A 112468-nucleotide genomic window follows, 5' to 3' on the forward strand; every position below is an offset into this window, starting at 1 on the left:
CCAGATTCAGCATAATCGATCACTTCTTTTAATATCTGTGTGCCAATTTCGCGTTCCGAAACTGGTTTATCTTTCATAAATTTAGCCAGCTTGTCTACGTCTTTTTGAGCGTAGAAAGCAATACATACGCCTTCGCCACCATCACGTCCGGCCCTACCAGTTTCCTGGTAATAACCCTCCATACTTTTAGGCACATCATGGTGAATCACAAAACGAACATCGGGTTTATCGATCCCCATACCAAAGGCGATGGTTGCAACAATAACCTCAGCATCTTCCATCAAAAATTTATCCTGTGTTTCGGCCCTAACCTTTGGATCTAATCCCGCATGATAAGGCAATGCACTAATTCCATTTAAATTTAATGCTTCTGCCACTTCCTCAACCTTTTTACGGCTAAGGCAGTAAATAATCCCGGATTTGCCCGGATTAGATTTGATATACTTAATAATTTCTTTGGTAATGTCTCTTTTAGGGCGGATTTCGTAAAATAAGTTGGGCCTGTTAAATGACGATTTAAACAACGTTGCTTCCGTCATTCCAAGATTCTTCATAATATCCTGCTGTACTTTTGGCGTAGCAGTTGCAGTTAGTGCAATAATTGGAATGTTATTTCCTAATCCTGCAATAACCTGTTTAATCTTACGGTATTCTGGCCTGAAATCGTGCCCCCATTCAGAGATACAATGCGCTTCATCAACGGCAACGAACGAGATTTTAATCAGATTTAAAAATTCAATATTATCCTGCTTCGCCAGAGACTCTGGCGCAACATATAATAACTTAGTCTGACCGCTTAAAAGATCAGATTTAACTTGAGTAATTTCAGATTTATTTAGGGATGAATTAAGAAAGTGAGCAATACTGTCATTTCCGCCAAAAGCCCTTAATTGGTCTACCTGGTTTTTCATCAATGCAATTAGCGGAGAGATTACAATTGCTGTCCCCTCGCTCATTAAAGCGGGTAACTGATAGCAAATGGACTTCCCTCCGCCTGTTGGCATAATAACAAACGTGTTATTGCCTTCTAAAATATTTGTAATGATCGACTCCTGATCACCCTTGAAATTGTCAAACCCGAAGAAATTTTGTAGGTTATCAAATAACGACTTTTTCACGTCCATTTTGTGTAATAAAATATGCGATGCTATTTTTGTATCCAAAATAACATAATTTTACAAGAATTTCAAGTATTAACAGACAATTATTTTCTCTTTGAAAAGTAAAAAATCAATTATCCAATCAGCTGTAAGCACATTAGAGCTTGAGGCAGCAGCAATATTAAATGTTGCAAAGAATATTAACAGCGATTTTGAAAAAGTCGTATCAAGCATTTTACATGGCAAAGGACGGGTAATAGTTACTGGTATAGGAAAGAGTGCAATCATAGCGCAAAAAATGGTAGCTACTTTTAATTCAACAGGTACTCCTGCTATTTTTATGCATGCCGCAGACGCTATTCATGGCGATCTGGGGATGATCCAGTTAGACGATATTGTAATCTGCCTCTCAAAAAGTGGAAATACGCCAGAAATAAAAGTGCTTACCCCCTTGTTAAAAACATCTGGCAATCTTCTAATTGGGATGGTTGGAGAGTTGAATTCTTTTTTAGCCGAACAAGCCGATCTGATTTTGAACACTTCTTTCGAAAAAGAAGCTTGTCCGCATAATTTGGCACCCACTACCAGTACAACAGCGCAATTGGCATTGGGCGATGCCTTAGCCATTTGTTTGTTGGAGTGCAGAGATTTTAACGAATCCGACTTTGCGAAATATCACCCAGGCGGGGCATTAGGCAAAAAGCTCTATTTAAAAGCCCGGGATTTAGCTTTGTCTAATGAGAAACCTTCCATACACCCATCCGCATCGGTTAAAGATGTGTTAATAGAAATTAGCAAAAACCGTTTGGGTGCTGTTGTTGTTGTTGATAACGACGACAGGGTGCTTGGTATCATTACGGATGGTGATATTAGACGGATGCTAGAAAATAACAATTCTATTGCAAACTTAAAAGCTGAAGATATAATGGGCAGAAAGCCAAAGAGCATACAATTTGATGCTTTAGCGGTTGATGCCTTAGATATTATTAAGCAAAATAACATTACACAGTTGCTAGTTCTAGAACAAAATACTTACTTTGGCATTATCCATTTACACGATCTCCTTAACGAAGGCATAGTGTAATTTTTAAAATAAAAAATGAATAAAGATTATTATGCATTGATTATGGCCGGTGGCGTCGGAAGTCGCTTTTGGCCAGTAAGTAGAACAGAATATCCAAAACAGTTTATCGATTTTTTCGGTGTTGGAAAAACCTTGATTCAAAGTACTTACGAAAGATTTCTAAACATCTGTCCTCCTGAAAATATATTCATCGTTACCAACGAAATTTATTCAGATTTAATTAAAGAGCAATTACCGCAGTTAACAGATAACCAGATTTTGGCTGAGCCTTTAATGAGAAATACAGCCCCTTGTGTTGCTTACGGAAGTTTAAAAATAGCCGAGTTAAACCCTAATGCGACAATTGTTGTTGCGCCTTCTGATCATACCATCGCAAATATTGATGGTTTTATAGCATCTATTGAGCAATCTTTAGCGGCTGCCTCGAAAAACGATTGTTTAATCACTTTAGGTATTAAGCCAAACCGCCCGGATACGGGTTACGGTTATATTCAGCATACAGATTACGTACTCAATACCGATACTGATCTGCATAAAGTTAAAACCTTTACCGAAAAGCCAAATTTAGAATTGGCAAAATCATTTTTGCAGAGCGGCGATTTCTTGTGGAATGCAGGGATCTTTATCTGGTCGGCTAAGTCGATACTAAATGCTTTCGAGAAACACCTTCCAGATATGTACGAAATATTTAATGTTGGTAGATCTGAGTTGAACAATGCCGGCGAAAAAGAATTTATCAATAATGCTTATTTCCAATGCACCAATATTTCAATAGATTTTGGGATTATGGAAAAAGCAGAAAATGTTTATGTCCTTCCATCCGATTTCGGCTGGTCTGATTTAGGAACCTGGGCCTCTATTTATGAGATGGCAGAAAAAGACTATGTGGGCAATGCCGTTATCCCTTCAGAGCAGGTGCTGATGTTCGATTCATCGAACTGCATGGTAAATGTTCCTAAAGATAAATTGGTTATCCTACAGGGGCTGCACGATTACATTGTTGTAGAAAACAATAATATGCTGATGATCTGCCCAAGAAATGAAGAGCAAAAAGTTAAAGAGTTTGTTGCGGAGGTTAAATCGCGTTTTGGCAATAAATTCATCTAAATAAATGTAAGATGGATGATGTAGCATAGTTTTCATCATCCATTTTATATTCCTAATCTTATTCTATTGTGAGGAAGACACCCCGTGGGACGTACTTATCGATACGATATTAATTCCCTCCTCCCTTTTACATCTAATATCAGACCGTTCTCTGTCTAACAGCCTCGTATAATATTACCCCGGCAGCTACTGAAACATTTAACGATTCAATTTTTCCGGCCATTGGTATTTTAGCCAGGTGATCGGCTACCCTTAAAAGATCGTTAGAAATTCCTTCATCTTCCGATCCCATTACAATTGCAGTAGGCATGGTATAATCTGGTGCATAAATAAAATCGCTGGTTTTTTCGGTACAGGCTACTATCTGCAGACCACTTTCTTGTAGAAATAAACAGGTTTTGTGCAGGTTAGCATGGCGACAAATCGGGATGCTGAATAATGCACCTGCGGATGTTTTAATTGCGTCAGCATTGATCTGTGCAGCATTTTTTAAAGGAACTACAATGGCGTGTACCCCTACGCAGGCAGCCGTACGTGCAATTGCACCCATATTACGCACATCGGTAACACTATCTAAAACCAAAATTAATGGCACCTCGCCTTTTTCGAAAACGGTTGGAATAATATCTTCAATATTCTGATAGGTAATCGGCGAAATAACTGCAATTACACCTTGATGGTTTTTCTGCGACATGCGATTCAACTTCTCAATCGGTACCGAGTTTAAAGGAATCAAAGTATCTTTTAAAAGGGCTTTTAATTCTAAAAAAAGATCGCCGCCCAGACCGCGTTGCTGGTAAATGGTTTCAATGTCTCTTCCTGCTTTAACGGCTTCTATTACGGCCCTGATGCCGAATACAAACTCATTATTCTCTTTTGCGCGTTGCGGTCTTCTAAAATTATCCATGTTTTGAAATTGTTAGGCAAAAGTATTCAAATAAAATGTTTTAGCCCTAAACAATGTGCTCCTTATTAACATTTAATTGTTTAAAAATTTATATGGCATCATAAATCCAATAAAATTTAATCTGATTATGCTTCAATTTGTTAACAAACAGCTAGTAACTAATTCGAACAACCACATCAAAATTTGATTACTTTTGTGGAATGAGTATCGATAATGAACAAGGCGGAAAGAACAGTATAACTGCTAGAAAAAGCAGGTTAAGTAATACTATAAGTTCACAGGGGAAAATTCCCCCTCAGGCATTAGATCTTGAGGAAGCAGTTCTTGGAGCGTTAATGCTCGAAAAAGATGCACTTTCTGCTGTAATTGATGTTTTGAAACCTGAGGTGTTTTATAACATTGCCCACCAGAAAATTTTTGAAGCAATTCATATTCTATTTCAAAAATCGCGACCGGTTGATATTTTAACAGTAACAGCAGAACTGCGGACATTAGGCTCTTTAGAAATGGTTGGTGGTGCCTACTATATTACCAACTTAACCAATAGAGTTGCTTCAGCAGCGAATATAGAGTTTCACGCACGTATTATCTCTCAGAAATATATTCAGCGTGAACTGATCAGAATCTCAACCGAAATCATTACAAATGCCTACGAAGATACGACTGATATTTTCGATCTCTTAGATCAGGCAGAAAAGGGACTTTTCGAAATTGCCCAGAATAACCTGCGCAGGGATACACAGAAAATGGACGATATCATTAAACAATCTTTAGCCACGCTTGAAGAACTTCGTACCAAAACCGATGGTTTAACTGGTGTGCCAACTGGTTTTACAGGACTAGATAGAATAACTGGTGGTTGGCAAAAGCAGGATTTAGTAATTATTGCTGCACGTCCGGCGATGGGTAAAACGGCTTTCGTACTAACCTGTGCAAGAAACGCCACCGTCGATTTTGCAAAACCAACGGTAGTATTCTCGCTAGAGATGTCGTCAGTTCAACTGGTTAATCGTTTGATTTCTGGGGAAGCAGAAATTGAGCAGGAAAAAATCAGAAAAGGAAATTTACAGGAATGGGAATGGCAGCAATTACACAGTAAAATTGGCCGTTTAACCGAAGCTCCCCTATTAATTGATGATACGCCTGCACTAAATATTTTTGAGTTCAGGGCAAAATGCAGAAGATTAAAATCACAATACGATATTCAATTGGTAATTGTCGATTACTTGCAGTTAATGCATGGTAAAGGCGAAGGAAAAGGCGGTGGTAACCGTGAGCAGGAAATTGGTAGTATTTCGAGAGCACTAAAATCGGTTGCAAAAGAACTCGATGTTCCGGTGCTGGCACTATCGCAGTTAAGTCGTGCGGTAGAGAGTAGACCAGGTTTGCAGGGAAAACGGCCTATGTTATCCGATTTACGTGAGTCGGGTTCAATTGAGCAGGATGCGGATATGGTATTATTCTTGTACCGGCCTGAATATTACGGCATTACCGAGGATGAACAAGGAAGATCGCAAGCGGGTATTGGTGAGGTTATCATTGCAAAACACCGTAACGGTGAAACCGGGATTGTACCACTTAAATTCGTAGGTAAATTTGTGAAGTTTACGGATTTGGAGGAAGACTTTAATGCGCCGCCAAGTTCATTTGCGGCTGATCCTTCAGCTGGTATGTACCCATCACAGGATTTTGAAAAACAAAGCAATGTGATTATCCGCCCTTCAAAAATGGACGATTATAATGATGATGATCCACCGTTTTAGGAATTAGTAATCTGGCTGTTATTAGTAACAAAACTCAGTTTTATTTTTTAGCATAAAGGTTTAGCTTTTTTGAAGTTTGCTCCTGCTTTTATGTTATGATATTTTTTGCCCTTCTACTTGGCTACCATTGACAGCCCCTTAAGGTAGTCGTCTTTCCCGCGCAGGCGGGAATCTTAAAGCGCTCGCTATTAGCGGTAAAATTGCTTCCCCGAAAGGTCGGGACAGGCTGTCGGCTGAAAATACCTTCTCGCAATGACGATAATCTGAGGAGATTTAATCTTTTAAACTCCTGTCATTAATATAGATTTGTATACCATAAATTACCCCTTAGGGCGACAAAGAGAATCTCCGCTTCAATCGGGACTAAAAACTATGAGCACTGGCATAGAAAAGCGAGCCTAGTAGCAGGGAACCAAACAATCTAAACCCGATAAAACGAATGCTCCCGATTTAAGTACTGTATATTTTGTTTTTTATTGTGTGCTTGCTTGTTTCACAGGTTTCATCGGAGCAGCAGTGATAGCGGGACTGCATTAACCTATATAGTACTGTAATTGCTTTTCAAATTATAGTTAAGATTCCAAAACCTTCATCTGTTATTACTAAAATAAATATCCAATTAATATACCTGCTAATACAATAACAGGTGGACTAACTTTAGTAAAATTTAACAATAAAAATGTAGCGATCATTATCCCTAAAAATATCCAGTTAAAGCCCATTGGTATTAACAGGAGCACAAAAGCAGCAATAATAAATCCAACGCTAACAGCATTGATTCCTGAAAGGCTGTGACGGATCCGTGAGATCTTTTTCAGATCGTCCCAAAACGGTACAATAAATAGAACGAGGATTAGTCCAGGTAAGTTAATGCCGATAACCCCGATCAATCCTCCTAAAATTTGGCCCCATAATCCGTAACCAAAATTCTTCATGCTTAATGCACCTAAATAACTCGTAAAAGAAAATGTTGGACCAGGTAAGGCCTGCTGTAATGCAAAACCTGATAAAAATCCAGATGAAGGTAAATAATGTTTCATCTCTACAAACTCGGTAAACATCAAAGGAACAAGTACTTGTCCGCCTCCAAAAACCAATATTCCGTTACGGTAAAAGTTTTCGAGCAAACGAATCGGTAAACTAAAGGGCGAAGTTCTGTTTATAATTGCACCTACCAAGGCAAATAAAAGCAAAGCACCTAGAAAGTAAACCAGTTTTTTAGGATTGATATTCGAAAAAAGTTTAACCCTTAACTCTGTTTCCTCTTTTGGTGTTTCGATGGCTGAAGAGATCATTCCGCCTATCAGTATCGACAATGGAAACACATAAGCATTTCTTAAAACTAATGTGGCAATAACCGAAGCAATGGCAAGGAATATAGAAACCTGAGAGGATAAAACCTTTTTACCAAGTTTCCATGCACCATACGCTACAATACCCAGTGCAATTGGCTGGATATATTGTAAAATATCGTTAAATTTTTGTTTTTGATCCAGTAAAGCATAACTGATTGCAGCAAAGGTCATTATGGTTGCTGTGGGCAAAATCCAGATCAGGAAAGTAACAATGGCCAGTTTAAGTTTTCCAACTTTCCAGGCTATCCCAACCAAGGTTTGGGTGGATGCTGGTCCGGGGAGTACCTGCGCCAGTGCATTTAACTCTAAAAGTTCTTCCTCTGAGATAAATTTAGTGCTCTGAACAAAGTATTTAAGCAACAAAGCCAGGTGTGCCTGTGCGCCTCCAAAAGAAGTAAATGTAAAAAAGATTACGTTTCTAATAAATAACCACTGTTTTTTTGCAGCTATAGGTTTTATTTGCATTTATAGTTAAACTAAAAGCCCCTTTAGGGGTTTGGGGTTAATCGTCTTCATAATCTAATCCGGCAGCTGTATTATATGCCCCCTGTAATTCAGAAAAAGCATGCATGTCTCTTTTGTTGCGTGCTACTTCCATACCCTTCTGATAAATGGCTATGGCTTTCTCTTTTTGATCATCTTTTTCAAGCAATTTCCCCAAATGGTAATAAGTACCAACATAATCGGGGTGTTTATCCGTTAACTGAAGGTAAAAAGAATAAGCCTTTTCCTTATCATTTTGTGCGTTATACTCTGTGGCTAAGGCATATAGTATAAAAGGATCGTTAGGATCGCTTTCTAAAAATTCTAATAACTTACTTAAACGGGTTGATGACATTTTATTTCCTTGCTTTTTTAATTAAATTTGCAGAAAGACCTTATATAATAAACACATAACATATGAAATTATCATGAGCTAAAAATTTCGGCTTGCGATAGCTTCATAGCAATAAAAACCACTATTAACATATGAAAATATTAGTTTGTATCAGTAATGTGCCAGACACAACGACAAAAATAACTTTTACTAATGATAATACCGAATTCAATACGTCCGGAGTGCAATATATTGTTAATCCATATGATGAAATCGCATTATCAAGAGCAATTGAATTAACCGAAGGCGGTAAAGGAACGGTAACGGTTATTAATGTAGGCGAAGCGGGCAACGATCCAACCATTAGAAAAGCGCTTGCAATTGGTGCAGATGATGCCGTTAGGGTTAATGCGGCACCGAGAGATGCCTATTTCGTAGCAAAACAGATTGCGGAATATGCAAAAGATAAAGATTTTAATATTATCCTAACCGGTCGCGAGTCTATCGATTATAATGGTAATCAGGTTGCTGCTATGGTTGGTGAGTTTTTAGACATACCATCTATATCGATTATCAAAAAATTAGATGTTGATGGTGATACAGCAACGATTGAAAGAGAAATCGAAGGCGGTAAAGAAGTGCTAACCGTTTCAGGTAAGTTTATTGCAAGTTGTGCTGAAGGTGTGGCAGAGCCAAAAATCCCGAATATGCGTGGTATCATGAGTGCCAGGACAAAACCATTGGCCGTTGTTGATGCAGTTGCTATCGAAGAGGTAACGAAGGTTACGAAATACGAAACCCCTGCTCCTCGCGGAACGGTTAAGTTAATTCCTGCCGACCAAACAGAATCGTTAATTGGTTTACTTCACAGTGAAGCTAAAGTAATCTAGCCCCTAAATCCCCTGAAGGGGACTTTTAAAATAACTAAAAAATTAAATTTTACTAAAATCCTTTAAAGGAAATAAATTATATGTCAGTATTAGTATATGTAGAACAAGCTGAGGGGAAATTTAAGAAATCTGTATTTGAAGCCGTATCTTATGCCAAAGCCATTGCCGATCAACAATCAACTAATTTAACCGCAATTTCTATTGGCGATGTAGCCGACAGCGAATTAAAGGAATTAGGTAAATACGGTGCATCAAAAGTACTAAACGTAAGTGCCGATCAATTAAAAACCTTTGTAAACCAAGCCTATGCAAGTGTTATTGCTGCAGCAGCAGAAAAAGAAGGTGCCGATATTGTAGTTTTATCTAACTCTTTCTCTGGTAAAGGTTTAGCCCCGCGTATTGCAGTAAAACTTAAAGCGGGTTTAGCTGATGGTGCAGTAGAATTACCGAGTACAGATGGTAAATTTTCGGTTAAGAAAACGGCTTTCTCAGGCAAAGCATTCGCGATTACCGAATTAACATCGGCCAATAAAGTAATTGCTTTAAATCCAAATGCTTTTGGCGTTAAAGAAAATGCTACAGATGTGGCAATAGAGACCTTTACTGCTGATGTTAAACAATCAGACTTAGGAACTGTTATTAAAGAAATTGTTAGGGCAACTGATAAAGTTTCATTACCTGATGCAGAATTGGTGGTTTCGGCTGGCAGAGGTTTAAAAGGACCAGAAAACTGGGGAATGATTGAAGAATTAGCCGGTTTGTTGGGTGCTGCTACAGCGTGCTCTAAACCGGTATCGGATGCAGACTGGAGACCACATTCAGAACACGTTGGTCAAACTGGTATTGCCATTAGCCCTAACCTTTATATTGCTATCGGTATTTCCGGTGCTATACAGCATTTAGCTGGTGTTAGTTCATCAAAAGTGATTGTGGTAATCAACAAAGATCCAGAGGCGCCTTTCTTCAAAGTGGCCGATTATGGTATTGTTGGCGATGCTTTTGAAGTTGTACCCAAATTAATTGAAGCATTAAAAGCACATAAAGGATAATTTTTGTCATCCTGAGCCTGTCGAAGGATTAAATTAAATGCTTCGACAAGCTCAACATGACATCGACAAATATGAAAAAAGTAAAATTAGATATTGTAGGTTTATCTTACAGCCAGACTCAATCTGGTGCTTATGCCCTTGTTTTAGGAGAAGTAAATGGACGCCGCCGCTTACCGATTATTATTGGTGCATTTGAAGCGCAGGCCATTGCAATAGAAATTGAGAAAATGACTCCTAGTAGGCCATTAACACATGATTTGTTCAAATCAATGGCTGATACTTTTCATATCAATATTCAGGAAATCATTATATACAATCTGGTTGATGGTGTTTTTTATGCTAAGTTGATCTGTAGCGATGGGAAAAATACTCATGAAGTTGACGCCAGAACATCCGATGCTATTGCTTTGGCCGTTCGGTTTAATGCAATGATTTATACCTACGAATTTATTTTGGCTTCTGCGGGAATCGTAATAGAAGGGAATGATTTTCTTTTTCTCGAAAATATGGATTCTATTGCAAAAGAGCCTGAAGCAGATAGCTTGCCTACCTCAACACAACAACAAGGCTTCGGTGATTTAACATTAGAAGAACTCCAACAAAAATTACAGGAAGCTATTGCCGAAGAAGCCTATGAAAAGGCAGCAAGGTTAAGAGATGAATTGAATAAACGCGGAACATCTTAACGTTGTTGCACATAAAAATGTTTATCTATCAAAATTTGTCTAGATTTTTTCTCAAATCCTTTCTATAAAAAGCTAAATTCTAAGATGAGCCAAATTGTTTAAAATAATTTAGGTTCATTTTGGATTATCATTCAAAATAGTTCTATATTCAGCTTTTACTTTCAATAATTCAAACTAAACTATTATTATGAACGTTAAGTTTCGCTTAACTATAATGAGTTTCATGCAATTCTTTGTATGGGCTGCCTGGTTAATTACGATTGCAAATTATTGGTTCGGAACCAAACAATGGGACGGTGCAGATTTTGGAATAATTTTCTCTACCATGGGCATTGCATCGCTATTTATGCCAACCATAACAGGTATTCTTGCTGATAAATGGATCAATGCAGAAAAGTTATATGCGATTTTACATATCCTTTACGCAGCTACCATGTTCTATCTGCCTCAGGTAGAAGATCCGCATACTTTCTTTTGGGTAATACTGGTGTCAATGTGTTTTTACATGCCAACCATTGCATTAAGTAACTCAATCAGCTATACAACGTTAAAAAACGGCAATTTCGACGTAGTAAAAAACTTTCCGCCCATCCGTGTTTGGGGAACTGTTGGTTTTATTGCCGCCATGTGGCTTACCAATTTAACAGGTAATAAAGCAAGTGCAAATCAATTTTATATTGCTGGTATAAGTGCTTTATTTTTAGGTATATACTCTTTCACATTACCTCCATGTAAGCCTTTAAATTTAATTAGCGAGAAAAAAACATTTGCACAGAAACTAGGGTTAGAATCTTTTAAGCTATTTGCTGATTACAAAATGGCCTTGTTTTTCATCTTCTCTATGTTTTTAGGAGCAGCATTGCAACTAACAAATGCTTATGGTGATGTTTTTCTGGATGAATTTAAATTATTCCCGGTTTTCGCAGAATCTTTTGTAATCAGATACTCTACGATCATTTTATCCATCTCTCAAATATCGGAAACACTGTTTATTCTTGCTATTCCATTCTTTTTGAAAAGATTTGGGATTAAATGGGTAATTGCAATTGCCATGTTTGCCTGGGTATTACGTTTCGGATTATTTGCCTTTGGCGATCCCTCTACCAATTTATGGATGATCATTACCTCTTGTATTGTATATGGTATGGCATTCGATTTCTTTAATATTTCCGGATCACTGTTCGTCGAAACTTCAACCACACCCAAAACGCGGTCATCTGCCCAAGGTTTATTTATGATGATGACTAACGGTTTCGGAGCTGTGTTTGGAAGTTTAGTATCAGGTTGGATGATCAATAAATATTTTACTACCTATTATAGCAGTATCGATTCTTTATCAAAATATGTAAAAAGCGAAGCAGACAATAAACATCTGCTTCAATTTTTGAAAAACAAAGGAATTAGTGTATTAGAGAATGGAAATTTAAGCAGGGCATTAGATGTGAAAGACTGGCATAACATCTGGTTATCTTTTACCATTTATGTTCTGGTTATTGCAATAGTTTTTGTAGTTATATTTAAACACAAACATACCCGAGCAGAAGTAGAAGCCATTAATCATTTATAATTTATTTCCATGTCAGCTGGTAAGTATAGAAAAGAACACAATTGCTTAAACTGTGGCGCTCATGTTGAGAAACATTATTGTAGCGATTGCGGTCAACCAAATTTAGAGCTAAAAGAAAGTTTCTGGGCCTTTATTAGTCATAGCATAGCCCATTATTTTCACTTCGACAATAAATTCTTCCAAACCCTCTCTCCTCTTTTAACAAAGCCTGGTCAGGTTACGCTCGATTATTTAGCTGGCAAAAGAGCCAGGTATATTAATCCGGTGAGTATGTACATCTTCGTATCCATCGTATATTTTTTGGTTGTGTATTCACCAAAACATGTCGAGAAAGATACTCATGAATCAACTAAGATCGAAAAACGAAGAGATGAAAGTATTACCGACAGTGTAAATAAGGCGCTGAAGCTTCCAGGAATACCTAAAAACATTGCAAATAAGGCAACAACATCGATTAATAAAGCAATCAAGAAAAAAGAATTTATAAAACTTGGTTTTGCTGAGCAGGAAAAGGAATTGAACAGGCTTAGAACTGAAAACGTTAAACTAGCGTCTGATTCTATTGCCGATATGATCGAAGATTTTAATGATATCCATGTTGAAAGAAACGATAGCACTTATGCAGCCTATTTAGGAAGGCAAAAGAAATTGCCACCCACTGAGCAAGACAATTGGTATGAGCGGATGATCAAAAAAAGGGCGATCAATATTGGTGAAAAATCTGAAGTAATTCAAGAAACGCTGGAGCATAACCGACCAAAACAATACTTTTTGTTAATGCCTTTATTGGCGCTTTTTATTATGTGGAACTTCAGGAAAAATCATATTTATTATTTAAATCACCTGATTTTTGCCATCCACGGAATGACGGCCTATTTTATTGTGCAGATTTTTACAAATCCTTTAATTAAACATGTTTTTGGTAAGGGGACTATTGTTACCAATATCATTCAACTTGGTGTTGTAGTTTGGATTTGCTGGTATATGTATAATGCTTTGAAAGTATTTTATCAGCGGAAACGTTGGAGCATTATTTTTAAAATGTTTTGGATTATTGTAATGTATTGGATAGCCTTTAATGTATCTGAAGTGATCATGGTTAATTTAATTTATTATGTAGCTACTTAGGCGCTTTATTTGAGATGTCTTCATTTATATAAGACTGGGCTAAATAGAACAAGGGTGTTGACATGGCAGATTAAGATAAATCGTCATTTCTGGACTATTCACTAAACATAGCTTAAAGATCTCTCCGTTTCGCGTCGCTCCAGTCGATAAAAAAATAACCCCATAAAAAAAACCACTCGATACTATCGGGTGGTTTTTTTTATGCTTAATGAAATTATTTTCTATCCTTAAGCTCAACAAATTCTCTATCGGTTTCACCAACATAAATCTGACGTGGACGGCCTATCGGCTCTTTGTTTTCGTGCATTTCTTTCCATTGTGCAATCCATCCTGGTAAACGGCCTAAAGCAAATAGCACAGTAAACATTTCAGATGGGAAGCCTAATGCGCGGTAAATAATACCTGAGTAGAAATCTACATTTGGATATAACTTACGGTCTATGAAGTATTGATCAGTTAAGGCTGCTTCTTCTAATTTTTTAGCAATTTCTAAAATCGGATCATCAATACCTAGGTTTTCTAAGATATCATCGCATGCTTTTTTAATGATTTTAGCTCTTGGATCAAAGTTTTTGTAAACCCTGTGTCCAAAGCCCATCATGCGGAATGGATCGTTTTTGTCTTTCGCTTTTGCAATCCACTTCTCTGTATCACCACCATCAGCTTTAATCAACTCAAGCATATCAATTACGGCCTGGTTAGCACCACCATGTAGTGGTCCCCAAAGTGCAGCAATACCGGCAGCAATTGAAGCATATAAATTACAATCAGAAGAACCTACTATACGTACTGTAGATGCTGAACAGTTTTGCTCGTGATCTGCATGCAGAATAAGCAATTTATTCATGGCATTAACCACAATCGGATTTACATCATAATCTTCTGTACGTTGTCCAAATGTCATCCAAAGGAAATTGGTTACATAATCGTATTTATTTTTGGGATAAATAAGTGGATGACCTAATGATTTTTTATAAACGAAAGAAACAATGGTTGGGAATTTAGCCAAAAGTTTAATAATGGTTAAATCTTGTTCTTCGGCAGTTTGATTTGGTTTTAAGCACTCAGGATAGAATGTAGATAATGAGAAGATTAGCGAACCTAATTGACCCATTGGATGAGATCTTGACGGGTAACCATCAAAAAATTTCTTCATGTCCTCATGGATCAAAGTATGTTTGCTTATGTCAGCCTGTAGATCTTCAAGTTGTTTTTGTGTTGGTAGATCTCCATAAATGATCAGATAAATAACCTCTAAAAAACTCGATTTTGCGGCAAGCTCTTCGATCGAATAACCTCTATATTTTAAAATGCCTTTTTCACCATCTAAAAATGTGATTTTACTCTTTGTAGAACCAGTATTTTTAAAACCAGTATCTAAAGTAACAAAACCTGTTAGATCTCTTAATTTTGAAATATCAATGGCCTTTTCATCTTCTGTTCCTGTAATTACTGGCAATTCTACTGTCTTACCATCAACTTTGATCTCTGCAATATCTGACATATTATTGTATTGTGTTTATAGCTTTCTAAATTATATAAAATTAATATACATGCATAACAAATCTGTTAAATTAATATGAATAATTAGTCAAAATGACGTAACAATCGTGCTTAATTAGATAGGATTTGAAATCTTATTTTGCTTTGATTTCTTCGGCAACTCTCCCACACTCCAACATTTCTTTGCCGTAATAAGGATTTTTAATTTCCTTTTCGGTTGATAACCAGTCGCCTCCATCTCCTTTATTCGCCATCGGGCAATGCTGAACATAAATTGTTCCTTTTTCTATTTCCGCATTCTTAAATAACGCAATTAAATCAGCACTTAAAACCGTGAAATCTTTTCTCTGCGAAACGAGATTATTGCTTGTAGCGATTTTGCCCGCAACAGCTGCAGTAGGCTCACAACCTTTATAGGCAGCCAAACTCGTTTGTAACTGTACGGCAGATTTTTGTGCACTGGCTGAATCTGATTTTACCAATGCATTTTTTAAATCTACATATTGGTTAAAGATTTCAGATTTCTGTTTGTCTTTTATAGAAACCTCATTTTTAACCGATGCCGAATCTGTTTTTGTTGAATCTTTGGTTTCAGCAGATTTTTTTTCTGCCTGGTTACAGGCCATTAAAGCGGTAAGTATTATTAATCCGAATGTTCTTTTCATTGTATTTGGTTTTCGGCTCAAAATAGCAATTAAAATGGTAAATAAATAAAAAAGTCCCGATTTTCATCGGGACTTTAAATTAAATGATGTTCTAATTATAATTTGAAATTATATCCTAATCTCAGATTAAATTGACCGGTTTTCATGAAATAGAGATCAGAAGCACTATTGTTTACGTAACCTTCGTATTTTATTCCAAGATCTAAACCATTTTTCCACTCGTAGCCTAAACCGCCCGTATAAATAAAGTTCATGTTAGCACCATCTTTTATGGCCAAACCCGAACCTAATTCAGTGCTTAAATACATCCTCTCGACCGGAAACACTCTAACACCGCCTAATAAAGGGATAAATTCGAACTTAAGCGGACTTCCTTTCCATTTTAATCTGGTATAACCACCCGAAGCAGTAACGGCCACGTAAGGACTTAAATCATACTGAAGTTTTACATCTGCACCATAGCCGTAATCCATTTCAGACTTGTCTGGAAATAATCCACCGTTTACACCTACGCCGATTTTAAAAGCCATACCGTTTCCTGATGTCATTGGTTCAGAAGAGCCCATAGTTTGTGCCTTTAGATTTGAAGTGCTTAAAATGGCAAGGGCCGTTAATGTCGTTGCAAAAAGTTTAGTAGCTGTTTTCATTTTAGATATTTTAAGTTATTAATTAAGGGTTTAGTTTATATACGGTAAAATATCTATGGTGGATTTTCAAATTTCCATTTTTTCAGAAGGTTATGAAACAAAAAAAGCCCCGACTATTAGTCGGGGCTTTTGATATAAGTTGTGATTAAGCTTATAAACTAAATCCGTATGCTAAACGCAAACCTACATAACCGGTGCTACCGCCATCTCTAGACAAACCTTCATATTTAACACCTAAATCTAAGCCGTTGCTCCATGAATAACCAACAGCTGGAGAATAAACGAATGATGTTCCGCTACCTTCATTGGTACCAAAACCAGCACCCAGCTCGGCTAAACCGTATAAGCCTGAACCAGAATCGTTAAAAAAATATTTAACACCAGCTTTAACAGGGATATATCCAAAGTCTACGCCATCATAAGTTACATTACCTACAGTAAAGTCTTTCGCTAAGAAACGGGTGTAACCAGCAGTTACAGGGATTGATAATTGTTTATCGATATCAAACTGATAACGTAAATCTGCACCAAGGGCTACATTGTATCCGTCACTAGTAGGTATACCACCTATAATTCCTATTCCTAATTTTTGAGAAGATTGCGCGTTAGCATTTGTGGTAAAGAATAAAGCCACGACAGCTGCTGAAGTAGCAATGATTTTAGTAATTGTTTTCATTTTAAGTATTGTTTTTGAGTTAAACTATATGCTGCAACAAACACAAAGGTTGTGCCAAAAGGGCTTTTTTAATACTATATTGGCCATAAACCAACATTTAGATGACCAATAAAAGTTAATTTTCGTTAATTGAAACTTTTTCAATTACTAACTGTTGTAACAGGTTTGTAGGCGCTGATGCATCGAGCCAGATAATCTCAATATTGTCCTTTTCCATTTTCCTGAAAAAGGTATTTTGCCGTTTAGCATATTGGCAAATGGCGGTGCCAAGTTTTAGTTTCAGTTCATCAAGAGTGAATAAGCCATCCAGATAATTCACAATGAATTTATATTCCAATCCATAGAAAACCAATATTTCTTTACTAATGCCTTCTTTAAGCAATTGTGCTACCTCCTCAATTAAACCTGCTTTAAATCTTTGATCGAGTCTTGCTAGAATTTTAGCTCTGGTCACTTCCACTTCATTCTTCAGCCCAAAAATAATGGGCTTAATTTCGGGCCGCTCCACAGTTTCCAGCTTATTATCTTTCAAATATTCTGCTATTTCCAATGCACGGATCAATCTCTTTTTAGAGGATAGATCAACATGATCGCTGCTTTGGCTTTTGTCACTTTGCAATTTTGAAATTAACGCTTCTTTCGATAATAAATTTAGTTGATCTCTTAATGGTTGATTTACGGGAATTGCAGTAAAAGTTTGATTTTGCAAAAGGCTATGGATGTACATTCCTGTTCCACCACAAAGGATCGGTATTTTGTTTTTTTTAGTTATGGTTTCAAAAGCCTGATAAAAATCGTTTTTAAAGGCATCTACATGATAACGTTCGCCAGGTGCTAAAATATCAATGAGATGGTGAGGAATCGTTTTGCCATTAATATGGTACTCTTGTAAGTCTTTCCCAGTACCAATATCCATTTTTCTAAATATCTGGCGGCTGTCGGCACTAATGATTTCTCCATTTACTGCATCAGCAACCTTTACGGCAAGTTTCGTTTTGCCTGATGCAGTTGCACCTAAAATGATGATGAGATTATGCTGATTCATTAAAATTTGAGGATAAACTTTAAACTTCCCGTATTAAACACTTCCGTTGCTAAAACCTGATTATCCTTTTTAAGCTTACGATTTAGATTTTCATCCAGAACATAAAACTGGGGTTCTAAAACTGCCGTTTGTTTAAAACCCAATTTAATATAGGCTTCTCCTGCCGACCAGTCGCGATCTGCGTAAGTCATCAGGTCATTAGGATTATGCATTTCAGCGAAAAAAGCGATCAACTTGCTAAGCCCCCCAGTAATAGAATAACCAGCTTTAACGGCGAACCTGATCAATTCTGCCGATTTATAATTTTCGGTATGGTTCATTTTACGCAGTGCCGAAAAAGTAGCAACCGCTACAAGCGCCTCCTTTTCAAATAAACCGATTTTATAACGGCTGCTTACTGATCCCTGCAAGTGATTTTCAATTAAAAAAGAATCGGCAACGGGTTTAGTAATTTTGAATACTTTGGTTTTTCTACCGTGAATGCGGATATTTTTTCCAAGCAAAGATTTAATTCTCGCTAAAACCTGATCCGGTTTTGATTGCCACAGATCTTCCCAGAGATGAACGAGTTTAGTGCCTTCTTGATGATGTCTTTCCTGCAGCTCAATGAGATCTTGCGGGGTGAACTTATTATTTAAACTTACCAGGTGTACGGCTAATTGATGATCAACCTGTAATAACGAAAATTTATCTTCTAGAGTAAAAAAGCACCCAATTTTGTTATCAGCAAGTGCTAATATCAATTGATTATACCATTTATTATTGGAAGTTTGAATGTTCAATCACCAGAGGGTTAGTTCAGAAAAATATCTGAAGCAAATTTAACCATCAGATTGTTAAATCCATTCTTTTTCTTTAAAGTTAGTATGGATAATTTCTACCAGTGTTTCTACTTCTTTTAGTTTGGAATCATCAAGGGCCGAAATTTTCAACCCCGCTTTGTTTTCACCAAAATCGCTTAAATTATGATTTGTAGTAGAAAACTCATCGGTATTGATTTTAACTTCTACAGCATTCCCATTAATATAAACACCTGTAAAAAAACGTTCGGTTACTTTTTCACCGTTTAATTCAATGTTTTTTTCACTATAAAGATCATAGCCGTTTTCCGAATTTTCGTGTACCGTATATCCGCGGGTGGCATAGGGCTGTATTCCGGCTCTAATGGTCTGAAAAATTTCAACAAGATCAGTTTTCATAATTGTATTTGATTTTAGAATTAAACACCATAGTACAATTATTGTTTAGCTTTTATTCTTCAAGCCACCAATTTTCCGTTGGTAAATATTCATTTAAAATTATTGTTTCACCTAATTTTGGGGTAACCAAAGGAAGCTGCTTAGCTGCTGCAGCTAATACCACTCTTTTTATGGGCTCGTTCCAGGGATGCATGGCTAAGCTAAATTTGCCCCAATGCACCGGCATCAAAACTTTTGCTTTTAAATCGATAGCGGCCTGCACCGTTTCTTCGGGAAACATATGGATGTAAGGCCAATAGGCATTGTACTGTCCACATTCGAGCAAAGCTAAATCGAAAGGCCCAAACTCCTCACCTATTTTGGCGAAGTGTGTATCATAGCCAGAATCGCCTCCTAAAAATAATTGGTAGTTTTCAGTTTTCAATACAAAGGCCGACCAAAGGGTTTGATTTCTTTTAAATTTTCTTCCCGTAAAATGCCTTGCCGGAACCGCTGTTAACTTCACGCTCCTAAATAATGTTAGCGATTCATTCCAGTGCAATTCATTGATCTTATCGGCTTTAATGCCCCATTTTTCTAAGTGTTCTCCTACGCCCAACGACGTAACTATGGTTTTAACTTGTGGTGCAATTTTTAAAATACTGTTATAATCCAGGTGATCGTAATGATCGTGTGTGATCAGCAGGATATCGATATTTTTAAATTCTTCTGCTTTTACAAAGTCTGTACCTAAAAAAGCTTTACTCCCAATAAATGAAAACGGAGATGGAGTTTTGCTAAAAACTGGATCAACCAGAATTCTTAAACCATCTACTTTAATGAGGTAAGATGAGTGCCCAAACCATATAACCTCAGGAGCTCCGCTTTTAGGGTTCCCGTTTAGGTTAGGTTTAATAAAATGAAGTGCTTTATCTGGAACTTTATCAGGGTGTTTTTCGAAAAGAAACGCATTTAAAACCTTAAAAAAGCTTACACCTTCAGGCTGCATTAATGTTAACGATTGATTTTGCAATGCACCGTCCCGATAGTTAGCCAAATGGTGGATTTTTTCCAATCGTAATCCCTTAGGTAAACGGCCAAAAACAGGAAGGTTCGTTATAATGAAGAATGCGATTAAGAAAAAAAGTAAAATGTATACAGCTATCATTTTTTTTAAAATTAATAAAACCAAAGTAGCAATATGATTTTAAAAAAGAAGCTTGAGTTAGATATATGACGTATGGATTACTTGTGGTTTAAAACAAAAAGTTCTCTGCTATTAACGCAGAGAACTTTTTAAGTTGATTAAGAGCGTACTATTTTAAGAGCCACATGGTCTGGTTTACATCATCACTACCTCCATACTGGCTGGCAACAGCAGCCGAAAGGTTGGTCGAATTGTAACTCAGCTCATTCGAAGGATATAGCCACCTTAATGGAAAATTAGTAGAAGGTGAATTCAAATTCGTGGTCGAGTTTAATTTAAATACAGGATAACCTGTCCTCCTGTTCTCAAACCATCCCTGATATTTATTTCCCTGTAAAAAGCTAGCCAAATATTTTTGTGTAATTACTTGTGCAATCTGCTGTTCACTACTACCTGTTAAAGCAACAGTAGCTGGGAAGGCATCAATATACACAGCATCCATTTTCATGTTATGATGATAGTCGGAAAGATCTGGTGTGTACTGAGTTATAAACTTCATAGAATTAGTAATCCCATTTGCATAATAAGTTTGTGCAGTAATACCTGTTATCCAGCCACGTATAGTAGCTTCTGCCAGAATGAACTGTAGGTCCCAATAATTAAAAACGCCTACAGGTTCAGCATTTACTAGATTTACATACCTGATATTGATATCGGTATAATCTTTATTTACCCTTCTGGTCTGCAAACTCGAAAACGAATCTGAAGGCTCTATACTTGGATATGCGGCAATATCAGACTGCGAAACACCAGCGGTAATTTTAACAGGCGATGGTTTAGCGTAATAAAATAGTCTCTTATCATTTGTTGTCTTTAACGGCTCTAACAATACATTGGTTAACATAGTATAATTAGATTTTACAAATGAATTACCAGAACCAGCCGGAACATCGCTCCAAGGATAATTTTGACCAGCTGTTGCGTTGTATGCCAATGCAAAATTATCGTTATAATCTCTCATTAATGGGCGGTTGCTTACAATATCCTTAAAGCGTTCAATTACCTTTAAATCGGCATCGCCTGTTTTTTTATAAAGATTAATGAGCACATGTAACTCAAAACTATTTGTTAATCTTCTCCATTTATCGGTATTACCTGCAAAAATAGGGTCGCCTTCGAAATTTGAACCAGATGCGAATAAGGTGTTGGCTTGATCTAATTCGTTTAATATACCTATAAAGACTGTTTTTTGAGTATCATATTTGGGCTGTAATATCGCATCCGATTCTCCTTTTACAGCTTCGGTATATGGAATATCGCCCACTTGCATGGTTGTCATAAAGAACTGCCACGCCCTTATGAAATGCCCTAATGCCCGATAAGATTTTTTAAGTCCTTCATCAGTTGCGTAATTTTCCATGGGCGTAATATTTCGTAAGAGGGTTATACGGCTAAAATCAGTCCGGCTAATTTTATTGTATTGAAAATTCTCCTGTCCCTCGCCCCAGGTAAGATACTTACCCAGTAAGAATGGCTGCATAAAAGATTTGGTACTGCTGATATCTCCACGTGTGATATTTAATATCATCCCTGTAGCCAGCATAGCCGAGTTTACCTCAGTAGTTGCATTTGGATTGGTATTAATATCCTCGAACTTACTACAACCATTACTTAATAGAGCCAATGCTGGCAATAACAAGCTATATTTTAAAAATTTACTTTTCATAAAATCTTCATTAAAACAATAAATAACTAGAAACCTACCTTAACGTTAAATCCTACCATTCTCATTGATGGTGAGTTTAGGTTCTCTGTATCAACATCGGGATCTGAGTATTTGAAATTGGTCCACATAAACAGGTTTTGACCAGTTAAAGAAAAAGACGCGCTCTTTAAACCTAGTTTGGTTGCTGTTTTTGATGATAAGCTATAACCCAGTGAAACTTCACGCAGCTTAACAAACGATTCATTCTGTACCCTTGCATCACCACCACGGTACCATTGTGCATAATCCTGATAACCGATAGGTACATCATTTACGGCATACTTACGGGTATCGCTGGTAATCTGTCCGTATTTATCGTAGGTAACACTACCTGATACCACTTTAACGCCTTGTCCCACATAGTTATTCTGCCCCAGCACAACCTGGTTATAGCGATATTCGTTATCTGTTTCAGGTGCGGTACCAGAATCGAACATTTTGTCATATACATAATTATACATTAGACCGCCAATACGGCCATCGATATTAATACCTAGCGACCATCTTTTATAAGTGAAATTATTGATAAAGCCAAAACTGAAATCGGGTTCGCCGTAACCTAATTTTTTAACATAATCGCTCCAAACCGGATAACCACTTTCGTGAATTACATTACCTTCAGGATCTTTAACCCAGTAGTTGTCGGTATAGGTATCTAACCTTTCTCCTTTTTTTACCCATAAATTATCAGGTGAGTATACCGGATCGAGATTTACATAATAGCGATGCTGGTTAGACCAGTTGATAGTAGAATACCATTCGAAGTCTTTATTCCTGATCACAGATCCATCAACAGTAATTTCAATGCCTCTTCTTTCGTAAGTTTCTTGTGTATTAACCAAAGTAGATGAGAAACCTGATGATGCAGGAATTGAAGTGCTTACCTGCTGGTTATAGTAATATTTATTAAAGTAAGCTACATCAAAATGCAGGCGTTTCTTAAATAAATATCCAGCAGTCCCAATTTCGTATGTTCTTTGTTCGCTTGGCAGCAAGCTGTTACCCAATAACGACGATGGATAGCTTGCAGAATTTAACGTATTCCATGCGGTAGTTGTTGTACCGAAGGTTCTGTTTGTGGCATATACCCCTAAAGCGGTTTTAAATACCGCCCACGAACCGCGGATTTTAAACATATCGATTACCTTAGGCAGTTTCACCAATTCTGAAACTACGATACTTGAACCAATGGATGGATAAAAATAAGATCGTGATGCTTTTGGTTGAGCAGAATTCCAGTCATTCCTTCCCGTAAAATCAAGGAAAATAGCATCATTATAGCCAATAGAAGCCCTGCCGTACAAACTGTTGATCTGCCTGGTACTATACCCTTGCGATACTGTAGGTGGCTCTACAGAACCAGCTAACGAATAAAAAGTTGGTGAAATTAATCCGTTTTTAGTTGTTCCACTTAATGATTCGTCAACGAAATAGTAAACTGTTCCACCTGCTAAAGCGTCGATAGTAAATCTGTTCAGTTTCTTTTTGTAGCTCAGAATCACATCATCATTGGTACTAAACCCTTTAGCATCCTGGATAGAATACATACCTTTAGCATTCCATCCGCTACCATTAACCGCGCCGCCGCGGGTAGAATATATATTGGCAGTAGGATTACGGAAAGTGGTTTTATTGTTATAATTATCGTATCCTAAACGCACTAATAAATTAAAATCTTTATTAATTTGGTAATTAGCCGTAACATTGGCATTTACGGTATTGTTTTGGATACCGTTTAATTTTTCGTTAGCAATTAAATACGGGTTATCATACCAGTTGGTATACATCCAGTTTTGTGTTTTATAAGGCACTTTCCAGTAGTCTTTATAGTCGCGGATATCGTATTCGGTACCCGTCCACATAATTAACTGGTACAAATAGCCCTGGTTATTATAACCACCGCCCCAAATCTGATCGGCCCATCGGCGGCTTACCCCCATGTGTCCTTCCAGTTTAAATTTATCGCTAAGCTTCATCTCTCCCGACATGGTTAAATTTATCATGTTCAGGTTCTGATTCGGAAACTGTCCTTTATTATAAATATCGTTTAAGCCGATTCTGAAACTTCCATTTTCGCCGGTTTGGGCAATACTTACATTATTATTTAAGATAATACCTGTAGAAGTAAAATTCTTCAGGTTGTCTTTTCCTTTCGATACCAAAAGCATGTTATCTTCAAACTGCTTGGTAATGGGGTTCCAATCTCTGGCCGTTTTACCAATATCCAGCTTAGGGCCCCAAACATAATCGTTATCAATTACTCCGTTCTGCCCTCTGCCATAGGAGCTTTGTACTTCGGGTATGGCCAGAAAACCCAATGATGCCATGGTATTGCTGTTCAATTCGATAGATAAGCCTTTACCAGCCGCACCTTTTTTAGTCGTAATTAAAAGTACACCACCAGATGCCCTTGAGCCATACAATGCAGAGGCTGTAGGGCCTTTAAGTATATCCATACTTTCAATATCATCTGTAGGCACATCTCTTAATGTCATGTTGCCATAAGGCACACCATCAATAACAAGCAAAGCACCCTCCCCACGTAACTCGATGGTTGGCCTGGCGTTAAATTCGGTTGAGTTTTTAATCACTAAACCAGAAACCCTGCCAGTTAGTGAGGTAGCCACATCTACACCTTTAACAGTTTGTAAATCTTTACCGGCCACTTTTTGTACCGCATAACCCAACGACTTTTCAGAACGTTTTATACCCAAAGCAGTAACCACTACATCAGTTAGTTCGGTTGTGGTAGCTTGCAAAGAAATACTATAATCCCGCTTACTGTCTATGGTAATTTCTCTGGTAGTGTAACCAATAAAAGAGACGATTAGTGTTGTGCCAATATTGGCGTTAATGGAAAAATAACCATTAGCATTAGTCGTGGTTACCGTTTTTGTTTCCTTGACCATTATACTTGCCCCAACAATCGGCTGGCCATTTTCATCCAGAACTTTGCCACTGATGGTTTCAAAGAAGGGATTTGATATCAGCTCGCTTTTTTTTCTGAGTACGATTGTTTTATCAAATATTTTATATGTCAATAACTGATTTTTAAAGCATAAATTCAGGACCTGCTCAAGGGGTACATTTTTAACATCAATACTTACATTGTGGGCATTTTGCAGTTCAAGGTTATCGTAAAGAAAAACATATTCAGTTTGTTTCTCTATTGATTTAAATATCACTTCCATCGAAACATTTTTTTGTCTCAATGTGATGTTCTGACTATAAACACTTGCGCTTACCTGGCATAGGCACGCGAATAAAAATAGTGCGGTTAGCTTCATCACCAATATTAATTGTGTGGGCTTACGCCGGATTAATGATCCGGGCGCAAAAAAAATACTAAAATTCATGATTGAATTTGGGTTTAAAATATAATTGCTTAGATAACTTATTGTGCCCCTGCCGCAGAATAGCTGGCGCAGGCAGTCAATTTCCATATCGTAAATAAAGTGGTACGAACACTTTACATTGTCCTGTAGAGGAAATTGAAGTCGAATGGTTTAGAGTATTATATCTTCATATGCTGCGTTTATAGTTTGACTTGGTTTGGTTATTTATTTAGGGTTTACTGTAATCTGATTGTACTCTACCTTACAATGGATGCCACTGTAAGCCAGCATTTCGATCAATTTTGCCACGTTTACATTTCTAGGTATTTTCCCGGTGTATTGTTTTGCCGGAATTTTGCCGTTATAGATAACGTTGGCATCATACCAACGCGAAATCTGACGCATTACTGCCGGGAGATCCGATTTTTCAAACTGGAAATAGCCATTCTTCCAGGCAATTACAGCCTCCAGATCTTCTATTTCACTCACATTAATCCCATCCACTTTACCGTTAAAGCTCGCTTGTTGGCCAGGTTTCAGGAGTGCTTTTTTATCACCGTGTTTAATTTCTACACTGCCTTCGAGTAAGGTAGTACGCTCATATGCTTCATCAGCATAAGTATTCACGTTAAAATGAGTACCCAGCACTTTGATATCAGATTGATCCGTATGAACAATAAATGGTTTGATCTTATTCTTAGCCACTTCGAAATATACCTCGCCAGTAACCTCCACCTTGCGTTCGTTGCCCACAAAAGCAGTAGGGAATTTAACCGAAGAGCTAGCATTTAACCATACTTCAGTACCATCAACCAAAATTAAATGGTATTGGCCACCCCGAGGGGTGCTTACCGTATTAATGGCTCCCGCTTTCGCATTTGAATTACCTGTAAACCGGTAAAGCAATTCGCCACTTTTTGTTTTAATTACTTCAACACCCGATTGGTTTGCTAATTGTCCATCTGAAGTTTTATTGAGGATGATTTGAGAGCCATCGGCCAGTAACAATACCGCATTATTGCCACCTGGAACAATTGTTTTTTTATTTGTTTTAGTAGATGTGGTTAAAACGGCAGAACGATCTGATTTGCTAAAATAAATATAACTACCTGCAATCAGAGCGATTAAAATAACTGCAGCTTTAAAAAACAGTGTATAATTTAATTTGATCTGCTTGGTTTTTGTTGTTGCTTTATTTGCTATGCGTGAAGAAACCTGGCTAAAAATTTGTTTTTTTACTTCGGTATCTTCAAACTGGTTTTGGTTCAAATCTGCACCATTGATACGTTCATACCATTCCTCTACCAGCTTTTTTTCCTCTGGTGTAGCAGTTTGGCTATTGTACTTTCCGATTAAATATTTGATTTCGTTGGTATTCAAAATAGTGGCCTTTATAGATATATACGGTTACCATGCAAAAAGTACCATGGCATTTAATTTTTTTTATAATAAATTGAAAAACCTTCCTGAAAGGTTAACAGATATACAAATTATCGGTATAGTGAAGTAATCTGGAAGGAATTATAAGTGTTTAGCAATAAACAATGCCAGTAAGGCCAAAGAAGAATCGTAGTTTTTAATCTTTGTACGTAAACGTTGATAAGCCATTTGTAGCTGGTTTTTTACCGTTTGTTCAGATAATGACAAATCTTCAGCTATTTGCTTAATAGAGAGGTCATCTTCTTTTTTAAGCATATAAATTTCTTTCATCCTGATTGGCATCCGAGCTACTTCAATATCGATAATTGCTTTTAGCTCTTTCTCGAGGAGCGTGTTCTGCGAATGTACATCCGATGGGCTTGCACTTGATGTTACACTTAAGGCATACCTTAAACGGATCTCGTCTTTCTCGTAAAGTTTTAAAATTTTGTTACGGAGAATGGCAAAAAGATAAGCCAATACACTACGTTCGGCGTCTAAAAGCTCTATTTTATCCCAAAGACTAACAAATACATCCTGCACAAGGTCTTGCGCAAGATCATTGCAATGGACCTTTTTGTAGGCCTGTTTATAAAGCGCATTCCAATAAGCATCGAACACCAGGCCAAATGCCTTTGCTTTGTTCAATTTTACAATAAGAAAAAAATTACTTTCTAATTCTTCGTACATATGCACAATTAGGGGAATGACTATTAGGTTTTAAAGAATGTCAAAGAAAGAACTTCCTTTATTAACCTAATGTTAAATTTAATAAAATATTTAATATCATTTATGTAAAGTGAATTTGCTAAAAGTTAAAGGGAGGCTTTTTTAAATAAAAATTTATGGTTGTTCGGCGAAACAAACGTTATATGCTTAGTCTTTTTTGTGTTGTTGTTTATTTGGTTAAAAGTGCACTAAAAATATAAAGTATTTTACAATTGCCGGGAACAAATAGGCTGTTAAAAAATGCGCAAATTTTATACCTTTGGAAAAGGGTTAAACATATAGCTTAGATAACTTTTGTGCCTGCTTGCAGGAAAATAACCCAATTTGGCGAGGAGTGGTACGAACACTTCTCGTCTTTTTTGTTTAAATACCCCTCCAAATTGAGGGGTACCATTGTTAATCATTGGGTTATAATTTATGATTGTATATCAATTTTGTTTTTTAAGGAGCTAAAATTGCTTTCTATTTATAATTTTTCTATTATTATTTTTTAGAACGTATGGCCTTTAGCTTTTCCGAAAGTATTGATATTTATATGGCAGAGGAAAGAAATGAGAAAAAAAAACAGCGCAAACGTTTGATTAATTTTGTATTATTACATATTGAAGAAATTTAATGTAGTTTAGCACTCAGAATGCAGTCGAAACCAACAACCATCAAAGAAATAGCCAGAATCTTAAACATTTCTCCATCTAGTGTTTCCAGGGGATTGCACGATCATCCGAGCATTGGAGCGGTAACCAGAGAGAAAATTAAGCAGCTGGCGAAGTCTCTAAACTATGAGCCTAATAATGCGGCAATTCTTTTTCAAAAAGGGAAAACATATACTATTGGCGTAATTTTACCTGAACTATCAGAACACTTTTTCTCAATTGCTATTTCTGCAATTGAAGATGAAGCCATCAAGAAAAACTATACGGTTATTTTTGCGCAGTCGCACGATAATTATGAGCAGGAAGTAAAGCTCGTTGAAAAAATGAAAAATCAGCGTGTTGATGGTTTATTGGTATCCATCAGTAAAGGCACTTCAAAGTTTGATCATTTCGAGAAACTCAATTCATTCAATATACCTGTCGTATTTTTTGACCGGATACCTCCTTTTAAAAACGTGCATTACGTAGCGTGTAGCTTAGAGAGTGCAACAATTAAAGCTGTGAACTATCTTTTAAAAAAAGGACATAGAAGTATTGGAATGATTAATGGGCCAAGTACCTTATACGCAAGTGAGGAACGTAAAGATGGCTATATGCAGGCGATTACTTTTAACCGCTTAAAATTTGATCCCTCGTTGGTGGTGAACTGCGATTTAACTGAAGAAGGTACCATCGACGCTGCCAATCAATTTTTAAATCATAAACGTAAGCCTACAGCAATTGTGGCCTTTAACGATTATGTAGCACTCTTCCTGATTAAATATTTCAAAAAACTGAATGTAATTAATGATTTTGACATAGTGAGTTATGCAAATCTGCCCATTATCAGCTATTTGGATAATTCGCCAGTAGCTTCAGTTGAACAATACCCGTATTTGCAGGGACAAAAAGCAGCTAATATTCTGTTAGATCTTATTCATAGCCCTAATTCTGAAAACCAGGCTTACTACAACACGATTGTAGAGTCTGATTTGATTGTAAACGAGGTAAAAGAATAAACAAACGTTTGCGCTGAATTTCTAGTTTTTGTTTAAACTTCCAGGTAAAATATTAAACTGTTTTTTAAAAGCAGTGATAAAATGTTGTGCATTTTTATAACCTACAAGGAAGGCAACTTCATTAACCGCTTTCTTTTCCTTGGATAGAAAATAATACGCCTTTTCCATCCTGATTTTATATAAATAGCCAAACACGGTATAACCGGTTAGTTCCTTAAATCCTCTTTTAAGTTTATAGTCATTAATCCCAGCCTTACGCGAAAGTTCCATTAGCGAATTAGGCCTCTGCAAATCATGCTCTACCAATTGTTTGGCCAACAGAATCTTTTCTATATCCTCCTTTTTTAAAACGCGTGTTTGTTTCTCTGGTTTTTGATTAAAATAGGCAATAATCAACTCAAATATTCTGGCTTCTAGGAATAGACGTTTTACCCTGCCCTCGTGTTTAGGATAAATAATCTGCTGCAGTATCAACCCGATTTCCGGGCTGATGGACTTTTGGATTCCGGTTTTGATATCGTTACCAAGTTCTCCTCCTGTTACCTGCTTAAAATAATCTTCTGTGAGCTGTATATAAAGATATGTGGTTTTCTCTGTTATATTAAATTTGATCGAATTAACGCCGCCTGCATTAAAATTCTGCTCGTTTTTAGCCAATGATAATAAATTATCCCGCTGATGGTTATAATAATAGTTAATCACACCGCTCAGACAAAATAGAAAGCCGATATGTTGCTGAGAAGATTCAAAGCAAAAACTCTCTTCCTGATTCGGATGGATCTCAAAAATGCCAATGTGGATCCCCCTAAACCACATTTCTTTTATATGGTACTTTACATCATTCTCATCTAATGTTACAACTGCCTCATCTATGTCGTTTATGCTTTCAAAATTATCAGGATAGGTATTTTTATAAATGATATTTCCTTTAGGATAGGTGGAGAGTTTAATTGTCATCTGTATAAAATTATTAATTTATTGCTCAGTGTTTTCAATGGCATTTTTCTCTTGAATTTATTTTCTCAATGGTGTTCAAGAGAACGCTTCGCTTAGTTAATGAGCTTGCAAAAGCCTGTTTTTTTAAAGGTGCCGAAGCGCTCATGATTTTATTCATCCCATTGTGTGATTTGAAAAATTGTGATATACCATATTCATTTAATCCGTTTGGCGGTATTAATTATCCGTTTAGCGTTATCTGTTTTTTCTGATTATCTACAAATTTGCACAATTATTTATAATTAGTCTAAATAAATGAAGATATATTTATCAATTGCCTTATCACTTTGTGGATTTGTTACTGTGGCTCAAGAAATTAAAGTTGATACTACAAAGGCAAATGATTTAAAAGATGTAGTGGTTACGGGGCAATATGGACCGAAAAGCTTGAGGAACTCGGTATACAATGTAAAAACAATAAATGCAGAGCGGATTAAGCTAAGAGCAGCAACCAACGTGCAGCAGATTTTAAATACCGAACTCGGTTTCCGTTTTACCAACGATTTAACTTTAGGTACAACCGATGTTTCTCTAATGGGGATGACTGGCCGAAATATTAAAATTTTATTGGATGGTGTACCGATGGTAGACCGATCTGATGCCCGCGAAAGTTTAAACCAAATCGACATTAACACCATTGAAAGGATAGAAATTGTAGAAGGTCCGATGTCTGTTGTGTATGGCACCGATGCGCTGGCCGGAGTAATTAATATTATAACCAAAAATCCCGGAAAGCAATTGTTAAGCGTTAATGCACGTGTACAGGAAGAAAGTGCTGGAAAAGAATATAACCTACTCAACGGTGCAGGTCAGCATAATCAGAATCTAAGTATGAGTTGGCAGCAAAAAGGCTGGAGTGTTTTGCTTGGTGCATCACATAACGATTTCGGTGGCTGGAATATGGCTCCGAAAACAGCATTTTTAGAAGAATTTAATAGCTATAAAAATCAATGGAAGCCTAAAGAGCAATGGCTTGGTAATACTAAAATCAGCTATAGAAACCAAAATTTTAGTATATGGTATCGCTTAGATGGGCTAAATGAGGATATCGATTCGCGTTTTGGTATAAATCCATCAAGTTTCGAAGGGAAGCTATCTACCTATACCACCAAACGTTATACGCAACAATTACAATCTGAATGGAGGGTAAATGATAAATTACAGGTCACAGCTATAGGAGGTTACACCGATTTACAACGATCAACCCATACCGTTATCCATAATTTTACAAACAATACAGAACGATTAAGTGACGATAAGGGCGAACAAGATATAGCAAAATTCAACTCAACTATTTTTAGGGCCACTGCAATTTACACCTTAAATAAGTCAGTTTCATTTCAGCCTGGCATCGAATACAACAGAGATGCAGCTAGCGGACAGAGAATTAATGGATCACCTGTAATTAATGATTATGCTGCGTTTATTTCTGCCGAAATTAAATTTGCTGGTGGAATAAGTGTGAGGCCAGGATTGAGGTTTATAAAAAACTCCATTTACGATGCCCCTCCTGTAATTCCATCAATAAATACGAAGTTTACTTTAACCAAAGATTTAGATCTTCGATTGGCTTACGCTAAAGGTTTTCGTTCTCCGGCATTGAGGGAATTATATTACGATTTTGTAGATGCCAGTCATAATATTTTAGGTAACCCCAATTTAAAAGCCGAAGAATCAAACAGTTTTAATGGTTCCTTGGCCTGGGCCGGTATACATGAAAAAGATCTGCAGTTCAGTTCTACCCTATCGGGTTTCTACAATTTGTTTAAAAACAGGATTAATTTTGCTCAGTCACCTACAGATAATTCCATAACCTCACTATTTAATGTAGATAAGTATAAAACGACAGGCGCTACGTTAGACAATACATTGATTTATAAAAATATTCAGGCCACACTTGGTGTATCATATATCGGCCGTTACAATGATTTAAGAGTAAGCAATCCAGACTTGGAAACTCCTGAATTTGCATGGGCTACGGAAGTAAACTCGAATATAACTTATACTCTTCCTAAAATAAATGGGAGTATCAGCATCTTTTATAAATATACGGGGAGCTTGCCAAACTATAAACTTACTGTAGAAAACGATCCCAACTCAGTAAAACTGACAAAAATTGGCGATTTCCATACTGCAGATTTAATGCTGAACAAAAATCTATTTAAATCTTTAACCATTAATGCAGGTATTAAAAACCTCTTTAATGTTACACAATTAAGCAACACTTCAACCGCAACTGGTGGAGCACACAGCACAGGGGGCGATGTTCCGTATAGTTATGGTCGATCGTACGTGCTTGGGCTAACCTATAACTGGAATAAATTTTAACAATAAACAAAATTAATTATAATAACATGAATAAACTGAACTCATTAATCGCTATCGCGTTTTTAACCACAACATTTACGGCCTGTAAAAAAAATACAGAAGAACCTATTTTTGTTGCTCCGCCATCTGATGGAAGTACTTTAACCCTTAACGGATTAATTAGTGCTGAAGCAGGAAGCGCCGCAGGAAATAGTGTCTATGTAGATTTTAGTGCTGATAAACAAACTTCGGTAGCAAGATCTTCTTGGGATTTAGGTTTTTACAGTGGTGCTGATTTTAGAGTTATTTTAAATAATACTACGAGTGCTGGAGCAAAAGTAATTTCTACAGCCAATGTGAGTCTGTCAACAGTTAGTGAGGCTGATACTTTAGGTTTAACCCTTGCCGTTAGCCAAGCTAACCCATTGCCTGCTCATTTTGCTTTTTTTGATGCAATTGATGGGAATCTTTCTAATACCGTAATTCCTGCAGTTTCAGCTACTGCTTCAGATAATAAAGTAATTATTTTAAACCGTGGTACAGGTGGTGGTATTGCTGCAAGATCATGGATCAAACTTAAAGTAACAAGAAACGCTTCTGGAGGTTATACTTTGCAATATGGCAAAATCAAAGAAACTACAAATTTTACGACTGTTGAGATTCCAAAAGATGGAAACTTTAATTTCAAATTTGTATCACTTACAAATGGTGCCACGGTAAATGTGGAACCTGAAAAAACAAACTGGGACTTGGTATGGACATATTCTGTTTATCAAACAGCATTTGCTAATGCATTAGTTCCCTACAATTTTTCTGATTTAGTTTTCACCAATAAACTAGCAGGTGTTACTACCGCACAAATCGACACAAAAAAGACTTCAAAAACTTATGCTACCTTTTCAGAGTCAGATATCACAAGTGCTACTTTTTTGGCTGACAGGGATGTTATCGGATCTAATTGGAGGATCTCTCCTGATAGAAATGGTGCTGGCGGCACTGTTGATTCGAACCTTTTTTATGTAATTAAAGATGGTTCAGGAAATATATACAAGTTAAAATTTGTAAGCTATATTTCGAGTGATGGTGGTACACGTGGTAAACCAGTAATCGAATATAAATTGGTGAAAAAAGGATAAAATAAAAATAAATTAAATAATAAATTACTAATCTATCTATGAAATCTAAATTAAAATTGCCCATTAAACAAATGGGAGCCGCTGCTTTATTAGTCAGCATGACTTTTACAGGATGCAAAAAGGATGAAACCAAAATTGAACCAGCTATTCAGACTAAGAAAATATCTGAAGCTGAATTCTCAAAACTTCTTCAATATATCTCTATAACCACGAATGCACCAAAGGATCAGATTTTATTTGATGAAAAAAAACAAGAATTCGTTGTTTACGGATGGTTTCATAAAAGTTTAACAAATGCACAGTCGGAGCATGATAGTGCAAATGAGTACATCGCTACCTATGAAAAGTAATATGAAAAAGCAGCTATTTATTTTATTGGCTTTCATAGTGTTGGCTTTAACATCAAATGCGCAGGTTACTTTGCAAACATTTCAAATTGGACAAAATTATCTCCAAAGCAGTAATACGCTTAAAGTGCCCAATACTGCAGTCGCCACCCCATTTAAATTTACAATTGTTACTAAAAGAAGTATAGCTTCTTCTGGTGGATTTGTTTCAGGTAATTGTAAGATTTCCCTATATTATACTGAAAATCAGAGTAGTGATTCAAATATCCCAGATGATCCTTCGACGGTTTTATTAAAAGAAGCAAGTATTACATCTTCCAATTATAAAGATGACTTTGCCACTTTAAAAGATTTAGATACTTCACTACCAATCAACAAAAAAGATGGCAAAATAATTCTAAGATTTGAATTTCTTGATAATGGAAATGTAAATCGCATAAGTTATTCAACGACTCGATATGGCATATATGTTGTGCCACCCCCAGTTGTCGTTACAATTACTAATAATGTAATTAGTCTTTATAATAATGGGGTAAACTACCCGAGTACTATTGGTTCAAAACCAATTGTAAGCCCAAGTGATTATTACAGTGAATCATATGAAATTAAAAATGCCAATGGAATTTTCGAAACAGCATTAGAAAATGGTTATATTATTTCCGGGGATGAAGTAAATGGTGGATATATTACTGGCATAATGGCAAATACCACCGGAGGAACCTATAGGAGGGTTATAATTACGAGATCTGGTGCTCGCAGCTACAGTAATGAAATTATTGTTCCCCCAAGTCCAACAGCAACACCAAATACATATACCGTAACTAAAACGGAAGTATTTGATAGTAATGGACTGCTGACAGGCAATAAGATAAAGATAATTCTAGATCATCCGGATCCCAATATTAGATTTAGAGCATTAATTTTTGGAACAGAGGACCCGCAAAACACTCCGATCAATAGCAATTATGAGTTTTTCATTCCCTATATTGATACAATTGTAGTGGCTGGTTTAACTTCTAATGCTGGTAGTAATTTGTCTATTACACCAACTTGGAAATAAATTATTTTTTAGTTACAGAAGATAATCAATAAAAAAATATGTTTTGTTAGTTGGATACAGGCTCTCCGCGATGGGGAGCCTTATCTTTTTATGGAGGGTATAAGTCTTAAGCGCCATGTTGATCCGATAGCTATCGGATTTGTTTTATAAGCAGAAATAGTATTTTCAATTGCTTTGTAACTACTCCGTGGTCAGCATCTATCATGCTAAAAGAAGACCCTAAAATAAGTTCAGGGTGACGATGCGAGTAGCTGCAAGACTTACGAAGTTTTACACACATCGCATTTAGACTTCGTAAGTCTAACTAGCATTATAAACGCAAAAAGGGCCCCGGCATACCAGAACCCTTTTTGTTTCTTACTCGCGAAATATTATTTTCCAGAGTTTTTCTTGTCAGTTACTTCTGCACGGATTTCTTGTGCTAAAACTTTAAGATCTTGCATTGCTTTACGCACACGAGTACCAGCAGCTGCATTGCCAGCATTATAAAATTTTTCTACATCTGCTTCAATAGCAGCAACAGCAGCTTTAACTTTTGAGAATTTTTCCATCGCTAATTGATGTTTTTAAGGTTTAAAAAATTTATTTTTTCAATAATACATATTTACCTTGAATTAACAACAGAAAGCAAATATTTATTTGAAAGAAGTTTTGCACATTTACACAATCAAAAAAATGCCCTGGCACTATTATAGAGGTATTTTTTCGGATTTTGAGATCAAAATCTGGTAACTTAATTCAGTTGTTTCGATAAGTTGATGAGGTTATTGAAGGTTAAATTGGCGCTATTTATACAGTGTTTATAATCTGCCTCAGCAACCGCTTGGTTTATTACAGAGACAAATATTTTCCATTTTGCACTCAGCTCATCGCCGTAAACACCATAATAATTTAGGCCTCCTTCCTGGTCTTTAAAATTTGGATTGGCTAAAATATGCCTTTTAATAACGTTTCCGCCCAATGTAGCCCCTTCTAACACATAAAGCGCACCTAAAACTTCAGCAGTATTTTTTTCTGGAACAAACAGTTCAAAATCTAAACCGGGCAATGTTAAACTATCTATATTCCAATATTTTAAGTCTTCTTCCAAAGCAGTGAGTTTCAATCTGCTTTTCATTTCCAATTGCTCGGCAATAGCTGCATCCAGCATATTGGCGAGCGTATTCTCTAATTTCTGGTGAATAATATAATTAATGGTCAACAGCTTTTTATACTGTTCAATGCTTAAAGAATTGTTCATAATCTCATTCACAAACATTAAGGATTCTAATGTTTTGTGCTTTTCTGCTGTTTCAGTTCTCAATAAATTGGCAATCATATCAGGGAGTTTAATTATTAAAAAGAAAAGATCCGGATTTAATACCCGGATCTCTCCATATGTTTTTATGAAATTTAATTTAACCTCAAATGTTGGTTAAACCAAAAATCGTGTACAGAATGCACGCATTTAAGCAGGTTCTCATAACCATCGGGTTTGGTAAGATAGGCATTGGCACCAAACTCTATTGATGCTTTTACATCGTCAGGATTATCTGATGTAGAGAATAAGATTACGGGTATCGTTTTAAGATAAGGAATATCCCGTATAAATTTTAACAGATCTAGTCCCGATAAGCCAGGCAGATTCAAATCAAGCAAAATTAATTTAGGCTTGGTTTTACTTTCAGCAAAATGCTGAAGTTTTTGTAATGCTTCCGCCCCATCTTCAATTATAGTTAAATTAAGGGTATCCTTAACCTCTTGTACAGCACTTTGCATAAAAAATGCATAGTCCATATCATCCTCAACATAAAATATATCTGGTGTTTTCATTTTATCTGTTTTTAAAAGCTACAAAAAAGGTAGATCCTACATTTAACTTACTCTCAAACCAAACCCTACCATTATGTTTTTCTACAACTCTTTTTACAATTGCTAGTCCCACTCCTGTTCCTTCTATATCCTTAACATTGTCCATACGCTTAAAAAGCTCAAAAACCCTGTCGTAATAGCGGTTGTCTATTCCTATTCCATTATCTTTAACTGCATAGATGGTCTCTCCTCCATCAATATAAGCTGAAACCTCTACTTTGGGTTTATCTACCATGGCAGAGTATTTTACCGCATTACCAATCAAGTTTGTGAAAACCTGCGCTATCATGGTCTTATCTCCTTTTATGTTTGGGAGTTGCCCCAAAACTAATTCAGTACGGTCTGCTTTAAAGGCCGACCACACTTCACTTCTTATTTCTTTTAACAGCGATTCTATATCAACTGTTTCAAAATTTATTTCAGAACGGCCAACTCTTGCTAAATTTAGGATCTCTTTAATTAAGAAATTCATTTTATCAGCGCCTATTAAAATCCTACTCAACATTTTTTTGCCATTTTCATCAATGCTCTTATTTTTAAGCATAAGCTCAGCATAAGTTTTTATCGAAGTTAATGGTGTTCTTAAATCGTGCGAAACCGTATAGCTAAACGTATCTAATTCTTCATAAGCCGCCTGTAGCTTTTCGTTAAGGAGCCTAATTTCGTTGGCCTTTTTATTGATGTCGGTAATAATAATTTCACGTATCCTTAAAACGGAAGCAATTTCTTCAGCCATCCATTTTTCAGATGTATTATTAACTACCTGTGACCAGATTTCGAAAGACTTACGGGGAGATAGGCTTAACAAGCCATTTTCTGAAGGAACTACAGCTTTTTCAGGGTTTCCAGCCCAATTCACAGTGGTAATGATTTCGGGTTTAAACCAGATGATCATTTCGCCCATTTCTTTATTGAGCATACAAGAAAGAAGTCCGGAGGCTATTGACTTGTATTTTTTAGCTGGAGAATGGATTTCAGACAACCGATGGGTATAATATATCGATTCATCATTGGTTGTTTTTAACCATTCAACGAGTTCTATTATTTCTTCTTCTGATGGTACATTTCCAATAGTTTTAAGTTCGTTTTCGAAAATAATGGCCACACCCGAAGCTTTGGTTGCATCTAAAATGGTTCTTTTGTGAGTAGTTATGGCCTCAACTAAATACTTATCACGGTTTAAATGTTCTAAAAGAACATTGGCAGTACTTTTAAACTGCTCAATAACCTCTGCATCTTCTTCTTCCTGGCGGTATTCTAATGCTGAGGAAAGGATCTGTCCGATTAACTTAGCACCTTCTCTGGCTTTATAGTCTATAAACTTAGGACTATAGTTATGGCAGGCTATTAACCCCCATAATTCGCCGTGAGCGATTAAGGATATACTAAAACTCGAATGAACACCCATATTCTTGAGATATTGAATATGTATAGGCGATACGGCGCGTAAGCCACCATTGGTTAAATCGAGCGCTTCGTTTTCTTTAAAAGTTAGAATTGGCGAATCAGTTTTGTTTACATCGGCAATTAACCTGGTCAGATTTAGTTTATAAAGCACCCGGGCCTGTTTAGGAATATCAGATGCGGGGTAATGCAACCCAAAAAATGGTTCTAAATCTGCTTCTTTTTCTTCTGCTACAACTTCGCCATGACCGTCATCTAAAAATTTATAGATCATAATCCGATCGTAATTGATGAGTTTTTTTACTTCTTGAGCAGCACCTTTTAACAAAGCTGAAATACTTTTTCCCTGAAGCATTGAAGAGGCAGAACGGCCTATAGAACTCTGAATGTCGAATTGTAAGGTTACTGGTTCAAATTCCAATAACCACTCACTTTCTGATGAAGAAATAATCAGATAAAAAGAAAGGCCATTAATTTCAACAGGATGGGGACTAATTGCATCAAAGCTTTTACGGATAATACCTAGCTTAATCAGCTCTTCGATATGAAACGCTGGATCTTGTTGTTCAATAAATTGGTTTAAGACCGAAAGTTGTTTGTTTAATAGGTTTTTAGCTTCTTCCGCTAAAAACACTGCTACATTTTCACTGATGTAGGTAATGGATAGGCTGTTCTTATCAACTGCTATTAAAAAGCCATGTGATTGAATTTTACCAGGAATATGAATGGGTTCTTTATCGCAGTTGCTTAGGTCAACAGAAAATTTAGTCATATGTATTTTAATCTTGCGGCATATTTAATTTCACGAATTAACAAATATTAATCCTCTTTTTAGAATCTCTCTATTTTGGTAAATTCGGTTTTGAGATTTATTTTTTATTATATATTTGTTTGAAATTTAAAAATCATCTCAACTTTGGCAAAGAAGAATATTTTGGTTATTGAAGATAACCATGCAATCCTTGATGTTATAACCCTTATTTTAGAAAGCGAAGCTTTTAACGTTGATGGACTAAACAAAGGTGCTGATTTTATTGACCATGTTCAGAATTTTAATCCAGATGTAATAATTATGGATATTATGCTCCCTGACGCTGACGGAAGGCTACTTTTAAAAGAACTTAAAGCTACCGCAGCTACACAACATATTCCCGTTTTAATGATTTCGGCCCGTTATAATGCCAACAACTATACTTTAGATGGAATAGAAGCTGATGACTTTATGGCCAAGCCATTTAATATCGACGAATTGATGGACAAGATTTATGCTTTGCTGAGAAAATAGCTTTTTACTCGTCCATACCAGGTAATTTTATTCCTCCCAGTTTTAGGTTTTTCATCAGCACTTCCAAAAAAGAAAGTTTAGTATCTGTAAAACCATGTGCTTTAACCCAAACATTTAAACTTACTTTAAATCCACTATCTTCTAAAGCAGACACACCAATTCGCCTTTCGGGTGTTTTGAGACAATCTTTAAATTCATCGACAGTTTTATTGAAAACATTTACGATCTGTTCATAATCGATACCATAGCTAAACTTCATTTCAATATCCAACCTCCTGCTGCCTTCTCTGCTGATATTGATAATCACTTCGTTTGATAATTTGCCATTTGGAATAACTACCGTTCTGTTATCGAATGTTTTAACAATAGTATAAAATATCTGGATCGATGTTACGGTCCCTTCCTGACTTTGTGCAATGATATTATCGCCAACAACGAAAGGTTTTAACAGTAAAATCAATACACCACTGGCAAAATTTTGTAGTGTACCCGATAAAGCCAAACCTGCCGCAACGCCAATACCACCAATAAGTACCGTCAAAAAAGTAAGCTGAATGCCAATAATCTGCATTACGGTAAGTACCAGTAAAACCCTTAAGGTAATGAGTATTAAACTGGTTAAAAATGGCCGCAGTGACGGATTTATATCTTTACGGTGCATACCACCCTGCATCCATCTTCCCAGTAGCTTAATTAGCCATAAGCCTAAAATAAGTAGTACTATGCCTAAAATTACAGATGGTCCTTTATCAATTATCCAATCGTAGGCCTTATCGTAAAAATGCTCGATATTACTGACATCAGTCTTCATAAACTAGGATTTTGCTTCTAATTATTAAGATTTTTTATGTTTAACGTGAGCATCTTTAGTTACATTTACTTTTTTTGCATCTTTGGCTGATGTTACTTTATCATCAGCACCTTTAGCTTTTGCATTTTTCGGTGCGGTAGCCTTGCTACTTTCTGCCGGTGTTTTAGAATTTTTCATCTTTTTTAATCGTTAATCTTCAGCATTGAGCCAGGCCTTTGCCTCTTCTATCTCTTCGGGTTTAAAGCCTTTAGATTTACCTGGCGTAGCCACTGTGAAAATATCGGTAAACCACTCTACTCCTTTTTCGGCGCTTACCACGGCTATTTTTTTCCATTTGGTGAAATTTTCCAAACCCGCTTTAACATCCTGTACCCAGGCACCCGCAGTAAAGTTTTTTACATCAGTTTCTAAAACGAGCAGATACCTGATTTCCTTAAATCGCTCAGCGGTTCTTTTCAAACCTGTTAATAAAACACTCTTTACATCATCGCTTGTCACTTCTCCGGTAGCCCTTACGCCAAAAATATGATCTGGTAGTCCTGTTATTTCTGTTAGCATAATTATTTCATTTATTTAAGAACACACTAATTCACCAAGATGTTTGCCATTTAAATAAATTAGGAAAAGTTGAGTGGCAACAAAAACACTATCTTACTGATACTGTTATACAAACTATATTTATAAAATAAAATAATCTTATGAAAACTAACTGGTTAAAACCTGCTTCATTTATTTGTGCTGTAGCTGTTTTTATTGCTGCTTGTACAGGCGGAACAAAAACGACTACTATTACAGATTCGACCATAACCGACTCTACATCAACAACAGTATTAAAACCTGCCGGACCTCCTCCCGAGTGGGGAAAAACAATAAAGCCAGAAATGCAGGCTGTAATAGAAAAATTAAATAGCTATGGAGATAAGCCTTTAGAAACTTTAAGTGCTGCCGATGCACGCAAAAATCATACACCAACCGATGCGGTAACGGATTTGGCAAAACAAAACAATATAACGGTGCCAGCTGCAAAAGTAGATACCATAGGGAAAGATATTGATGTTAGCGGAGGCAAAATCCATCTGCGTATTTATACACCAAAAGCAGGCAGCGGGCCTTATCCATTAATTGTTTATTACCACGGTGGTGGTTTCGTTATTGCCAATTTAGATGTTTATAATGCATCTGCACAGGCTTTGGCCGAGCAGGTTAGTGCAATTGTGGTTTCTGTAGCTTACCGCTTAGCACCCGAAAATAAGTTCCCAACTGCACATAACGATGCTTTTACAGCTTACGAATGGGCCATTAAAAATGCGGTAGATTTAAAAGCCGATCCAGCTAAAATTGCAGTTGTTGGCGAAAGTGCAGGTGGAAATTTAGCAGCAAATGTATCTATTATGGCCAGAGACAAACACATTATGCTTCCTGTGCACCAGGTTTTGATCTATCCCATTGCTCAGGCAGATATGAACACCGAATCTTATAAAATGTATGAAAAAGCAAAACCGCTGAACAAGGCAATGATGGGCTGGTTTACAGAGAAATATCTAACTACAATGATTGAAGCGCAGGACCCTAAAATATCATTGGTTAATGCCAATTTAAATGGACTTCCGTCAACAACTATTATTACAGCTGAAATAGATCCTTTACATGATGATGGTGTAATACTCGCTAATAAATTGAAAGCTGCCGGGATAAAAGTTGACAGTAAAAATTATGAAGGCGTAACACATGAATTTTTTGGTATGGCACTGCTTGTACCAGAAGCGAAAGCGGCCCAGGCTTATTCCGCTGATCAATTGAAAGCTGCTTTTAAATAAGCGTTTTAACCACAGATGGGCATAGATAAACACGGATATTCGTATCTGTGTCTAATCCTTTATATCTGTGGTTAAATTATTTTTCGAATTTGCCTAACTACTACATTGCCTCAAGCCCCAGATGTATTTCTGGTTGTAGTACAACCCTGCCACATTACACTAACCGCTAAACCTAACTATGCTCCTTTCTTCGAACCCAAACTCTGCATCAATTGATCATAAAGATCATCGCTTGTAGCTTTTTGTGGTTTCATCTTTTTAACCGTTGCCCGTTTGCCTTTAGACTTTGCTTTGATAATCTTCAATAATTCGCTACTGTAATCATCTTTAAAGGCGCTTAAGTCGAATTTGGAACTGTATTGTTTAATCAGGGCCAAGCCCACATCCATTTCTTTTTTGGTGATGGTAATATCATCAACCTTATTAATTTCTGATAAACTCCTTATTTCCTGCTCAAACCTGATTTTAGTAATCACAATTACATGCTCCATGGGATGGATAACACAAAGATTTTCTGTATTCCGCAGTACAAATCTGGCCACTCCGGCCTTACCCGATTTCTCTAAGGCCTTTAGCAATAATCCATAAGCTTTCTTGCCCTGCTTTTCAGGCTCGGTGTAATAAGAAGTTTCATAATAAATAGGATTAATCTCTTTTATATCAACAAAGTTCTCTAATTCAATAATTTTGGTTTTTTCTGGTGCAGCCTCTTCAAAATCGTGTTTGTCTAGCACAACATACCTGTCTTTTAAAAAATAGCCTCTAACAATCTTCTCATAAGGCACTTCTTTATGGGTGTTTTCATTCACCCTTAAAAATTTAATCTTTGCGTGATCACGCTCATCGAGCATATCTAAATCGAGATTACTATTCTGGACAGCAGAAAACAACTTAATTGGAATGTTCACCAAACCAAATCCAATAGAACCTTTCCATATTGATCTCATAGTTAAATATTTACTTACTAACAAGTGTCCAAATCAGATTGTTTTGGCTTTATTAAGCGTAAATTGAGGAAATCACAAACTATTTAGATAATACAATGTTATTTAAGTATCAACCCTATTTGAATACATATGAAAATCGCCTACATTTCAACCTATCCTCCTCGTGAATGCGGTTTAGCTACATTTAATCAAAATTTGGTTAATGCCCTAAGTTTAAATCCTGCTTATAATTCACAGAAAAGCTTTGTTGTTGCATTAAATGAATCGGATGATGTTAATGAACACGATTACCCGAACGAAGTGAAATTCGTTATCCGTCAGCAAAATCAAAAAGATTATATTGATGCTGCAGATTTTATCAATAACAGTGATATAGATAGTTGTATTATTGAACATGAATTCGGTATATATGGTGGCAACAGCGGCGTATTCTTATTGTCCTTAATCAATAGATTAAAAAAACCATTCATTACCATTTTGCATACGGTTTTAAAAGAACCGAATTTTATGCAACAGACCATTATTAAAGAGATTGCAGTTAAATCATCTAAAGTAGTGGTGATGAGCAAAAAAGCAGTCATGTTTTTGACCAGTATTTACCAAATTCCTAAGGCTTCAATCAAATTAATCGAGCATGGTGTTCCAGATCTGGAACCTGTACCCAACAACGAAATTGTGCAGAGTGCGCTTTTTACCGATCGAAAGGTGCTTTTTACTTTTGGATTAATTAGCAGAAATAAAGGTTTAGAAACCGTAATCAAAGCTTTGCCAGAAATTGTCGCTCAACATCCAGATGTTTTATATGTGATTCTTGGCAATACTCATCCTGGCGTAGTAAAACATAATGGCGAAGAATATCGCGATAGTTTGAAAGCGTTGGCAAAAGATTTAGGCGTAGAAAACAATATTGCTTTCGTTAATAAATTTGTATCTGAGGAAGAATTGCACCAGTATTTAACAGCATGTTATTTATACATCACGCCTTATTTAAATGAAGCGCAGATAACCAGCGGCACTTTATCATATGCTATTGGTGCTGGCGCAGCAGTAGTTTCTACTCCATATTGGCATGCCCAAGAGCTTTTAGCTGATAATAGAGGCAAATTATTTGATTTCAAAAATGATGCGCAACTGGCAACCATTGTTAATGAACTATTAAGTGATAAGGATAAATATCAAAAACTAAAGCAAAATGCTTACGAATATGGCTTAAATCTTCGTTGGCCAGCTATCGGAAGTGTTTATCTTAATGTGTTAAATGAGGCTTTGGCCAATGGAAAAAGACCCGAAAGAGTTACGCCTCCTATTATCGATGTAGAAGGCATGCCAGCGCTTAACCTAGATCATATTTCATTATTAACAGATGATACCGGAATAATTCAGCATGCCCGTTTTGGCATTCCAAATCTGAAAGAAGGATATTGCATTGATGATAATGCGAGGGCATTAATTATGGCATTAATGGCTATCGAGCAGGATAAAAATCCTAAAGCTTTAAAATTCATGCCTGTTTATCTCAGCTTCATCCAATATATGCAAACCGATGACGGGAATTTTAGGAATTTCTTGAGCTTTAACCGCAATTATTTGGATGAAATAGGTTCAGAAGATTCTTTTGGCCGTACCATCTGGTCATTAGGTTATTTAGTTTGCAGTGCACCCAACAATTCTTACCGTGAATTTGGCAGGGAATTATTTTCGCATGCTATTCCGCATTTTAAAGAATTAAAATATCTCCGTGGAAGAGCAAATACGATTATTGGTCTATCCTATTACTTGTGTGCACATCCTGGTGATGAGTTAATCACAAAAGAAATCAATATGTTGGCCAATTCATTAACGGCATCATATCAAGACAATAAAGATGGCGATTGGCATTGGTTTGAAGATATCCTTACATACGATAATGCAATTCTTCCCTTGGCTTTGCTTCATCATTACGAAGTTACGGGGAATACAACATCTTATAAAATTGCGATGGAAAGCATTGAGTTTTTAAATAGCTTCTCTTTCGAAAATGGATATCTAAATCCGGTTGGAAATGCCGGATGGATGAAAAAGCATGGTAAAAATCCTATCTATGATCAACAGGCTATAGAAACGATGGCCATGGTTTTACTCTATGCTAAAACATTCGAGGTTACTAAGGATGACAAATATTTAAATCTAATGCACATTAGCTATGAGTGGTTTTTAGGGAAAAACAGCCTGCATATTCCTTTATACGATTTTGAAACACATGGGTGTGCAGATGGACTACAGTATAACAGTGTGAACAGGAATCAGGGTGCTGAAAGTACATTGGCCTATTTCATCTCCCATTTGGCCATATTAAAGGCCGCAGAAGCAGAATATGAAACGTTGTCGTCTCCCTTGGTGGAGGCAGATAAATGTAGTTAGAAATTAATTTGTCTGGGAAAGATAAAAAGGCTGATTCAGAAATGAATCGGCCTTTTTTATGTTGTTTGAAGAATAAGTCGAGACGATCGTCACCCTGACCTGTAGCGGAATGCTACGGAGATAATTTATTCAGGTCGAATCAGGCTTTCGATATAGATACTGAAACAAGTTCAGCAGGACGGCTTACTATACGATCTGTCATCCTGAGCCTGTCGAAGGACTTGTTTAAATGCCCCTTAAAGCGTTTCGACAAGCTCAACGTGACAAATCGAATGAAACTACAACTGATGACAAAGTCCTCGTGAAAGATCGATTTTAATTATTCTCCAGTAATTTGGCCAGCAGCAACTCCAGATTTACGCTGGCAAACGAAGAACTATAATCAGATAAACCATAAGGAATAATTAATTCGCCATTACTGATAATCGATCCGCAGGAATATACCACATTGGGCACGTAACCTTCGCGTTCATCGTTATTAGGAATAATCAATGGTTCTTTTAAATGACCTATCTCTATACTTGGGTTTTCAAGATCCAATAAACTTACCCCAATACAGTATCTCCGCATTGGCCCCACCCCATGTGTAATTACAATCCATCCTTTTTCTGTTTCTATTGGGGAACCACAATTGCCGATCTGTACCAGTTCCCAATCGTAACGTGGTTGCTTTAATAAAACCGGGTTTTCCCAAACATTAACTTTATCAGAAAACATGAGGTAGTTATTCCAGCCATCTATCCGACTCATCATCACATACTTTCCTTTGATTTTTCGTGGAAATAAAGCCAGATTCTTATTTTGCGCACCATCGCCATAAAGTGGAATCACTTTGAACTCGTAAAAATCTTCGGTTTGTACCAGTTTGGGAATAATTAAAGAACCGTCGAAAGCAGTATATGTGGCATAGTACAGTACTTTGCCATCATCTTTAATAAATTTCACAAAACGAGCGTCTTCAATCCCTTTACGCTCAAATTCTGAAATAGGAAAAATTACACGATCAGAAATATCGGTATCTTTAGAAAAAGTTATGGTATGGTAAGTGTCTGATAGCCAAAGTATTTTATCGTATTCGATTAAACGGGCTGGATTTTCTTTATGTAAACTTTTAGAATCTTTAATGATGTTGCTCAAACTGGTGTACTCAAATTTATCATCCAGTTTTGACTCAATTTCTTCCAATACAGAAGGATCGATCTGCGCATAAGCAGCTTTTTTTAAGAATAGTTTTTTTACGTAAATGGCATTCTTCACCACCTCAGCCTCATCAACATAATTCCCAACAGGTAAAACCTGGATATTATTGTCTTTATCAATTAAAGCACGCCTGAAAACAATTGAAGAAATATGCCCCTCACCTACAGCCCGAAAGCTAATGATTACCCGCTTTTCACCCTCTACTAAGTCGGTTTGATCAGGATCGTCTACTATGCTTGGATTAAAAAAAGCGGCAGATTCTATTGAGTATTCATGTGTAAAATAAGCACCAATAAGAAGCTTGGTATATTCATCCAAATCCTCTATCTCAGTACCCAGGGCAATAAACTGCTTTTTTAATTTTTTGCAATGGCGGGTTAAAATTTTAGTAATATTTCGATGCCTTTTCGAATATTCCTGTAAGATGGGCGATATCAACGAAAACACTTTTTCATCTGAAAACTCCAAAACCTTCCTGATTACTTCTAATGCTCTCTCTTCTCCGTTAAAAAAAAAACGGGCAATAACTCTCTTAGTATCCGGGTTAACCTTAACAGGTTTACGTTCTATGTATAATCTCATTATTTATGCTGTTTTGTAGTAATTTAAAGCCTTCGTCCTCATTTCTTTCAACTTTATATTAACGAAATTTACGACTTAATTGTTTATATTATCTACAGTATTTGCACATAATTTTTACCTTTAGTTATTCACCCTTATATATTAATTAAACCTTAAATGCATTACGAAAAAGCAGATAACATGATTACATCAGATGAAACCTTGCGTTTAGGAAAATTAAGATACTATGAGATTTTAAGTACACCTGCAGAAAGTGCTTTTGATCAGATTGCACAACTGGCTGCTGAAATATTTGATGTTCCGAATGCAGGTATCGGTTTTCAGACGGATGGCGACATTTTTATGAAAGCTCAAGTGGGATCACCAATCGGCTTATCTCTAAAAAATGATGCATTTTCTTTTTTTGCCTCTGCTCCAATCAGCTCGCCTGAGGGTTATCCTATCGGACTGATTTACGTGGCCGATACCAAATTTAAAACAGCAGAAGAGCAGCAGCTAAAAATGCTGGGGCATTTAGCGGGTATGGTAATGGAAAAACTGGAGGCTAGAATTGCAACCAGAAGAGCGCTAAGGGCCTACGATGATCGTTTACATGTACTTGTTCATGATCTTAAAAACCCGATGACGACCATTTCACTTCAATCTGAATTGCTGGGACGCAGTCCCGGTATTGACGACAAAGCTTCATTAATTGCCAATAAGATTAATGCACAATCGAAAAGAATGATTGATAATTTAAATGACATTTTGAGCGTTGCCCGGAAAGAAGCTCACTCATTTAAGCCCAAAAAAGCGAAAGTTGACCTGAAAGAGGTGCTCGAAGAGGTAAAGTTTAATTTGGATTTAGCGCTTAAACGTAAAAACCAAACCGTTTTGACCGATATTCATGCTCCGGTAGAAATTTTTGGTGACGCGGATAAACTTAAGGTTGTTTTTAACCAGTTACTGGACAATGCCATTAAATTTTCTCCAAAAGGAAAGGAAATTAAAATATCACACCAAACTGCAGAAAATGAAGTAACCATTGCAATAAAAGATAACGGTGTGGGTTTAACGGAAGAAGATCTTGACAAAATTTTCTTAAAATTCGCAACATTAACGGCTACGGCTACAGATCATGAAAATACCTATGCTTTGGGATTGATCACCGTAAATGCCTTAGTGGATATACATAAGGGAAGATTGTGGGTAGAAAGCGACGGAAAAGATTTAGGTGCAACATTTTACGTAACGCTACCCATTAAATAAGTTTAAATCTAATAACTCGCTGAGTTTCATTTCTTCGAGTAAAATTCTTTCAGGAATAGCATTTCTATGGTATGACCATTTTATTAACCTTATAGAGCCATTCTCGATTTCGATACCAGTCATATCGCCATCACTAAAACAACAACATCCGCTATTAAAATAACCAGGTTTGTATTTGCCTAAACGTGGCGTTTTGTCTCCTTCTTTTATCAGTTTACGAAGCTCTGCATTTAAAACAGCAAGATCATCAGCATTCTTTTCTTTTTTTGCTTTATTCAGTTTTATGTAAATCCGTTCCAGGTGTGTTAACGAAGCAAAAACCGGCTGGTGTGTATGCCCCGTAATTAAAGCCAGGTTCTTTTTTGTAGCTACCCAGCTGTACATGAGTGCATTGTGCGCTGTTTTAAGCTGGTTGCTGTATGCTGGTGTATTGGGGTTAATTTGAAGGTACGATTGCAATGGTGCCCAAACGGTACTCACAAACCATTTGCTAAACCAGTTGCCATCACTCTGTAAATCGCCCTGATGGCCATGGGTCAAGAAAATATCGAGTTTGCTTTCTCCTACTGGCATTCTTAAGATCGCACCTTCATAAATATGGATTTTAGTTCCGTAAATTCTATTGAGGTTAAACCCTGCTAAAGGATCATTATCCCAATATAAATCGTGGTTGCCGAATATTTTAGTGAAATGGTTTTTTGAAATAAAAGCTTTTTCTGCTTCGAAAGTATCCTTATTGTGTTTAATTACAGATTCTAGCAAATTCTCCCAGAGTTCCTCGCTATCGCCCAAATTTATGTAATGGAAATCTTGTTGGTTGTAATATTCGAGTGCCTTTAAATAATTCTTTTCAGCTAAAGTAAAATCATCGGCATAATCACGGGCACCCTTATGCTGATCTGATAAAATGATAAATTTATCAGTTTGGGTAACTTCAAAAATAAGTCCACGTTTACCAGGTGTTGTATTGGTGGTTTTATAAAGTTTATTTAAAGCCGCATGAATGCGTTTACGGTTGGGCCTTGAACCAAATTTATTCGACATGCGAATAATCCAGGCATTGAGTAAACGTTGTAAGAGTTTTCGCATGTATAAAATGAGCCTTCGCTAGTATTATTGTTTCTCAAAATAACAAAAAATATCATCAATCGTTTTTTCTGAAAAGCAATAGTGTAATTCTTAGGTTAAGTTCGGCCTTGCTTTCCGTTTTATGCCGATGAAAAATCGACATGCTCACTCCAATCAAGTTTAGTTTACACCGGTTAATCGCTTTTATTAAAGTCAGTTCCTTTCTATCGCCGATTAAATAAAGACTTTATTTTAAATAATATTTAACTAAATTTGTTAGTATTGAAAAGATCAGGAAGCGCAGATTTACCCCTACATTATGGCCATGTACCACCATGGCTGGCGCAGCGTATGGCAACACTTGGCCTGGCCATAACGGAAGCGATACTATTAGAATATGGCAAAGCAGAAGTAATACGCCGCTTAAGCAGTCCTTTTTGGTTTCAGAGTTTAGGTGCGGTAATGGGGATGGACTGGCATTCGTCTGGTATTACGACATCGGTAATGGGCGCTTTAAAGAAATCGATTAATCCCTTATCGAAAGAGTTGGGCATTTACATTTGCGGAGGCAAAGGAAAACACAGCAGAGAAACGCCAAATGAACTTTTAAAAATTGCCGATAAAACGGGTTTAAATGGAACAGCATTGGTTCGGGCCAGTAAACTCAGTGCAAAAGTAGACAATACGGCCATTCAAGACGGTTTTCAACTGTATCTTCATAGTTTTATTTTAAGCAGCGAGGGCGATTGGGCAGTAGTGCAACAAGGCATGAGCGATAGTAGCTCGACAGCAAGAAGATACCACTGGCATTCTGAAAACCTAAAATCATTTGTCGAAGAACCACATACCGGTATCTGTGGTATTAATCAAGGCAAGATCCTGAACCTAACGGCTAATGATGCTGATAAGACGAGGCAGAGTATGATGAGCATTACAGCTGAATCGCCAGTAAGGATGCTTAATGAAATACAAAAACTGGTATTGCCCGATCATCATGAAGTAAAATCGAAAGATGTAGATTTGAAACGTTTAGGAAGTATTTTATGGCTGGCACAGGAAAAGCAACCGAGAGATTTTGAGGAATTATTATTACTCGAAGGCATGGGGCCAAGAACCTTACAATCGATGGCTTTAGTGAGTGAGGTGATTTATGGTACACCTTCGCGATTTAGCGACCCTGCCCGTTATTCTTTTGCACATGGCGGCAAAGATGGACATCCCTTCCCTGTTCCGGTAAATGTTTATGATGAGACCATAAGTGTTTTGCAGAAAGCAATTGAAAAAGCGAAGATTGGAAACACAGATAAACAACAAGCCATCAAATCATTGCATCAAATTGCCCGTAATGCAGAAAAAGATTTTATTCCGAATATGGATTTTGAAAAGGTGATTCAAAAAGAACGTGCTGAAAGCTGGAAATATGGAGGCAGAACAGTTTTTGGGAAAGAAAAACCGCCAAAGGATGAGCAATTGAAGTTGTTTTAGATAGAAGCTATCCGGAGAGTTCCAACGGGCTCTACGGATTAAGGAATGGATAAGAGTCTTTGACTCGCTATGATATTGAGTTTAAAAACTCAATCTTATTCATAAATCCGTAGAGACGCTGCGCTTAACTCTACGGACAGAGCATGCACTGAGCTTGAATTAGGTTCCTAAACTTTAGGAATAGATATGTGAATAGATCTGTCCGTAGAGTTCCAACGGGCTCTACAGATTAAGGAATGGATAAGAGTCTCTGACTCGTTTTTTATTGTTGAGTTATAAGCTCGTTTTTATTCGCAGGTCCGTAGAGATGCTGCGCTTAATTTTAACTCTACAGATAGTAATATCAATCCTATCCAAAATCATTCTATAAAATCTACCTCTATTAACCCCTTTGTTGTTGTGTAATAATCAATTGCTGAAGAATAAACATATTCTTCAGCGTTTCTAACAGCCCCCGATCTCACTGGATTTTCGTGTAAATAATTAAGTCTTTGATCCATCATTTCATTTGTAGAAAGTTCGACCGGATGATTTTCCTGCTGCCAAAACTGATAATCTTTGTTTCTTCTATTTTCTTCACCAGCTTTTTTAAATATCCAAAGCATCCAACTTCGTCTACTTTCGTGATTATTATTTTTGATTGCTTTAATAACGTTACTTGAAGTAAACTTTTTAAAATCTCTCAATGCGCCAGACAAATTATTGTTTTCATCTATCGACAAAATCAAATGTAGATGATTGCTCATAATACACCAGGCATGAATTTTTAAACCTTTATTCTTTTGGCAATAAATTAAGCTTTCTACAATAATATCCGAATATTCCTTTCTGGTGAATACATCTACCCATTGTACTGTAGCAAATGTTATAAAATATATAGCTTCCTGATCTTTTATTTGATAACCGTTTTCTCCCATATACCAATATAAGCTTTAAGATTAAGATATTTATAGCCTCTTAAAAGATGCTACTGATTATATGCAGGATAAAAGTCTCTGAGTCAATCTTTAATGTTCAGTTATAAACTCTGTTTTATTCGCAGGTGTTAGAGCTATGTTAGAGCTATCCGTAGAGTTCCAACGGGCTCTACGGATTAAGGAATGGATAAGAGTCTCTGACTCGCTATGATATTGAGTTTGAAAACTCAATTTTATTCATAAATCCGTAGAGACGCTGTGCTTAACTCTACGGACAGAACGTATAAGCCTTTCCTGAATGTTAGATCTACTTGTAGAGTTCCAACGGGCTCTACGGACAGAATGGATAAGAGTCTCTGACTCGCTATGATATTGAGTTTGAAAACTCAATTTTATTCATAAATCCGTAGAGACGCTGCGCTTAACTCTACGGACAGAAGGAATATGAAAGGTCTTAGCGAGACGCTAAGACTAGAGAATTCAACTCCGTGCTTCCGTGGCAGAAAATAATTGAAGATTAATAAAAACAAAAAAGGTCGTGGTTTGCACCACGACCCTAAAAATATAGAATTTAAAACCTACTAAGCGTACGCAACTGCATCTTTCGATGCCAGTTTAGTTGTCCCCATCAAGTATTCGTCTACCTTACGGGCAGCTTCTCTACCTTCTGAAATGGCCCAAACTACTAACGATTGCCCACGGCGAACATCTCCTGCAGCAAAAATCTTAGCAATATTGGTTTGGTAAGTGTGTTCAGATGCTTTTACGTTTCCGCGGTTATCCAATTCCACACCTAATTTCTCAATTAAACCTTCTTTTTGAGGATGTAAGAAACCCATTGCCAAAAGTACCAGTTCGCATGGAAGATCTCTTTCGGTACCAGCCACTTCTTTAAAAGTAACCGGGCGTCCATTTGCATCAATTTCCCATTCTACATCAACTACTTTTAAGGCTTTAAGGTTTCCTTTTTCATCAGCAATAAAATTCTTTGTATTTACCGACCAAGCCCTTTGTGCACCTTCCTCGTGAGAAGAAGTATTTTTTAGCAACATTGGGTAATTTGGCCAAGGCATATGCTCGTTCCGTGCCTGTGGCGGCATCGGCATAATCTCAAACTGTGTAACCGATTTCGCCCCGTGACGGTTTGAAGTACCAATACAGTCAGATCCCGTATCGCCACCGCCAATTACGATTACATTTTTACCGGTAGCCATAATATCTTCCGCTTCAACGGCTCTGCTCGCTACACGTTTATTTTGTTGCTTCAGGAAATCCATTGCAAAGTGGACCCCTTTAGCAGAACGGCCGTCAATTGGCAAATCGCGTGGAATAGTTGAACCACCAGCCAATACAATTGCGTTGAAATCGCGTAACAAAGTACCTATCTCAACATTCTCGCCTACATTGGCATTACATTTAAAAATGATACCTTCTTCTTTCATTAAATCGATACGGCGATCCACTACATTTTTCTGTAGTTTGAAATCAGGGATACCATACCTCAATAAACCGCCTGGAGCATCGTCACGTTCGAAAACGGTAACCTCATGTCCAACCTTATTTAACTGAGCAGCAGCAGCTAAGCCCGCAGGACCTGAACCAATTACAGCTACTTTTTTACCCGTTCTGATTAATGGTGCTTTTGCTTTGATAAATCCTTTTTCGAAAGCAATTTCGATGATGTGCTTTTCAATCTCCTCGATAGAAACCGGTGGGCGGTTAATGCCCAATACACATGCCGATTCGCATGGTGCGGGGCAAATTCTACCTGTAAATTCAGGAAAATTATTGGTGCTTAATAAAATATTTGCAGCTAATTCCCATTTACCCTGATAAACGGCGTCGTTAAATTCTGGTATCACGTTACCCAATGGGCAGCCTGACTGGCAGAAAGGTACACCGCAATCCATACAACGGGCAGCTTGATTGTTTAATTCTTTTGAGGGTAATTCATTTAAAAATTCCCCATAGTGTTTTACACGTGTTGCAGCCTCTTCTCTAGTGGGCGCAACTCTATCGTATTCTTGAAATCCTGTTACTTTTCCCATGGCCTAGTGTGTTTTTACTTGTTGATTACGTTTGCTTAAAACTGCTTTGTATTCTTTAGGGAATACTTTTACGAAATGAGCAGATTGAGTTTTCCAGTCGCTTAAGATAAACTCAGCTACTCTACTATCCGTTAAGCGGATATGCGTTTTAAGTAAAGCTAAAATACGCTCCTCATCTTCAGCTTGTAATGGATCAAGATCAACCATTTCTTTATTGCATTTGCGCGCAAAAGTTCCATTGGCATCATAAATCCAGGCTACACCGCCACTCATACCAGCAGCAAAATTGCTTCCGGTATCACCAAGAATCAGCACTTCACCACCTGTCATATATTCGCAACCGTGATCACCCACGCCTTCAACAACAGCTGTTGCACCAGAGTTACGTACGGCGAAACGTTCACCTGCTTTACCACGGGCAAATAACTCACCAGAAGTTGCGCCATAAAGGGCTACGTTACCGATAATGATATTTTGCTCAGGGATAAAAGTTGAGTTTGAGAAAGGATAAATGGCCAATCTTGCGCCCGATAATCCTTTACCCACATAATCGTTCGCTTCACCTTCTAATGATAATGTTACCCCACGGGTATTGAAAGCACCGAAGCTCTGTCCGGCCGAACCAACAAATTTAAAGTTGATCGTGTCTGGAGGTAAGCCAGCACCTAAATGAACTTTCGAAATTTCATTCGATAACATTGTACCTAGTGCACGGTCGGTATTTTTCACATCGAAACTGGCAAAAACCGGTTCGTTATGATCAATAGCAGGTTGTGCAGCGGCAATTAATTTATGATCTAAAACATGCTCCAAACCATGATCCTGGCCTTCAGTATTAAATAAAGGCAAACCATTTTCTTCTGCTTTATATAATATAGCTGATAAATCAAGGTGTTTCAATTTCCAGTCTTCGGCAGGCAATTCGCGTACTTTCAAAATATCAGCCTGACCGATCATTTCGTGGATGGTTCTGAAACCTAATTCAGCCATAATCTCACGTAACTCTTCGGCAAGGAAATAAAATAAGTTCACTACATGGTCAGCATCACCGGTAAATAATTTTCTCAATTCCGGATCTTGTGTTGCTACCCCAACCGGGCAAGTATTTAAATGGCATTTACGCATCATAATACATCCTGATGTTACTAAGGCTGCTGTTGCAACCCCCCATTCTTCAGCACCTAATAATGCAGCGATAGCGATATCCCTGCCCGTTTTAAGCTGACCATCTGTTTGTAACACGATACGGTTACGCAATTTGTTTTTTACCAAAGTTTGATGTGCTTCTGCCAAACCTAACTCCCATGGTAAACCAGCATGTTGGATTGAGGTTAAAGGAGATGCTCCCGTTCCGCCATCAAAACCAGATACCAAAATCACATCGGCATGTGCTTTGGCAACACCTGCGGCAATAGTACCTACACCAGCTTTCGAAACCAATTTCACATTGATCCTCGCTGCACGGTTTGCATTTTTCAGATCAAAAATTAACTGTGCTAAATCTTCGATCGAATAAATATCGTGGTGAGGCGGAGGAGAAATTAAACCAACACCCGGTGTAGAGTGACGAACTTTTGCAATCCAGTCATCCACTTTGTGCCCTGGTAATTGACCACCCTCTCCTGGTTTAGCACCCTGAGCCATTTTAATCTGTAACTCATCAGCATTGGTTAAATAATAACTCGTTACACCAAAACGTGCAGAAGCCACTTGTTTAATTGCCGAGCGCATGCTATCGCCGTTTGGCAATTTAGTATAACGCATTTCATCTTCACCACCCTCTCCGGTATTGCTCTTTCCACCGATACGGTTCATGGCAATCGCTAAAGTAGAGTGGGCCTCATGAGAAATTGAACCGAAAGACATCGCTCCTGTTGCAAATCTTTTTAAGATTGCCTCGGTAGATTCTACCTCATTTAAAGGTACTGATGGTCGGCTATAGTTAAATTCGAACAATCCACGGATGGTATAAGCTTGTTGCGTTTGCTCATTCACCAGTTTAGAGTACTGTTTGAAAATATTGTAATCGTTTTTACGTGTTGCGTTTTGGAGCAAGTGAATGGTTTGCGGGTTAAACAAATGCGCTTCACCTTTACGGCGGAATTTATAAGTTCCACCTGCCGGCAACAGGTTTTCGGTTTCTGTTAACGGGCCAAAACTGCGGTGATGTTTAATTAACGTTTCTTTTGCAATTTCATCCAATCCCAGACCACCAATACGTGAAACTGCACCAGTGAAATAAGTATTCACTACTTGTTTATTTAAACCTAAAATCTCGAAAATCTGCGCACCCTGGTATGATTGCAAGGTTGAGATTCCCATTTTAGAGAAAATTTTAAGTAAACCGCTATTTACCGCATAGATATAGTTCTTGGTAAGCTGCTCTGTTGATAAGCCCGATTCTTCTTTAAACTCATTAATGGTTTCCAAAGCCAGGTAAGGGTTAATTGCAGTAACACCAAAGCCCAGTAACGTGGCGAAATGATGTACTTCCCAAATATCACCAGCTTCTATCACAATACCTACAGCACCACGGTATCCTTTGCGGATTAAGTGGTGGTGCACGGCAGAAACTGCCAATAAAGAAGGCATTGCAGCATGCTCAGAGTCAATAGCCCTATCTGTTAATACAATTACCTGGAAACCATCTTCAACCGCATCAACCGCATAACGGCATAAACGGTCTAAGGCTTTTGCCATAGCGCCCGGCTTGCCATCAGCCCTGAAATAAGTCTGTAAAGTTTTCGCCTGAAAAACACCTGTATCAATACTTCTTAACTTCTCTAATTCCTGATTGGTTAAAATTGGGTGTTTAATGGCCACACAGTGCGCTTGTTTTGGCGTTTCTTCCAACAAGTTACCCATGCTGCCCATAAAACTGGCTAAACTCATTACCACTTTCTCTCTGATCGGGTCAATCGGTGGATTGGTTACCTGTGCAAATAACTGTTTGAAATAAGAAGATAAATGCTGAGGACGTTTTGACAAAATAGCCAATGGCGTATCGGTACCCATCGAACCGATCGGTTCTTTACCTTCAATGGCCATAGGTTTGAGCAAAAGATCTACATCTTCTCTGCTGTAACCAAAAACCTGTTGATATTTAAAAATAGATTCTGTAGATAAGCCGGTGAACATTACACGTGGCTCAGGTAATTCTTCTAAACGGATCTGGTATTGGTTAATCCAATCCGCATAAGGGCTTTTACCACAAACTTCTTCTTTAATTTCGTTATCGCTGATAATTCTACCCTGCTCCATATCCACCACGAACATTTTGCCTGGTGTTAAACGGCCTTTTTCGATTACAGTACTTTGGTCGATGGCTAATGCACCAGCCTCAGAGCCCATAATTACGCGGTCATCAGAAGTAATGGCATAACGTGAAGGACGAAGACCATTACGGTCTAAAGTAGCACCTATTAATTTACCGTCGGTAAAAGCAATGGCTGCAGGTCCATCCCATGGCTCCATTAAAGTAGCATGGAATTCGTAAAATGCCCTTTTAACAGGATCCATATCTTCGTTACCATCCCAGGCCTCTGGCACCAACATCATTAATACATGAGGCAGGGTTCTTCCTGAGTGAAGTAACAGTTCAATAACATTATCTAAACAGCCTGAATCTGAATTGGTTTCGTCAATTACAGGCAGTAACATATCTAATTCTTCCGGTGTAAAGTAAGCAGAAGCAAAAGACTTAACGCCTGCTCTAAACCAGTTTAAATTTCCCTGTAAAGTGTTGATCTCACCATTATGTGCAATAAAGCGGAATGGCTGGGCCAATCTCCACGAAGGGAAAGTATTGGTTGCAAAACGTGAGTGAACTAAACCTAAAGCAGAAACCATGCGCTTATCGGTTAGATCGGTAAAATATGTACGTACCTGTAGAGAAGTAAGCTGACCTTTATATATAATGGTTTGCGCCGATAGCGAAACAATATAAAAATCTTTACCACCATGAACGGTGTTTACGATCAGTTTAATCAGGTAATTTTTAAAAATATAAAGTTTACGTTCGAAATCGGCCCCTGGCGCTACTGCATAAGGACGGGCAATAAATACCTGCTCAATTTCTGGTTCAACAGAAAGGGCCATATTGCCAATATCCGTTGTGTCAACGTCAACTTTTCTAAAACCTAAAATTTCCAGGCCTAATTTTTCGGCGGCACGGTAAATCAATTCTCTGCACTCTTCTCTCGATCTGATATCTTTTGGCATAAATAACATACCTACACCATAATTATTGGTTTCAGGTAGGCTAAAGCCAGCTTTTAAACATTCGTCGTAAAAAAATTCGTGAGGAATCTGAATCATAATACCTGCACCATCGCCTGTATTTGGTTCTGCTCCACATGCCCCTCTATGATCTAGATTCTCTAAAATAGTAAGTGCATCAGAGATGATTTGATGCGATTTTCGCCCTTTCACATGTGCAACGAACCCAATACCGCAGGCATCGTGTTCAAATTGCGCATCGTACAATCCACTGTTTGGTTCCATTCTTTGCTCGTTAGTTGTTAGTGTATAGGAAACACTAAGATACGAAAAACAAATCTTAAATTACAGAGTTGACACGATTTTTAGAAAAATTTTAGTCCTTAAGTAATTTAAAGCTTTTAGATTAAAAAAATGATAATGATATACGTAAATATTTATCAAATTTATAATGATAATATTATACAATAAATGCACTTTTTCTGCTGAATTCCATCATAAATCGTTTTAATTGTTTGATTTATTTGTAAATATTTAATTCATATACAAATATTATACTCAAAAAATTGTTTATCTTGTATTTCCTTCCATAATCTAAAAATACACATTTCAATTTTATTAATTTACTAATCAGCTACATAGCCTAAAAGAGAAAAAAAATACAAAAATGCATTTTGTGTAACAACTTCTTTTTCTACCTTTGTGGCCGGGCAAGTCTTTTACGACCAGCTCCCTTTGAACTCCCCCAGGGTGGGAACACAGCAAGGGTAGAAGGTTGTAGCGGTGCGATAGAAGGTGCTTGCCCTTTTTTTCTTTTCCCTTAATCCCCTGAAGGGGGAACTAAATTCTTCAGGGTTCAATCATAGAAACTCAAATATTTAAGAATTTATAAACATGAAATTTTTTATTGACACAGCAAATCTTGATCAAATCAAAGAAGCGCAAGATCTTGGCATTTTAGATGGCGTAACCACCAACCCTAGCTTAATGGCGAAAGAAGGTATTACTGGCGAACAAAATGTAATTAACCACTACAAAGCGATCTGCGATATAGTTGATGATAACGTAAGTGCTGAAGTTATTGCTACTACTTTCGATGAGATTGTTAAAGAAGGTGAAGCTTTAGCCGCTTTAAACCCTAAAATCGTAGTAAAAGTACCAATGATTAAAGATGGTGTTAAAGCCATTAAATATTTCTCGTCAAAAGGAATCAAAACCAACTGTACTTTAATTTTCTCTGCCGGACAGGCTTTATTGGCTGCTAAAGCCGGAGCTACTTATGTTTCTCCATTTTTAGGCCGTTTAGATGATATTTCTAGCGATGGTTTGGTTTTAATTGAAGATATCAGAACCATTTTTGATAACTACGGTTACGAAACTCAGATTTTAGCTGCATCAATCCGTGGACCATTACACATTGTAAACTGTGCTAAATTAGGTGCTGATGTAATTACTGCACCATTGGCTGCTATTGTAGGTTTATTAAAACACCCACTAACAGATAGCGGTTTGGCTACATTTTTAGCTGACCACGCTAAAGCTGCTGGGAAATAAGAATTATAAAGTCGAAAGTCTTTAGTCCTAAGTCTTGAGTCGGATTTCCGGTTCAAGACTTAGGATTTTTTGTTTTATAGAAATCTGAGAGGTACAATAGATGATGGGGCTAATGCAAATTACATCATCACTCTTCCAATTTACATTCTTTCGGCCACTAAGAAGTTAAGAACATTAAGGATCTATTAACGCTTGCCATTGGTCATTGCAAATTGATAATTGGTTATTAATTTCTTTCCATTTCACATCTCTTGTTTTTTGGAGAGCAGAAACAGTGCTCGTCGGTGGCTGTAGTCCTGCTTTCCATTATATTCCGGTGAATTTTCGATAAAGACAAATTAGTTCAGATACCGGAATGCCATTTCAATCAGGTCTAGTTGGCAGTAATAAAAGTTCTTTTGCCAGTTTAGAAATTCTGTAAAATGATTTTGCGTTAACGATGGAAACGGCATCCTTTTTGGCTGTCATCCTGAAGGTTAATGTCATTAAGTTAGGGGGTAAATCTTAAAAAGATATCACCCTGAGCGTAGTCGAAGGGCATTTATTTGCGTTGTATCAATCTCAAGAAGTCTTCGACTACGCTCAGGCTGACAACCGCGTTCCTTAACTCAATGACATTGCCCTTGGCATAGTCGAAGCACAGCCAAAAAGATACAGTGTACAGCGTGTTAAAACGCCCAAATGATAAAAGACGCTAGACTAAAGATTCCCGATTAAAGACTTCTTTAATTTTCTCATAACTGATCTGCTCATCAGGTTCAATTAGAATGCCTTTCACTCCTGCCCCATTTGCAGCTTCAACATCTCTTGGCTTATCGCCGATCATAATAGATTGCGACGGATCGATGTCGTACATATCAATTGCATCTAAAATCATTCCCGAAGCAGGTTTTCTGCACTTACATTCGCCACCAACGGTGGGATGATGCGGGCAATAATAAAAACCAGCAATATCTGCTCCTTTAGCCACAAAAGCATTGCGGAGCATTTGGTGCATAATGGCCAGCTCTTGTTCGGTATAACGTTTTAAAGCAATACCGCCCTGATTGGTAATTACAATTAAAAGATAACCTTCGTCGAATAGTTTTTTTAATACCGGAATCTGGTAATCCAGGATTTTAAAATCTTCAACACGGCAGATGTAATCGTATATTTCGTGATTGAGTACGCCATCACGATCGAGAAAAATAGCTTTATTCATTATTGAGATATGAGTATTGTGATTTGAGACTGTATCATAAATATAGAATTGTCATCCTGAGCCTGTCGAAGGACCTGTTTAAATGCCTCTCAGCGTTTCGACAAGCTCAACATGACAAAATTCGAATGGAATTATAACAAATGATACATTCTCTTTATAATTTCGCCAAAATAACTGAAAATTAAGGACAAAAGAAAGCCCGGTCTAATTAAAGACAGGGCTTAATCATAAAATTTATTTGGTTTTGGTTATTTCAAATTCAATCCTGCTTTATGGCCTTTTATAGCAAAATACAGAATGTACAAGTAACATGGTAATACGGTTAAAAGATAGGCCAGCTGAAAGTTAATATGTAATTTTTCATTTAAGAAAGCATATAATAACGGCATTAATGCACCGCCTGCAATACCCATAATCATAATCGCTGAACCGATTTTGGTAAATTTACCCAGATGGCTAATGCCCAGTGGGAAAATTGCCGGCCACATTAACGAATTGGCCAAACCCAGTAAGGCTACAAAAATCACCGCGAACCAGCTAGAAATAGCAAAAGATAAAACGGTAAATATGATGCCTAAAATAGCACAGATTCTAAGGGCTTTTTGCTGAGAGATATATTTTGGAATCGTAACAATACCAATAATATAACCGATTAACATACTGAAAAGTGTAATAGAGGTTAACTTTCCGCTAATCTCTGCGCTAATACCTAACTCGCGACCATAAATACCGATAATATCGCCAGCCATAACCTCTGCGCCTACATACACAAAAATACAAAGTGCGCCAAGGAACAAGTGTGGGAACTGAAAGATACTTGTATGTTTTACTACCTCTCCTTTGCTTTCGTCGATCACATCTTCTTCTACTTCAACTTCTGGAAGGTTGGTGAATTTAATAAAAACGGCAAAAAGACAGAAAACGATTGCTAAAACAATGTAAGGCATATTTACACGGCCTAAAACATCATTTAATAACTGCTCGTGAACAGCGCCGGTAGCGGCTTTGATCTGTTTCTCCACTTCTGAAGCATTTTTCAAAAACAGACTGCCCATAATCAAAGGCACAATCATCCCAGCAAATTTATTACAGATACCCGCAATACTGATCCGTTTTGCTGCACTTTCTATTGGGCCGATAATCGTTAAGTAAGGGTTTGATGCGGTTTGCAACAAAGCTAAGGCAGCCCCCTGAACAAAAATTCCGGTTAGAAACAAACCAAAGGTTCTGGTTTGGGCCGCAGGTATAAATATCAAAGAACCCAGGCCTAAAATAACCAAGCCTAAAACAATTCCATTTTTAAAGCCAACTTTTTTAAGGATCCACGATGATGGCAGTGCTAAAAAGAAGTAAGCCATGTACGATGCAAAGGTTACGAAGAAGGCCTGTAGGTTTGATAATCCGAAAGATAATTTAAAGAAAGGAATTAATGTTCCGTTTGCCCAGGTTACAAATCCAAAAATAAAGAATAGGGCACAAATGATAATAAGTGGTTTAGGCCCTTGCGTTTGACCAGGTTTTGTTGTTTGTTGCATAAAGTTTTGGTTCGGTTTAATTTGTTCGGGCCAAACTAAACAATAATATTTAATAAAATAAGGATCAAACGTTTGCGTAATTTCAACTTTAACAGAAAAGGGCTTTAGTTGGTGCTCACGCACCTAAAACCCGTGTGCTCTAGGCCCGTATCAACAGAAGTTTTCATTCTCGAAGTTACCCGGTAACCTTTACAATAAGAGGCATTACACATAAAAGAACCACCCCTTACCACTCTTTTAGGTATAGTTGGTTCCATAGGGTCGTAGCTATCTGACGGACCTTCAGGATTGGTGCTCAACCCTGAAAGTTTGCTATAATAATCAGGTCGGTACCAATCGCTGCACCACTCCCATACGTTGCCCGCCATATCATAAAGTCCATAACCGTTCGGCTTAAATTTTTTCACTGCAGCTAAACCATTAAAACCATCCCAATTGGAGTTTTTAACAGGAAAATTCCCCTGCCAGGTATTGGCTTTTACTTTACCTTTTTCTACATCTTCATTCCCCCATGGATATTTTTCATTTTTCAAAGCACCTCTTGCGGCATACTCCCACTCTGCCTCAGTTGGTAAACGTTTACCCGACCATTTACAATAGGCCATGGCATCATCCCAGGATACATGTACCACCGGAAAATTTTCTTTTCCTTTAATATCGCTGTCAGGGCCATGAGGGTGTTTCCAATTGGCGCCTTTAACCCAACGCCACCATTGCGAGGCATCGTTTAAAGAGGTAACACTTTTAGGCTGATAGAAGACCAAAGATGCTGCAACAAAAACACTGTCGGGCGGTTTTGGTGTACCTGCCGGAAGCTGTTTTTTCATCTCTTCCCAATCTGGTTTACGTTCGGCCGTAGTAAGATATCCGGTTGCATCTACAAACTTTTTAAAACTGGCATTGGTTACTTCGGTAGCATCAATCCAGAAAGAAGAAACTTTAACCCGATGTTGCGGGTATTCATCATCTCTACCTTCTTTATCAGAAGCGCCCATGGCAAACTCGCCTGCCGGAATTAAAACCATGCCTTCATGACTTACTTTATTATTGGAAGCGAAACTTGAAGAATCTTTTACCGCACCAAAACGGCTTGGCATATTTTTTTCGCATGAGGCTAAAGAATCTTGCTTGTGTTTAGCTCGTTCTTCTTCTTTAGCTTGGTTAGATTGACAAGAAAGTATAAAAAGAAGCGGCAAAAAAAACAAAGCAGAAAGAAATCTATGCATGATTGATATTAAATTAGGAGCGATAAAAATATCAATTAAGTTTAAAAAAGAGAAGCTAAATAATTAATTCGCCTATAAATCAATACACTAACGCATTTGACGATTTTTTATTTGCATGAAATGCTTCATAACCCTATATTTGCACCACTTTAAAGGAAACGGATAACGTTTTAAACAAAGTAGATTCCGTAGCTCAGCTGGTAGAGCATTACACTTTTAATGTAGTGGTCCTGGGTTCGAATCCCAGCGGGATCACAAAAAACAATATCAAAGCGAACTAAAGCCTTGCAAATCAAATGATTGCAGGGTTTTTGCTTTTACTGGTTATACCAAAATATGCACGAAATCGCATATAAAATGTGCACATTCGGTGCGTCGTTCCTTATAATATCAAACTTCCCATTAAAGGACATAGATATGGGTAACATTCTTATTAATTTTACCTATATCTTGGATGCTCCACTAATTATTTTGTAATTTACTTTCAGTATAAATCTAACCTAAATTAAATGTTAAACCGTAGAAATTTCCTCAGCTACGCTGCAACCGCAGTAGGAACCACTGCCCTGCTTTCTGCCTTAGACAATCCTGCCTATGCCCTTTTCAGTAAGACTATTGGCGCAAACGACCAAATCAATATTGGTGTAATAGGAATCAAAGGTATGGGATGGTCCGACCTCAAAGCGGCCCTCAAAGTACCGGGCGTAAACCTGATCGCCCTGTGCGACAGTGATGCCAATGTGCTTGATGAAAGGATGGCCGAATTAAAGTCGATAAATGTTGACGCCGCAAAAGTAAAAAGATATAAAGATTATCGTGCGCTGCTCGATAATAAAGATGTCGATGCCGTAATTATCGGGACACCCGACCACTGGCATGCCCTGATGATGATCCATGCCGTACAGGCAGGTAAAGATGTATATGTTGAAAAGCCGGTCGGCAACTCTATTGTCGAATGCAGTACCATGGTCAAAGCGCAGGAAAAATACAATAAGGTTGTGCAGGCAGGTCAATGGCAGCGCAGTCAGCAACATTTTAAGGATGCAGTCGATTTCGTAAAGAGCGGCCAGTTAGGAAATATCAGAACGGTAAAAGTCTGGTGTTACCAGGGCTGGATGAAACCTGCTCCCGTAGTACCGGATACCTTAGCCCCTGCAGGCGTTGATTATGCCATGTGGCTTGGGCCGGCGAATAAAAGAGCATTCAATGCCAGCAGATATCACTTCAATTTCCGCTGGTTCTGGGATTATGCCGGTGGCTTAATGACCGACTGGGGCGTGCATTTATTGGATTATGGCTTGCTGGGCATGAATTCACCTGTTCCAGAAACCATATCTGCATTGGGCGGCCGCTTCGCCTATCCCGATCTGTATGAAGAAACACCTGATACGCTGACTACCTTGTATGAGTTTGACAAGTTTAACATGGTATGGGATTCTGCCATGGGCATCGATAACGGCTCTTATAACCGCAACCATGGGATTGCCTATATCGGTAACAACGGCACGCTGATCCTCAACAGGCAAGGCTGGGAAGTCATTGAAGAAAAGGTAAGCGGCAATAAAGTGAGCAAGCCCTTTGTTAAATCCTCAGATAATGGACTGGACAATCATATGGTCAATTTCTTTAGTGTGGTCAGATCCAGAAAAAAAGAAGAACTGAATTGCGCTATACAGGATGCTGCGCATGTAGCTACTGTTGCCCAAATGGGAAATCTTGCCTTCAGAAGCGGACAAAAATTATCATGGGACAATGCCAAACATCAGTTTACAGACCAGCAGGTAAACCATAAATACCTGTTGGCCCAGTATCACAACGGTTACAGCTTACCCAAAGTTTAACGCTACAGTTGAAACAGGTCAGCATATATACATTTCCCTCCAGGATCACACCAATGACGATCAAAATATATCAAACCCTGCAATCGCACGATTAGCAGGGTTTTTGCTTTTAGGGAATTGCTAGAATTGCACGAAATCTTGTCTGTCCGTAGAGTTCCGCAGGGCTCTACGGATTAGTAAATAGAAAAGAGTCTGTGACTCGCTTTTATTTGAGTTTATAAGTTCAATTTTATTCTAATATCCGTAGAGACGCTATGCTTAACGCTAACGGACTGAGGGGTCGGTACTGTACATTTGAGCTGACTAGCTATTCCGCTGCAGCTGGTTCTTCCCACTTTCGCCGAAATATACACATTAGTGAATATAGCTGATCACAGTTCGCATTATTACAATTATATACTTTAATTTAGACAGTGGTAAACTGAACCATTGAAGTGGAAATAATATATATTTTAGCAGGAAAGTTATTAAAAATAGTTTGTAACCTTTGTAGGGAAAAGTAATCTACAAATAAAATACCCGGTGTTGTGATGAAAACTATACTTGCCTTTTTCCTTTTTTGTTTTATTTCCATTTGTGCCTTTGCTCAATCAGTTCCTAAAGCGATCGATAGCCTTATCGGGGCTTATGCAAAGTTGAATAAGTTTAACGGTAATATTGTCGTAATCAAATCAAGGAAAACGGTTTTCAATGGCTCTTATGGTTTTAGAGACGTGGAAAAAAGCATTAAATGCAATGGGAGTGAAATTTTCCAGTTAGCCTCTTTGAGTAAAACTTTCACCGCTGTACTGACCATGAAATTGATAGAAGAAGGAAAGCTATCGCTCAACACCAGGATATCTGATTTTTTTCCAGTATTGCATCCCGAGCAAAAAATAACTGTAGCGCACCTGCTTGGGCACACTTCAGGAATTCGGGAAGTACTCGCTGACTCAGCCTTGCGCGAAAAGATCTTTTCAGGTATGAAAGCTGATCGTGAAGAACTATTGCAATATTTTTCATCACAGCCGCTGGAATTTACTCCGGGAAGTGAATTTTCATATAGTAATTCAGGTTATGACCTGCTCGGAATGATTATTGAAAAAATTACCGGGATGAAGTATGGTGAGGCAGTAAGGAGAATGATATTCAGGCCGCTCGGTATGCGTAATAGCGGTTATGATTATTCAAGTTTAAAAAGCGGGTTAAAGACTGTCGGTTATGAATATCTTTCCTCTAACCGCTTTGTAACAGCGAAGATCTGGGATGAAAGCTGGACTTATGCATCAGGTGGGCTTTATAGCTCGGTGGGTGATCTGGTAAAATGGAATGATGCGCTTAGACAAAATAAGGTTATTTCTTCAAGAGCTCTTGCTGAATGTTATACACCAGGTAAGGGCGAATATGGCTACGGTTGGTTCATAGATTCACTATACGGAAAAAAGATTGCTTATCATCCGGGGAATCTTGAGGGTGCAACAAGCTACTTTGCCCGGATACCACAGGATGATATCTGCATCATTATGCTTACCAATCAAACCAGTACCATTATTGAGTCTATTGGATCTAAAATTATTGCCATCTTAAATAATAAGCCTTATACCCTTCCCAAGCCTAAGCAGGAAATACTGGTTTCCACTAAAACTTTAACAAGTTATACCGGTAAATATGATATATCCGGGAGTTACAACACTTCGGTTGACCTTATTTCTGGTAACCTTTATCTCAGCACTGCTAATGCTGCTCCAGTAAGGATCTTTGCTGAAAGTCAGAATAGATTCTATATTGCGGATTCAAATATGACCCTGACTTTCAATGTCGGCAAGGATGGGAAACTAACTTTAACGATTAAATCGGGTTTATCCACTAAAGTTGGTGATAGATTGAATTAAATTACTGTATTTTGTTATTCCTTAAATAATTATATTCTGTAAATGAGATCAAAACGCGCGGATATTAAGTCGCCCGATATCGCGCCCATACTTACATCAATTACTTCGAATTCAACTTTACCAATCTTATCATTGCCTATGTATAGATAACATTTCATATGGTTATTTCTATAGTTCTTTATATACAATCTTCACTCCATCCATTTCGTTAGCTTTTTTAAATGTCCTCAATTTTGAAAGGAATGAGATTTCCAAAGTTTTTTCACTTAACCAGGTTAAGTTTATCGCACTTGAATCCAGTTTTACAGCGTTATGGTTAGAATCTACGATAAAAACATTTCCCAACTTCGCATCGGTTAATTCAAAATCTGCATTTTCCAGAACTACATGCAACGAATTATCAGTTGTTGCGTTCCCACCGTTCATAAAAACCATGGCTTTTTTTGTTTTCTTATGATTATAAGCCTCTTTCAAGAGCGTAAGAGGACTGTCTTCGAAAATCGTAGCACATGAAATAAAGCAGAATGCAAAAAACAGCATTATGAAATGTTTGGCTGATTTATACTTAAATAACATATAATTTATGTTTATAATGGCTCTAACAAAGCGTGGTTAATTGGAAGCAATTTATGATTTAACACTGATTTTTCTTCATTACTTGATTTATAAGGTTGATGATGAGTTTAGGACTGTTACCATCTTATCAATCATGCACGATGAAAACTTGTCCAATCTGTTGGGAAGGGGGAATTTAGTTTTAGATTAAATGACCTATACCCAAAACCGCTATCCTTTATGCTTACCCAGTCCTACTTAGGTAAAGTTTGTCCCTTACTTTGTGTAAGGTAAAAAAACGCGTAAAGGTAAACCTATATATTATATTTCATTCAATTTCTAGTGAGACAGGTCCATTCCCTGTTCAGGAACATATTTATCATATTCTATTTGTTTTGCAACGGCATCTGCTACTTCTTTACCCCTCAATTTTGAAACAAGGTGCAATGCACCATCTATACCAGCCGATATTCCCGCTGTAGTGATTACTCTGCCATTATCAACATAGCGAACATTTGCAAGTACTTTAGCTTTCGGTACGGCCTTTTGCAGATTTGTTATGCTTTTATGAAAAGTGGTCACTGTAAGCTGATCAAGCAGGCCAGCTTTACCGAGAATAAAGGCTCCTGTGCAGACAGAAAAATAGCTTTTAGTAGCGCTGTCCCTGGATTTTATCCAGGAAATTACGTCAGGATCATTTGTTGCCACCTCATCCGAACCACCAAATACGGCAAAGATATCCGCTTGTGGAGCGTCATTAATACTGTAATCCGGAGTGATCTTTAAAATTCCCTGTGTCAAAAGGGGGGCTTTGGTTTTTGCGACGGTGATGATTTTGAATCCTGCATAGGAAAATACTTCCATCGGGCCCGCAAAATCCAGTATCTCCACTCCGTCATATAGGTAAAAGCATACCGTTATTCTTTCATCCTTTAACATCCCTGCTTTTTTTTCAACTAATTTCATCCCGCAATGCGTACAAATACCGGGCTGCTGATAAGTCGCGGTATCACATGGATGGTTGCAGGGCGGACATACATAAGTGCTTACATGGACCTGCGAAAATGCAAGGCAGGGAATAAAAAAGATCAAGCGTAACAACTGTTTCATAAACGTATTATTTAAATCCAAAATTAACTGGATACATCTAATAAATCAGGACAGCCATAGTCACAATCCGGCCAATCTATCAGGGATATGTTAACCTGTTATTTCTTTTGCCAACTTCCTCAGCTGGGAAGGGCTGTTATAACCACATTCTTTAGCTACCCAGGCTGCTTTCTCCCCGGTTTTAAGCAGATGTTTTGCTTTTTCCAGCCTTAAGGATTGAATGTATTGCCCGATCGTGATTCCTGTGGCAGATTTGAACAGGCGCGTAAGGCTACGCGGACTAACAAAGACCAATTCAGCCAATTCCCCTATCGTTATTTTATGATGTAGATGCCTGGTGATATAATCCTGTATCTGATGTACATGGTGATTAATGTGCTGCCTGTTCTGCAGGTAAATGCTATTTTGTGCTTCCGTTCCATCCCTGCGCATATAAACAACCATATCTTTTGCCACAAGGCATGCAAAAGCTGCTCCATGTTGCTCTTCAACAAGGTAAAGCGCAAGATCAATGCCTGTAGCAATCCCCGCACTGGTAAAGATCCTGCCGCTCTGCACAAATAGTTTATTCTCTATCACCTTAATCAGGGGGTATCTTTCTTGTAAAGCAGTAGTCCATGCCCAGTGTGTAGTGCAGTTTTGACCATTTAAAAGTCCGGCAGCAGCAAGAGCAAAGGCAGCTGTACAAATTGAAGATATCGTAGCACCGGTTGCAGCAGCAGATTGTAGCCAGGGTATCCACAGATAGTCATCTACCCTGTCCCATTTTTCAATGTCCATTCCGGCGACAATTACAATATCGTCCTGATTAACCGCAACGGAACTGAGCGGTTCGACATTTGTAAATCCAAGGCCGGATGAGCTTTGCGGATTGTCATACGGCGAAACGTAACGCATATCGTAATGTTTTCCGCAACATCCGGATTCATAAAAAACCGTTACCGCACCGGCCAGATCCAAAAGGTGGACGCTATCAAATATCAAAAACACAACACGGTTGGAACTCATTTTCCAAAGTTAATAGATTAGCATAAGAAATAGATCAATCCAAGGAATATGGCAGGGCAATAGCTATTTTTTTCCGCCTATTCAGCTGTTGAGCTGGCGCAGGTGGTGCTCGGTGTGTTTATAAACACGTACCCTATCAGCTCCCCTGTCATCCTTCCAAAAAAAAGGTACACCAGCCCAGGGTTAGAAAAATGGGTATGGTCTTCCACCAGCGCTATCTACCTGACCTATTCGGCTGCAACATTGCCATTTATCATCAGTTCCGGAATACTGGGGGTACTGCGCCGCAGGGTTTTATCATCCCTTAAATGACTTTTCAACGCTACCCAGCCAAATAACAGTTACCAATTCTTGCATTAAAACCCAGGTTGATATGACTAATAAATATGTAACTTTAATGACGGGTGCTTTGAAAATTGCTTTTCCGAACATCAGTGATCAGGAAGCTTTGGGACTTAGCTGGGGAGGACTACAAGGTACAAATCTTTATACAACAAAATTAATTCAGGCACAAAGGGGGTGCAATAGGTGAAACCAACAGACGGCATCCCCACAAATCAGCTACTGATAAACAGGGAGCATATTGCGATTAACTATGAAATATTTATTATTTATTTTTATTATACTACAGAGTAGTGTAACATTTGGACAAAAAACACCTAAGTTGCCTATGTTTATAAGCAATTGTGTAGTTAATGGTACCAAAGGAGAGGCTTATGAGCGTACAAAAAAGAATTTTGCACACTTTTTTGCAATAGCGTTATCTTTTGATGCGGCAGGAAAAATTGATACCCTGTACTTCTCAAGTAAATTGAATCCCGAAACAAAAAAAATATATGCGCTTGACAGTTCTTTATTAAAAAGAATTAAAACTTATAACTTTAATTTTAAAGAATATGCATCTAAGCTAGTACTTTTTTCTTATTACTGTTACAATTCGACAGATGATTCTATAGATTATGAAAACGGGTTTTTAAATAGCGTAGGGAATTTAATTCCTGAAGCAGTTTATGAAAAACCGCTAATCGTATTGAAGCCTATAGTTGATGCCAGTCTGCCGTCTTCCCACGGTAGAATTAAGTAGATTTTTAATAAGCCTTTTTATGTCAAACTGTTAGAAACAATTGATTATTTTGATCCCAATATATAGTGGCCAATTTGATTTATAAAACACCAGATTGTTAGGATAGATCATTTCACTTCCCAAATGTCTTTGCATATTTGTAAAGCTCACTATACATATCAAAATAAATATGCTCTTCTTTTTCACTTAACGATGTGTTTATAAATAATATGACGCCTATTTCTTTAGCTAAATCCGAAAGCATAAATGTTCTTACGCCGGGATCAGACCCATTATGCCCTATTCTGGAGCCGCCCATTTTGGTTGTCCAGAATATACCAGAATTAAGATTATCAGGATTTACATTTTCAGGTTTATTCGATTCAGTGAATTGAAAGCGAAGCATTTCATCAACAGATTTCTTTTTTAAAATTCTTGTTCCTTTATATTTTCCCTCATTTAACAAAACAACAAAGAACTTTGATAATTCTGAAACTGATGTACGCACACCTCCATCAGGGTATGTGGTTACGCCATACAACAGAATTTCATCTATACTTTTCCCTTGTTTGGCATATAACTTGGAATGGAGATTAGTATCTATTTCCGAAAGAAACCACCCAGTGTTTTCCATCTTAAGCGGGTTGAAGAAATACTTTCTGCTAAATTTATTCAATTTTTCTCCTGTCCTTAATTCTAAAATATAACCTGCCAAACCTGCGCCGATATTAGAATAATCACGATAGGTGCCTGGCTTGTAATTGAGAAAATTTTCCTTTGAATAATATTTTCCGCCTGGCAAAAAATACTGTTTTAAAAAATCGCCCAATTGCTCAGGAGAATCTTTGCCATAGAAATAGGTACTATCTGTATAAAACGGATAACGGTCAGCAAGGCCCGATGTATGGGTCGCTAACATTTTTAAAGTAATCTTTTCACCAGGAAAGTATGGGTTTACAATTTTAAATGGTAAATAGTTATTAATATCTTCATCAAGGTTTAATTTGCCCAATTCTACTGCTTTCATTAAACATGCACCTGTAACCACTTTACTTATGGATGCAATATTCATAATTGTTTCAGGAGTAAACGGAACTTTGTTTCGCCTATCGGCATATCCATAACCCTTTTGCCATACTATTTTTTTGTTTACTATAATGGCGGCACCTACCCCTACTATACCTGTATTCGCCATTTTATTTTCAATAATACGATCAACATATAACGAGGATTTAGCTACATATTGGGCTGATAGGTTATGGCAGTGCGCAAACACCATAAAAAAACAAAAGAAAATAGGTGAAATTTTTAACTTGCAATTCATAGCTACAATTTATCCAAACCGGCACTGATGTCGGGTTTATTTAGTTTTCCATTTTAAAGTTACTACATTTTCATTCGCCGGTATTTCTACTTCTTTCATAAAGTCTTCTTTGTAGAAAGTATTGTGGGTTTGTGTAGCATAATAATCTGCCTGACCTCCATAATTATCATAGGCACTCCCTTCATATTTATCAGAAGTTCGTGAGGCTACACGGTCTAACGTTACCAGCATAATATACTTTCCCGGCTTCAAATTCGGAAAGGTGAATTTTCCTTCTATGTTGGTTTGGCACCAGTAGCTATAACAAGCCGCCGTACTGTCTATTGCAGCTATTTTTATTTTACCTTTTTTAACCTGGGCACCTTTCTTTTTCAGATCGTACCATTCTTTAAAATATGGTGTTGCAGGAAACAGGTAAATTTTTTTAAAACTTTCACCTAAACCGTTCGGTTTGTCCTGGCCAAGTATGCCTGCAAGAGTCGTTGTCCCTTTTGCCAATGCATTTTTGGCAACAATTGAATCAAATTTTTGATTAGGAAAAATCAGCTCAACCGGTGATTTAAACTCGTTTGGTTCAACATATTGGGCTTTTGCTGTAATTACCAAAAGTAAACTTATTAGAAGAAGATGAAATGATTTTTTCAATTGCGTCATAATTTTACGTTTTAATACTTTTTAGAATTAACTTAGAAGACCACAGCACATTTTTGTATGTTAACGTGCATCATTTTTCCATATCCTCTTTAACGGCATCTGCTACTTTTTGCAGCTTGAGCATTCCTGTGCCCACTTTTACAAACGAAATGATGATTTTTATCTTTCCGTTTTCGCTTTTGGCCGTTACATCAGCCACATAATAATCTGCTTTTGCTCCCGTGGTTCTGGTAGCAGTAAATCCTGTTTTTTGTTCACCATTGGCAGCAATAAATTTTTGTTTAAGCAGTGCAGTTTTCACGGCTTGCAATGCATCTTCTACTGATGTATGCTTTGTAGTTACCTCGATAACAATGGGATCTTTTACTGCTAAAGCAAAAGCAGTTATAAACGTAATTGTTAATAACAATAACACAGGAATTAAGAACAATAATTTTTTCATTTGTTTTATGTTTTAAAATTAAAAATTGGTGGTTGCTAAAGCCAGGGCATTCCCATCTTTCCAAATACGGCCTGTGCCTTTGGGCTGTAAGATGGTGTTGGCTGCGTCGGCGGTTTTATCAACCAGTATTGATGCAAATTGAAAATCTTTAATTCCCTGAGGTAGTCGATTCAATATTTAATAGCATATTTTCAATAATTCATCATTTATTTTCAACAAATACATTCGTTGAAAAAATACCATCATCCGTTGAAATGCATTGATGTTCAGCACTACTCTTGGTATATTTGAAATCATGGTAAAATTTTTTAAGTGGCAAATAACACTCAGCCAGCTTCAATGGATTGGTTGGACCATCATCACCCTGCTTATGTTTTGTTCCTACTTGCAGGAAGAGGACATTATATGGTCGTCTGTATTTACAGTGTCCAATATATTTTCAACGGTGCTGATTATTTACGGCAATGCCTATTGGCTCTTCCCCAGGCTTTATAAACCGGGAAAGAAACTGTTTTACTGGCAATTAGTAGTACTCTTGTTATTGGTTATCACCATAGCAAGAGTTGAATTTAGGATATGTATGCAGTCTGTCTTTTTCCCAAAAGAGGGTGAAGAAAGCAATCGTATTCAATTATACATTGGTAGCGGTGTTTCAAATATCATAAGGTTTTTTTTTAGTTTTATATTTCGCTTCGCAATTGACTATTTCACAGTACGCAGAGAGCAGGAGCGATTAAAGCAACATACAACCGAAATGGAATTGAACCTGCTGAAAGCACAAGTGCAACCACATTTTCTGTTTAATACACTTAATAATATTTACTATGTAGCACACAAGGAATCACCGGAAACCGCCGCACTGTTGGAAAAATTGTCAAACATTATGCGCTATTTTGTAGATGAAGCACCAAAAAAAGAAGTGCTGCTGGCTACAGAAATTCAATTTATCAGTGACTATATTGATTTGGAAAAAATGCGGATTCGACACCCACTGAAATTAGACTTTCAGGTAAAAGGAGATGTAAAGCTGGTAAAGGTTTCCCCTATGTTGATCATGCCTTTTGTAGAAAATGTATTCAAGCATGGCATTGATAAGCGCAGGACAGACAACATACTTGTTTTAAATATAGAACGATGTGCCGATTCTTTATCGGTAAAAGTGTGTAACCATATTGTTTCATCAAAGCTGCAAAAACAGACAGGTGGTGGCTTGCAGAACCTGCGTAATAGGCTGCAACTGTTATATGCAGACAGCTTTGACCTAAGGATTACCGAAAAAGAAGATTATTTTATAGTTCATTTAAATATACCCTTGTGAATATAATAACCTGTCTTATTGTTGACGATGAACCCAATGCGGTAAAACTATTGGAAGACCACATTAACAAGATACCATTTTTGCAGTTGAAGCAGAAATGCTTTGATGCCTTTGAGGTAACAGAATATTTTGAGAAAGCGCACGCCGACCTAATATTTATGGATATTGAAATGCCCCAAATGTCCGGGATGGAGCTGGCCACGGTACTGCCGAAAAACCAACCAATCATTTTTACTACGGCATATTCTTCTTATGCGCTCGAGGGATATGAATTTAACGGACTGGATTATCTGCTAAAACCCATTACCTTCAAGCGCTTTGCCCAGGCAGTTTCTAAAGCCCAAGACTACTTTTCTTTGCTAAAGCAGCCTGTAAACTTTAAAGAAAATGATATTTTGCCCGACTATATATTCGTTAAGTCGGGCAAACAAGTTATAAAAATCAATTACGATTCAATCCTATATTTTGAAGCTAATAAAGAATATGTAAATATCGTTGCTAAAGAGGGGCAATCATTAATATTTAAGCGCATGAAGCAACTCGAAACACAATTACCATCTAATTTTATACGCATACATAACTCTTATATTGTAAACATAAACCAAATACAAAAAATTGTCGACAATCACGTCTTTATCGATAAAGCAAAACTGCCTGCAAGTGCTGGATATAGAGAACAGCTATTAAAGATTATTGATCAGAAATTGCTATAATCAATATAGCAACTTAATATCGATCCTATTGATATTTTACCTGTTTCGAAAAAGCAAGTATAATAATTAGGATTTCACATGTATTTCATTTGCCTATGCTTTGCTTTTGGGCAGTTAAGGGCTTATTAGGTTGGGTAAAAGTTTTAAATCTTCTATAAAGTGGTTCGGGTTTTGTACCAACAGGTTCACCAAATGGGAAAGAGTGGAGAAATCGAATTCTTTCCCATTTTTGTTTCTAACCTTTACGACTGCACCTCAAACTGCAAGCCGCTCAAATACCTGTACAAACCCTGTTCACTGCTGATGAGTTCCTTATGGGTGCCCGATTCGATAATCTGTCCCTTTTCCATCACCAGGATCCTGTCCGCTTCACGAATGGTAGATAAACGGTGCGCGATGATGATTGAGGTGCGGCCGCTCATTAATTCTTCCAGGGCTTCTTGTACCAAACGTTCTGATTCAGAGTCGAGCGAAGAAGTGGCTTCGTCGAGAATTAATATAGACGGGTTCTTTAATATAGCCCGGGCAATGGCAATGCGCTGACGCTGTCCGCCTGAGAGTTTTACGCCTCGCTCTCCAACTATGGTTTCGTAACTTTCAGGAAATGTGCTGATAAAATCATGTGCATTTGCCCGTTTAGCGGCCTGTATAATTTCTGCCTTGGTAGCCGTTAACTTGCCATAAGCAATGTTTTCCAATATCGTTCCGCCAAATAACATTACATCCTGCGGAACAATTGCGATCTGGTTCCTGATATCTGTAAGCGAATAGGCAGCAGCTGGTTTGCCATCAAAAAGTATTTCACCGCTTTGCGGATGGTAAAATTGCAGTATCAATCCTGCTGTGGTCGATTTGCCCGAGCCACTCGGACCTACTATGGCTATTTTTTGTCCGGCTTTGGCCTCAAAAGAGATATGGTTTAATACGGCTACTTCCGGCCGTGAAGGATAGGCAAAACTGACATGGTTAAAAGCGAGATTCCCCACTATTTTTTGGCTCGTCACCTGATCCTTTTCGTTTATGGAAACAGCTTCGCCCTGCTCGCCCAATATTTCCAGTACCCTTTCGCTGGCCCCTACAGCCTTTTGCAGGTTGGCAAAAAGTTCGGGAAAACTTCCCAGCGAACTGCCGAGGAACATTGCGTATAATGAAAACTTTAAAAGTTCGCCAAAGGTTATTTCATGGTGACTGACCAGCACACAGCCATAGCCGATTACTGCCAGTACCCCACCAAAAACGCACAGCACAATAAAGGATACAAACATGCCCCTGAACTTTGCGCCCTTAATGGCAATATCTGCTACCTCGCGAATGGTGTTCCGGTAACGCGTAGCCTCGAATGCCTCATTTACGAATGCTTTTACATTGGCAATACCCGATAAGGTTTCTTCCACTATACTGTTTGATTCTGCCATTTTATCCTGTGCCTGGCGCGAAATCTTTTTGATGAAACGGCCAAACAGCACCGCAAATACAATCATCACGGGTAAGACCAAAAGCAGGGCAAAAACCAGCTTTTTCGATATAATGGCCATAAAAACGATACCGCCTACAAACAGCACAAGCTGCCGCAACAGCTCCGCAATGGTGGTGGTTAAAGTGTCTTGAACTTGTGAAAGGTCGGCAGAGATCCTGCTGTTCAGTTCGCCTACCCTGCGGTTCGAGAAGAAATTCATAGGCAGGGTGATCAACTTGAAGTAGGTGTCGCGCCTGATGTCGGCCAGGGAGCGTTCTGCTACATTAACAAACCATAATATTCTGAAATAAGACACTACCGCCTGCAATGCCAATACGGCAAATGCTAACATTAAAATGCCCTGTATGGTGCCTGGCAGGTAACTGTTGGTGTGCTTGCCCTGTGCCGTATCAATTAAGGCACCGATAAAAGAAGGAAAGGCCAGCCCGACCAAACTGGATAAAAATAGAAAAAACAACGCAGCAATAAATTTACCACGATAGGGTTTTAAATAAGTAAGCAAGCGGGCAATGTTGCCCAAACTTTCTCTTGTTATTTTTGCTTTTGCTAATTCAACGCCCGGTGCATTTCCGCTGTTTAACTGTTTTCTTGCCATTATTTTTATGTTGATCTTTGGGATATATTTCCTCTTTAATGCCTATTGTAACACCAAACAGGATTGTGATAGTGAAGACGGATCAACATCAATAATACTTTAAATATCTTGAGCTATTTAAGCAGGTTGGTCTGGTCGTTTACGCTGGTGATGGAAAATACTTAAGTTTGCGATCCAGTTTTTTCAACTTACATCAGGATATAGCGGCATTTCATCCTGATGCAATTTTATAACTCCACTGATTATCAAATCGGTATTTATTTTGTCTTTTAACTGAGTAAAAATATTCAATAAGTGCTCAACTATTATTCTATATTTGCGCCCAAAATAAATATGTATATGAAATCAAAATTAACACTCTTAATTCTTCTTGTGGCAGTTTTTATCTCCTGCAAAAAAACCACCAATGTTGATGTTAAACTTTCTACCAGCGGAAAACTTACTTATAAGTTAACTGACGATGCCGGAAAAGGATTGGCAAATGTGAAAGTATCTTTATTTGACCGCACTGATACTTACTATTCAAATACCAACATCCTGTTAGAAACCCGTTTAACCGATCCGAGCGGTTTGGCCGACTTTGGAGACCTTAATCCAAGCAATTATCTGCTTGTGGCGGATTCTGCAAAGGTTAATAATGTAGCTTATATAGTTCAGGAGTATGTTCAGGTGCTTACTGGTGCAGTTAAAGCGAAAGAAACAAAAGTGACAGATTATTCCGGAACATTTGCATTAACAGTAAGATCTTACAATAATAATCAACCTTTAAAAAATATAGGCGTGATTATGGTTCCGTCGAATAAATTCAATTACTCGTCAACTACAGCTACCAATTTAAAAGTTGCCGATTTTACGGGCGTGACCAACGATGCCGGTTTGATCACTTTCAAAATTCCTTCAAACAAGCAATACGCAGTATACCTCTATAATACGGTTACTAATGCCTCTTACAATTATAATAATAGCGTTTCGGTACAAAAAGATGCTACGGTTAACTATTTAATGAATATCTATCAACCATAGTCTGATCGTAACCGAGCTTATTTTATAATCATATGAAATGTAAAATCATGGTCCTGTTCGGGCTGTTTATTTTAGCACTCTCCTGTAAAAAGATTACCAATGTTAATTTAGTTGATGGCGTAAATTCAGGCAAATTAAGTTATAAACTTGTGGATGATGCAGGGAAAGGCCTGGCTGGGACTAAAGTTTCGTTATACGATGCGAAGGTCGTTTTAAACACGAGTTACCCAAGTGCCAATGCTTTGATAGCTACCATAAGGACTGATCAGGACGGCGTAGCTTATTTTTCTGACCTATTGCCTAAAAACTACCTGGTTATTTGTGATACTGCCATTGTTAACAAAGCGAGATACCGTACTGACGAATTTGTTCAGGTGGTTGCGGATACAGATAAAAAAAAGAGCGTTAAAGTTTCTGCATTCTCCGGTACTTTAAACCTCACATTGATATCCACCAGCGATTACAGATCTCCATTAAAAAATGTGGGCGTGGTAGCTTACCCGGTTAACGATATTAAACTTAATTCGGGTAATGTTTCAGATGTGATTAATTCCTCGTCTCTTAAAGGGGTGACGGATGCAAGCGGATTGGTATCACTAAAATTGCCTTCGAATATTCCTTTCGACTTTATTGTATATAACCTGACAAACCGCAATCTTGGTTATGGATATGGTAATTATAGTGTTGCAAAAGATACTAAAAGTAACATGACGCTTTATTCATATCCATTTTAAAAGAATATAATTCAGGTCAGAAATTATTTATAGGAAAAAACCAAGGGGCTGTTCGAAAATGATCGGGCAGCCCCTTTTTTTATTTCTTTCCCGGAACATTTCAGTCAACCTCTACCTAATCCGCTATCATATCAGGTTAACTACCGTTAAACTTCTCTATAGCTTCGGGCGTTACCGGAGTAAAAAGGTTCACCAGGTTGCCATCAGGATCTCTTAATAATAAAGATTGATTGCCCCAGGGCATTACGGTCGGTTCTTGTACGATGGCACCTTTTAAGGAGGCAGCGAGCTGATCGAAAAGTTGCTGTACATCATCAACCCGGAATTCGATAATCACACTGCGGTTCTGTGCAGGCTGTGCCACTTGGTTGCCACCAAAAAACTGTAAAGTACGGGTGCTGCCAATGGCTAAAGTTGCGGTTTTGGTTTTCAGTTCGGCGAAATCGGGCGTGTACCGGGTGGCGGTTAAACCTGTTACCTGTTCGTAGAAATGGATAAGTGCCTCTACCTGATCGGTAATAATGCGTGTTGATATTAAATTCATTGCTAATTGTTTTAATGATGCAGCGAAGTTATTGGGGGCTTATGACAACAGTTTGTCAGGGCTGATGATTTTTTTCTTTTTCCTGTAAATATTCCTGATGGTTAAGCTGATGCGGAGCAAACTTAAAATCGGCTGCATTAGCCGCTTCCATCCTATTTAAACGGAATATGCTATAATCATTTCTTAAGCGGCAAAAGGTTCAATCAACCTTTCCGAACTTTGATCCTGCCTTCTGCCCTATACTTGATGCAAAGTACTTTAAAACCGGTGAGCGCATTTTGAACGATCAGGGCTGCTCCGACACAGCTATACACCAACAATACCTTAAAATAACCTTCTTTTTACCTTTCATTTAGCTATTGTTAACCTCCCAACCTAAAGCGAATTAAATCTTTGACCTACCTGATCTAAACTAGAGCTACAACTCAACCGAAGCAAGTGCAAAGCAGTATGCAAGCAGGTACCACGCAAGCCTGGCCGGAAAGCGGCCTAAACGTGGGGTAAATACGGCGTGAAGGTGGACTTTGGAATATTTTTTTTTGGGATTTTTAATCGGATCGATTGATTTGGGTTATCATCCCTTTTGATTAACCTAATATACTAAAATTATGGTTGTCCGAAATGGATTTATCAAATTAAGGGGCAAACGGGATCTTGTTTTTTACAAACACGGAATTAAGGTCATTGTAAGAAAGGAGAATTTGTAACAGGCCGATCATAAACGTTTAGTATTTGTATAAATAAAAAGCCAATGCGGTTAATAAAATATCCTGATATTAATGTTCAAACATTTTAGACAGTTCAGCTTCCAGCCTCACCTGATCTGAAGCCGAAGAAACCAATATCGGATAGGCCCCATGTGTTACAGCTTTGTATCCACAGAATAAAGGATCAGGCGGAAAAGTTAGGAGATATCCTTCAAACATAATGAGGTAACTGTGTCTCTTATTTTAATGTTGTTTTGATTATTCCGGCAAAGGTTGCTGCCCAGATTGCACCCACCCGATCCTTTGTGATCCGTTCGATATTGACACTGGGAACATTAGAATTTTCAGTGGTATAGATTTCGGTCTTTTTCCTCGCTATGTCGTATCTAATGATGCCTATGTTGTTCTGACTGAGCCATAAGATATTTTTTTCTTCATCCAAAAAGAAATCATTGATGCTGTTTCCGGCAAACATTGTTGGGGCATCGCTCCATATACGCTGCCATTTTTCGTCGGGAGAAAGTATATACATTCCCGCTCCTGCTCCTTTTTCATTATAGAGCGAAAACCAGAGATTGCCTTTTTTATCTTCCCACATCTTGGAAATGTAAGCCTTTGATAGTGGTGACGAGTCATCGTTTAAGGCAGTGGTCTTACCTTTTTCAATAACAACGTTGCCCTCAAAAGTACCGATCCATGTACGGTCTTTGCTATCCACAAACACACCCAGAACCCTATCAGATGGCAACTTCGAGTTCTTTTTGTTCATCACACTCCATTTGCTGCCGTCAAACCTGGCTACCCCATCCCAAGAGGTGAAAAGAATATTCCCCTTAGGGTCGACTACGATCTTTCTTGCCCAGTTAATGGGTGAGTTCAGCGAATCGAATTTGGCCCAAACACGGTTATCATAGCGGTAAACATCATAGCCGATCACAAACCACTTACTATCCTTTTGATCAACCGCCATGTCCCGGACCGACTCCGTCTGACCTTTATTGTACTGCGTAGCAGAAATAATGGTATTTCCAGAATTAAAGTGCTGCCATTTGCCTTCTGATATTTTTACAATTCCGTTATCGGTTCCGATCCAGATATTGCCCTTTAAATCAGCTGCCACGGCCCTGCTCATATCCCAGGGCAGTTCGGAGTTGCCCTGTGTAAATACTTTCCAGCCCTCACTAAGCGCTGCCCGTTCACTTCCCTTCCGGTCGGGAGTACCGGTGGCTTTCATATTGGATTGGTTAGTAAAGTTAAATGTCATGCGTTTAGCTCTGAATTTCCCATCTACAAATTCCATGATGAGCGATACCGAGCTGTTTTCCTTTTTCGTGCCATCTATTGCAGGTGTCCAGTTTTCAGTAGCATTGACCGATTGCCTGATGCGGAGTTCGGCCGAACCCATGTTGGTTTTGTTATCGATGCTTAACAGGCAGGGCTTGCCTTCCTGATCGACCAGGATTTGCATTTCCAGCGTACCTTTGAGCGTTAAAAGGTTTTTTTCGCCGATACCACGCAGAATATTCTGGAAGACTGTCTTTGGTGGCTGCGCCTGTGGATTTCCGCAATCCAGGCAGAATTCGGATAGTTTGCAGTCTTCAAACTTTTCAGGGTAAAGGCTCTGTGCGTTCAGAAGGATTGAAAACAGGCTCAAGGCAATAACTAAGAGTGTCTTTTTCACGATAATTTTATTGTTTGTTTTATTCTAAGTTTAATAGCATTGGATTATACTCCAGGTTTTCTCAAACCGTTTTGCTGCAAGATCCGTTTCTTTGATCCAGAAATACAGTCTGCCGCTGTCTCCTCACATATAATCGTTTTTTTCATTGCTATCGATCTGTAGCAACAGCCGTATTACATAAAAATAGATTATGGAAGATATACTATTCGTTTGATTACTCAAAATTATTTGCTGGTATGTTTATCAGGATGGCATAAACCAAAATACAATGATCAACTTGCCTCGCATCTAACCGTTTCCATTTCAGCAAGTTCGAAGGTAAGGTTCACCGAACGTTCATCAAGCGGTCTGGTACAGTGTTTAACCATTGCAGGAATGGTGAATAGCTGTCCAGGTTTCAGCTCCACCGTACGGTCCTCAAGATCAATTAATAAAGTGCCTTCAATGCCCATAAAGGTTTCATCACTATTTGGATGGTAGTGCCAGTAAAAGGGCTCAGTCATTACCCCAACCCTTACAACATGGTCGTTAAAGAGGGAAAGTGGAATATTTTTGTAGTTGCTTACGCCAGCGGTTTCCTGCTCGATATCAATCACGCTAAGATGAGGTATAGTTCTGGTCATTTTTCTATTTTAAGCTTAAAATTACATATTTCCTAATTCAAACCATATTAATAGGTGATTACATCTTTAGTACCAGACTCATCACTGACTGAAAGATAGATGGACACCAGGTACGCATGATGAATATCATACCCGCTGTTCCGATCTGTACAATTTATTCTATAAAACGTCGGTTAACTTTGTGAAATTCCTTAATTTTAAATTATAACCAAATCCTTATGGAACAGAACCAATTGATCAGAATGGATAATATGGGCATTGTTGTGGCATCCCTTGACAATGCAATCTCTTTTTTCACAGAAATCGGACTGAAACTTGAAGGCCGGGCAACAATCGAGGGAGAATGGGCAGGTAAGGTTACAGGGTTGGGTAACCAGCACGTGGAAGTTGCTATGATGGTTACCCCCGATGGCCATAGCCGCCTTGAAATTTCACAGTTTCTTGCTCCGGTTACCATTTCAGACCACCGCGAAGCACCTGTTAATTCCCTTGGCTACCTGCGTGTAATGTTTACGGTTTCAGATATAGACGAGTTGTTGCCAAGACTGCAAAAACACGGCGCCACACTTGTTGGTGAAGTTGTTCAATATGAAGACGTTTACAAACTCTGCTACATCAGGGGATCAGAAGGCCTTCTGATCGGGGTTGCGCAGGAACTTCACAAAAAATAATGAAATTGATAACCCGTGGCCTCTTTTAAAAGGATAGGGTATCGTGCCCATCCTTATAAAGACCACACGGCAAGCTCATAACCATCCGGATCAAGGAACTGAAACCGGCGCCCGCCAGGGAAAGCAAAGATTTCTTTTGAGATCACGCCGCCTGCACGAATCACATTTGTTCTTGTCCCTTCTAAATCCTGTGAGTAAAGTACAACCAGGATGCTTCCTTTCGACGGCGCTCCAATGGTAAAACCTCCATCCACAAAATCCCCTTCAAAAGCGGTATATTCAGGCCCGTAATCGGTAAAAACCCATCCAAAAGCCGATGTATAAAATGTTTTGACCCTTTCAAGGTCGCGGGAAAGAAATTCAAGGTACTGCACCTGCTGATGCTTTAACTTCTGCGGAGTATTGCTCATAAATATTTTTGCTTGATCAGCAAAAATACCTATAAATGGGCTTGCCTCCCAAAAAATTATTGTTTTGGTTTCAAGATGTTTTCCTAGTTACTGGTACAGACAGCCTTCGCCTGTACCTTTAACCATTTCGTCTTAGGCTTTCAGGCTCATGCCCCCGTCCATTACGATTTCTGCCCCTGTAATATAAGTGGCAGCATCACCACAAAAGAAAGTAACCATTTTGGCCACGTCCTCAGATTTTCCGATTTTGCCGAGCGGAATACGGCCGATCAGCCACTGGTTAATACCTGCTAACTGTTCTCCGCTCAATCCTATTTTGTTCATGATTTCTGTAGCGATAGGGCCTGGACTCACACTGTTCACCCGGATCTGGCGCGGTGCAAGCTCTACAGCTGCAATACGCATCACCGAGTTCAGTGCTGCTTTGCTTGAAGAGTAAATCGAGCTGTTTGCCCCGTCCATGTGTGCGGTATTCGAAGAAAGGAATACCACAGAACCACCATCATTCAGCAATGGGATAAATTTGCTCAAAGTAAAGTAGGCACCTTTAAAATTAACACCAAAAATGTTATCAAAACTTTTTTCAGTCGCATCCGCAATGCTGCTCTGCTCCACTACACCCGCATTGATAAACAGGATGTCAATTTTACCAAAGATTGTTCCTACCTCACTCGCCAACCCTTCAATTGCGGTAATCTGACTCTGATCTGCCACCAATCCTATCACACCAAGGTCTGAAGCAGCCTTTTCAACGGCATCTTTTCTTCTTCCGGTAATAATCACCTCTGCACCCAGTGCTTTTAATTCTTTTGCAGTGGCATAACCGATGCCGCTATTTCCGCCGGTTATCAGCGCTTTTTTTCCTGTTAAATTGTTCATGATAAAAAAATAAATTTTATACCTCCAAAAATATGGTTGTATTGGTATACTTTTGTAGTCAGTATAACAGAGTATACCAGTTATGGAAACAGAAAAAACAATCCAGATTGCAGCAGAGGTGCTGTCCAATCCACGCAACCAAAAAGAAGAGGTACAGGCTTTACAGGATACGCTTTATGTGCTCGGGGGCAAATGGAAACTGCCGATCATCAATTCCATCTGTAACGGAAATAAAAGATTCCGGGATATTGAAAGAAGCATTCCGGGAATTACCACGCGGATGCTGAGTAAGGAATTAAAGGAAATGACGGCAAACCAACTGATCAAAAGAACAGTGATAGATGATACTCCTGTAAGTATTGAATATACTTCCACTGAATACTGCCAGTCTTTTGGTGGTATCATCCTGGAAATGATCAGGTGGGGCAAAAGCCACAGGCAACGCTTGAAGGGAACTGCTGATTAGCTCAATGGCTAACAATTTTTATCGATACAAAGTTCCATGATCTTAAAAGAACGAGACTAACCAAATCTATCTTTGTGTTAGCCAAATTGACTTAGAGAAAATATCTTATTGAGATCAATTTTATCGGGCCGAATGAAAATTGTATTTTTCAAAAAAAAACGGCAGATAAATTAAGCACAGCTTAATGCGCCAAACACCCTATAAGAAACATATGAATAAAACATTTTTAACTTTTCTTTTAACTTTTTTTACGGCAGTAGTTTTTGGACAAAAAAACAGGCCAAATGAAACCGATAAAAGCAAACCCTTTGTTTTGGGGCGAATAGAAGAAATCCAATCAAAAGCGCTTGCGGAAAAGAGAACTTTGAATATATACCTTCCTGAAGGCTATAACCAAAACGATACCACAAAATATCCGGTAATTTATCTGCTTGATGGTTCTGCAGATGAAGATTTCATCCATATTGTAGGACTTGTGCAGTTTAACAGTTTCGAATGGGTAAATCAGTTACCTAAATCAATTGTGGTGGGCATTGCCACTGTAGATCGTAAACGGGATTTTACTTTCCCTACCACAATCGGGGGCGACAAGAAAAGATATCCTACAACAGGCCATTCGGATAAATTTATTTCGTTCATTGAAAAAGAGCTTCAACCCTATATTCAGGCAAAATATAAAACGGATGCGAACAAAACCCTTATTGGCCAATCTTTAGGCGGTTTGCTGGCCACTGAAATCCTGATTAAAAGACCTGCACTTTTTAATAAATACATTATCATTAGTCCCAGTTTATGGTGGGATAATGCTTCGTTGTTGAATCAGGATTCCGAAATAAAGGAAAATACGTTTAAGCAACAAACGGATGTTTACATTGGTGTAGGTAAAGAAGGCCTTACGCCAACTGAAATACCCAGGGTGATGGAAGTGGATGCAAATTTATTGACCGAAAAAATAAAAGGTTTCAAGAACAAAAACGTAAAAGTATATTTTGATTTTTTACCACAGGAGAACCATGCAACGATTATGCATCAGGCGGTATCCAATTCTTTTAAATTTCTATACCCGGCAGCGAAAAAAGAATAGGGTTTAAAAAAAATATCCAACACTTGTGGATACAAAACCGATATACAAAACGATGCTACTAAAACGTTAAAATTAAGGTTTTTGATTAAAAAAGCAATAAAATTTTTTAATTCAAAAAAATAAACGTTAATTAGACATTTATTTATTGTTATGAGCACAGCAAACTATGTAATTGGAGTGGATTACGGGACAGATTCTGTCCGGTCAGTTCTAGTCGATACCGCAAACGGAAAGGAAATAGCATCGTCTGTTTTTCTTTATCCAAGATGGCAGAAAGGTTTATATTGTAAACCGGCTGTTAATCAGTTCCGCCAGCATCCGTTAGATTATATTGAAGGTTTAACACACACTATAAAAGATTGTTTAACAAAAGCAGGTGGTGCCGATATAGCGCATCTGGTAAAGGGAATTTCGGTTGATACAACCGGATCAAGTCCGGTGGCTGTTGATGCAACGGGTACTCCCCTTGCCCTGACCAAAGGTTTTGAAGAAAATCCAAATGCCATGTTTGTGCTTTGGAAAGACCATACATCAGTTAAAGAAGCTGCAGAAATTAATGAACACGCTACTAAATTTAGTACCAATTACCTTAAATATGTAGGCGGCATTTATTCATCAGAATGGTTCTGGTCTAAATTATTACACATATTAAGGGTTGATTCGACTATTAAAAAAGGCGCGGCATCATGGGTAGAACATTGCGACTGGGTTCCGTTTTTACTTTGTGGTGGAAACGACATTACCACAATGAAACGCAGCCGTTGTGCCGCCGGGCATAAAGCACTTTGGGCAGAAGAGTTTAACGGCTTACCTCCTGAAGATTTCTTTAGCAGTCTCGATCCGCTTTTAGCAGGCTTTAGAGATAAATTATTCACCGATACCTATACTTCTGATGTTTCTGCTGGAACATTGAGCGAAGAATGGGCGACTAAACTTGGCTTAAGCACAGATGTGGTAGTTGGTGTTGGTGCATTTGATGCACACATGGGTGCGGTTGGCGGACAGATTGAGCCATACTACCTGAGTAAAGTAATGGGTACAAGTACCTGCGATATCTTGGTTGCACCCAATCAGGATTTACATGGAAAATTGATTAATGGGATCTGTGGACAGGTTAATGGCTCGGTAATTCCGGGTATGGCAGGTTTAGAGGCCGGACAATCTGCTTTCGGTGATGTTTATGCCTGGTTCAAAAATTTAATCAGCTGGCCATTAAACCATTTACTTACTGAATCTGATGTAATTGATGAAGCTACAGCTACTGCATTAAAGGCAGAGCTCGAAGGAAAAATAATCGCCAATTTAAGCAAGCAGGCTGATGCTTTACCAGAGGGCGACTACGCCGAACTGGCTATAGATTGGTTGAACGGCCGTAGAACACCAGATGCAAATCAGGAACTTAAAGGTGCCATAACGGGTTTAGGTTTAGGAACCGATGCACCACGGTTTTTCCGTGCCTTAGCTGCTGCTACCTGTTTTGGTGCAAAAGCTATTGTAGATCGTTTTAAAGAACAGGGCGTTCCGGTAAAAGGAATTATCGGTATTGGTGGCGTAGCAAAAAAATCGGCTTATATTATGCAAATGATGGCGGATGTATTGGAAATGCCCATTAGAATCCATCGTTTTGAGCATACCTGTGCATTAGGTGCGGCGATGTTCGCTGCCGTAGCAGCAGGTGTTTATCCAAATATCGAAGCAGCAATGGCGGCCATGGGAACAGGCTTTGAGAAAGAATATAAGCCAAATATTAAAAAACAAAAACTTTACCGCCAGCATTACCAACAATATTTGGGGCTAGGCAGGTACCTGGAAAAATACAATAAAAAAGATGTAAAACCTTATTTATCATGAGCAACTATCAAGATATAAAAGAGCAGGCTTACCTGGCCAACATGCAGTTGCCCAAATTAGGGCTGGTACTTTTTACCTTCGGCAATGTGAGTGCTGCAGATCGATCAAAAGGTGTTTTTGCCATTAAACCAAGCGGTGTACCTTACGAAGATTTGTCGCCGGAGAAAATGGTGATTGTAGATTTTGAAGGAAATACTGTTGAAGGGAGTTTACGTCCCTCGTCGGATACTAAAACCCATGCTGTTTTATATAAACACTGGGCAGAAATTGGCGGGATTGTACATACACATTCTACTTATGGCACAGCCTGGGCACAGGCGCAAAGGGCAATTCCAATTTTCGGAACTACCCATGCAGACCATTTAACGGTAGATATTCCTTGTGCTCCACCAATGGCTGATGAAATGATCAAAGGGAATTATGAGTACGAAACTGGTTTTCAGATCATGAACCATTTTGAAAGTTTGGGTTTAAGCTATAAAGAAGTCGAGATGATTTTGGTGGGTAACCACGCTCCTTTTACCTGGGGAAAAACAGCCGGGAAAGCCGTTTATAACAGTGCGGTTTTAGAAACTGTGGCACAAATGGCTTTGTTAACCGAACAGATCAATCCGCAGGCACCAAAACTAAAAGATTCGTTGATAGAGAAACATTACGAGCGTAAACATGGTGATGGTGCTTATTATGGACAGAAGTGAGTTTAGCTGGGGGTCTTGAGTTTGTTTGCATAAATTAAGGGTTTTGGAAAGCAAGTACAGTGGTGCTTAGGAAAAGAAAGCCCCGCCATTCGCTATAGCTCCGATAGAAAAAATCGGAGGCTGCCGCTGCTGTCGGGTTTAAGTTATTAAGGTTTACCTAAGTAATCGACCATGGAGGGAGTAGTAAACCTCACAGGTTTTAAAAACCTGTGAGGTTTGAATAGAATATAAATTAAAAATAACATAAATAGTAATGATTGATTTAAAAAAATTACAAGTTTGGTTTATTACAGGTACGCAACATTTGTACGGTGAAGAAACCTTAAAACAAGTAGCGGAGCACGCGCAACAAGTGGCCGATTCGTTAAACCAGAACGGAAGTATTTCTGTTTCGGTAGTGTACAAGCCGATTGTAAAAACAACCGAAGAGATTTTTGAAACCCTACAACAAGCCAATATTGATGAGAACTGTATCGGCGTAATTACCTGGATGCATACCTTCTCTCCTGCTAAAATGTGGATCAGGGGCTTAAATGTTTTGCAGAAACCATTATTGCACTTACATACGCAGTTTAATCGCGATATTCCATGGAATACCATTGATATGGATTTCATGAACCTGAATCAAAGTGCACACGGCGACCGTGAATTTGGTTTTATGGTTTCGCGCATGCGTAAAGACCGTAAGGTAGTTGTTGGTCATTGGCAGGATGAAGAAGTAGCTAAACAGATTGATACCTGGTGTAGGGCTGCTGCCGGATGGCACGATTGGCAAGGTGCTAAATTCGCCCGTTTTGGCGATAATATGCGTTATGTGGCCGTTACCGATGGCGATAAGGTAGAAGCTGAAATGAAATTTGGTTTCGCGGTAAACACCTATGGTATAGGTGATTTAGCAGCGGTAATTAATGGAATAAGTGAGGCGTCTATTCAAACGTTATTAAAAGAATATGAAGAGACTTACGAGATGGCTGCTGATTTAAAAGTTGGTGGTGCAAGGCATTCATCTGTTTACGAAGCGGCTAAAATCGAACTGGGTTTAAGAAAATTCCTGGAAGACGGAGGTTTTAAAGGTTTCTCTGATACTTTTGAGGATCTACATGGTATGATCCAGTTACCAGGGATTGCAGCACAACGTTTAATGGCCGATGGTTATGGCTTTGCGGGTGAAGGCGACTGGAAAACAGCAGCTTTGGTACGTGCCTGTAAAGTAATGGGTGCTGGTTTAGCTGGTGGAAATGCATTTATGGAAGATTATACTTATCACTTCGATCCGGCAAATTCGATGGTTTTAGGCTCACACATGCTTGAGGTTGATGCTTCATTGGCAAGTGGTAAAGCGAGTTTAGAGGTTCACCCACTGGGTATTGGCGGCAAAGCAGATCCTGCGCGTTTGGTTTTTAACGTTGCTGGTGGCGATGCTTTAAATGCATCTTTAATAGATATGGGCAACCGTTTCCGTTTATTGGTGAACGAAGTAAAAGCTGTTGAAGCTGAACATGATTTACCAAACTTACCGGTAGCCCGAGTATTGTGGAAACCACTACCTGATATGAAAACGGGTTGTGCAGCATGGATTTATGCTGGTGGTGCCCACCATACCGCTTATAGCCAGAATTTAACTACCGAACATTTATTAGATTTTGCGAATATTGCCGGCTTAGAATATGTAAATATCGGTGCCGATACCAAAATCAATCAATTCAGGAATGAATTGCATTGGAATGAGGTTTTTTATAAATAATTTCAATAAGGCATTCACAATGCAAAAAGCCGATAATCTTATGGTTACCGGCTTTTTTATGCGATCGTAATCCTTTGATCGTCTTCCTGAACCCGATAGCTATCGGGTTGTTTCAGGATCTTTTAGGAACACTAAGCAGGATAGGTACTGAAACAAGTATCATTGAAAGATTTCAATAAAAAAATCGTCATCCGATAGCTATCGGATGCGAGGAGGAACGACGAAGCAATCTTTCTTGCAACTAATCTTGGCTAAAAAGATTGCTTTCCCGAAGGTCGGGACAGGCTGTCGGCTTAAAAGCCTTCTCGCATCCGATAGCTATCGGAATACGATAATTGAGTAGATTTAGTTCAGGATCTTTTAGTAGGACTATTGTATGTAATAGATGCTGAAATAAATTCAGCATGACGCCCAAGGTAAAAGTATGGCTAAAGTTTAATTTCCCATACTAACCATCGCTTTAATCACCCCATTCTTTGGATCTAACCAGCTTTCAAATTCATCTTTTACTTCCTCAAATTTAACCTGATGCGTAATATAGTTGGTAGGATTAACCAAACCCGCTTTCATCGATTTGATTACATGTTCAAAATCTTCAATTGTGGCATTTCTACTGCTCATTAATGTCGATTCACGCTTGTGAAACTCAGGGTGGTTAAAAATTAAATCTCCTTTTTGCAAGCCGATTAAAACGAATCTTGCTCCATGTGCCATATAGTTTATAGCGTTGTTAATGGCCTTCTGATTACCTGTAGCATCGATTACAACTGTTGGCATATCGCCATTGGTAATATCGCTCAATTGCTGCACTACATCAGGCTGAATTGCATTAACTACATGGGCAACCTTTAATTTATCTTTACAGAAAGCCAGGCGGTCTTCGTTAATATCTAAAGCGATTACATTGGCCCCGGCAATTCTGGCGAATTCCATTGTGCCCAAACCAATTGGCCCTGCACCAATAACAAGAACAAATTCTCCAGGCTGAACATCTGCCCTGCGAACACCATGTGCACCGATAGCTAAAGGTTCAACTAAAGCGAGTTCATCATAACTCAAGCTCTCGCCATGTAAAAGTGTTCTGGATGGAACCTGTAAATATTCGCGCATACCACCATCAACATGTACACCGCAAACCTGCATTTTAACACAGCAGTTTGGTTTGCTCATTCGGCAGGCAATACATTCGCCACAATTAAAATAGGGAATAAAAGTAACAGCCTCTCCTATTTTGAAACCATCGGTTCCATCAGCCTCAACCAATTCGCCAGATAACTCGTGACCTAAAACTCTTGGGTAATTAAAGAAAGGTTGTGTGCCCTCAAAGGCATGTAAATCGGTTCCACAGATACCGATTCTTTTAATTTTTATAATGGCATGGTCTTTTTTAAGCTCAGGTTTTTCTGTTTCTGAATATTCGAAAGTTCCAGGTGTTGTACAGGTAAGGGTTTTCATTTTAAATTTATTTATTGTCAGTCTGAGCCCGTCGAAGACCATCAATAGTCCTTCGACAGGCTCAGGATGACATAATCTCGTAATTATTTAAGCGTTCGCCAAAGCTCTGTCTAAATGAACGTAACCACCATCAACATGGATAATCTGTCCGGTGGTATGACTTGATTTGTTAGACATTAAAAAGGCTGTCATGTTTGCAATTTCTTCTGCGGTTGTCATTCTATTTTCCAATGGAATTTTTGAAGTGATCTCTTTTAGTTTTTCTTCCGCATTATCCAAAGTCTCTATCCAGGTTTCGTAAGCAGGTGTCCAGCATTCGGCAACCACAACTGCATTTACACGAATGCCATATTTTAATAATTCAACAGCCCACTCGCGCGTTAATGCATTTCTACCACCATTTGCGGCAGCATAGGCCGAGGTATTCCCCTGTCCGGTTTCAGCCGTTTTTGAAGTGATGTTCACAATTGCACCTTTGCTTTTAATTAACTCGGGCAAGGCATGGTGTGCCATCAGGTAATAATGCACTACATTTTTATGTAATGAAGCCATAAAGTCTTTATAATTTCCACTTTCTAAGCCTACCCCATCATTAACACCCGCATTATTGACTAAACCATCTATCCGGCCAAATTTAGCCACGATTTCTTTAACTACTTTTTCGCAATCATCCGGATTGGAAAGTTCGGCAACAAATTGTTCTGCCTGTTTGCCTTGTGCAACAATTTCATCAACTACTTTTTGGTTATCTGCTGCTTTTCTACCTACGATTACGGCAATTGCATTTTCTTTAGCAAATACTTCTGCAATGCTTCTACCAATGCCTTTTGCAGCGCCGGTAATGATAATAACTTTTTCTTTTAATTGTAAATCCATTTTTTACTAATTTTATATTGATCGTCACCCTGAATTCATTTCAGGGTCTTTTTTAGCTAGATGCTGAAATAAATTCAGCATGACGAAGTGACTAAACCTTAGCCTATTATTTAATCATATTAATTATATCCGCTTTTCTTGATTCCGGCAATACTTTTAAATCTATTAATTTCCCATCTTTTAAAGTGCCTTCAACGGTGGTTTGGTAAGGTGCATATAGTTTGAAATGTACATCCCATTCTTTAGGCCATGCAGGGTAAAGATAAATCTTTTTTCCGTCTACCTGCATCAGCATTTCCTGTAAACCGATCATACCGGAGCCGCCCCAATTATGGTCCGGTGCCCAGTCGAAGCCAGGTCCCCAGAATGCGGTGAATCTCCTCCCTGAGTCTTTTAACTTTGTGGTGGTTAATTTTGCAGCATCTTCTGTTAAACCTAATCTTGCTGCAAAAATATTGTCCTGTTTCCAGCCGATATAACTGCGGAATTTCAATACATCAGTGTCGTATTTGAAGGTATTGATGGCGGTATCTAAACCAGGTTTACCAATTCCATAAATTCCCCAGGGATAAACAGAATACAACTGTGGGCTTTCGGTATTGTTAATGCGCTCCCAAAGTTTTGCAGGAGCAATTGTTGCGCGATCTCCGAACGTTCTAAAACTGATAGGTGGAATGGTTTTTTGCATGGTTTTCCATTCTGATTTTTGCTTTTCAGATAAATTGGGATGCTCCAGAAGTCGTTCTAAAACGGTTTTTAACGCCGCAATGGTTGAGGTGGCGTTATAGGCCATTTTGTAGGTTTCAGCACCAGACCCAGGATACAAAACCAAATGTCCATCGGCATCTAAAGCTTTTGCTCCGCGTTGTTTGGCTAAATAAGTGTAGTGTTCTTTGAAAAAGGTAAGTGAACTTTCAATCAAGGGAAGATATTTTTCAATGTTATTGCCATTATACCTTTCTGTTTCCAAAATCATCATACAAAACTCTAAAACGGTATCCCATTCATACTCTAACCAGGCATTGTATTCCATGCCTTTGTTAAAATCGGCAGGACGTTTCCAGCCATATTCTGCTGGATTTGGTAATCCAAAATTTTCCAATTGCTCCGTAAAACTGGCGCCATTATGTCCCCAGGCAGCTTCCGTTCTGGTTTCAGCATTTTTTAACAAATCCAGATAGAAATCGAACTGGGGTTTCATCATTTCAAAATCGCCGCTTTTTAACATCGGCCAATAAACTAAACGTTGGTTTTGTGCGGTGTGCGTGCCACCACCCCAATTCCTGAAATCGGGTGTATATTTCAGCGCCGTATCAGTAAGTTGCGGATCGAAGGTAAATAAACCGCCATTAAATTTCGTGGGGTATTTGCCAAAGGCATTGCAGCCCAACATATACCTGAATAACTGATAATTTTTAGCCGATTGATTGGCTGATTCATCTTTCGAATTGATGTAGATGAAACTCTTTTCAAAGTAATCATTCCACCATTTTATACTGGATTTATGATTGTTATTGATTTTTAATGAAGTTAACTGTTTTTCCCAATCAGAAATTGATTCAGTTTTAACTGTATGTAAAGCAATAGTAATATGGCTTGAACGCGAAGGTTTTTTACTTTTCAAGGTCCAGGCTTTAAAAGGTGTACTTAAATAGATACCTTCATCATTCCCTGCCGGAAGCAGGTTATCTCCATGCATTGAGCCGCCAAAAATCAGGTTTTTTAGCGGATTGAACAATTCGGCCTTTCTATCATCGAGACCTTGCTGTTTCACTGTAATATCGAATACAGTTTCGGGTTTATTTTGATGGTAAAATTGAACGGTATTGTTTTTAAAAGAAATTTCATCTTTAAGGGTTTTTACAATGCCCTGGGGCGCCCATTTATACGAATTTTGGTTGTTCTCTTTGCCTTTTGTAATGCGGTCTTCAAAGCGCCAGCTTTCGTAACTGGCCTCTGTTATGGTATTTTGGCTGGATTTAATGTCTAAATGGATAACCGGATTAAAAACATCTACCCAAACGTTGATTTTTGTACTTAATTTACCATTTGAGCCTGAGATCTGGGCATAACCATCTTTTAAGATCAGTTCTTGTTTAAATGATTGCCCCTGGAAAGGGTTTGGGGATAATTTGAGTTTTACACGACCAAGTTTAAGCAAGGTATTATTCTCGTCGAAGGTGCCGCTTTTGGATAGATAGAGGTAAACATTACCATTTTCTACCCAGAGGTTAAGGCCGATATCGCCGCCACCTACAGGCATGGAGGCTGATGAATTAAGGCTTTGGGTATTCCAAACCACGTTATATGAGGCTTTTTCCTGTGAAAAAACATTTGAGGTGAGGAAACACAAAGACAAGGAGAACACCAGGGAAAGCTTGAGGTTTTTTGACCATGTAAGATATATAAGGGCATTAAAGCCAATAAGCCATATACTTAGTGTGCTTTGTACCTTTGTGGTTAATGTTTTTTGGCGTGTGGTATTTGACCACCTAAGGCAGCTGAGGGCACCTGAGGCATGGTTTGAAAATTCGAGCCATATAAGGCATATCAGAACATTTAAGTTCCTAAATAAAATACTTAGTGGCTTCGTGGTTAAATTCATTTTAAAATTACTAATTCTCCCAATCATCGGTGCGGAATGAGGAAACAGGTAATCCGTCGTTCCCAAATAAATCGCCGGTTACAAAATCTTTAAAGGCATAGCGAACAGCCACCGGTACTTTAACCTGCTCTGCGGAAACGGTGATGCTACTTCCTGTTATAGCGGCTTTCGCGGGATAAAATTTATGGTCTGCTGCTGCTACTTCAAATAAGGCCAAATCTTTGCCAAATGAAGTTAAGCCATTTGTTACATTTTGGAACTTGATAACCGCTTTATTTTTATCGATGTTCAAAGATTCATAGTTAGGACTTAATGCACCAAAACCTTTTATACCATAAGTTTGAGATAAGGCCAGGTAAGCCAAACGTGTTCCACCCTGTTTTTTGTTTGCGGGATGAATTGATTTTTCCTCACCAATATCCATTAAAACTGCCATCCCTGAATTTGGAATTTTAGTTAGGGATTTACGTTGTGCATCCCGTAAAAAGGCCGAGTTAAACTTGCCGCCAACATGATAAGGTGGCAATTGGGCATAGTTGTAGGGCGCAATCTGAGCATAATAGAAAGGAAAATCACCATTATCCCAATTTTTTCTCCAGGAAGAAACCATCGCAGGGAATAAATCTTCGTAGCGGTCTGGACGTTCATAATTCGATTCGCCCTGATACCAGATGGCGCCTTTTATGCCATAACCGATTACAGGATAAAGCATGCCATTGTATAAAGTTGTGGGCGTTCTGCTTACTTCTTTTATGCTGTCGGTTTTTGAAGGAATTTTAACCTCAGGGAATGCTTTTAAATCCTCGGGCGACATCCAGGCTTCAATTGTAGAACCGCCGTAACTATCGTTGATGATCCCGATGGGAACATTTAACATCTCGCTTAATAAGGAGCCAAAGTAATAAGCGGTTGCGCTAAAATTGGCAACGGTTTCAGGGGCAGCTGATTTCCATTGAGACGCTTTGCTGTTTTCTTGTCGTTCTGTGATGGAAGAACGCGGAACAGTATAAAGCCTGATGTTTTTATTGGTAGATTTTAGAATGGCCTCATTTGAACCAATTATCGGCTGACTTTTAAAGCCTTTCATAGGCATTTCCATGTTCGATTGGCCACCACAGAACCAAACTTCACCAATTAAAATGTCGGTCAGGACAAGTTTTTCACCATCGTTTAATTCAATATGATATGGCCCCCCGGCTGAAGGGGTAGCAATTTTTATTTTCCATTTACCAGCCTGATCAGTAATAACGGTATAGTGCTGTTTGTTCCAGGAGGTATTGATTTTTACCTTGGCAGCGGGTTTGGCCCAGCCCCATATGGCAACATTGCTTTGTTGTTGTAACACCATGTGATCGGTAAAAATCGATGCAGGCTTTACCGTGGCTGATGCAATGAGGCAACAAGTGAGGTTTAAGAATATAAAGAGTTTTAGTTTCATTGTTTTTATTAAATATTTGCTCAATAAGTGGCTATTGTAATAGTTATCGTCATTTCGAGCGGACCCGATAGCTATCGGGTGCAACGTAGTCGAGAAATCTATTATAGATCTCTCCGTTTCGCTGTGCTTCAGTCGAGATGACGATTAAAGTGACCTTATCTATTCACCGGCAGCCATACTGACATTTCTGAATGGCCGCGGTTTCCCCAGGCAAAGTATGGCACCAGTTTAATTTCTGTTGTTGTATTTTTATCTTCAATGGGCCTGTACAACACATTTTTCCAGTTGTTTGTCGTTACCATTTTTGCATTTCCTACCAAACTCATCATTGCAGCGCCATCAATGTTAATGGGTTTGACCTCAAATTTAGTTGAAGCCGGAATAAAAGCATTAAAAATACTTTTACCAGGTAAATCTGTCGATTCCAGGCAGTAAACAATTGGTCCGCGTTTTACCGCTACCTGATTCCTGTTTTCTTCAACCAAGGGATTGGCTTCAATCAAAGTGGCATCCATAGGGAGATTTAATTCAATTACATCACCTTTTTTCCAAACGCGGCTGATTTCTGCATAAGTTCCGGAAATGGCTTTAACATTTTCAGTTTTTCCATTGATTGTGATCTGTGCATCATGTGTCCACGACGGGATTCTCAAAAATAATGAATAAGCTTTATTCCCTATTTCCTTAATGCTGATTTTGATCTTCCCATCCCAGGGATAATTGGTTTCCTGGGATAAAGAAATTTTCTGACCATTAGTTAATGTTGTATTTAGGTTATTACCGCCATACAAATTGAACCACAATCCTTTATCTGAAGTACTGTAGGCATAATCACTAACTTCTGCAATGGTTCTGACTACGTTTGGCGGGCAGCAATTGGATAATGCAATATAAGGCACCCTATCTTTCGACCAGCGTTGTTTAAACGGTAAATCGTCCGATTGCGCCAAAGGATTGGTGTATAAAAAGTTTTTTCCATCCAAACTAATTCCAGACAGAACGCTATTGTGTAAAGCCAGTTCCATTACATCAGCATATTTTGCATCGCCTGTAATCTGCAACATACGCCAGTTCCAAAGTACGTTACCAATGTTGGCGCAGGTTTCGTTATGTGCAGTAAAATTGGGCAATTGAAAATCGCGGCCAAAAGCCTGGTGAATTTTCTGCACATCGGCCGGATTATAGGATGTGCCATCGGGCGAAGTACCGTCGTAAAGTGAACCGCAACCTCCTGTAATGTACATTTTGTGCTGATTGACATCATCCCACATTAAATTTAAAGTATTTAATAGCGAATCTTTACCTGTTTCGGCATATAAATCAGCCACACCGGCATAAAGGTAGTTGGCACGAACGGCATGGCCCATGGCTTTCGTTTGTTGTAGAAAAGGAATGCGATCCTGGTTATCATCTGTTCCATCATCAATTTTACCTTTGATGGCGATTAAATGCTGCGCCAGTTCTAAATACCGGGGATCTTTTGTGGTGCGGTACATTTCTACAACGCCCATGTAATGCGATGGACATATCGCATTTCTTGCTAATGTTGGCGAAGCAGATTTGTAGAAATTATACAGATAATCTGTTGCTTTTTTAGCAATGTTAAGCAAAGTAGTTTTTCCGGTTGCACGGTAATGGATGCAGCCAGCCGTCATTAAATGGCCTATATTGTATGATTCGAAGCTCAACCGATCCTGAAACTGGTTTTTAGAGCCTGTTTTGCGCTGCTCAATCATTGCTTTGGTATAAATGTAACCATCGTTGCGTTGTGATTTACCGATTACCACAATGGCTTTATCCATCATTTCATTCAGCTTTGGATTTTTGGTTGAAGCATATAAAACAGCTACAGCCTCCAACGTTTTGTAATAATCGCCATCATGGAAAGACGGACCAGCATGCGAACCCGTATCTAAACCTGCTGCAATTTTGAAATTTTCAAAAGCGTGACTGATCTTGGGATCGTTATAAATGGCCCACATATTGGGTACCATAGTTTCGGTAGCCACCTTAAAGCGGTCGGCCCAAAATCCTGTTGTCCAGCTTACATCCGTCATATTGATGCTGTGCAATTTCGCATAAGGCGAATTTGACGTATTAACCAAAGCCCTGTCTTGTGCTTTAGCGCTTAACGTTAGAAAAAGCGCTGTGCAAATAATTACCTGAAGTCGTAAAGTCTGCAGGAGAAAATTTTCGGTTATATGAGGTAGCTTTTTCATTATTTTTTAGTTTTTAACCAGGAAATGTTTCTGATTTTAATGTTATTAATCTAATTTATTACCAAGAGTCCTTAGGTTCTGAAGCGTAGGTAATGGCCTGATCATCATTTTCTTTGTATTTTTCTTTAGGATTTTTGCGGAACCTAATAACGTTGTTGTTTCAGTTCTCACTCCTGTTAAAAGATCAAATACAGTCTCGGTTGTTGCATTTTGCCCATCATAAACTACGCTAGAGACTTTAATCAACTGAAAAGTTCCATTTTTGTAGATGAATTTATACTCAAAGCGAACATCATTTTTTTCGGTGTTCATTAATAAAAATCCGTTTTCAATAAAAAAATAAGGGATTTGATTTTTAGCATGTACACCGTTTACATATTTGGGTTCAATTACATCAGTTGAAGAGAAAACCATTTTAAATTTCTTATTTGGCTGTAATAAAAATATTTGTAACCTTAATGGGACCGTTGTATCGATCGTATCCATCGTAATTACGGTTTTGTCGATCAAACCATCTTTATTTAAATCGCCCTTTTCTAACCTGATCTGTACATTAAAATTATCCTTCACCTTCTTTTGTTGAGCGTAAACAATAGTTTGGGTAAAAGCCAGAATTAACACAATTATTTTTTTCATTTATTTTGAAATATTAAATTCCGATTACTCTTCCACTTGTATCACCACTGGCCCTAATAATCCTGCAGGATTTAAAGGTTTGCCTTCCAATCGGAAAGGTGCAGTTGTTTTGGTCATTCTTTTATTTTCCGGCAATTTGCTATCGCCTATTAAACGGTTAGCCCAGGTATTTGTCACTTCAATGGTAATTTGGTTCTCGCCTTTTTTAATGGCTTTACTAATTTCTAAACGGTACGGAGCAGTCCACAAAGTACCGCAGTTTATTCCATTGATTTTTACTTCGGCAATACTGGAGAATTCGCCTAAATCAAGCCAGATTTTATCTTTAAGCTCTCCGTTAAAGTTGAAGGTTTTGGTATAAACTGCAGTTCCTGAATAATATTTAACCAAGCTATCGGCATTTAATGTCCAATCGGTTAAGTCGTTAAAAATGACAGGTTTTGAAGGGCCAGCATAAGCCGTATCGAATTTCGCTTGCCAGGTTTTGGAAATATCCTGAATGGTTTTGAAGCTTAACCAGTTGTTACCACTATTAAATTGAGTTTTAGGAGTTTCCTTTTCGAAGAGAAAAAATAAACTTTGATTAGGAGCGATTTTATAAGTAAAGACCGTTCGCTCCCCTTCATTAGACCAATTATTAATGTCAGTTAACTTATCGGAAACAGCATCATAAACTTGTGGTATTTTATGGGTTACACGAAATGAAAACCTAAAATTTCTTTCTTTAGCCTCTTGATTGGAAATAAAATAGATATCCTTTTTATCAGTTTTCCTGTGAGTATAAGCGACTTTTTTTGCATAAGTAATTGGCTTACTGTTCGGGTTAGTTTCCGTTGCATAAAGATCTGGTTCAATTCCTACAAGTTTAAAATTATCGGCTTTAAAAGGAGCTTTAAACAGATTGCCTTTATCCATTACTTTCGTTAAAACAGGATGATTATCATTATTTATCTCATGAAAATTATTCTTCCAGATTTCATCCACTGCAGAGTTAAATGCAGACTTACTAACTTTCTGTAAACCAATTTGATATAAAGGTTTGTCTGCTACAATCACATTAGCTCCCGCTATGATTAATTTAAATATTTTTTTTACAGTTGTATAACTCATATACTGATAATTCGGGTTCATTTTCATGGTACCCGGTATTACCAAAACTTTATAAGATGCCCCACTTTCGAAAACAACATTACCGTCTTTTACAGTAGCCGTACTCAACACATCGGGATTAAAACTATCGTAAGCATACCCACGTAATGGGTTTACCCAATTTTCTGGATCGGCCATATTTGCAGAATGGGTAACACCAGCCGGAATCTGCCTCAACGGCTCTCCAACATTTGCGAGGCGTTTCTTTTCAGCTTCCACTACATCTGCACCAAAAATACCGGGCAAGGTTTCTATTAGCCTATCTGGTAAAACAGAACGGCGTGGTAATTCTTCACCCGTAAAAACGGCGACATCTACAACAGGTTTTCCTTGCTGTAACAAGCTTTGCGTTCTTTCTGCATAATCTATCCATGCTTTACCAGCCTTCCACCAGGTTTGGTCGCGTTGGAAATACAGGCCAACACCATCTAAGGTCATTCCGGGTTTCCGATCTGTCCAGGGATTATGTGTAAAAACGTGATACACCAATTTATTGATCCCTAAAGCATAATTACGGTCCTGTAAAGTTTTCATATTGGCCGGACTTTCGTTCCAGTCCATTCTAACGGTGGTAAAAGCCTCGGCCTGGATGATGTTTTTACCATAAATATGTGCTCCAGAAATGGCATCCAACATATCATTTGGTTTGTCATGCGTAGGGCTATTTAACCAAAATTCGCCCATGGGCACATCAACCGTTTTGTAATGCATCAATCCATCACTCATCATGGTAGGTGCAATGCTTTCAGCCGTAAAAGTTACGCCCTGATCCTTTGCCAGTTTAGCCAGCGTTTTATAAAACTGATCGACAACCAATTCTGAAATCGTTTTTCTAACATCGTAAAGGAAACTTTCGGACACGGATACATTCTCTACAGGCAATCCGGTCATGATCGGTAAATAAGGTGTTAAATCGTAACCTCTTCGCTTTAAAAATTCTGCTTTAAATACCGGCGACCAATTCTGGCTTCCGCATTCCCAACTATCTACATGGAAAATGCTTAATACTTTTTTCGCTATTTCCGGCCCACCATGTTTTAAAGCTTCACCATACCAATTCTCGAACTGTAATTTTACCGCTTCCGGATTAAATTTGTCGCATTCTAAGCCCTTTCCACCGCCGCCTGTTGCATTGGTATGCCCTGTTGAAGTATGACCGATCCGTAAAATTGTCCAGTTTCCTTTTGGCGCTGTCCAGTTTAAGGTTCCATCCGGGTTTAATTTACCCGTTAGGTTAATGATCTTATTCAAGGGCACACAAAGGTTTTTGGCAATTTCTGCTTCAGTGCTTCTCTTACTGATCCGCCAAACTGAACCATTTTTGCCTTCGAACTGATTGAGCCGTGCTTCGGAAGATAATTCGAGATTCACGAGCTTTAATGATGGCTTCCATTTGGCTGCATCTAAATCCTCTGAACCTGGATCGGATCCCTTTTTATCATAAATAAACCTGAAAAACTTAGCGGTGGTAGGTACAATGGAATGGGTAACATCTTCATCGGTATCCTGCCAGCCATGACGGGGCGCTTCCAATCTCCTTATAGATCGGAAATTTTTTCCATCATCACTTACCTCGATAGCCAAACGTTGTGCCTGATAGTTATTTCCGCTTACTTTAATGGTCACCGTTCTGCAGGTGAAAGGTTTTTCAAATTCGTATTGAATATAACATGGCTCATTTGAACCGAAGTTTTTTTTATTCCCTGGTTGCACTAAACCTGCGGCATCGGCACCATTGCTGGTTGTAATTTTCGGAATAACGGTTCGTGTTGAAATGCTTTCACCAATTGGTGAAGGGTAAGCGTAAACGGCAATATCTTTATAATAATTTTCTTTTGATTCTGGTTGAGGTAAAATGATCTTAGTAGCTGTATTACTGATATTTATTTTAGACCAAACTACTTTCTGCATCGAAAATTCAGGCTTTATCCATGGGCCACCTGCTAAAGCAAAACCATCACTCACATGCATACCTAGTTTCAGATCTAACCGTTTGGCCTCACTCATGGCAAATTCAACCATTTGCCACCATTCGGGTGTAAGTTGAACTGCGGGGGTCGAATAAACAGGTATTTTATCTGGCCCTTGGATGCTCATTAAATAAGCACCTGCAATACCATTCGATTTCATGGCTTCAAGATCGGCTGTAATGCCTGCTTTTGAAACCGCACCTTTTACCCAATACCAAAATACCCAAGGTTTTGCACTTTCGTTCTGTTGTGCACCGGCAATTGATGCAAAGCAAAAGCAAAACAACAGAATGAATATTAAAATCTTGCTAAACCTAAATCTCATTTTTTTATTTTCTTGTAAATACCAAAGGTGGCTTTCAACCTGCGAAACAATCTTTATTCGAGAATAGATTGCCACGTCGTTCCTCCCCGCATCCGATAGCTATCAGATGACGTTAAATTTTATTTGTGTGCGATTTTATAGCCTCTTAATCCGAAATAAAGAACGAATACAAAACAAATCAATGGGATGCTATAGCCGATCTGGATATTATCTCCATACATATCGATTAAACTTCCCATGCCGAATGGCAAAATTGCCCCACCTACAATCGACATAATCAACCAAGAAGAACCTGGTTTTGTATCGTCGCCGATTCCATCAATTCCTAATGCAAAAATGGTTGGAAACATAATTGACATAAAGAATCCGATAGCACCCAAAGCATAAACCACATAAGACCCTTTACCTAAAATGGCAATTAAACACAAGATTATTGATATCAAGGCATAAATCGCAAGCAATTTATTTGAAGATATGAACTGTAAGAGCGCCGTTCCAGCGAAGCGGCCGGCAGTAAATAAAAATCCATAAACAACCAAATATGATGCAGCTGTTTTTTCATCAAAGCCACCGCCCTGTTGTGCCATTCTAATAAAAAAACTGGTTACGCAAACCTGTGCACCTACATAGAAAAACTGAGCAATGACAGCCCACCTAAGGTGTTTATGGCGTAGTGAGCCAAAAAAACTCCCTTTAGCCTCACCATCTATACTTTTTGTTTTGATTTCGGGAAGATGGATGAAGTAAAAGATTAGTGCAATTACCAATAAAACAATTCCTAAGGAGATGTAAGGCGTTTTAACCGATGCAGCCTCTTCTAAGAAATAACTGTTTCTACCGGCCTCCGTCATGGCGGCCAATTCTTCCTTAGTATGCGATTTACCCGATAGGATAAACAATCCACCAATCATTGGTGCCACCATAGCAGCCAGTCCGTTGAAAGATGCAGCCAGGTTTAATCTACTTGTTGCTTTCGCAGGATCACCCAATACAGCAGCATAAGGATTAGCAGAAGTTTCGAGCATGGTTAAACCACAGCCAATAATGAAAAGCGCAATTAAAAATGTAATGTATGATAAGTTATTGGCTGCAGGAACAAATAAAAATGCACCAAACGCAAAGGTCAACAAACCAGAGATCATAGTTGCTTTATAACCCCACTTTTTCAAAATCATTCCGGCAGGAATAGCCATTAAAAAATAGGCAAAGAAAACAGAAGTATCAATCAGTGTAGACTGTTTGTTATTGAGGTTACATGCTTTCTTTAGGTGCGGAATTAAGATTGAATCGAGGTTATGTGCCATTCCCCAAAGGAAAAACAAGCTGATTACGAGTATAAACGGTAATAAATACTTTTTTCCTGATGACGGATCGCCCTCAGTTACAATTTCTGGTTGTGTGCTTATTGGTTCATTAGTCATTGGTTCATTGGTTTAGTTCTATAGTTGATTGGTTCATTTGTCATTTGTCATTGGTTCATTAGTCATTTGTTCATTGGTGTTAATTATGTCTGGTAAGACTGTCGCTATAGGCGCCCAGACCAATGAACTGTTGACGATTGAACTAATGAACCTTTTTCACCACCAAAATATGGTCGCAAACAAGTACAACTTCTCCGTGTTGGTTGATGATTTCTACATGCTCGGTTACGGTACCATATTCTGGTCTTTGTCAATGCCTCGATCTCGGCAACAGAAAGCACATTAAAAGAAGTAGCTAAAGCCCCTGCTTCACTGGCGTCAGGACCAATAACCGTTGCACTGATTATTGCTGAAGCAGGCTTTCCGGTACGTGGATCCACAATATGTGAATACCATTTTCCATTTACGTTAAAACCTCTGCGGTAATTACCGCTGGTTGCCACGGCCATATTCGACACTTTGATTGTTGTTAACGCGGCATCGTTTTCGGCATCAGCTTTAGGGTTTGCTATTTCGATAGCTTCTGGCTGGTTTCCTTTAATTACTATATCGCCACCAATATTTACAACCACGTTTTCAATTCCAGGACTTTGAACAGCTTTCTCAGCAGCTTTATTAATGATATAACTTTTTGCAAAAGAATTTAATGCCAATGGCGCATCATCCAAACGGGTAACTGTTTTATCCCGTTCATTTAAGATGTAATGTTTTTGCTTAACCAAAGTAACTGCATGCGCTAATGCTTCAGCGGATGGTAAACGGTTTTCGGCAGCTGCTTTTTTCCATACATCACCTATTACTTTAGCTGATGCATCAAGCGCGCCATTGGTTAACACTTTATAATTTTCGAACTGCTTTAAAACCTCAAATAATTCTGACGAAACTTTAGTGGTTTGTTTACCATTGCTCATCCATCTACTAAACTCGCTGTTCGCCTTATAAGCACTTAAAATATCATCCAGCCTATCGATTTCGTTTAATGCACGCACTTCGGCTAAATCTGCATCGGCCTGGTTAACTGTTTTAAATTTTAATTCTAATGATGTACCCAATACATTTTCGTAGTTGGAAACAAATGTTCTTAAAGCTCTTTCCGGACTAACGAATGCAGATGCAGTTATCACTAGTAAAAAGGCAGCGGTTAAGTGTTTAAACTTCATATTTAATGGATAATTGAGATTTTAATTGCAAAGAAAGGGGTTTATCTGGAATAATTTTAAATAAGCAGAAATATATTTGAAATAATACAAAATTCCTTGGTCTAAAATCCGTTCATAACCACACTTTTAACGTGCTGCTTATTGACGTTAATTTAGTGCGAGGGTTTAATGATCATGAAAAAGTTTTAATCATGCACAATTGCAATCGCCCGACCGAGTAGCGGGGCTTTTGGCACGGGTTTTTACGCTTTAAGCTTTTTTTTCCTATTTTCGCTTATAAGATGCTTAATATACAATCTAAACTTCCTGGCGTAAGTACCACCATTTTTTCGGTGATGAGTAAACTTGCCGCAGAACACAATGCCATTAATCTTTCTCAGGGATTTCCTGATTATGCCTGCGATCCAAAATTAATTGAATTGGTAAATAAAGCCATGCAAGATGGTTTTAATCAATATGCACCAATGCCTGGATCTACTTTTTTAAAAGAAACCATTGCAGAGAAAGTAGAAAAATTATATAACATAAAGTATAATCCTGAAACAGAAATTACAGTTACAGCAGGTGGAACGCAAGCTATTTTTACAGCATTGGCCGCCATTATCAATGCAGGTGATGAAGTTATCATTTTCGAGCCAGCCTACGATAGTTACGCACCTACCATTAAACTTTTAGGAGGCCTGGTTAAAACCTACGAGCTTGCCCCGCCGAATTATGCCATTGACTGGGATATGGTTAAGAAATTATTTACGGCCAAAACCAGAATGATCATCTTAAATACACCACAAAATCCAACAGGTAGTATTTTATCATCGGATGATATGAAATCGCTTATTAAACTGATTACAGGTACGGATATTTTAATCCTGAGCGACGAAGTTTATGAACATCTGATTTACGATGAACAAAAGCACCAAAGTGTTATGCTTTATCCTGAATTAAAGCAAAGAAGTTTCATTGTAGCCTCGTTCGGTAAGCTCTTACATGCTACCGGCTGGAAACTTGGATATTGTTTAGCACCAGAGAAATTAACCAAAGAATTTAGGAAGGTACACCAATTTAATGTTTTCAGCGTTAATAGTGCCATGCAGCAAGCCATTGCCGATTATATTAAAGAACCTAAAAATTACACTGAAATAGGCACATTCTTTCAACAGAAAAGAGATTATTTTAGAAACCTATTGGCCGAAAGCCGTTTTAAACTTTTGCCTTGCAACGGTTCGTATTTCCAATGTGCAAGCTACAGCAGCATCAGCGATGAAAAAGACACCGATTTTAGCATGAGACTGATCAAGGAGTTTGGCGTGGCTACCATTCCGGTTTCTGCATTTTACCAAAAAGCTACCGATCATAAAATTATCAGGTTCTGCTTTGCTAAAGAAAACGCTACACTTGCCTTAGCGGCCGAGAAATTAAAAAACGTTTAACCAGACTAAACCCACATACAATGGAAACACCTGTTTACACTCAAATAGAAAACCTGAAAGTGACTGTCTTTCAGGCCTATCTTTTTTGGGAAAACATTGAGAAAAACCTTTTGAATCTGGCACTTAGATTATCGATGGGTGTAAGGGAGAAAACTGATATTATTATTTTACCCGAAATGTTTAACACAGGTTTTAGCATGAATTCTGAAGCCTTAGCCGAAGAAATGGGTGGAAAAACGATGCAGTGGATGCAAAAAATGGCACATCAATACAACTGCGTAGTTACAGGAAGCATCATAATAAAAGAAAACAACCAATTTTTTAACCGTTTGATCTGGATGGAACCAGATGGCAAAAACCAGCATTACGACAAACGCCATCTGTTTGGCATGGGCGATGAAGATCAGCATTTTAGTCCTGGTAAAGAAAAACTTATTGTAGAACTTAAAGGCTGGAAAATCAGATTGGCCATTTGTTACGATTTGCGTTTTCCGGTTTGGTTACGCAATGTAGATCAGGAATACGATATCTTACTTTTAGTTGCCAACTGGCCTGATAAACGATCGGCACATTGGAAAGCATTGATTCCGGCCAGGGCAATAGAAAACCAAAGTTATGTTATTGCCGTAAACCGCGTTGGGCATGACGGAAACCAGATTTACCACAGCGGATTATCCATGTGCTTAGATCCTTACGGTAATACTGTTTATTATAAACCAGAAGACGAAGATTTATATACATTCAGTATCAATTACGAAGAACTGGTTAAAATCAGAAGACAGTTCCCGTTTTTAAAGGATGCAGATCGGTTTACTATTAGTTAAATTAATACCCAATATTCAAGCTAGCGATCGATCAATTAAACGATTAACCATTACAAACAATAACCACACACATGTTTAACCGCCGCAAATTTATAAAAGCATCTGCCCTATCGGCCGGGTTGCTGGCCATTGATAAAAATAGTATTGCTAATGTAATTCCGCATGAAGAAACAAAAGCAGAAAATTTCCCGATTGTGATTTCCACCTGGGATTTTGGAATTGCGGCTAATGCTGATGCATGGAAGGTATTATCAACTGGCGGACGGGCTTTAGATGCCGTAGAACAAGGCGTTTGGGTACCGGAGGCTGATGAAAACAACCAATCTGTTGGATATGGAGGTTTACCAGACCGTGATGGCCACGTTACCCTGGATGCCTGTATTATGGACGAACTCGGTAATTGCGGCGCCGTTTTAGCGCTCGAACATATTAAACACCCCATCTCGGTTGCACGTAAAGTGATGGAAAAAACACCACATGTGATGTTGGCGGGTGATGGTGCTTTACAGTTTGCGTTAGAGCAGGGTTTTAAAAAAGAAAACTTGCTTACCCCTGCAAGTGAAAAAGCTTGGAAAGAATGGTTAAAAACGGCGAAATATGCACCTGTAATGAACATCGAAAATAAGCTCTACCAGAAAGCTGCGCCACAAAAACTTCCTGGAAACCAATATAATCACGATACCATTGGCATGCTCGCAATTGATGCTAAAGGAAATATTTCTGGCGCCTGTACAACCAGTGGCATGGCCTATAAATTACATGGAAGGATTGGGGATAGCCCAATTATAGGCGCTGGCCTTTATGTAGACAATGAAGTTGGTGGTGCAACCTCAACCGGCGTAGGTGAAGAGGTAGTAAGAAATGTTGGATCTTTTTTAGTGGTAGAATTAATGCGCCAGGGTTATACCCCCGAAGCCGCCTGCAAAGAAGCGGTAATGCGTATCATTAAAAAGAAGCCCGAAACTGCCAAAAACATACAGGTAGGATTTTTAGCCATCAACAAAAAAGGCGAATATGGTGCCTATGCCATTCAGAAGGGTTTTAGTTACGCGGTTTGCAATGCAGAAAAACAAGATCTTTTAATTAAAGGCAAAAGCTATTATTAATATGTTGAATTTTCCCAACGATTAACAAAAATGAAACGGTAAATGGGATTATTATCTAAAATTTTCGGAAAGAAAAATGTTGCCGAACGCGAGGGTGAGCCAGATATGGTTTATGTGCCGAGTGAAGATGAACGGATGAACTGGGCGATCGAAAAAGCCAATTTAACCCTTTGGTATTTCGAACAAAGTTTAAAAAATCAACAACCTTACCAGAACTATTTTTCGATTAAAGTGCTTATTACAGATGGTGATGAAGGCGAACATATTTGGTTAACAGATCCACATTTTGATGATGAAGGAAACTTATTTGGTACCGTTGGAAACGAACCGGTAAATATTCGTTCCGTAAAATTTAATCAAAAAATCGGCATAAAGCGCGATTTGATCTCAGACTGGATGATTATTGAAAACGGCAGGTTAATTGGCGGTTATACCATACGGGCCATTAGGGATGGCGTTGCAGAAAAAGAGAAGGCGGCATTTGATAACAGTATAGATTTATATATTGATGAAGGCGTTGATCATTTCAAAGCCAATCTCGAAACACCAGAAGGTGCGATTCTGGCGATCGAAAAAGCCTACAAGAATAAAGATATTGATGCTGCAATAGCCTGTAAGGATTTTTTTGAAGAAGCTAAATCTTTACTTTCTGTGATGAAAATGGAGATAGATCAGAATATTATCAACGAAACCGCTGAAGTGCTTAAACTATCTTTCATCAATAATATTGAGGAACATGGCTTCCCTGATTTTTCTACTGTCCAAAATGCTTTTCCGGAACGTAAAAAAGTTGACGAAACGCATTGGGTAATTACAGAAGTATGCTGGTATCCAGATGGCGGAAAATCGGTGCAGTTGCTTAACACCTACAAATCGCCAAAAGGATGGGTGGTTTTAGGACCAGCGGGTCCGCAGGAATAACATAAATTAACTTAATATAATGAGTAAAGTGGCAATTGGTTGCTTAGAAGTATGTGCTAATTCTTATCAATCGGCACTAGCTGCCCAGAATGGTGGAGCGAAAAGAGTGGAGTTTTGCGATAACCTGGCAGAAGGTGGTACCACACCGAGTTATGCTCAAATTGCTTTGGCTAAGAAAAACCTATCCATCGAAATTTGGCCAATTATCCGTCCGCGCGGAGGCGATTTTTTGTATTCTGAAATCGAGTTCGAGTTAATGAAAGAAGATATAAAAATCTGCAGATCATTAAATTGCGAAGGTATAGTTACCGGAATACTTAAGGCAGATGGCACTATCGATAAAGAAAGGTGCGCTGAACTGATTGAGTTAGCTAAACCTATGGAGGTGGCATTCCACAGGGCATTTGATATGAGTAACGATATGGATCAGGCATTGGAAGATTTAATCGCACTCAATATAAAAAGGGTGCTTACCTCTGGGGGTGCATCTTCTGCAATTCAGGGGACAGAAAAACTAGCACAGCTTGTAAAAAAGGCCAATGGCCGGATTACCATCATGCCTGGCGCAGGTATAAATGAAAACAACATTAAAAACCTCATTGATCAAACAGGTGCCACGCAATTTCATGCTTCAGCAAAGGAATTTGTGCCAAGTAAAATGGAATTCAGAAACACGGAAACCAAAATGGGCAGTATTGAAGACGAATATCGATACGAACTCACCTCCGAAATAAAAGTGAAGGCTTTGGTAGATTGTATAAATAAGGCTCTTAATTAAGTTTGCCAAATAACTTTATAAATAGTCCTCATTTGTAACGAGGGCTGGCAAGATCTGCATTTGTAACGCGAAAGAGTAGTTTAATGGCGATAAAATCGCCTTTCTCCTCCATCCTCGTTGCAAACGAGGATGATATGCTAAAAATAATTTATAGTTAGCCGTGTAGGAAAGGATTGGTGATTTTTTATACAAGCCTCTGTTCTATAAACCCGGTAAAAGCGGCAGCCTCCGATCTTTTATCGGAGCTATAGCGAATAACGGGACTGCTGTTCCCGAAGCATTACTGAATGCCCATTTTCTAATAAAAAACCTAATCATAAGATACGTGTGTGTTTTTATTCGCATTATGCTATAAATTGTTAAAATCATTTTTAGCATCCAATACTTTGAGCTGAGTTCACATTTTATTATCTATTTTATTTAGTTGTTCCTATTTCAGTATGTAAACTCACGAACAAAAACTGTATATATTGAATTAATATTCAAGTAATTAGTTATATTTAATCAAACCAATAAACTAATTATCATGAAAAAATTATCATCTCTTATTATGACTACCTTACTTTTTGCAGCATGTGAAAATAAGGAAACTAAAACTACTGATATGGCAGCAGCTGCAGATAGTACCAAATACCCATATACCATTAAACAGGTGCAAAACTGGGAAATGAACCCCGATACAAAAAATGCAGTAACCGCAATGACCCTTATTAAAACATTCGAAAATTTAGATACAGCCAGTATGAGCAAGGTGCTTGCCGACAGTGTGGCCTTAGACCTGGATGGTTACAAATTTAAAGGGACAAAACCTCAGCTCCTGAAAGAATTACAGGGCGAATTCGACAAAATGAAGGGCTTTAAAATCGACATGCAAGATATGGAATCGGTTATAAACAAAGATAAAAGTGAAGAATGGGTAAGCCTGTGGTACAACCAGATTTCTACAACAAAGCAAGGAAAAACCGATACAGTAGCTTTGTTTAACGACATTAAATTGAAAAATGGAAAGGTTGTCAGATTATCAGAATATGTTCAGCATCCAATGAAGAAATAGCTTAAAAGAAGCTCTATCATAAATATAGATTGTCATCCTGAACCTGTCGAAGAACTAGATTAAACAGCCTTGGCAACGTGTTTCGACAAGCTCTCCGCAGGAGTCCTTTGGACAACATGACAAAACCTGAAGAGAAATTACTTTTATGATACAGCCTCTTTT

Annotated in this window: 95 protein-coding genes, 1 tRNA gene, 1 other RNA gene and 1 pseudogene; 42 read left to right on the forward strand and 56 right to left on the reverse strand. The window is 38.2% G+C overall.

The genetic code is table 11. The features are described 5' to 3' along the window. Positions 1-1124, reverse strand: a 1124-nt coding sequence (locus ASU31_RS21720) for a RecQ family ATP-dependent DNA helicase (RefSeq protein ID WP_157258203.1), incomplete at its 3' end; no start/stop codon positions are given. Positions 1125-1215: 91 nt separating this feature from the next. On the opposite strand from ASU31_RS21720, the gene ASU31_RS21725 reads away from it, so the two are divergent. Further along, positions 1216-2184: a KpsF/GutQ family sugar-phosphate isomerase gene (locus ASU31_RS21725; protein ID WP_057934364.1), complete on the forward strand. Its 969-nt coding sequence runs from the start codon at positions 1216-1218 to the stop codon at positions 2182-2184. Positions 2185-2199: 15 nt separating this feature from the next. Continuing rightward, positions 2200-3291: a mannose-1-phosphate guanylyltransferase gene (locus ASU31_RS21730; protein ID WP_057934365.1), complete on the forward strand. Its 1092-nt coding sequence runs from the start codon at positions 2200-2202 to the stop codon at positions 3289-3291. 139 nt (positions 3292-3430) lie between these two features. On the opposite strand, the gene rlmB is transcribed toward ASU31_RS21730, so the two are convergent. Next, positions 3431-4198 (reverse strand): 23S rRNA (guanosine(2251)-2'-O)-methyltransferase RlmB, encoded by a 768-nt coding sequence (gene rlmB, locus ASU31_RS21735; protein ID WP_057934366.1) that lies wholly within the window; start codon positions 4196-4198, stop codon positions 3431-3433. Positions 4199-4398: 200 nt separating this feature from the next. Here rlmB and dnaB point away from each other — a divergent pair, with 200 nt between their 5' ends. Beyond that, on the forward strand, positions 4399-5961 hold the full coding sequence (gene dnaB / locus ASU31_RS21740; RefSeq protein WP_029275163.1) for a replicative DNA helicase: 1563 nt from the start codon (positions 4399-4401) through the stop codon (positions 5959-5961). Positions 5962-6563: 602 nt separating this feature from the next. Here dnaB and chrA read toward each other — a convergent pair. Together chrA and ASU31_RS21750 are read right to left on the reverse strand one after the other, a co-directional pair. After that, a complete protein-coding gene (gene chrA / locus ASU31_RS21745) occupies positions 6564-7781 on the reverse strand; it encodes a chromate efflux transporter (protein WP_057934367.1) in 1218 nt (405 codons plus the stop codon). A gap of 37 nt (positions 7782-7818) precedes the next feature. Further along, positions 7819-8154, reverse strand: a complete 336-nt coding sequence (locus ASU31_RS21750; RefSeq protein WP_057934368.1) for a tetratricopeptide repeat protein — start codon at positions 8152-8154, stop codon at positions 7819-7821. A 131-nt stretch (positions 8155-8285) separates the two neighbouring features. Between ASU31_RS21750 and ASU31_RS21755 the strand changes: the two genes are divergently transcribed. The 5 genes from ASU31_RS21755 to ASU31_RS21775 all read left to right on the forward strand — a co-directional run bounded on the left by ASU31_RS21755 (position 8286) and on the right by ASU31_RS21775 (position 13453). Then, entirely contained in the window at positions 8286-9023 is a 738-nt protein-coding gene (locus tag ASU31_RS21755) for an electron transfer flavoprotein subunit beta/FixA family protein (protein ID WP_057934369.1), read from the forward strand. An 80-nt stretch (positions 9024-9103) separates the two neighbouring features. Further along, positions 9104-10072 (forward strand): electron transfer flavoprotein subunit alpha/FixB family protein, encoded by a 969-nt coding sequence (locus tag ASU31_RS21760; protein ID WP_057934370.1) that lies wholly within the window; start codon positions 9104-9106, stop codon positions 10070-10072. Between the two features lie 71 nt (positions 10073-10143). Then, a complete protein-coding gene (locus tag ASU31_RS21765; protein WP_029275168.1) occupies positions 10144-10758 on the forward strand; it encodes a bifunctional nuclease family protein in 615 nt (204 codons plus the stop codon). Between the two features lie 187 nt (positions 10759-10945). Beyond that, on the forward strand, positions 10946-12325 hold the full coding sequence (locus tag ASU31_RS21770; protein WP_057934371.1) for a nucleoside permease: 1380 nt from the start codon (positions 10946-10948) through the stop codon (positions 12323-12325). Between the two features lie 9 nt (positions 12326-12334). Beyond that, complete coding sequence (locus ASU31_RS21775; protein ID WP_057934372.1) at positions 12335-13453, forward strand: DUF3667 domain-containing protein; 1119 nt, start codon at positions 12335-12337, stop codon at positions 13451-13453. 214 nt (positions 13454-13667) lie between these two features. On the opposite strand, the gene ASU31_RS21780 is transcribed toward ASU31_RS21775, so the two are convergent. The 12 genes from ASU31_RS21780 to ASU31_RS21835 form a co-directional block, all read right to left on the reverse strand. Next, on the reverse strand, positions 13668-14957 hold the full coding sequence (locus tag ASU31_RS21780) for a citrate synthase (protein ID WP_057934373.1): 1290 nt from the start codon (positions 14955-14957) through the stop codon (positions 13668-13670). Between the two features lie 133 nt (positions 14958-15090). Beyond that, positions 15091-15621 (reverse strand): DUF3347 domain-containing protein, encoded by a 531-nt coding sequence (locus tag ASU31_RS21785; protein WP_057934374.1) that lies wholly within the window; start codon positions 15619-15621, stop codon positions 15091-15093. Positions 15622-15716: 95 nt separating this feature from the next. Beyond that, a complete protein-coding gene (locus ASU31_RS21790) occupies positions 15717-16268 on the reverse strand; it encodes a hypothetical protein (protein ID WP_057934375.1) in 552 nt (183 codons plus the stop codon). A gap of 151 nt (positions 16269-16419) precedes the next feature. Then, positions 16420-16944, reverse strand: coding sequence for a hypothetical protein (locus ASU31_RS21795; protein ID WP_057934376.1), 525 nt, complete (start codon positions 16942-16944; stop codon positions 16420-16422). A gap of 115 nt (positions 16945-17059) precedes the next feature. Continuing rightward, the gene (gene miaA / locus ASU31_RS21800) at positions 17060-17989 is read right to left on the reverse strand and encodes a tRNA (adenosine(37)-N6)-dimethylallyltransferase MiaA (RefSeq protein ID WP_057934377.1); all 930 of its coding nucleotides are present in this window, start codon (positions 17987-17989) and stop codon (positions 17060-17062) included. Continuing rightward, positions 17989-18771, reverse strand: a complete 783-nt coding sequence (locus tag ASU31_RS21805) for a hypothetical protein (protein ID WP_057934378.1) — start codon at positions 18769-18771, stop codon at positions 17989-17991. Before ASU31_RS21805 ends, miaA begins: the two co-directional genes overlap by 1 nt. 54 nt (positions 18772-18825) lie before the next feature. Beyond that, positions 18826-19188, reverse strand: a complete 363-nt coding sequence (locus ASU31_RS21810) for a hypothetical protein (protein ID WP_057934379.1) — start codon at positions 19186-19188, stop codon at positions 18826-18828. A 52-nt stretch (positions 19189-19240) separates the two neighbouring features. Further along, a complete protein-coding gene (locus ASU31_RS21815; RefSeq protein ID WP_057934445.1) occupies positions 19241-20335 on the reverse strand; it encodes an MBL fold metallo-hydrolase in 1095 nt (364 codons plus the stop codon). Positions 20336-20483: 148 nt separating this feature from the next. After that, positions 20484-22040, reverse strand: coding sequence for a SusD/RagB family nutrient-binding outer membrane lipoprotein (locus tag ASU31_RS21820; protein WP_057934380.1), 1557 nt, complete (start codon positions 22038-22040; stop codon positions 20484-20486). Positions 22041-22066: 26 nt separating this feature from the next. Next, positions 22067-25270: a SusC/RagA family TonB-linked outer membrane protein gene (locus ASU31_RS21825; RefSeq protein ID WP_167346227.1), complete on the reverse strand. Its 3204-nt coding sequence runs from the start codon at positions 25268-25270 to the stop codon at positions 22067-22069. A 369-nt stretch (positions 25271-25639) separates the two neighbouring features. Further along, positions 25640-26794 (reverse strand): FecR family protein, encoded by a 1155-nt coding sequence (locus ASU31_RS21830; RefSeq protein ID WP_057934382.1) that lies wholly within the window; start codon positions 26792-26794, stop codon positions 25640-25642. Between the two features lie 141 nt (positions 26795-26935). After that, the gene (locus ASU31_RS21835) at positions 26936-27523 is read right to left on the reverse strand and encodes an RNA polymerase sigma factor (protein WP_057934383.1); all 588 of its coding nucleotides are present in this window, start codon (positions 27521-27523) and stop codon (positions 26936-26938) included. Between the two features lie 673 nt (positions 27524-28196). On the opposite strand from ASU31_RS21835, the gene ASU31_RS21840 reads away from it, so the two are divergent. After that, on the forward strand, positions 28197-29213 hold the full coding sequence (locus ASU31_RS21840) for a LacI family DNA-binding transcriptional regulator (RefSeq protein ID WP_057934384.1): 1017 nt from the start codon (positions 28197-28199) through the stop codon (positions 29211-29213). A 21-nt stretch (positions 29214-29234) separates the two neighbouring features. Here ASU31_RS21840 and ASU31_RS21845 read toward each other — a convergent pair whose 3' ends face one another. Continuing rightward, positions 29235-30170 (reverse strand): helix-turn-helix transcriptional regulator, encoded by a 936-nt coding sequence (locus ASU31_RS21845; protein WP_057934385.1) that lies wholly within the window; start codon positions 30168-30170, stop codon positions 29235-29237. A 294-nt stretch (positions 30171-30464) separates the two neighbouring features. Between ASU31_RS21845 and ASU31_RS21855 the strand changes: the two genes are divergently transcribed. From ASU31_RS21855 to ASU31_RS21870, 4 genes are read left to right on the forward strand one after another with little or no spacing between them, the layout of a single operon-like run. Beyond that, positions 30465-32537, forward strand: a complete 2073-nt coding sequence (locus ASU31_RS21855) for a TonB-dependent receptor plug domain-containing protein (protein ID WP_057934387.1) — start codon at positions 30465-30467, stop codon at positions 32535-32537. A gap of 26 nt (positions 32538-32563) precedes the next feature. Then, positions 32564-33652 carry an HmuY family protein gene (locus ASU31_RS21860; protein WP_057934388.1) on the forward strand — a complete coding sequence of 363 codons (1089 nt, stop codon included), beginning with the start codon at positions 32564-32566 and terminating at the stop codon, positions 33650-33652. A 38-nt stretch (positions 33653-33690) separates the two neighbouring features. Beyond that, positions 33691-34002, forward strand: coding sequence for a hypothetical protein (locus tag ASU31_RS21865; protein ID WP_057934389.1), 312 nt, complete (start codon positions 33691-33693; stop codon positions 34000-34002). A gap of 1 nt (position 34003) precedes the next feature. After that, positions 34004-35059: a hypothetical protein gene (locus ASU31_RS21870; RefSeq protein ID WP_157258183.1), complete on the forward strand. Its 1056-nt coding sequence runs from the start codon at positions 34004-34006 to the stop codon at positions 35057-35059. A 371-nt stretch (positions 35060-35430) separates the two neighbouring features. On the opposite strand, the gene ASU31_RS21875 is transcribed toward ASU31_RS21870, so the two are convergent. The 4 genes from ASU31_RS21875 to ASU31_RS21890 all read right to left on the reverse strand — a co-directional run bounded on the left by ASU31_RS21875 (position 35431) and on the right by ASU31_RS21890 (position 39086). Next, positions 35431-35610 carry a hypothetical protein gene (locus ASU31_RS21875; RefSeq protein ID WP_010602585.1) on the reverse strand — a complete coding sequence of 60 codons (180 nt, stop codon included), beginning with the start codon at positions 35608-35610 and terminating at the stop codon, positions 35431-35433. Positions 35611-35792: 182 nt separating this feature from the next. Beyond that, positions 35793-36377: a biliverdin-producing heme oxygenase gene (locus tag ASU31_RS21880; RefSeq protein ID WP_057934391.1), complete on the reverse strand. Its 585-nt coding sequence runs from the start codon at positions 36375-36377 to the stop codon at positions 35793-35795. Between the two features lie 74 nt (positions 36378-36451). Next, a complete protein-coding gene (locus ASU31_RS21885) occupies positions 36452-36871 on the reverse strand; it encodes a response regulator (RefSeq protein ID WP_057934392.1) in 420 nt (139 codons plus the stop codon). 1 nt (position 36872) lies between these two features. Then, on the reverse strand, positions 36873-39086 hold the full coding sequence (locus ASU31_RS21890) for an ATP-binding protein (protein WP_057934393.1): 2214 nt from the start codon (positions 39084-39086) through the stop codon (positions 36873-36875). Positions 39087-39230: 144 nt separating this feature from the next. Between ASU31_RS21890 and ASU31_RS21895 the strand changes: the two genes are divergently transcribed. After that, positions 39231-39599, forward strand: a complete 369-nt coding sequence (locus tag ASU31_RS21895; RefSeq protein WP_057934394.1) for a response regulator transcription factor — start codon at positions 39231-39233, stop codon at positions 39597-39599. A 4-nt stretch (positions 39600-39603) separates the two neighbouring features. On the opposite strand, the gene ASU31_RS21900 is transcribed toward ASU31_RS21895, so the two are convergent. From ASU31_RS21900 to ASU31_RS21905, 3 genes are read right to left on the reverse strand one after another with little or no spacing between them, the layout of a single operon-like run. Then, positions 39604-40410: a mechanosensitive ion channel family protein gene (locus ASU31_RS21900; protein WP_057934395.1), complete on the reverse strand. Its 807-nt coding sequence runs from the start codon at positions 40408-40410 to the stop codon at positions 39604-39606. A 24-nt stretch (positions 40411-40434) separates the two neighbouring features. After that, on the reverse strand, positions 40435-40587 hold the full coding sequence (locus tag ASU31_RS27595; protein ID WP_157258185.1) for a hypothetical protein: 153 nt from the start codon (positions 40585-40587) through the stop codon (positions 40435-40437). A gap of 12 nt (positions 40588-40599) precedes the next feature. Next, positions 40600-40968, reverse strand: a complete 369-nt coding sequence (locus ASU31_RS21905) for a SpoIIAA family protein (protein WP_057934396.1) — start codon at positions 40966-40968, stop codon at positions 40600-40602. Between the two features lie 140 nt (positions 40969-41108). On the opposite strand from ASU31_RS21905, the gene ASU31_RS21910 reads away from it, so the two are divergent. Beyond that, positions 41109-42227: an alpha/beta hydrolase gene (locus tag ASU31_RS21910; protein ID WP_057934397.1), complete on the forward strand. Its 1119-nt coding sequence runs from the start codon at positions 41109-41111 to the stop codon at positions 42225-42227. Positions 42228-42403: 176 nt separating this feature from the next. On the opposite strand, the gene ku is transcribed toward ASU31_RS21910, so the two are convergent. Next, positions 42404-43174 (reverse strand): non-homologous end joining protein Ku, encoded by a 771-nt coding sequence (gene ku / locus ASU31_RS21915; RefSeq protein ID WP_057934398.1) that lies wholly within the window; start codon positions 43172-43174, stop codon positions 42404-42406. 129 nt (positions 43175-43303) lie between these two features. On the opposite strand from ku, the gene ASU31_RS21920 reads away from it, so the two are divergent. Beyond that, entirely contained in the window at positions 43304-45574 is a 2271-nt protein-coding gene (locus tag ASU31_RS21920; protein WP_057934399.1) for a glycosyltransferase, read from the forward strand. Positions 45575-45889: 315 nt separating this feature from the next. Here the strand turns inward: ASU31_RS21920 and ASU31_RS21925 are convergent, their stop codons facing one another. Continuing rightward, on the reverse strand, positions 45890-47356 hold the full coding sequence (locus ASU31_RS21925) for a glycoside hydrolase family 130 protein (RefSeq protein ID WP_057934400.1): 1467 nt from the start codon (positions 47354-47356) through the stop codon (positions 45890-45892). A 156-nt stretch (positions 47357-47512) separates the two neighbouring features. On the opposite strand from ASU31_RS21925, the gene ASU31_RS21930 reads away from it, so the two are divergent. After that, positions 47513-48604, forward strand: a complete 1092-nt coding sequence (locus tag ASU31_RS21930; RefSeq protein WP_057934401.1) for a sensor histidine kinase — start codon at positions 47513-47515, stop codon at positions 48602-48604. On the opposite strand, the gene ASU31_RS21935 is transcribed toward ASU31_RS21930, so the two are convergent. Continuing rightward, positions 48590-49693 carry a metallophosphoesterase gene (locus ASU31_RS21935; RefSeq protein ID WP_057934402.1) on the reverse strand — a complete coding sequence of 368 codons (1104 nt, stop codon included), beginning with the start codon at positions 49691-49693 and terminating at the stop codon, positions 48590-48592. The genes ASU31_RS21930 and ASU31_RS21935 overlap by 15 nt on opposite strands. A gap of 261 nt (positions 49694-49954) precedes the next feature. Between ASU31_RS21935 and ASU31_RS21940 the strand changes: the two genes are divergently transcribed. After that, a complete protein-coding gene (locus ASU31_RS21940) occupies positions 49955-51157 on the forward strand; it encodes a DUF763 domain-containing protein (protein WP_057934403.1) in 1203 nt (400 codons plus the stop codon). Positions 51158-51516: 359 nt separating this feature from the next. Here the strand turns inward: ASU31_RS21940 and ASU31_RS21945 are convergent, their stop codons facing one another. The 3 genes from ASU31_RS21945 to gltB all read right to left on the reverse strand — a co-directional run bounded on the left by ASU31_RS21945 (position 51517) and on the right by gltB (position 58625). Continuing rightward, positions 51517-52074, reverse strand: a complete 558-nt coding sequence (locus ASU31_RS21945) for an REP-associated tyrosine transposase (RefSeq protein WP_057934404.1) — start codon at positions 52072-52074, stop codon at positions 51517-51519. Positions 52075-52655: 581 nt separating this feature from the next. Beyond that, a complete protein-coding gene (locus ASU31_RS21950) occupies positions 52656-54122 on the reverse strand; it encodes a glutamate synthase subunit beta (protein WP_057934405.1) in 1467 nt (488 codons plus the stop codon). 3 nt (positions 54123-54125) lie between these two features. After that, entirely contained in the window at positions 54126-58625 is a 4500-nt protein-coding gene (gltB, locus tag ASU31_RS21955; protein ID WP_057934406.1) for a glutamate synthase large subunit, read from the reverse strand. Between the two features lie 423 nt (positions 58626-59048). Between gltB and ffs the strand changes: the two genes are divergently transcribed. After that, positions 59049-59148, forward strand: an RNA gene (ffs, locus tag ASU31_RS27290) — signal recognition particle sRNA small type. A gap of 86 nt (positions 59149-59234) precedes the next feature. Continuing rightward, positions 59235-59894 carry a fructose-6-phosphate aldolase gene (gene fsa, locus ASU31_RS21960; RefSeq protein ID WP_025141909.1) on the forward strand — a complete coding sequence of 220 codons (660 nt, stop codon included), beginning with the start codon at positions 59235-59237 and terminating at the stop codon, positions 59892-59894. A 694-nt stretch (positions 59895-60588) separates the two neighbouring features. Here fsa and ASU31_RS21965 read toward each other — a convergent pair. From ASU31_RS21965 to ASU31_RS21975, 3 genes are all read right to left on the reverse strand, one after another. Further along, on the reverse strand, positions 60589-61095 hold the full coding sequence (locus ASU31_RS21965; protein ID WP_057934407.1) for a D-glycero-alpha-D-manno-heptose-1,7-bisphosphate 7-phosphatase: 507 nt from the start codon (positions 61093-61095) through the stop codon (positions 60589-60591). Positions 61096-61343: 248 nt separating this feature from the next. After that, positions 61344-62630, reverse strand: a complete 1287-nt coding sequence (locus ASU31_RS21970; protein WP_057934408.1) for a sugar MFS transporter — start codon at positions 62628-62630, stop codon at positions 61344-61346. A 104-nt stretch (positions 62631-62734) separates the two neighbouring features. Continuing rightward, positions 62735-63856 carry a formylglycine-generating enzyme family protein gene (locus ASU31_RS21975; protein WP_057934409.1) on the reverse strand — a complete coding sequence of 374 codons (1122 nt, stop codon included), beginning with the start codon at positions 63854-63856 and terminating at the stop codon, positions 62735-62737. 182 nt (positions 63857-64038) lie between these two features. Between ASU31_RS21975 and ASU31_RS21980 the strand changes: the two genes are divergently transcribed. The 3 genes from ASU31_RS21980 to ASU31_RS21990 all read left to right on the forward strand — a co-directional run bounded on the left by ASU31_RS21980 (position 64039) and on the right by ASU31_RS21990 (position 67568). Beyond that, a tRNA-Lys gene (locus tag ASU31_RS21980) sits at positions 64039-64111 on the forward strand. Positions 64112-64365: 254 nt separating this feature from the next. Beyond that, a complete protein-coding gene (locus ASU31_RS21985) occupies positions 64366-65697 on the forward strand; it encodes a Gfo/Idh/MocA family protein (protein ID WP_057934410.1) in 1332 nt (443 codons plus the stop codon). A 530-nt stretch (positions 65698-66227) separates the two neighbouring features. Next, positions 66228-67568, forward strand: coding sequence for a serine hydrolase domain-containing protein (locus ASU31_RS21990; protein ID WP_057934411.1), 1341 nt, complete (start codon positions 66228-66230; stop codon positions 67566-67568). A gap of 168 nt (positions 67569-67736) precedes the next feature. On the opposite strand, the gene ASU31_RS27600 is transcribed toward ASU31_RS21990, so the two are convergent. From ASU31_RS27600 to ASU31_RS22005, 3 genes are all read right to left on the reverse strand, one after another. Next, complete coding sequence (locus tag ASU31_RS27600) at positions 67737-68108, reverse strand: hypothetical protein (RefSeq protein WP_167346228.1); 372 nt, start codon at positions 68106-68108, stop codon at positions 67737-67739. 354 nt (positions 68109-68462) lie between these two features. Continuing rightward, a complete protein-coding gene (locus ASU31_RS22000; protein ID WP_083505479.1) occupies positions 68463-69233 on the reverse strand; it encodes a DJ-1/PfpI family protein in 771 nt (256 codons plus the stop codon). A 90-nt stretch (positions 69234-69323) separates the two neighbouring features. Then, positions 69324-70241, reverse strand: a complete 918-nt coding sequence (locus ASU31_RS22005; RefSeq protein WP_057934414.1) for a GlxA family transcriptional regulator — start codon at positions 70239-70241, stop codon at positions 69324-69326. A 373-nt stretch (positions 70242-70614) separates the two neighbouring features. Between ASU31_RS22005 and ASU31_RS27605 the strand changes: the two genes are divergently transcribed. Continuing rightward, positions 70615-70773: a hypothetical protein gene (locus ASU31_RS27605; protein ID WP_157258189.1), complete on the forward strand. Its 159-nt coding sequence runs from the start codon at positions 70615-70617 to the stop codon at positions 70771-70773. Between the two features lie 63 nt (positions 70774-70836). Next, positions 70837-71325 carry a hypothetical protein gene (locus ASU31_RS22010; protein WP_157258191.1) on the forward strand — a complete coding sequence of 163 codons (489 nt, stop codon included), beginning with the start codon at positions 70837-70839 and terminating at the stop codon, positions 71323-71325. A 112-nt stretch (positions 71326-71437) separates the two neighbouring features. On the opposite strand, the gene ASU31_RS22015 is transcribed toward ASU31_RS22010, so the two are convergent. From ASU31_RS22015 to ASU31_RS27610, 4 genes are all read right to left on the reverse strand, one after another. Next, on the reverse strand, positions 71438-72628 hold the full coding sequence (locus ASU31_RS22015) for a serine hydrolase domain-containing protein (protein WP_083505480.1): 1191 nt from the start codon (positions 72626-72628) through the stop codon (positions 71438-71440). Between the two features lie 36 nt (positions 72629-72664). After that, on the reverse strand, positions 72665-73282 hold the full coding sequence (locus ASU31_RS22020; protein WP_157258193.1) for a peptidase associated/transthyretin-like domain-containing protein: 618 nt from the start codon (positions 73280-73282) through the stop codon (positions 72665-72667). 70 nt (positions 73283-73352) lie between these two features. Beyond that, a complete protein-coding gene (locus ASU31_RS22025; protein WP_057934418.1) occupies positions 73353-73724 on the reverse strand; it encodes a hypothetical protein in 372 nt (123 codons plus the stop codon). An 18-nt stretch (positions 73725-73742) separates the two neighbouring features. Further along, positions 73743-73898: a hypothetical protein gene (locus ASU31_RS27610; RefSeq protein WP_157258195.1), complete on the reverse strand. Its 156-nt coding sequence runs from the start codon at positions 73896-73898 to the stop codon at positions 73743-73745. A 121-nt stretch (positions 73899-74019) separates the two neighbouring features. Here ASU31_RS27610 and ASU31_RS22030 point away from each other — a divergent pair, with 121 nt between their 5' ends. After that, positions 74020-75042 (forward strand): sensor histidine kinase, encoded by a 1023-nt coding sequence (locus tag ASU31_RS22030; protein WP_057934419.1) that lies wholly within the window; start codon positions 74020-74022, stop codon positions 75040-75042. Continuing rightward, positions 75039-75755 (forward strand): LytR/AlgR family response regulator transcription factor, encoded by a 717-nt coding sequence (locus ASU31_RS22035; protein WP_057934420.1) that lies wholly within the window; start codon positions 75039-75041, stop codon positions 75753-75755. Before ASU31_RS22030 ends, ASU31_RS22035 begins: the two co-directional genes overlap by 4 nt. Positions 75756-75997: 242 nt before the next feature. Here ASU31_RS22035 and ASU31_RS22040 read toward each other — a convergent pair whose 3' ends face one another. Continuing rightward, positions 75998-77827: an ABC transporter ATP-binding protein gene (locus tag ASU31_RS22040; protein ID WP_057934421.1), complete on the reverse strand. Its 1830-nt coding sequence runs from the start codon at positions 77825-77827 to the stop codon at positions 75998-76000. A gap of 339 nt (positions 77828-78166) precedes the next feature. Here ASU31_RS22040 and ASU31_RS22045 point away from each other — a divergent pair, with 339 nt between their 5' ends. Together ASU31_RS22045 and ASU31_RS22050 are read left to right on the forward strand one after the other, a co-directional pair. Further along, the gene (locus tag ASU31_RS22045; protein ID WP_057934422.1) at positions 78167-78850 is read left to right on the forward strand and encodes a hypothetical protein; all 684 of its coding nucleotides are present in this window, start codon (positions 78167-78169) and stop codon (positions 78848-78850) included. Positions 78851-78882: 32 nt separating this feature from the next. After that, the gene (locus ASU31_RS22050; RefSeq protein ID WP_157258197.1) at positions 78883-79584 is read left to right on the forward strand and encodes a SpaA isopeptide-forming pilin-related protein; all 702 of its coding nucleotides are present in this window, start codon (positions 78883-78885) and stop codon (positions 79582-79584) included. 136 nt (positions 79585-79720) lie between these two features. Here the strand turns inward: ASU31_RS22050 and ASU31_RS22055 are convergent, their stop codons facing one another. From ASU31_RS22055 to ASU31_RS22065, 4 genes and pseudogenes are all read right to left on the reverse strand, one after another. Next, the gene (locus tag ASU31_RS22055) at positions 79721-80128 is read right to left on the reverse strand and encodes a VOC family protein (protein ID WP_057934424.1); all 408 of its coding nucleotides are present in this window, start codon (positions 80126-80128) and stop codon (positions 79721-79723) included. A 945-nt stretch (positions 80129-81073) separates the two neighbouring features. Next, the gene (locus tag ASU31_RS22060; protein ID WP_157258199.1) at positions 81074-82516 is read right to left on the reverse strand and encodes a ligand-binding sensor domain-containing protein; all 1443 of its coding nucleotides are present in this window, start codon (positions 82514-82516) and stop codon (positions 81074-81076) included. A gap of 30 nt (positions 82517-82546) precedes the next feature. Further along, positions 82547-82627, reverse strand: a pseudogene (locus tag ASU31_RS28135) (DUF1963 domain-containing protein); the annotation flags it as partial. 161 nt (positions 82628-82788) lie between these two features. Further along, a complete protein-coding gene (locus ASU31_RS22065; RefSeq protein ID WP_057934426.1) occupies positions 82789-83139 on the reverse strand; it encodes a cupin domain-containing protein in 351 nt (116 codons plus the stop codon). A gap of 218 nt (positions 83140-83357) precedes the next feature. Here ASU31_RS22065 and ASU31_RS22070 point away from each other — a divergent pair, with 218 nt between their 5' ends. Next, entirely contained in the window at positions 83358-83810 is a 453-nt protein-coding gene (locus tag ASU31_RS22070; RefSeq protein ID WP_057934427.1) for a VOC family protein, read from the forward strand. 53 nt (positions 83811-83863) lie between these two features. Here the strand turns inward: ASU31_RS22070 and ASU31_RS22075 are convergent, their stop codons facing one another. Both ASU31_RS22075 and ASU31_RS22080 read right to left on the reverse strand, forming a co-directional pair. Further along, positions 83864-84220, reverse strand: a complete 357-nt coding sequence (locus ASU31_RS22075) for a VOC family protein (RefSeq protein WP_057934428.1) — start codon at positions 84218-84220, stop codon at positions 83864-83866. Positions 84221-84352: 132 nt separating this feature from the next. Continuing rightward, complete coding sequence (locus ASU31_RS22080) at positions 84353-85099, reverse strand: SDR family oxidoreductase (protein WP_057934429.1); 747 nt, start codon at positions 85097-85099, stop codon at positions 84353-84355. Between the two features lie 82 nt (positions 85100-85181). Between ASU31_RS22080 and ASU31_RS22085 the strand changes: the two genes are divergently transcribed. The 5 genes from ASU31_RS22085 (at position 85182) to araA (ending at position 90942) form a co-directional block, all read left to right on the forward strand. Then, positions 85182-85565, forward strand: coding sequence for a winged helix-turn-helix transcriptional regulator (locus ASU31_RS22085; protein ID WP_057934430.1), 384 nt, complete (start codon positions 85182-85184; stop codon positions 85563-85565). A 211-nt stretch (positions 85566-85776) separates the two neighbouring features. Continuing rightward, on the forward strand, positions 85777-86649 hold the full coding sequence (locus ASU31_RS22090) for an alpha/beta hydrolase (protein ID WP_057934446.1): 873 nt from the start codon (positions 85777-85779) through the stop codon (positions 86647-86649). Between the two features lie 150 nt (positions 86650-86799). Then, complete coding sequence (locus tag ASU31_RS22095; protein WP_057934431.1) at positions 86800-88500, forward strand: ribulokinase; 1701 nt, start codon at positions 86800-86802, stop codon at positions 88498-88500. Then, positions 88497-89198 (forward strand): L-ribulose-5-phosphate 4-epimerase, encoded by a 702-nt coding sequence (locus ASU31_RS22100; protein ID WP_057934432.1) that lies wholly within the window; start codon positions 88497-88499, stop codon positions 89196-89198. Before ASU31_RS22095 ends, ASU31_RS22100 begins: the two co-directional genes overlap by 4 nt. Positions 89199-89451: 253 nt before the next feature. Then, a complete protein-coding gene (gene araA / locus ASU31_RS22105) occupies positions 89452-90942 on the forward strand; it encodes an L-arabinose isomerase (RefSeq protein ID WP_057934433.1) in 1491 nt (496 codons plus the stop codon). A gap of 435 nt (positions 90943-91377) precedes the next feature. Here araA and ASU31_RS22110 read toward each other — a convergent pair whose 3' ends face one another. From ASU31_RS22110 to ASU31_RS22120, 3 genes are all read right to left on the reverse strand, one after another. Next, positions 91378-92397: a zinc-binding alcohol dehydrogenase family protein gene (locus tag ASU31_RS22110; protein ID WP_057934434.1), complete on the reverse strand. Its 1020-nt coding sequence runs from the start codon at positions 92395-92397 to the stop codon at positions 91378-91380. An 87-nt stretch (positions 92398-92484) separates the two neighbouring features. Next, entirely contained in the window at positions 92485-93273 is a 789-nt protein-coding gene (locus ASU31_RS22115) for an SDR family oxidoreductase (RefSeq protein WP_057934435.1), read from the reverse strand. 106 nt (positions 93274-93379) lie between these two features. Continuing rightward, the gene (locus tag ASU31_RS22120) at positions 93380-95536 is read right to left on the reverse strand and encodes a DUF5703 domain-containing protein (RefSeq protein WP_245224585.1); all 2157 of its coding nucleotides are present in this window, start codon (positions 95534-95536) and stop codon (positions 93380-93382) included. Here ASU31_RS22120 and ASU31_RS27960 point away from each other — a divergent pair. Beyond that, a complete protein-coding gene (locus ASU31_RS27960) occupies positions 95535-95918 on the forward strand; it encodes a hypothetical protein (RefSeq protein ID WP_245224586.1) in 384 nt (127 codons plus the stop codon). The two genes, ASU31_RS22120 and ASU31_RS27960, sit on opposite strands and share 2 nt — an antisense overlap. Here the strand turns inward: ASU31_RS27960 and ASU31_RS22125 are convergent. The 6 genes from ASU31_RS22125 to ASU31_RS22150 form a co-directional block, all read right to left on the reverse strand. Further along, positions 95889-97316, reverse strand: a complete 1428-nt coding sequence (locus tag ASU31_RS22125; RefSeq protein ID WP_157258201.1) for a sialate O-acetylesterase — start codon at positions 97314-97316, stop codon at positions 95889-95891. The genes ASU31_RS27960 and ASU31_RS22125 overlap by 30 nt on opposite strands. 155 nt (positions 97317-97471) lie before the next feature. Beyond that, positions 97472-99535 carry an aceric acid hydrolase gene (locus ASU31_RS22130; RefSeq protein ID WP_209435033.1) on the reverse strand — a complete coding sequence of 688 codons (2064 nt, stop codon included), beginning with the start codon at positions 99533-99535 and terminating at the stop codon, positions 97472-97474. Between the two features lie 45 nt (positions 99536-99580). Next, entirely contained in the window at positions 99581-100171 is a 591-nt protein-coding gene (locus ASU31_RS22135; protein WP_057934436.1) for a hypothetical protein, read from the reverse strand. Between the two features lie 24 nt (positions 100172-100195). Continuing rightward, the gene (locus ASU31_RS22140; protein ID WP_057934437.1) at positions 100196-103615 is read right to left on the reverse strand and encodes a glycosyl hydrolase; all 3420 of its coding nucleotides are present in this window, start codon (positions 103613-103615) and stop codon (positions 100196-100198) included. Between the two features lie 119 nt (positions 103616-103734). Then, entirely contained in the window at positions 103735-105036 is a 1302-nt protein-coding gene (gene fucP, locus ASU31_RS22145; protein WP_057934438.1) for an L-fucose:H+ symporter permease, read from the reverse strand. Positions 105037-105140: 104 nt separating this feature from the next. Beyond that, on the reverse strand, positions 105141-106196 hold the full coding sequence (locus ASU31_RS22150) for an FAD:protein FMN transferase (RefSeq protein ID WP_057934439.1): 1056 nt from the start codon (positions 106194-106196) through the stop codon (positions 105141-105143). Positions 106197-106477: 281 nt separating this feature from the next. Here ASU31_RS22150 and ASU31_RS22155 point away from each other — a divergent pair, with 281 nt between their 5' ends. From ASU31_RS22155 to ASU31_RS22180, 6 genes are all read left to right on the forward strand, one after another. Continuing rightward, positions 106478-107623: a methionine aminotransferase gene (locus tag ASU31_RS22155; RefSeq protein ID WP_057934440.1), complete on the forward strand. Its 1146-nt coding sequence runs from the start codon at positions 106478-106480 to the stop codon at positions 107621-107623. 20 nt (positions 107624-107643) lie between these two features. Further along, complete coding sequence (locus tag ASU31_RS22160; protein WP_209435034.1) at positions 107644-108447, forward strand: amidohydrolase; 804 nt, start codon at positions 107644-107646, stop codon at positions 108445-108447. A 71-nt stretch (positions 108448-108518) separates the two neighbouring features. Then, a complete protein-coding gene (locus ASU31_RS22165) occupies positions 108519-109553 on the forward strand; it encodes a glycosylasparaginase (protein WP_057934441.1) in 1035 nt (344 codons plus the stop codon). 42 nt (positions 109554-109595) lie between these two features. Further along, complete coding sequence (locus tag ASU31_RS22170; protein WP_057934442.1) at positions 109596-110474, forward strand: YegJ family protein; 879 nt, start codon at positions 109596-109598, stop codon at positions 110472-110474. A 19-nt stretch (positions 110475-110493) separates the two neighbouring features. Further along, complete coding sequence (locus tag ASU31_RS22175) at positions 110494-111252, forward strand: copper homeostasis protein CutC (protein WP_057934443.1); 759 nt, start codon at positions 110494-110496, stop codon at positions 111250-111252. Between the two features lie 526 nt (positions 111253-111778). After that, positions 111779-112306, forward strand: a complete 528-nt coding sequence (locus tag ASU31_RS22180; RefSeq protein ID WP_057934444.1) for a hypothetical protein — start codon at positions 111779-111781, stop codon at positions 112304-112306. The last annotated feature ends 162 nt before the right edge of the window (positions 112307-112468 follow it).

This window comes from Pedobacter ginsenosidimutans (assembly GCF_001442625.1).
Taxonomy (GTDB): Bacteria; Bacteroidota; Bacteroidia; order Sphingobacteriales; family Sphingobacteriaceae; genus Pedobacter; species Pedobacter ginsenosidimutans.

Bases quoted from the DNA above. Each gene is read 5' to 3' on its own strand.
- ASU31_RS21885 (WP_057934392.1), bottom strand. From the start codon at position 36,871: ATGAAAACACCAGATATATTTTATGTTGAGGATGATATGGACTATGCA.
- ASU31_RS21965 (WP_057934407.1), bottom strand. From the start codon at position 61,095: ATGAATAAAGCTATTTTTCTCGATCGTGATGGCGTACTCAATCACGAA.
- ASU31_RS21825 (WP_167346227.1), bottom strand. From the start codon at position 25,270: ATGGAAGTGATATTTAAATCAATAGAGAAACAAACTGAATATGTTTTT.
- ASU31_RS22010 (WP_157258191.1), top strand. From the start codon at position 70,837: ATGAAATATTTATTATTTATTTTTATTATACTACAGAGTAGTGTAACA.
- ASU31_RS21910 (WP_057934397.1), top strand. From the start codon at position 41,109: ATGAAAACTAACTGGTTAAAACCTGCTTCATTTATTTGTGCTGTAGCT.
- ASU31_RS22170 (WP_057934442.1), top strand. From the start codon at position 109,596: ATGGGATTATTATCTAAAATTTTCGGAAAGAAAAATGTTGCCGAACGC.
- ASU31_RS21950 (WP_057934405.1), bottom strand. From the start codon at position 54,122: ATGGGAAAAGTAACAGGATTTCAAGAATACGATAGAGTTGCGCCCACT.
- ASU31_RS27960 (WP_245224586.1), top strand. From the start codon at position 95,535: ATGGAGGCTGATGAATTAAGGCTTTGGGTATTCCAAACCACGTTATAT.
- ASU31_RS21890 (WP_057934393.1), bottom strand. From the start codon at position 39,086: ATGACTAAATTTTCTGTTGACCTAAGCAACTGCGATAAAGAACCCATT.
- ASU31_RS22055 (WP_057934424.1), bottom strand. From the start codon at position 80,128: ATGAATTTAATATCAACACGCATTATTACCGATCAGGTAGAGGCACTT.
- fsa (WP_025141909.1), top strand. From the start codon at position 59,235: ATGAAATTTTTTATTGACACAGCAAATCTTGATCAAATCAAAGAAGCG.
- rlmB (WP_057934366.1), bottom strand. From the start codon at position 4,198: ATGGATAATTTTAGAAGACCGCAACGCGCAAAAGAGAATAATGAGTTT.
- ASU31_RS22115 (WP_057934435.1), bottom strand. From the start codon at position 93,273: ATGGATTTACAATTAAAAGAAAAAGTTATTATCATTACCGGCGCTGCA.
- ASU31_RS21900 (WP_057934395.1), bottom strand. From the start codon at position 40,410: ATGAAGACTGATGTCAGTAATATCGAGCATTTTTACGATAAGGCCTAC.
- ASU31_RS22130 (WP_209435033.1), bottom strand. From the start codon at position 99,535: ATGAAAAAGCTACCTCATATAACCGAAAATTTTCTCCTGCAGACTTTA.
- ASU31_RS22180 (WP_057934444.1), top strand. From the start codon at position 111,779: ATGAAAAAATTATCATCTCTTATTATGACTACCTTACTTTTTGCAGCA.
- ASU31_RS22100 (WP_057934432.1), top strand. From the start codon at position 88,497: ATGAGCAACTATCAAGATATAAAAGAGCAGGCTTACCTGGCCAACATG.
- ASU31_RS21970 (WP_057934408.1), bottom strand. From the start codon at position 62,630: ATGCAACAAACAACAAAACCTGGTCAAACGCAAGGGCCTAAACCACTT.
- ASU31_RS21845 (WP_057934385.1), bottom strand. From the start codon at position 30,170: ATGACAATTAAACTCTCCACCTATCCTAAAGGAAATATCATTTATAAA.
- ASU31_RS21860 (WP_057934388.1), top strand. From the start codon at position 32,564: ATGAATAAACTGAACTCATTAATCGCTATCGCGTTTTTAACCACAACA.
- ASU31_RS21730 (WP_057934365.1), top strand. From the start codon at position 2,200: ATGAATAAAGATTATTATGCATTGATTATGGCCGGTGGCGTCGGAAGT.
- ASU31_RS21840 (WP_057934384.1), top strand. From the start codon at position 28,197: ATGCAGTCGAAACCAACAACCATCAAAGAAATAGCCAGAATCTTAAAC.
- fucP (WP_057934438.1), bottom strand. From the start codon at position 105,036: ATGACTAATGAACCAATAAGCACACAACCAGAAATTGTAACTGAGGGC.
- ASU31_RS21780 (WP_057934373.1), bottom strand. From the start codon at position 14,957: ATGTCAGATATTGCAGAGATCAAAGTTGATGGTAAGACAGTAGAATTG.
- araA (WP_057934433.1), top strand. From the start codon at position 89,452: ATGATTGATTTAAAAAAATTACAAGTTTGGTTTATTACAGGTACGCAA.
- ASU31_RS21855 (WP_057934387.1), top strand. From the start codon at position 30,465: ATGAAGATATATTTATCAATTGCCTTATCACTTTGTGGATTTGTTACT.
- ASU31_RS22050 (WP_157258197.1), top strand. From the start codon at position 78,883: ATGAAATGTAAAATCATGGTCCTGTTCGGGCTGTTTATTTTAGCACTC.
- ASU31_RS22075 (WP_057934428.1), bottom strand. From the start codon at position 84,220: ATGAGCAATACTCCGCAGAAGTTAAAGCATCAGCAGGTGCAGTACCTT.
- ASU31_RS22135 (WP_057934436.1), bottom strand. From the start codon at position 100,171: ATGAAAAAAATAATTGTGTTAATTCTGGCTTTTACCCAAACTATTGTT.
- ASU31_RS22080 (WP_057934429.1), bottom strand. From the start codon at position 85,099: ATGAACAATTTAACAGGAAAAAAAGCGCTGATAACCGGCGGAAATAGC.
- ASU31_RS22070 (WP_057934427.1), top strand. From the start codon at position 83,358: ATGGAACAGAACCAATTGATCAGAATGGATAATATGGGCATTGTTGTG.
- ASU31_RS21870 (WP_157258183.1), top strand. From the start codon at position 34,004: ATGAAAAAGCAGCTATTTATTTTATTGGCTTTCATAGTGTTGGCTTTA.
- ASU31_RS27600 (WP_167346228.1), bottom strand. From the start codon at position 68,108: ATGCTGTTTTTTGCATTCTGCTTTATTTCATGTGCTACGATTTTCGAA.
- ASU31_RS21835 (WP_057934383.1), bottom strand. From the start codon at position 27,523: ATGTACGAAGAATTAGAAAGTAATTTTTTTCTTATTGTAAAATTGAAC.
- ASU31_RS22095 (WP_057934431.1), top strand. From the start codon at position 86,800: ATGAGCACAGCAAACTATGTAATTGGAGTGGATTACGGGACAGATTCT.
- ASU31_RS22000 (WP_083505479.1), bottom strand. From the start codon at position 69,233: ATGAAACAGTTGTTACGCTTGATCTTTTTTATTCCCTGCCTTGCATTT.
- ASU31_RS21815 (WP_057934445.1), bottom strand. From the start codon at position 20,335: ATGATAGCTGTATACATTTTACTTTTTTTCTTAATCGCATTCTTCATT.
- ASU31_RS22165 (WP_057934441.1), top strand. From the start codon at position 108,519: ATGTTTAACCGCCGCAAATTTATAAAAGCATCTGCCCTATCGGCCGGG.
- ASU31_RS21945 (WP_057934404.1), bottom strand. From the start codon at position 52,074: ATGGGAGAAAACGGTTATCAAATAAAAGATCAGGAAGCTATATATTTT.
- ASU31_RS21935 (WP_057934402.1), bottom strand. From the start codon at position 49,693: ATGCGAAAACTCTTACAACGTTTACTCAATGCCTGGATTATTCGCATG.
- ASU31_RS21810 (WP_057934379.1), bottom strand. From the start codon at position 19,188: ATGAAAACTGATCTTGTTGAAATTTTTCAGACCATTAGAGCCGGAATA.
- ASU31_RS27605 (WP_157258189.1), top strand. From the start codon at position 70,615: ATGACTAATAAATATGTAACTTTAATGACGGGTGCTTTGAAAATTGCT.
- ASU31_RS21795 (WP_057934376.1), bottom strand. From the start codon at position 16,944: ATGAAAACAATTACTAAAATCATTGCTACTTCAGCAGCTGTCGTGGCT.
- ASU31_RS21925 (WP_057934400.1), bottom strand. From the start codon at position 47,356: ATGAGATTATACATAGAACGTAAACCTGTTAAGGTTAACCCGGATACT.
- ASU31_RS22065 (WP_057934426.1), bottom strand. From the start codon at position 83,139: ATGACCAGAACTATACCTCATCTTAGCGTGATTGATATCGAGCAGGAA.
- ASU31_RS21990 (WP_057934411.1), top strand. From the start codon at position 66,228: ATGAAAACTATACTTGCCTTTTTCCTTTTTTGTTTTATTTCCATTTGT.
- ASU31_RS21975 (WP_057934409.1), bottom strand. From the start codon at position 63,856: ATGCATAGATTTCTTTCTGCTTTGTTTTTTTTGCCGCTTCTTTTTATA.
- ASU31_RS21905 (WP_057934396.1), bottom strand. From the start codon at position 40,968: ATGCTAACAGAAATAACAGGACTACCAGATCATATTTTTGGCGTAAGG.
- ASU31_RS21750 (WP_057934368.1), bottom strand. From the start codon at position 8,154: ATGTCATCAACCCGTTTAAGTAAGTTATTAGAATTTTTAGAAAGCGAT.
- ASU31_RS22020 (WP_157258193.1), bottom strand. From the start codon at position 73,282: ATGACGCAATTGAAAAAATCATTTCATCTTCTTCTAATAAGTTTACTT.
- ASU31_RS22025 (WP_057934418.1), bottom strand. From the start codon at position 73,724: ATGAAAAAATTATTGTTCTTAATTCCTGTGTTATTGTTATTAACAATT.
- ASU31_RS21875 (WP_010602585.1), bottom strand. From the start codon at position 35,610: ATGGAAAAATTCTCAAAAGTTAAAGCTGCTGTTGCTGCTATTGAAGCA.
- ASU31_RS22150 (WP_057934439.1), bottom strand. From the start codon at position 106,196: ATGAAGTTTAAACACTTAACCGCTGCCTTTTTACTAGTGATAACTGCA.
- ASU31_RS22175 (WP_057934443.1), top strand. From the start codon at position 110,494: ATGAGTAAAGTGGCAATTGGTTGCTTAGAAGTATGTGCTAATTCTTAT.
- ASU31_RS22155 (WP_057934440.1), top strand. From the start codon at position 106,478: ATGCTTAATATACAATCTAAACTTCCTGGCGTAAGTACCACCATTTTT.
- ASU31_RS22160 (WP_209435034.1), top strand. From the start codon at position 107,644: ATGGAAACACCTGTTTACACTCAAATAGAAAACCTGAAAGTGACTGTC.
- ASU31_RS21760 (WP_057934370.1), top strand. From the start codon at position 9,104: ATGTCAGTATTAGTATATGTAGAACAAGCTGAGGGGAAATTTAAGAAA.
- ASU31_RS27595 (WP_157258185.1), bottom strand. From the start codon at position 40,587: ATGAAAAATTCTAAAACACCGGCAGAAAGTAGCAAGGCTACCGCACCG.
- gltB (WP_057934406.1), bottom strand. From the start codon at position 58,625: ATGGAACCAAACAGTGGATTGTACGATGCGCAATTTGAACACGATGCC.
- ASU31_RS22140 (WP_057934437.1), bottom strand. From the start codon at position 103,615: ATGAGATTTAGGTTTAGCAAGATTTTAATATTCATTCTGTTGTTTTGC.
- ASU31_RS22085 (WP_057934430.1), top strand. From the start codon at position 85,182: ATGGAAACAGAAAAAACAATCCAGATTGCAGCAGAGGTGCTGTCCAAT.
- ASU31_RS21785 (WP_057934374.1), bottom strand. From the start codon at position 15,621: ATGAAAAGAACATTCGGATTAATAATACTTACCGCTTTAATGGCCTGT.
- ASU31_RS21755 (WP_057934369.1), top strand. From the start codon at position 8,286: ATGAAAATATTAGTTTGTATCAGTAATGTGCCAGACACAACGACAAAA.
- ASU31_RS22045 (WP_057934422.1), top strand. From the start codon at position 78,167: ATGAAATCAAAATTAACACTCTTAATTCTTCTTGTGGCAGTTTTTATC.
- ASU31_RS21865 (WP_057934389.1), top strand. From the start codon at position 33,691: ATGAAATCTAAATTAAAATTGCCCATTAAACAAATGGGAGCCGCTGCT.
- ASU31_RS22015 (WP_083505480.1), bottom strand. From the start codon at position 72,628: ATGAATTGCAAGTTAAAAATTTCACCTATTTTCTTTTGTTTTTTTATG.
- ASU31_RS22040 (WP_057934421.1), bottom strand. From the start codon at position 77,827: ATGGCAAGAAAACAGTTAAACAGCGGAAATGCACCGGGCGTTGAATTA.
- ASU31_RS22110 (WP_057934434.1), bottom strand. From the start codon at position 92,397: ATGAAAACCCTTACCTGTACAACACCTGGAACTTTCGAATATTCAGAA.
- miaA (WP_057934377.1), bottom strand. From the start codon at position 17,989: ATGAATCAGCATAATCTCATCATCATTTTAGGTGCAACTGCATCAGGC.
- ASU31_RS22090 (WP_057934446.1), top strand. From the start codon at position 85,777: ATGAATAAAACATTTTTAACTTTTCTTTTAACTTTTTTTACGGCAGTA.
- ASU31_RS21775 (WP_057934372.1), top strand. From the start codon at position 12,335: ATGTCAGCTGGTAAGTATAGAAAAGAACACAATTGCTTAAACTGTGGC.
- ASU31_RS21930 (WP_057934401.1), top strand. From the start codon at position 47,513: ATGCATTACGAAAAAGCAGATAACATGATTACATCAGATGAAACCTTG.
- ASU31_RS22005 (WP_057934414.1), bottom strand. From the start codon at position 70,241: ATGAGTTCCAACCGTGTTGTGTTTTTGATATTTGATAGCGTCCACCTT.
- ASU31_RS21920 (WP_057934399.1), top strand. From the start codon at position 43,304: ATGAAAATCGCCTACATTTCAACCTATCCTCCTCGTGAATGCGGTTTA.
- ASU31_RS21765 (WP_029275168.1), top strand. From the start codon at position 10,144: ATGAAAAAAGTAAAATTAGATATTGTAGGTTTATCTTACAGCCAGACT.
- ASU31_RS21820 (WP_057934380.1), bottom strand. From the start codon at position 22,040: ATGAAAAGTAAATTTTTAAAATATAGCTTGTTATTGCCAGCATTGGCT.
- ku (WP_057934398.1), bottom strand. From the start codon at position 43,174: ATGAGATCAATATGGAAAGGTTCTATTGGATTTGGTTTGGTGAACATT.
- ASU31_RS21985 (WP_057934410.1), top strand. From the start codon at position 64,366: ATGTTAAACCGTAGAAATTTCCTCAGCTACGCTGCAACCGCAGTAGGA.
- ASU31_RS22120 (WP_245224585.1), bottom strand. From the start codon at position 95,536: ATGCCTGTAGGTGGCGGCGATATCGGCCTTAACCTCTGGGTAGAAAAT.
- ASU31_RS22125 (WP_157258201.1), bottom strand. From the start codon at position 97,316: ATGAAACTAAAACTCTTTATATTCTTAAACCTCACTTGTTGCCTCATT.
- ASU31_RS21770 (WP_057934371.1), top strand. From the start codon at position 10,946: ATGAACGTTAAGTTTCGCTTAACTATAATGAGTTTCATGCAATTCTTT.
- dnaB (WP_029275163.1), top strand. From the start codon at position 4,399: ATGAGTATCGATAATGAACAAGGCGGAAAGAACAGTATAACTGCTAGA.
- ASU31_RS22030 (WP_057934419.1), top strand. From the start codon at position 74,020: ATGGTAAAATTTTTTAAGTGGCAAATAACACTCAGCCAGCTTCAATGG.
- chrA (WP_057934367.1), bottom strand. From the start codon at position 7,781: ATGCAAATAAAACCTATAGCTGCAAAAAAACAGTGGTTATTTATTAGA.
- ASU31_RS21790 (WP_057934375.1), bottom strand. From the start codon at position 16,268: ATGAAAACAGCTACTAAACTTTTTGCAACGACATTAACGGCCCTTGCC.
- ASU31_RS21880 (WP_057934391.1), bottom strand. From the start codon at position 36,377: ATGATTGCCAATTTATTGAGAACTGAAACAGCAGAAAAGCACAAAACA.